General features: G+C 65.8%; 95 protein-coding genes and 1 tRNA gene. 43 read left to right on the top strand and 53 right to left on the bottom strand.

What is annotated here, in order from left to right; translation table 11 throughout:
- Positions 1 to 164: 164 nt before the first annotated feature.
- The 3 genes from AC6LJ5_RS09000 to AC6LJ5_RS08990 form a co-directional block, all read right to left on the bottom strand.
- Positions 165 to 437 carry a DUF2164 domain-containing protein gene (locus tag AC6LJ5_RS09000; protein WP_498140290.1) on the bottom strand — a complete coding sequence of 91 codons (273 nt, stop codon included), beginning with the start codon at positions 435 to 437 and terminating at the stop codon, positions 165 to 167.
- Positions 438 to 522: 85 nt separating this feature from the next.
- Positions 523 to 1455 carry a cation diffusion facilitator family transporter gene (locus tag AC6LJ5_RS08995; protein ID WP_498140289.1) on the bottom strand — a complete coding sequence of 311 codons (933 nt, stop codon included), beginning with the start codon at positions 1453 to 1455 and terminating at the stop codon, positions 523 to 525.
- 119 nt (positions 1456 to 1574) lie between these two features.
- On the bottom strand, positions 1575 to 1853 hold the full coding sequence (locus tag AC6LJ5_RS08990; protein WP_498140291.1) for a BrnA antitoxin family protein: 279 nt from the start codon (positions 1851 to 1853) through the stop codon (positions 1575 to 1577).
- A gap of 461 nt (positions 1854 to 2314) precedes the next feature.
- Here AC6LJ5_RS08990 and AC6LJ5_RS08985 point away from each other — a divergent pair, with 461 nt between their 5' ends.
- Entirely contained in the window at positions 2315 to 2851 is a 537-nt protein-coding gene (locus AC6LJ5_RS08985) for a DUF4189 domain-containing protein (RefSeq protein WP_498140288.1), read from the top strand.
- Between the two features lie 90 nt (positions 2852 to 2941).
- Here AC6LJ5_RS08985 and AC6LJ5_RS08980 read toward each other — a convergent pair.
- Positions 2942 to 3028 (bottom strand) — tRNA-Leu (locus AC6LJ5_RS08980).
- Positions 3029 to 3073: 45 nt separating this feature from the next.
- On the opposite strand from AC6LJ5_RS08980, the gene dapC reads away from it, so the two are divergent.
- The 6 genes from dapC to AC6LJ5_RS08950 all read left to right on the top strand — a co-directional run bounded on the left by dapC (position 3074) and on the right by AC6LJ5_RS08950 (position 10363).
- On the top strand, positions 3074 to 4270 hold the full coding sequence (dapC, locus tag AC6LJ5_RS08975; RefSeq protein ID WP_392408879.1) for a succinyldiaminopimelate transaminase: 1197 nt from the start codon (positions 3074 to 3076) through the stop codon (positions 4268 to 4270).
- A gap of 29 nt (positions 4271 to 4299) precedes the next feature.
- On the top strand, positions 4300 to 5121 hold the full coding sequence (gene dapD / locus AC6LJ5_RS08970) for a 2,3,4,5-tetrahydropyridine-2,6-dicarboxylate N-succinyltransferase (RefSeq protein ID WP_212312547.1): 822 nt from the start codon (positions 4300 to 4302) through the stop codon (positions 5119 to 5121).
- On the top strand, positions 5121 to 6275 hold the full coding sequence (gene dapE / locus AC6LJ5_RS08965) for a succinyl-diaminopimelate desuccinylase (protein ID WP_498140287.1): 1155 nt from the start codon (positions 5121 to 5123) through the stop codon (positions 6273 to 6275). Before dapD ends, dapE begins: the two co-directional genes overlap by 1 nt.
- Before the next feature lie 91 nt (positions 6276 to 6366).
- Positions 6367 to 7263, top strand: a complete 897-nt coding sequence (prmB, locus tag AC6LJ5_RS08960; RefSeq protein WP_103275102.1) for a 50S ribosomal protein L3 N(5)-glutamine methyltransferase — start codon at positions 6367 to 6369, stop codon at positions 7261 to 7263.
- Positions 7260 to 9191, top strand: coding sequence for an ABC-F family ATP-binding cassette domain-containing protein (locus AC6LJ5_RS08955; protein ID WP_103275103.1), 1932 nt, complete (start codon positions 7260 to 7262; stop codon positions 9189 to 9191). Before prmB ends, AC6LJ5_RS08955 begins: the two co-directional genes overlap by 4 nt.
- A gap of 149 nt (positions 9192 to 9340) precedes the next feature.
- Positions 9341 to 10363: a tyrosine-type recombinase/integrase gene (locus tag AC6LJ5_RS08950; RefSeq protein WP_081004523.1), complete on the top strand. Its 1023-nt coding sequence runs from the start codon at positions 9341 to 9343 to the stop codon at positions 10361 to 10363.
- Here AC6LJ5_RS08950 and AC6LJ5_RS08945 read toward each other — a convergent pair.
- From AC6LJ5_RS08945 to AC6LJ5_RS08785, 33 genes are all read right to left on the bottom strand, one after another.
- Positions 10323 to 11114 carry a DNA adenine methylase gene (locus tag AC6LJ5_RS08945; protein WP_053497670.1) on the bottom strand — a complete coding sequence of 264 codons (792 nt, stop codon included), beginning with the start codon at positions 11112 to 11114 and terminating at the stop codon, positions 10323 to 10325. The genes AC6LJ5_RS08950 and AC6LJ5_RS08945 overlap by 41 nt on opposite strands.
- 135 nt (positions 11115 to 11249) lie before the next feature.
- Positions 11250 to 11621: a hypothetical protein gene (locus AC6LJ5_RS08940; protein ID WP_053497671.1), complete on the bottom strand. Its 372-nt coding sequence runs from the start codon at positions 11619 to 11621 to the stop codon at positions 11250 to 11252.
- A gap of 1420 nt (positions 11622 to 13041) precedes the next feature.
- On the bottom strand, positions 13042 to 13881 hold the full coding sequence (locus AC6LJ5_RS08935; RefSeq protein WP_498140286.1) for a phage tail protein: 840 nt from the start codon (positions 13879 to 13881) through the stop codon (positions 13042 to 13044).
- 21 nt (positions 13882 to 13902) lie between these two features.
- Positions 13903 to 14502 (bottom strand): YmfQ family protein, encoded by a 600-nt coding sequence (locus AC6LJ5_RS08930; protein WP_053497677.1) that lies wholly within the window; start codon positions 14500 to 14502, stop codon positions 13903 to 13905.
- Positions 14493 to 15545: a baseplate J/gp47 family protein gene (locus tag AC6LJ5_RS08925; protein WP_053497680.1), complete on the bottom strand. Its 1053-nt coding sequence runs from the start codon at positions 15543 to 15545 to the stop codon at positions 14493 to 14495. Before AC6LJ5_RS08925 ends, AC6LJ5_RS08930 begins: the two co-directional genes overlap by 10 nt.
- A 1-nt stretch (position 15546) precedes the next feature.
- Complete coding sequence (locus AC6LJ5_RS08920; protein ID WP_053497681.1) at positions 15547 to 16029, bottom strand: phage GP46 family protein; 483 nt, start codon at positions 16027 to 16029, stop codon at positions 15547 to 15549.
- Positions 16030 to 16082: 53 nt separating this feature from the next.
- Entirely contained in the window at positions 16083 to 16628 is a 546-nt protein-coding gene (locus AC6LJ5_RS08915) for a phage baseplate assembly protein V (protein ID WP_053497683.1), read from the bottom strand.
- On the bottom strand, positions 16625 to 17752 hold the full coding sequence (locus tag AC6LJ5_RS08910) for a phage baseplate assembly protein (protein ID WP_053497685.1): 1128 nt from the start codon (positions 17750 to 17752) through the stop codon (positions 16625 to 16627). Before AC6LJ5_RS08910 ends, AC6LJ5_RS08915 begins: the two co-directional genes overlap by 4 nt.
- Positions 17752 to 18957: a DNA circularization protein gene (locus AC6LJ5_RS08905; RefSeq protein WP_230846575.1), complete on the bottom strand. Its 1206-nt coding sequence runs from the start codon at positions 18955 to 18957 to the stop codon at positions 17752 to 17754. The genes AC6LJ5_RS08910 and AC6LJ5_RS08905 overlap by 1 nt, the downstream gene beginning before the upstream one ends.
- Before the next feature lie 46 nt (positions 18958 to 19003).
- Positions 19004 to 21181, bottom strand: a complete 2178-nt coding sequence (locus AC6LJ5_RS08900; protein WP_053497689.1) for a phage tail tape measure protein — start codon at positions 21179 to 21181, stop codon at positions 19004 to 19006.
- A 139-nt stretch (positions 21182 to 21320) separates the two neighbouring features.
- The gene (locus AC6LJ5_RS08895) at positions 21321 to 21620 is read right to left on the bottom strand and encodes a hypothetical protein (RefSeq protein WP_053497691.1); all 300 of its coding nucleotides are present in this window, start codon (positions 21618 to 21620) and stop codon (positions 21321 to 21323) included.
- A gap of 31 nt (positions 21621 to 21651) precedes the next feature.
- The gene (locus AC6LJ5_RS08890) at positions 21652 to 22005 is read right to left on the bottom strand and encodes a phage tail tube protein (protein WP_053530710.1); all 354 of its coding nucleotides are present in this window, start codon (positions 22003 to 22005) and stop codon (positions 21652 to 21654) included.
- A 12-nt stretch (positions 22006 to 22017) separates the two neighbouring features.
- A complete protein-coding gene (locus AC6LJ5_RS08885; protein ID WP_053497696.1) occupies positions 22018 to 23490 on the bottom strand; it encodes a phage tail sheath subtilisin-like domain-containing protein in 1473 nt (490 codons plus the stop codon).
- A 17-nt stretch (positions 23491 to 23507) separates the two neighbouring features.
- The gene (locus tag AC6LJ5_RS08880) at positions 23508 to 23771 is read right to left on the bottom strand and encodes a DUF2635 domain-containing protein (RefSeq protein ID WP_053497698.1); all 264 of its coding nucleotides are present in this window, start codon (positions 23769 to 23771) and stop codon (positions 23508 to 23510) included.
- 16 nt (positions 23772 to 23787) lie between these two features.
- The gene (locus AC6LJ5_RS08875) at positions 23788 to 24417 is read right to left on the bottom strand and encodes a hypothetical protein (protein ID WP_155492269.1); all 630 of its coding nucleotides are present in this window, start codon (positions 24415 to 24417) and stop codon (positions 23788 to 23790) included.
- Positions 24401 to 24991, bottom strand: a complete 591-nt coding sequence (locus AC6LJ5_RS08870) for a phage virion morphogenesis protein (RefSeq protein WP_053497702.1) — start codon at positions 24989 to 24991, stop codon at positions 24401 to 24403. Before AC6LJ5_RS08870 ends, AC6LJ5_RS08875 begins: the two co-directional genes overlap by 17 nt.
- Positions 24991 to 25497, bottom strand: coding sequence for a gp436 family protein (locus tag AC6LJ5_RS08865; RefSeq protein WP_053497704.1), 507 nt, complete (start codon positions 25495 to 25497; stop codon positions 24991 to 24993). The genes AC6LJ5_RS08870 and AC6LJ5_RS08865 overlap by 1 nt, the downstream gene beginning before the upstream one ends.
- 144 nt (positions 25498 to 25641) lie before the next feature.
- Positions 25642 to 25905, bottom strand: a complete 264-nt coding sequence (locus AC6LJ5_RS08860; protein ID WP_053497706.1) for an HI1506-related protein — start codon at positions 25903 to 25905, stop codon at positions 25642 to 25644.
- 56 nt (positions 25906 to 25961) lie between these two features.
- Positions 25962 to 26852, bottom strand: coding sequence for a Mu-like prophage major head subunit gpT family protein (locus tag AC6LJ5_RS08855; protein ID WP_053497708.1), 891 nt, complete (start codon positions 26850 to 26852; stop codon positions 25962 to 25964).
- 36 nt (positions 26853 to 26888) lie between these two features.
- Positions 26889 to 27302, bottom strand: a complete 414-nt coding sequence (locus AC6LJ5_RS08850; RefSeq protein WP_053497710.1) for a hypothetical protein — start codon at positions 27300 to 27302, stop codon at positions 26889 to 26891.
- Between the two features lie 37 nt (positions 27303 to 27339).
- Entirely contained in the window at positions 27340 to 28404 is a 1065-nt protein-coding gene (locus AC6LJ5_RS08845; RefSeq protein WP_498140285.1) for a phage protease, read from the bottom strand.
- Positions 28405 to 28554: 150 nt separating this feature from the next.
- Positions 28555 to 29829, bottom strand: a complete 1275-nt coding sequence (locus tag AC6LJ5_RS08840; protein WP_053497715.1) for a phage head morphogenesis protein — start codon at positions 29827 to 29829, stop codon at positions 28555 to 28557.
- A 1-nt stretch (position 29830) separates the two neighbouring features.
- Complete coding sequence (locus tag AC6LJ5_RS08835) at positions 29831 to 31444, bottom strand: DUF935 domain-containing protein (protein WP_053497717.1); 1614 nt, start codon at positions 31442 to 31444, stop codon at positions 29831 to 29833.
- 20 nt (positions 31445 to 31464) lie between these two features.
- On the bottom strand, positions 31465 to 33267 hold the full coding sequence (locus AC6LJ5_RS08830) for a hypothetical protein (RefSeq protein WP_230846573.1): 1803 nt from the start codon (positions 33265 to 33267) through the stop codon (positions 31465 to 31467).
- Complete coding sequence (locus AC6LJ5_RS08825; protein ID WP_053497719.1) at positions 33267 to 33545, bottom strand: hypothetical protein; 279 nt, start codon at positions 33543 to 33545, stop codon at positions 33267 to 33269. Before AC6LJ5_RS08825 ends, AC6LJ5_RS08830 begins: the two co-directional genes overlap by 1 nt.
- A complete protein-coding gene (locus AC6LJ5_RS08820) occupies positions 33542 to 34120 on the bottom strand; it encodes a DUF3486 family protein (RefSeq protein WP_053497722.1) in 579 nt (192 codons plus the stop codon). The genes AC6LJ5_RS08825 and AC6LJ5_RS08820 overlap by 4 nt, the downstream gene beginning before the upstream one ends.
- A 3-nt stretch (positions 34121 to 34123) precedes the next feature.
- Entirely contained in the window at positions 34124 to 34432 is a 309-nt protein-coding gene (locus AC6LJ5_RS08815; RefSeq protein ID WP_033454018.1) for a hypothetical protein, read from the bottom strand.
- Positions 34422 to 34814: a hypothetical protein gene (locus AC6LJ5_RS08810; protein WP_053497724.1), complete on the bottom strand. Its 393-nt coding sequence runs from the start codon at positions 34812 to 34814 to the stop codon at positions 34422 to 34424. Before AC6LJ5_RS08810 ends, AC6LJ5_RS08815 begins: the two co-directional genes overlap by 11 nt.
- Positions 34815 to 34925: 111 nt before the next feature.
- On the bottom strand, positions 34926 to 35360 hold the full coding sequence (locus AC6LJ5_RS08805; protein WP_155492270.1) for a hypothetical protein: 435 nt from the start codon (positions 35358 to 35360) through the stop codon (positions 34926 to 34928).
- Entirely contained in the window at positions 35357 to 35989 is a 633-nt protein-coding gene (locus AC6LJ5_RS08800) for a transglycosylase SLT domain-containing protein (protein WP_053497728.1), read from the bottom strand. Before AC6LJ5_RS08800 ends, AC6LJ5_RS08805 begins: the two co-directional genes overlap by 4 nt.
- Positions 35989 to 36360, bottom strand: a complete 372-nt coding sequence (locus AC6LJ5_RS08795) for a putative holin (protein ID WP_053497729.1) — start codon at positions 36358 to 36360, stop codon at positions 35989 to 35991. The genes AC6LJ5_RS08800 and AC6LJ5_RS08795 overlap by 1 nt, the downstream gene beginning before the upstream one ends.
- Before the next feature lie 98 nt (positions 36361 to 36458).
- Positions 36459 to 36827 (bottom strand): hypothetical protein, encoded by a 369-nt coding sequence (locus AC6LJ5_RS08790; protein WP_053497731.1) that lies wholly within the window; start codon positions 36825 to 36827, stop codon positions 36459 to 36461.
- A 166-nt stretch (positions 36828 to 36993) separates the two neighbouring features.
- Entirely contained in the window at positions 36994 to 37413 is a 420-nt protein-coding gene (locus AC6LJ5_RS08785) for a helix-turn-helix domain-containing protein (protein ID WP_155492271.1), read from the bottom strand.
- 114 nt (positions 37414 to 37527) lie between these two features.
- Here AC6LJ5_RS08785 and AC6LJ5_RS08780 point away from each other — a divergent pair, with 114 nt between their 5' ends.
- The 25 genes from AC6LJ5_RS08780 (at position 37528) to AC6LJ5_RS08660 (ending at position 53785) form a co-directional block, all read left to right on the top strand.
- A complete protein-coding gene (locus AC6LJ5_RS08780) occupies positions 37528 to 37779 on the top strand; it encodes a helix-turn-helix domain-containing protein (RefSeq protein WP_053497735.1) in 252 nt (83 codons plus the stop codon).
- On the top strand, positions 37776 to 37979 hold the full coding sequence (locus tag AC6LJ5_RS08775) for a hypothetical protein (protein ID WP_053497737.1): 204 nt from the start codon (positions 37776 to 37778) through the stop codon (positions 37977 to 37979). The genes AC6LJ5_RS08780 and AC6LJ5_RS08775 overlap by 4 nt, the downstream gene beginning before the upstream one ends.
- Complete coding sequence (locus tag AC6LJ5_RS08770) at positions 37976 to 38281, top strand: helix-turn-helix domain-containing protein (RefSeq protein WP_053497740.1); 306 nt, start codon at positions 37976 to 37978, stop codon at positions 38279 to 38281. The genes AC6LJ5_RS08775 and AC6LJ5_RS08770 overlap by 4 nt, the downstream gene beginning before the upstream one ends.
- Entirely contained in the window at positions 38278 to 38508 is a 231-nt protein-coding gene (locus AC6LJ5_RS08765; protein WP_053497742.1) for a hypothetical protein, read from the top strand. The genes AC6LJ5_RS08770 and AC6LJ5_RS08765 overlap by 4 nt, the downstream gene beginning before the upstream one ends.
- A 5-nt stretch (positions 38509 to 38513) precedes the next feature.
- Positions 38514 to 39395 (top strand): hypothetical protein, encoded by an 882-nt coding sequence (locus tag AC6LJ5_RS08760; RefSeq protein ID WP_053497744.1) that lies wholly within the window; start codon positions 38514 to 38516, stop codon positions 39393 to 39395.
- A gap of 10 nt (positions 39396 to 39405) precedes the next feature.
- Positions 39406 to 41211 (top strand): DDE-type integrase/transposase/recombinase, encoded by a 1806-nt coding sequence (locus AC6LJ5_RS08755; protein ID WP_053497745.1) that lies wholly within the window; start codon positions 39406 to 39408, stop codon positions 41209 to 41211.
- A gap of 8 nt (positions 41212 to 41219) precedes the next feature.
- The gene (locus AC6LJ5_RS08750; RefSeq protein ID WP_053497747.1) at positions 41220 to 42407 is read left to right on the top strand and encodes an ExeA family protein; all 1188 of its coding nucleotides are present in this window, start codon (positions 41220 to 41222) and stop codon (positions 42405 to 42407) included.
- The gene (locus tag AC6LJ5_RS08745; protein WP_053497749.1) at positions 42398 to 42700 is read left to right on the top strand and encodes a hypothetical protein; all 303 of its coding nucleotides are present in this window, start codon (positions 42398 to 42400) and stop codon (positions 42698 to 42700) included. Before AC6LJ5_RS08750 ends, AC6LJ5_RS08745 begins: the two co-directional genes overlap by 10 nt.
- Positions 42690 to 42971, top strand: coding sequence for a hypothetical protein (locus tag AC6LJ5_RS08740; RefSeq protein ID WP_053497751.1), 282 nt, complete (start codon positions 42690 to 42692; stop codon positions 42969 to 42971). The genes AC6LJ5_RS08745 and AC6LJ5_RS08740 overlap by 11 nt, the downstream gene beginning before the upstream one ends.
- 1 nt (position 42972) lies before the next feature.
- Positions 42973 to 43347, top strand: coding sequence for a hypothetical protein (locus AC6LJ5_RS08735; RefSeq protein ID WP_053497752.1), 375 nt, complete (start codon positions 42973 to 42975; stop codon positions 43345 to 43347).
- Positions 43344 to 43532: a hypothetical protein gene (locus AC6LJ5_RS08730; protein WP_053497755.1), complete on the top strand. Its 189-nt coding sequence runs from the start codon at positions 43344 to 43346 to the stop codon at positions 43530 to 43532. The genes AC6LJ5_RS08735 and AC6LJ5_RS08730 overlap by 4 nt, the downstream gene beginning before the upstream one ends.
- Complete coding sequence (locus AC6LJ5_RS08725) at positions 43529 to 44161, top strand: DUF3164 family protein (protein WP_053497757.1); 633 nt, start codon at positions 43529 to 43531, stop codon at positions 44159 to 44161. The genes AC6LJ5_RS08730 and AC6LJ5_RS08725 overlap by 4 nt, the downstream gene beginning before the upstream one ends.
- Before the next feature lie 2 nt (positions 44162 to 44163).
- A complete protein-coding gene (locus tag AC6LJ5_RS08720; protein ID WP_249204816.1) occupies positions 44164 to 44385 on the top strand; it encodes a hypothetical protein in 222 nt (73 codons plus the stop codon).
- A 169-nt stretch (positions 44386 to 44554) separates the two neighbouring features.
- Positions 44555 to 44947 carry a Mor transcription activator family protein gene (locus tag AC6LJ5_RS08715; RefSeq protein WP_053497759.1) on the top strand — a complete coding sequence of 131 codons (393 nt, stop codon included), beginning with the start codon at positions 44555 to 44557 and terminating at the stop codon, positions 44945 to 44947.
- A gap of 66 nt (positions 44948 to 45013) precedes the next feature.
- Entirely contained in the window at positions 45014 to 45382 is a 369-nt protein-coding gene (locus AC6LJ5_RS08710; protein ID WP_196357769.1) for a hypothetical protein, read from the top strand.
- Positions 45375 to 46067 carry a DUF7168 domain-containing protein gene (locus AC6LJ5_RS08705; protein ID WP_053497762.1) on the top strand — a complete coding sequence of 231 codons (693 nt, stop codon included), beginning with the start codon at positions 45375 to 45377 and terminating at the stop codon, positions 46065 to 46067. Before AC6LJ5_RS08710 ends, AC6LJ5_RS08705 begins: the two co-directional genes overlap by 8 nt.
- 1 nt (position 46068) lies before the next feature.
- Positions 46069 to 46266, top strand: coding sequence for a hypothetical protein (locus AC6LJ5_RS08700; protein ID WP_053497764.1), 198 nt, complete (start codon positions 46069 to 46071; stop codon positions 46264 to 46266).
- The gene (locus AC6LJ5_RS08695; RefSeq protein WP_081004522.1) at positions 46263 to 46877 is read left to right on the top strand and encodes a gp16 family protein; all 615 of its coding nucleotides are present in this window, start codon (positions 46263 to 46265) and stop codon (positions 46875 to 46877) included. The genes AC6LJ5_RS08700 and AC6LJ5_RS08695 overlap by 4 nt, the downstream gene beginning before the upstream one ends.
- Entirely contained in the window at positions 46874 to 47137 is a 264-nt protein-coding gene (locus tag AC6LJ5_RS08690) for a hypothetical protein (RefSeq protein ID WP_155492272.1), read from the top strand. The genes AC6LJ5_RS08695 and AC6LJ5_RS08690 overlap by 4 nt, the downstream gene beginning before the upstream one ends.
- Positions 47134 to 47334 (top strand): hypothetical protein, encoded by a 201-nt coding sequence (locus tag AC6LJ5_RS08685; protein WP_053497768.1) that lies wholly within the window; start codon positions 47134 to 47136, stop codon positions 47332 to 47334. The genes AC6LJ5_RS08690 and AC6LJ5_RS08685 overlap by 4 nt, the downstream gene beginning before the upstream one ends.
- Positions 47331 to 48152 carry a hypothetical protein gene (locus AC6LJ5_RS08680; RefSeq protein ID WP_053497770.1) on the top strand — a complete coding sequence of 274 codons (822 nt, stop codon included), beginning with the start codon at positions 47331 to 47333 and terminating at the stop codon, positions 48150 to 48152. Before AC6LJ5_RS08685 ends, AC6LJ5_RS08680 begins: the two co-directional genes overlap by 4 nt.
- A gap of 226 nt (positions 48153 to 48378) precedes the next feature.
- Positions 48379 to 48867 (top strand): RNA polymerase sigma factor, encoded by a 489-nt coding sequence (locus tag AC6LJ5_RS08675; RefSeq protein ID WP_498140284.1) that lies wholly within the window; start codon positions 48379 to 48381, stop codon positions 48865 to 48867.
- Positions 48864 to 49799 (top strand): FecR family protein, encoded by a 936-nt coding sequence (locus tag AC6LJ5_RS08670; protein ID WP_498140283.1) that lies wholly within the window; start codon positions 48864 to 48866, stop codon positions 49797 to 49799. Before AC6LJ5_RS08675 ends, AC6LJ5_RS08670 begins: the two co-directional genes overlap by 4 nt.
- Positions 49800 to 49946: 147 nt before the next feature.
- On the top strand, positions 49947 to 52571 hold the full coding sequence (locus tag AC6LJ5_RS08665) for a TonB-dependent receptor plug domain-containing protein (RefSeq protein ID WP_498140282.1): 2625 nt from the start codon (positions 49947 to 49949) through the stop codon (positions 52569 to 52571).
- Positions 52544 to 53785: a cytochrome-c peroxidase gene (locus tag AC6LJ5_RS08660; RefSeq protein WP_498140281.1), complete on the top strand. Its 1242-nt coding sequence runs from the start codon at positions 52544 to 52546 to the stop codon at positions 53783 to 53785. Before AC6LJ5_RS08665 ends, AC6LJ5_RS08660 begins: the two co-directional genes overlap by 28 nt.
- Before the next feature lie 51 nt (positions 53786 to 53836).
- On the opposite strand, the gene AC6LJ5_RS08655 is transcribed toward AC6LJ5_RS08660, so the two are convergent.
- The 3 genes from AC6LJ5_RS08655 to AC6LJ5_RS08645 are packed head-to-tail and all read right to left on the bottom strand — an operon-like array spanning position 53837 to position 57644.
- A complete protein-coding gene (locus tag AC6LJ5_RS08655; protein WP_103275105.1) occupies positions 53837 to 54142 on the bottom strand; it encodes a chorismate mutase in 306 nt (101 codons plus the stop codon).
- A gap of 5 nt (positions 54143 to 54147) precedes the next feature.
- A complete protein-coding gene (locus AC6LJ5_RS08650; protein WP_498140280.1) occupies positions 54148 to 56439 on the bottom strand; it encodes a UvrD-helicase domain-containing protein in 2292 nt (763 codons plus the stop codon).
- Positions 56436 to 57644: a DesA family fatty acid desaturase gene (locus AC6LJ5_RS08645; RefSeq protein WP_103275107.1), complete on the bottom strand. Its 1209-nt coding sequence runs from the start codon at positions 57642 to 57644 to the stop codon at positions 56436 to 56438. The genes AC6LJ5_RS08650 and AC6LJ5_RS08645 overlap by 4 nt, the downstream gene beginning before the upstream one ends.
- Positions 57645 to 58205: 561 nt before the next feature.
- Here AC6LJ5_RS08645 and AC6LJ5_RS08640 point away from each other — a divergent pair.
- Positions 58206 to 58433: a hypothetical protein gene (locus AC6LJ5_RS08640; RefSeq protein WP_392408886.1), complete on the top strand. Its 228-nt coding sequence runs from the start codon at positions 58206 to 58208 to the stop codon at positions 58431 to 58433.
- Between the two features lie 58 nt (positions 58434 to 58491).
- On the opposite strand, the gene AC6LJ5_RS08635 is transcribed toward AC6LJ5_RS08640, so the two are convergent.
- Entirely contained in the window at positions 58492 to 59841 is a 1350-nt protein-coding gene (locus tag AC6LJ5_RS08635; protein WP_103275109.1) for an RsmB/NOP family class I SAM-dependent RNA methyltransferase, read from the bottom strand.
- 991 nt (positions 59842 to 60832) lie between these two features.
- Entirely contained in the window at positions 60833 to 61498 is a 666-nt protein-coding gene (gene purN, locus AC6LJ5_RS08630; protein WP_233772484.1) for a phosphoribosylglycinamide formyltransferase, read from the bottom strand.
- 169 nt (positions 61499 to 61667) lie between these two features.
- Here purN and AC6LJ5_RS08625 point away from each other — a divergent pair, with 169 nt between their 5' ends.
- The 4 genes from AC6LJ5_RS08625 (at position 61668) to coaBC (ending at position 67275) form a co-directional block, all read left to right on the top strand.
- Positions 61668 to 62633 (top strand): bifunctional riboflavin kinase/FAD synthetase, encoded by a 966-nt coding sequence (locus AC6LJ5_RS08625; protein ID WP_103275112.1) that lies wholly within the window; start codon positions 61668 to 61670, stop codon positions 62631 to 62633.
- Positions 62623 to 65484, top strand: coding sequence for an isoleucine--tRNA ligase (gene ileS / locus AC6LJ5_RS08620; protein WP_498140279.1), 2862 nt, complete (start codon positions 62623 to 62625; stop codon positions 65482 to 65484). The genes AC6LJ5_RS08625 and ileS overlap by 11 nt, the downstream gene beginning before the upstream one ends.
- A gap of 2 nt (positions 65485 to 65486) precedes the next feature.
- Positions 65487 to 66017: a signal peptidase II gene (gene lspA / locus AC6LJ5_RS08615; protein ID WP_103275114.1), complete on the top strand. Its 531-nt coding sequence runs from the start codon at positions 65487 to 65489 to the stop codon at positions 66015 to 66017.
- Positions 66018 to 66078: 61 nt separating this feature from the next.
- Positions 66079 to 67275: a bifunctional phosphopantothenoylcysteine decarboxylase/phosphopantothenate--cysteine ligase CoaBC gene (gene coaBC / locus AC6LJ5_RS08610; RefSeq protein ID WP_498140278.1), complete on the top strand. Its 1197-nt coding sequence runs from the start codon at positions 66079 to 66081 to the stop codon at positions 67273 to 67275.
- 55 nt (positions 67276 to 67330) lie between these two features.
- Here the strand turns inward: coaBC and AC6LJ5_RS08605 are convergent, their stop codons facing one another.
- From AC6LJ5_RS08605 to AC6LJ5_RS08590, 4 genes are all read right to left on the bottom strand, one after another.
- Positions 67331 to 68251, bottom strand: a complete 921-nt coding sequence (locus AC6LJ5_RS08605) for a DUF1177 domain-containing protein (RefSeq protein WP_103275116.1) — start codon at positions 68249 to 68251, stop codon at positions 67331 to 67333.
- The gene (gene pepE, locus AC6LJ5_RS08600) at positions 68248 to 68952 is read right to left on the bottom strand and encodes a dipeptidase PepE (protein ID WP_103275117.1); all 705 of its coding nucleotides are present in this window, start codon (positions 68950 to 68952) and stop codon (positions 68248 to 68250) included. Before pepE ends, AC6LJ5_RS08605 begins: the two co-directional genes overlap by 4 nt.
- Positions 68953 to 69055: 103 nt before the next feature.
- Positions 69056 to 69823, bottom strand: coding sequence for an IclR family transcriptional regulator (locus tag AC6LJ5_RS08595; RefSeq protein ID WP_498140277.1), 768 nt, complete (start codon positions 69821 to 69823; stop codon positions 69056 to 69058).
- 171 nt (positions 69824 to 69994) lie between these two features.
- The gene (locus tag AC6LJ5_RS08590; RefSeq protein ID WP_233772485.1) at positions 69995 to 70561 is read right to left on the bottom strand and encodes a response regulator; all 567 of its coding nucleotides are present in this window, start codon (positions 70559 to 70561) and stop codon (positions 69995 to 69997) included.
- Positions 70562 to 70585: 24 nt separating this feature from the next.
- On the opposite strand from AC6LJ5_RS08590, the gene AC6LJ5_RS08585 reads away from it, so the two are divergent.
- From AC6LJ5_RS08585 to AC6LJ5_RS08575, 3 genes are all read left to right on the top strand, one after another.
- Complete coding sequence (locus AC6LJ5_RS08585) at positions 70586 to 70819, top strand: hypothetical protein (protein WP_498140276.1); 234 nt, start codon at positions 70586 to 70588, stop codon at positions 70817 to 70819.
- Between the two features lie 277 nt (positions 70820 to 71096).
- Positions 71097 to 72842 carry a ShlB/FhaC/HecB family hemolysin secretion/activation protein gene (locus AC6LJ5_RS08580; RefSeq protein ID WP_498140275.1) on the top strand — a complete coding sequence of 582 codons (1746 nt, stop codon included), beginning with the start codon at positions 71097 to 71099 and terminating at the stop codon, positions 72840 to 72842.
- A gap of 73 nt (positions 72843 to 72915) precedes the next feature.
- Positions 72916 to 76062, top strand: a complete 3147-nt coding sequence (locus AC6LJ5_RS08575) for a GLUG motif-containing protein (RefSeq protein WP_498140274.1) — start codon at positions 72916 to 72918, stop codon at positions 76060 to 76062.
- Between the two features lie 104 nt (positions 76063 to 76166).
- Here the strand turns inward: AC6LJ5_RS08575 and AC6LJ5_RS08570 are convergent, their stop codons facing one another.
- The 6 genes from AC6LJ5_RS08570 to AC6LJ5_RS08545 all read right to left on the bottom strand — a co-directional run bounded on the left by AC6LJ5_RS08570 (position 76167) and on the right by AC6LJ5_RS08545 (position 83747).
- Positions 76167 to 77423: a fimbrial protein gene (locus AC6LJ5_RS08570; RefSeq protein ID WP_498140273.1), complete on the bottom strand. Its 1257-nt coding sequence runs from the start codon at positions 77421 to 77423 to the stop codon at positions 76167 to 76169.
- Between the two features lie 51 nt (positions 77424 to 77474).
- On the bottom strand, positions 77475 to 78245 hold the full coding sequence (locus tag AC6LJ5_RS08565) for a fimbrial biogenesis chaperone (RefSeq protein ID WP_498140272.1): 771 nt from the start codon (positions 78243 to 78245) through the stop codon (positions 77475 to 77477).
- On the bottom strand, positions 78242 to 80797 hold the full coding sequence (locus tag AC6LJ5_RS08560) for a fimbria/pilus outer membrane usher protein (RefSeq protein WP_498140271.1): 2556 nt from the start codon (positions 80795 to 80797) through the stop codon (positions 78242 to 78244). Before AC6LJ5_RS08560 ends, AC6LJ5_RS08565 begins: the two co-directional genes overlap by 4 nt.
- Positions 80798 to 80924: 127 nt before the next feature.
- Positions 80925 to 81674 (bottom strand): fimbrial biogenesis chaperone, encoded by a 750-nt coding sequence (locus AC6LJ5_RS08555; RefSeq protein ID WP_103275123.1) that lies wholly within the window; start codon positions 81672 to 81674, stop codon positions 80925 to 80927.
- A 14-nt stretch (positions 81675 to 81688) separates the two neighbouring features.
- The gene (locus AC6LJ5_RS08550) at positions 81689 to 82351 is read right to left on the bottom strand and encodes a fimbrial protein (RefSeq protein ID WP_498140270.1); all 663 of its coding nucleotides are present in this window, start codon (positions 82349 to 82351) and stop codon (positions 81689 to 81691) included.
- Between the two features lie 355 nt (positions 82352 to 82706).
- Positions 82707 to 83747 (bottom strand): metal-dependent hydrolase, encoded by a 1041-nt coding sequence (locus tag AC6LJ5_RS08545; RefSeq protein ID WP_498140269.1) that lies wholly within the window; start codon positions 83745 to 83747, stop codon positions 82707 to 82709.
- A 104-nt stretch (positions 83748 to 83851) separates the two neighbouring features.
- On the opposite strand from AC6LJ5_RS08545, the gene AC6LJ5_RS08540 reads away from it, so the two are divergent.
- From AC6LJ5_RS08540 to AC6LJ5_RS08530, 3 genes are all read left to right on the top strand, one after another.
- On the top strand, positions 83852 to 84502 hold the full coding sequence (locus AC6LJ5_RS08540; protein ID WP_103275126.1) for a DedA family protein: 651 nt from the start codon (positions 83852 to 83854) through the stop codon (positions 84500 to 84502).
- 183 nt (positions 84503 to 84685) lie between these two features.
- Complete coding sequence (locus tag AC6LJ5_RS08535; protein WP_103275127.1) at positions 84686 to 85189, top strand: hypothetical protein; 504 nt, start codon at positions 84686 to 84688, stop codon at positions 85187 to 85189.
- 231 nt (positions 85190 to 85420) lie between these two features.
- Positions 85421 to 86071 (top strand): dUTPase, encoded by a 651-nt coding sequence (locus tag AC6LJ5_RS08530; RefSeq protein ID WP_103275128.1) that lies wholly within the window; start codon positions 85421 to 85423, stop codon positions 86069 to 86071.
- 80 nt (positions 86072 to 86151) lie between these two features.
- On the opposite strand, the gene AC6LJ5_RS08525 is transcribed toward AC6LJ5_RS08530, so the two are convergent.
- Positions 86152 to 87264, bottom strand: coding sequence for an NADH:flavin oxidoreductase/NADH oxidase (locus AC6LJ5_RS08525; protein WP_103275129.1), 1113 nt, complete (start codon positions 87262 to 87264; stop codon positions 86152 to 86154).
- Positions 87265 to 87436: the final 172 nt, after the last annotated feature.

The raw sequence follows: 87436 nt of genomic DNA, 5'->3' as shown, positions 1-87436 counted from the left end.
TGACGGTGCTCATGAGAGGTCTCCCAAAAAGAACAATCCCCACTCAGCGTACCGCTTCGTGGGGATCGGGCTGACCATCTCATTAGCCCCGGAGCACTTGCGTGCCACGGGGCTCCAGACAGCGCCGGCCTGGCGCCGGATCAACGCCCGCGCAGGGCATCCGGTCACCGGCCGCGCTTGGCCTTGTCATGCTTGCGCCAGTAGGCGAATTCTTCCTCGTGGACTTCCAGGTCCAGCTCGGCAACGCGCGCCTGCAGCCTTTCCTGCACGTCGGCAACCGCCCGGTTGTAAATGACCGGCGCGATTTCCTCCAGGAAGAATCCCAGCAGCGCGCCGGCGGCGATATTGCCGATCGGCTCTTCCATGTTCTGGTCGAAATACCGCTGGATCGACGTGACCGCCGTATCGCGCAGTTCCCGTTCAAGTTCGATAGCCATCCTGCCCGCCTCGGTTTGCATTCATGAGGGCTACGAGACTAGAACAAAGCGCGCGGCAGGACAACGCATGCCCGGCCGCGCCGCCTCAGACCGCCCACTCCAGGTCCGTCGTGAAGGCGATGGTCAGCCAGCGGTCCGGCGTGTCGTCGCCCACGGCGCGGCTCACCTCGTCGCGGATCCGGTCCCATTGCTCCAGCGGCTTGGCCGGCAGGTCCTTGGGCACGACGAAATACAGCTCGATCTGCCTGCCGCGTCCCACCTTGGCCACATAGGAACGATGCGACGTGAAACCGTAGCGCTGCGTGAACGTCCTGGCCACCTCGTCCACATGCTCCTTCAGGTCCGGCGGCGTGATCAGCAGCACATCGGCCAGGGCGCGCCGTATGGTGCCGATGGGCATCGGAATGATCACCAGGCAGACCAGCGCCAGCACGGCCGGGTCGATATAGGGCGTCAGGTAATCGAGCGAAGTGCCCTCGATGGCATGGCCGACGCTGAAGGCCAGCAGCAGCGCCGCGGTGATCCCGCCCGACATGATCCACGCCTTGGCATCCAGCGCCACGAATTCCGAGCGCAGCTTCCGGTTCACCCGCATTTCGTAGATGGCCATGCCAATGCAGGCCGCCAGCGCGAAGGCGGCATAGAAGATCGCGTAGCTGAACTCCAGGTCGCGGCCGCCCTTCATCAGGCTGCCGACGGCATTGATCAAGGCGTAGATGGCGACCCCTGTCAGCATGAGGCTGTTCAGGCCCAGCACCATGGGCTCAAGGTGCCAGAAGCCCATGGTGAAGCGGTCGCGCAGCTTGCCGGTCGGACCGCCAGGCGCCGTGGACAGCGCGATGAGACGGGCGACGATCAGCGCCAGGCCGCTCATGCCCGCGTCCGCCAGCATGTAGACGCCGTCGAACACGATGGAGAAGGACCCGGACAAGAGGCCGAAGAGGATGCCGCTGCCGGCGACCACGATGGTGACGAGAATGGAAGTGCGAAGTATCGATTGTTCAGTATGTTTGTGCATATGGCCTCCCCGCTACGGGCGACAGCGCGCCGCCGGCGATGGTTGCGCCAGCATCGCGTCGCCCGTCGAAAGTTCGGTTGACTGCGTTTTCCTTGGGGTTGAGGGAATGATCGGCCGGTTCAGGAAGGCGGGTTCTGCTTGAGCCAGTCTTTCAGGGCGCTATCGACACGGGTCTGCCACCCGGCGCCGGTCGCCTTGAACGCGTCCACCACGTCCGCCGACAGGCGGATGGTGACCACCCGCTTGAGCGGCGCCTTCTGGGGACCGCGCCGGCGCACGCCGGCGGACTCCGCTCGCTGAGATGCGTCGGCGCCATCGCCGCCGGACGCGACGGGGGTGCCCGCAAGGGTGTCCGGATTGCCTTGTTCCGATGAATCAGGAATGCGCCTGGTCGTCATGATGTCCGGCTCCCGGAGCGGCCTGTCAGCCAACCGATCATGCGAACTTCGTCCGATTTCCCCGCAATGCCGGCCAGGCCGGATGTATTCGATGGGGGAAACGCATGCCGCAGATGCCGTTGTCTTCCTGACGGTGCGCACAAGGAGGATGCGCAAGGTCCGCTGCGTAGGGTGATTGTTCTTGTTTTTTAATGGATGAAAGCGAAGTTCACGCGGCAGATTGTATTTACAATAAAATAGGACTGTCAAATCGGCATGCCTGCGCACCCCGCCCCATATACAGCCTGCCGGAGCGCGCGCCCACCGGCCCTGGGCCAATCCGATGGCCAGGCCCATGTAAACAGGATCAGCTGGGGAAGTATTTCCGAGCTAGCGGGATCCCGTTACCATCAACCGATTCAGCATTGCCATCGACTTGGCCTGTCCCTAGAATTTGCGCATCCTCTACCCCCACCAACCGGATGACGCTGATGAAGATCCTCCACCGCCTTGCCGTGACGCTGGCAACGCTGACCGCGGCCCTGGCCCTTGCGAATCCCGCGGCCGCCGAAAACGGCTGCGCCGACGGCTATACGCCTGCGGCTCCAGGCTCCGGCTCCAGCGGGTGCGTGCCCATCCCTGGCCTGTACCAGGTCCCGGGCGGGATACAGGGCGAATCCGCTGCCCCATCCGTCCGCTGGGAAGATCGCTGGGGCGCGATCGCCGTGGACAGCGTCACCGGCAAGACCGGCGTGGCGGGCAGCAAGGCGACTCGCCGACAGGCCGAAGAAGCCGCGCTGGCGATATGCGCCCAAAAGGGCGGCGGCGACTGCAAGGTGAACCTATCGTATGCCAATCAATGCGGCGTGATCGCGTGGGGCAATAACCGGACATCCGCCCGGTTCGCGGCCACGCTGGAAGAAGCATCACGGCTGGCGCTGAATGAATGCGCGCAGGTCAGCGGCGGCACCTGCGAGGTCTTTTTTTCCGATTGCAGCATGCCGGTGCGCGTGCAATAGCCGGCAAAAAGAAAAAGCCCCGCGGCACTTGCGTGCCGCGGGGCTGTAGGACATTGTTGACCCAACGCCAAATCAGTGTCCGAATAGGGTTGGTGCGAAGGAGGGGACTCGAACCCCTACACCTGTTACGGCGTCAGGACCTAAACCTGGTGCGTCTACCAATTTCGCCACCTTCGCTTTAGCCAAGCCCGCTATTGTAGCTTGCTTGTTAAAATCGTGCGCATGAACCCGCGCCTAGATGCCCTACACCCCTACCCGTTCGAGAAATTGCGGGCTTTGCTGGCCTCGGCCGGCACGCCGCCGGACGGGCTTGCCCCCATCAATCTGTCGATCGGCGAACCCAAGCACGCCGCGCCGGAGCGCGTGGCGCAGGCCATCCGGGACGGCATGGCGGGGCTGTCGGTCTACCCGTCCACCAAGGGCGATCCGGCGCTGCGCCGGGCGATCTCCGCGTGGCTGGCGCGCCGCTACAGCATCCCCGCCCCCGACGCGGAAACCCAGGTGCTGCCCGCGCTGGGCTCGCGCGAAGCGCTGTTCGCCTTCACCCAGACGGTGATCGATCCCTCGGCCGGCGCGGTGGTGGTCTGCCCCAACCCGTTCTACCAGATCTACGAAGGCGCGACGCTGCTGGCCGGCGGCACACCCTATTACGTCAATGCCGACGCGGCGCGCAATTTCGGCTGCGACTGGAACCAGGTGCCGGAAGACATCTGGCGCAAGACGCGGCTGGTGTTCGTCTGCTCGCCAGGCAACCCGGCCGGCAACGTGATGTCGCTGGAAGAGTGGAAGACGCTGTTCCAGCTGTCCGACCGCCACGGTTTCGTCATCGCGTCCGACGAATGCTATTCCGAGATCTACCTGGACGAAGGCAATCCGCCGCTGGGCGGACTGCAGGCCGCGCGCCGCCTGGGCCGCGACGACTACCGCAACCTGGTGGCGTTCTCCAGCCTGTCCAAGCGCTCCAACGTGCCCGGCCTGCGCTCGGGCTTCGTGGCCGGGGACGCGGCGCTGATCGGCCGCTTCCTGCTGTACCGCACGTATCATGGCAGCGCCATGAGCCCCATTGTCACGGCCGGCAGCATCGCCGCCTGGACCGACGAGGAACACGTGAAGGAAAACCGGCGCATGTACCGCGAGAAGTTCGACGCGGTACTGCCCATCCTGCGCGACGTCCTCAACGTGGACCGCCCGCAAGCCTCGTTCTACCTGTGGGCCGGCACGTCCGGCCCCGACACCGCCTTCGTGCGCGACCTCTACGGCCGCACCGGCGTGACCGTGCTGCCCGGCAGCTTCCTGGCGCGCGACGCCCACGGCGTCAATCCTGGCGAGAACCGGGTGCGCCTGGCGCTGGTCGCGCCGCTGGCCGAATGCGTGCAGGCCGCCGAGCGCATCGCGCATTTCGTCAAGACTTCCGTTTGACCAACCCCTCTTTGAAAAGCTGAGCCGTTATGACTCTCGACCTGCAAACCACCATCGAAAAGGCCTGGGAAGACCGGACCAACCTGTCGCCCGCCGACGCCAGCGCCGAAGTGCGCGAAGCGGTCGAGCACACCATCGACGGTCTGGACCTGGGCCGCCTGCGCGTGGCCGAAAAGATCAATGACGACTGGGTCGTGCATCAATGGATCAAGAAGGCCGTGCTGCTGTCGTTCCGCCTGAGCGAGAACGCCATCATGGGCCAGGCCCCGCTGCAGTTCTACGACAAGGTGCCGCTCAAGTTCTCCGAGTACGGCGACAACGCCTTCAAGCAAGGCGGCTACCGCGTGGTGCCGCCGGCCGTGGCCCGCCGTGGCGCCTACATCGCCCGCAACGTGGTGCTGATGCCCTCCTACGTCAACATCGGCGCCTACGTCGACGAAGGCACCATGGTCGACACCTGGGCCACGGTGGGCTCGTGCGCCCAGATCGGCAAGAACGTTCACCTGTCCGGCGGCGTCGGCATCGGCGGCGTGCTGGAGCCGCTGCAGGCCAACCCCACCATCATCGAGGACAACTGCTTCATCGGCGCCCGTTCCGAAGTGGTGGAAGGCGTGGTGGTCGAAGAGAACTCGGTGCTGGCCATGGGCGTGTTCCTGTCGCAAAGCACCAAGATCTATGACCGCGCCACCGGCAAGATCACCTACGGCCGCGTGCCGTCGGGCTCGGTGGTGGTGCCGGGCTCGCTGCCTTCGGCCGACGGTTCGCACAGTCTGGCCTGCGCCGTGATCGTCAAGCGCGTCGACGCGCAGACGCGCGCCAAGACCAGCATCAACGACCTGCTGAGGGCTTGATGAGCACGTCTTCCGGATCATCGGCCGTCCTGGACCTGGTCAAGGACCTGATCGCCCGCCCGTCTGTCACCCCGGCCGACGAGGACTGCCAGGCGACGCTGGCCGCGCGCCTGGAACGCATCGGTTTCCGCTGCGAGACCATCGCCCAGGGCGGCGTCACCAACCTGTGGGCACGGCGCGGAAGCGCCGCCCCGCTGGCGGTGTTCGCCGGCCACACGGACGTGGTGCCGCCGGGCCCGCGCGAGAAATGGCAGAGCGACCCGTTCACGCCGACCGAGCGCGACGGCTTCCTGTACGGCCGCGGCTCGGCCGACATGAAGAGTTCGATCGCCGCCTTCGTGGTGGCGGCCGAGGAATTCGTGGCGGCCCATCCGCAGCACGGCGGCTCGATCGCGCTGCTGATCACGTCCGACGAGGAAGGCCCGTCGATCGACGGCACGGCCATCGTCTGCGACGCGCTCAAGGCGCGTGGCGAACAGATGGACTTCTGCATCGTCGGCGAACCCACCTCGGGCGATACGCTGGGCGACATCTGCAAGAACGGCCGCCGCGGCTCGCTGTCCGGCACGCTGACGGTCAAGGGCGTGCAGGGCCACGTGGCCTACCCGCACCTTGCGCGCAACCCGGTGCACCAGCTGGCGCCGGCGCTGGCCGAGATCGTGGCCATCGAGTGGGACCAGGGCAATGAGTACTTCCCGCCCACCACGTTCCAGGTGTCGAACCTGAACTCGGGCACCGGCGCCACCAACGTGGTGCCGGGCGAGGCCGTGGCGCTGTTCAACTTCCGCTTCGCGACCGCCAGCACGCCCGACGGGCTGAAGGCGCGCGTGCATGAGGTGCTGGACCGCCATGGCCTGGAATACGAGCTGGACTGGGAACTGGGCGGCGAGCCCTTCCTGACCCCGCGCGGTTCGCTCAGCGAGGCGCTGTCCTCGGCCATCCTGGCCGAGACCGGCGTGACCACCGAGCTGTCGACCACCGGCGGCACGTCGGACGGCCGCTTCATCGCCAAGATCTGCCCGCAGGTCATCGAGTTCGGCCCCTGCAACGCCACCATCCACAAGGTGAATGAACGTATCGAGATCGCCTCGCTCGATCCGCTCAAGAACATCTACCGGCGCACGCTGGAAAACCTGCTGCCCGTCCAGCCCTGACGAGCCACACCCCGCGCCTGCCGCGCGGGACCGCCGCCCCCATGAAGGCCCGCCGGGTCGGACGGGGGCGGCTTCACGAATCCGAGTACACATGAATCCTGCCGCCCGCCACGAACTGCAAACCCTGCGCGACCTGATCCGCTACGGCGTGTCGCGCCTGAACGCCGCCCAGGTGGCGCTGGGCCATGGCAGCGACAATGCCTGGGACGAGGCGGTGTACCTGACGCTGCATGCGCTGCACTTGCCGCTGGACACGCTGGATCCCTTCCTGGACGCCCGCGTGCTGGCCGAGGAACGCGAGCGCGTGCTGGACCTGATCGACCGCCGCGTCACCGAACGCGTGCCGGCCGCCTACCTGACCAACGAGGCCTGGCTGCGCGGCCACCGCTTCTATGTGGACGCGCGCGTCATCGTGCCGCGCTCGCCCATCGCCGAACTGCTGGACCAGGGCCTGACGCCCTGGGTGCAGGATCCCTACGCCGTCGAGCACGTGCTGGACATGTGCACCGGCTCGGGCTGCCTGGCCATCCTGGGCGCGCTGGCCTTCCCCCATGCGCAGGTGGACGCCGTTGACGTGTCGCCGGACGCGCTGGACGTGGCCCGCCGCAACGTCGACGACTACGGCCTGGCCGAGCGGCTGGAACTGCACCAGAGCAACCTGTTCGACGCGCTGCCCGCGCGCCGCTACGACGTGATCCTGTGCAACCCGCCCTATGTGAACAGCGGCTCGATGGACGCGCTGCCGCAGGAATACCTGCACGAACCGCAACTGGCCCTGGCTGGCGGCGCGGACGGCATGGACCTGGTGCGCCGCATCCTGGAAGCCGCGCCGCGCTATCTGAGCGACGAGGGCGTGCTGGTGCTGGAAATCGGCCACGAGCGCGACTTCTTCGAAGCCGCCTTCCCCGAGCTGTCGCCCGTGTGGCTGGACACCGAGGAAGCCAGCGACCAGCTTCTGCTATTGACCCGAGAACAACTGAAAAAGTGATACGCGCCCAAGGATTGACCGTGCGCCGCGGCACCAAGGTGCTGCTGGACGGCGCTGAGTTTGTTGTACACCCCGGCGAACGCGTGGGCATCGTCGGCAAGAACGGCGCCGGCAAGTCGACGCTGTTCGCGCTCCTGACAGGCGAGATCGACCAGGACGCCGGCGACCTGAGCCTGCCGGCCGGCTGGCGCATCGCCAGCGTCGAGCAGGAAATCCACGCCGACGAACGTCCCGCCCGCGAGTTCGTCATCGACGGCGACACCCATCTGCGCGAACTGCAGGCGCGCCGCGCCACGCTGGGCGACGACCAGGGCACGCAGATCGCCGAGACCGAGGCGGCGCTGGTGGAAGCCGGCGCCTGGAGCGCGGCCTCGCGCGCCGAGCAGTTGCTGGCCGGCCTGGGCTTCAAGCCGCAGGAATGGATGCAGCCCGTGCAGAGCTTCTCCGGCGGCTGGCGCATGCGCCTGGCGCTGGCGCGCGCGCTGATGGCGCCGTCCGAGCTGCTGCTGCTGGACGAACCCACCAACCACCTGGACCTGGACGCCATGCTGTGGCTGGAGAAATGGCTGGCGGCCTATCCCGGCACGGTGATGCTGATCTCCCACGACACCGAGTTCCTGGACGCGGTGGCGAAATCCATCCTGCATTTCGACCATGCCAAGCTGGTGCGCTACCGCGGCGGCTACAACGACTACCTGACGCAGCGCGCCGAGCGCCTGCGCCTGGGCAACATCGCCTACGAACGCCAGCAGCGCGAGGCCGCCCGCCTGCAGGGCTTCATCGACCGCTTCAAGGCCAAGGCATCCAAGGCCAAGCAGGCGCAGAGCCGGGTCAAGGCCCTGGCGCGCATGCAGGTGCTGGCGCCGCTGCAGGCCGAAGCCGGCATCGATATCCGCATTCCCTCGCCCGATCAGGTGCCGGATCCGCTGCTGACGCTGGAACACCTGTCCGCCGGGTACACCGACGCGGCCGGCAACACCGTGCCCATCCTGCGCGACGTGACGCTGATGGTGCGCGCCGGCAGCCGCGTCGGCGTGCTGGGCGCCAACGGCGCCGGCAAGAGCACGCTGATCAAGACGCTGGCCGAAGAGCTGCCGGTGCAGGCCGGCGAGCGCCGCGCCTCGCGCGGGCTGGCCATCGGCTATTTCCACCAGCACCAGCTCGACATGCTGGACGTGGACAGCACGCCGCTGGCGCACCTGGCGCGGCTGGCGCCCGAGGCGCGCGAGCAGGAGCTGCGCAACTACCTGGGCGGCTTCGGCTTCTCCGGCGACACGGTCAACGGCAAGGTCGGCCCCATGTCCGGCGGCGAAAAAGCCCGGCTGGCGCTGTCGCTCATCGTCTGGCAAAAGCCCAACCTGCTGCTGCTGGACGAACCCAGCAACCACCTGGACGTGGAAACCCGCGAGGCCCTGGCCGCCGCGCTGGCGGAGTTTGGCGGCAGCATGCTGCTGGTCTCGCACGACCGGCACCTGCTGCGCACCACGGTGGACAGTTTCTGGATCGTGGCCGACGGCGCCGTGCGCGAGTTCGACGGCGACCTGGAGGACTACCGCGACTGGCTGGCCGCGCGCAATGCGGGCGAGCGGGCCGAGGCGCGTGAAAACGCGGAAGGCGCCGATCCCGTCGTCGACCGCAAGGCCCAGCGCCGCGCCGAGGCCGAACAGCGCCAACGCCTCGCCGCCCTGCGCAAGCCGCTGGAAGCCAGGCTCGCCAAGGTCGAGACCGAGATGGAAAAGCTGCGCGCCAAGCTGCAGGCGCTGGACGCGACCATCGCCGATCCGGACCTGTACTCCGACGAACGCCGCGCCGAACGCCAGAAGGTCATGGCCGAGCACGGCGAACACGGCAAGCGCATGGACGAGCTGGAAGAGCAGTGGCTGGAGCTGCAAGGCTCGCTGGAGGAAATCGGGCAGTCCGAAGCCTGACGGCAAGCGGAGGGGGCGACAAGCCCCCTTCTTGACTGCCTGAAGCGGCGCGCGAAATTTTGGGCATTTGAGTTGAGATAAATGCCCTCTTGCTGAGTTACAGCAGCAGAAAAGTAATTACAAATTGGGGAATCTGACGGCTTTTGATTATGAGCCGCTGGAAACACAGACCCCAAAACCTCACCCCGACCCTCTCCGACTCTCTGGCCCGATATCTGGCCGAGATATCCCCCCGAAAGAAAGGAACAGCAACCGACGTCTCGATTGCGGCGCGTTGGCTTGAGACGAGACTGGCCAATCGCCGTCTGGCCTCAATAACGGATACCGACATCAGCGACATCGCCAACGCCTGGTTAAAGGACCTGGCGCCAGCAACGGTGGTACGCCGCCTGGCCCTCGTGTCCCATCTATATACAGTGGCCCGGAAGACTTGGAAGTACCGGACCCTGGTCAACCCGCTTCAGTTCGTAGACCGTCCCGCCGTCAACGATGCCCGGGAACGCCGCCTCTACGACAACATCCGCCTTAGAGGCGTCGCGGAAACAGAGTGCCCCAGAAGCGAGATCGAATGGCTGATCCGGTCGACCACCTCGGCCGAATTGCCAACCATCATGGTCCTGGCTGCCGAGTCCGGCATGCGCCGCTCCGAGCTGGTCGTCACGGCAAAGCGAGAGCGCATTGACCTGGCCCACGGCGTGATCTATCTCGACGACACCAAGAATGGTCAACGCCGCGCGGTCCCATTGACTCCCTGGGCGCTGGCCTGGTTGAAACACTACCTCGTCGGCAAGCCCTCCAGAGGACGGATTTTCTCAATCTCGCCCTCTTCAGCCACGCGGGCGTTTGCCCGAGCCCGCAAGCGTGCCCGCAGGGACTACGAGGCCCTGTGCGCACGATATGGGCGAGTGCCGAAGCCAGAGTATTTCGCCGACCTCCGACTGCACGATCTACGCCATGAGGCCACAACCCGCCTTGCCGAGGTGTATGACATGCACAAGCTCGCCAAAGTAACTGGGCACCGGGATACTCGCATGCTGCTACGTTATTACCATCCTTCGGGGCGAGACTTGGCCAAGGAGCTTGCCCGCAGCGACCTCGGCCGGCGGCAGCGTGCCCGCTTGGCGGCAGGCCTCACACCAGCCCAGCTGGATCAGCGTGCACGTCCCAGCTGAATATCACCAGCTCACGCCGCTGGGCGCCAGCGCCGACTCCCACGGTATACGTGACGTCGGTGGACTCAATGGGAAAGGCGGCAAATAGAGCGCGGATGGCGGGGTGGTCGTTCAAGGTCACCATCGCCTTCCCTTTCAGTTTGCCCAGCACGGCCGCGAGTCGCTCATACTGCTCCCAGCCGAACTCCACCCCATAGCCCTCGGTCTCCCAATACGGCGGATCCATGAAGAAAAAAGTGTGCGGCCGGTCATATCGGCGGATGCACTCAAACCAGGGCAAATTCTCGATATAGGCGCTGGCCAGGCGCAAGTGTGCGGCGGAGAGGTTTTCCTCAATGCGCAGCAGGTTAAGCCCAGGCGGCGCGGTGGTGGCCGTCCCGTACGACTGCCCGTCGACGCGACCGCCGAAAGCCGAATGCTGTAAGTAGAAGAACCTGGCTGCTCGCTGGATGTCCGTCAAAGTCTCTTCGGGCGTGGCCTGCAGCCACTTGAACACCTGCCGACTCGATAGCGCCCACTTGAACTGGCGGACGAACTCCTCCAGGTGGTGCTTCACGACCCGATACAGGTTGATCAGCTCGCCGTTGACGTCGTTGAGCACTTCAACGTCGGACGCCATGGGCCGCAGGAAAAACATGGCCGCCCCGCCGGCGAACGGTTCGACGTAGCACTGGTGAGACGGGAAGTACGGAAGCAGGCGATCGGCCAAGCGGCGCTTGCCGCCGAGCCATGGAATGATGGGAGATGCCATTTTGTAAAATCGTTTCAAAATGGTAGCCTTGGCGCGCCTGTGCACAGGTGACGCGGCCTTGGCCACATTGGCAGCCTCATTCTGCTGGTGCGGGGCGTGCTCGGCGTTCCAGCGCCGAACACGTCGCCGCGTCTTTTACTCGCCTGCGGTGCCAGCTTCGCTGGCCACGGGGCTACCGGGTATCAGGGTCAACCAGGCTGGCACTTTTCCCCAACCGGGGTAACTCGTTGGCTCACCATCGACTTCCACGCTGCTGCCCATCTCGTACGCCGTCCCGTCCTTGACCAGGTAGAAAGTCTCCCCACGGTGATCCTCCACCGCCATCCAAGCTGACGAGGTGGGATTCCACTGAGCGACCTCGCCTTCCGGTACTGCAGGCGGGGCCTCTTCGTAGGCGCCGAAGGGAATATTGAACAGACCTGGGGCGAGGGCCAGCTCGTTAGCCTGTGTCGTAAAGAGGTAGATCCCGCTTATGGGATCGCTTTGATAGACGGTTTTGGTAGCCATTTGGCTCTCCTTGGGTTGGAAATAACACTGCAAATGCGCGTGCGCTTGCGTCCAGGCAGGCCGACCAGTTTCGATCGCACGCCCACGGGGGGACCACGCACTCCGCCCAAGGCGCTGGCGGTGGCAATCTGCTGACCGGCGCATCAGGCCAAACCACGACGGCCGGCGGCACGGAAACCCGGCCAGTGAACACCGCCTATCACGCCCGCATCCATGCTTGACGTCTGCCTCACTGCAAATGCGAGAGCGCTGGGTAGTCGGCAACGCGAAGCCATCAACGAAGCCGCGCTTGAGATTCTTGTCGAGCGCGACGCGTATGGAGCCGCCAGCGGTAACGGCCGCCCTGTATTCCAGTCCACCCTGACCTCGTTCCGTGCCGCTGGCGTGATTAAGGCTGGCGGAGGTAAGGAGACTAGGCCCCACAACACCGCCTATCACCCTCGTATCCATGTCTAAAGTCCTTTTCACTGCAAATGCACGAGCCATGGCAAGCCACCAACGGGATGCCTACGGAAGACACAGCCACCTGATGCTAGACACCCTCTGGGACACATATAGCGGTACACAGCTATTCAACACGGCTGGCGGGAAGAACGGCTTCGGAAGTTCGCGTTCCACCGAGCTTTCCGGTGGCGCGGAGACACGGCCGCGCAATACCGCCTATCACCCACGCATCCATGTCTGATTTCATACGTGGAGTCGAGGATGGTAGGCGGTATTCGTCGGCCGGGTTTCAGGCCCTCCCGAGTCGCCGATGTATGTCGAACTGGTCCCAGATCCAGCGCCCGTATTCAAGCCGAACAGGCCGCCGCCAGCTGGATTGGCCGACATCAAGTAGCCAAACAGCAGATGCCGATGCGCCTGGAGGGCGCCGGTCTGGCGGCTTGCCATGGCTCGTGCATTTGCAGTGAGGCGGACGTCAGGCATGGAGCCTCGGATGGTATGCCACGTTCCGCGGTCGAGTCTCAGCCGTGCCGGCATCAGGGAAGAGGCTGTCCATTTGGGAGATGCCCTGCGTAACCCCCGTCCCTATCGAATAGATCGCGCTGTCGGAATCTGCCCCCATGATCCGCCAGGTCTTGCTCTTCACGCGCACCTGCGCTCCCTGGCGGCTGCCGAGCGCCCGCGCATTTGCAGTGAGGCGGACGTCAAACATGGATTCGCGGGTGATATGCCACGTTGCGCGGGCGGGTTTCGGAAGCGGTACGCGCCACTCTCGCCAAGTCGAAGGATACTGTTCGGACATTGCCAGATGGCCCACTTGCGAACGTCGCTCCAAGCCCCGCATCTACGGCAAACGGGCCGGTCCCTGCCGCCACGGACCCGGAAAACACGACGGGACCGAGCGTGCCAGAACCGCCCTGCTGGGTATCCACCTGTGTGCTCGCAAGCGCTCGCGCATTTGCAGTGGCGCGGACGGTCATGCGTGGATCCGTGGGTGGTAAGCGACGTTGCGCGGCCGCGTCTCGCTTCCGCCGGTGGCCAGGGTGGTTAACCCTTCGCCTAGGTTGCGGACGGCCAGCACCGTCCCTCCTGCCGCGTTGGCGTTGCCGCTTCTGTCCAGCGTTGCCGCGTTTTGGGCATGGCTGTGGCTTTCTATCGCTGCGGCCTGGCGCGAAGCCAGCACCCGCGCATTTGCAGTGTCGAGGTCAGTCCCCGTAAAGCGGCGGAACATGTCGCGCAGGTCGGGCACGCGGAACTGCGTGGCCGAGTAGTCCGAGAACCAATGCGCGCCGCGATTGGCCTGCCACACAGCTTCCGTACGAACCAGGCTTTGCTCCTGCGCATAGCCCCACAGACCTGCGTAGGCTCCGACCTTCGGCAGCAGGCCGCCGACCGCGTCGACCTCGCTGGCCAGCGGCGCGGCGGTGTGACCATCCAAGGGGCGTCCGCACAGCAGCGAGCGGTAGCCCGTGAAAAACGCCGTGTTGGCCCAGGTCCAGACCTCGCTGCATTCGGTCACGATGATCGGACCGACGTCGGTCGTGGGCAGATCCAAGATCGAGCAGATCAGCGGCCGGCTCGTAAGCGCTAGGGCAATCAGACGCTGGATCCCCTGCAGGAGCTGAACGTTGCTGTTGGGGTCGAGCGCTACCCCACCGAATTCGGCGACCGCGGCCACTTCCTCCTGCAGGGCGTCGAACCATTCCGCCTGCAGGTCTGTCGCTGGCACGCCAGCGATCGGGTCACCGTTGGCAAAGCCGTCACGGCCGGGGCCGAACTTGTTCAGATGTCGTGTGGGAGTGGCTATTCGTCGCATGGCGCACCTAGAAAAGGCAAATCAAAGGGAATCGACATACCCGACCAGCACGACCGTGTGCGCGGGCTTGTAGCGGGATAGGAGGCACAGCAGCCCGGGATCGCCCCAGGCGCGTAGCGGCGCCGTGCATTTGCTGTTGGCGGTGGCCTGAACAATGTTGGCCGAGGCGACGACATTCACCCTGAACGCAAAGCGCCAGCCGCCCTGGTTGATCGCCGCAGTGCACTTGCTGGTGGCCCGGAACGGGCGGAACTCGTCGATCCGCGCGTCGGGGTAGCCCAGGCCGATGACCATCTGCCGGAAGTACTCGGGTCTGGCATCCCCGAGCATGAGCCGGCGCATGTTGACGCGCTGGCGCCGCTGTTCCTTGCCGACAGGGGCATCCAGGCATTCATCGGGGAGGTCGTAGAGCCGTTCCCAGTCATCCAGCAACTCGTCGGCGAGCAACGGATCGAACTGGGCCACCAGCGACACCGCCAGCCGCTCGACCGCGCGCATCGAGGCACCGCAGGCTTCCAATAGGCGGACCAGCACACCGCCAGGCTGACGGTTGAGCATGGCGCCGGGCGGCAACAGCGCCAGGAGCGCCTCGCGCCAGGCTTCAATGCTTCTCACGCCCATGTGACTCCCCCGAAGGTTGCCAGTTCGCCGGGCAGGCAGGTTACATTGCTGGCCGGAGACACCAGCACGTGGTCGTTCTCGCCGGCGGCGATCGAGATGGCTTCCCTCATGTGGCTGACCAGCAGCGTGCCCCCTGGGATCGCGTCACGGACATGCATGTCCTTGAGCTCGGCGATAATCGCGGCCCGGATTTCAGCCGTGTCGGGCTCCAGATCCGAGATCACGTAGGCAACGGGCTTTGCCACTGACAGCGGCACAAAGAGCTCGGCAGTGACCGGCCGTTTCGCCTCGATATGCGCCCGAACCGTTTCATTCTCACCCGCATCCGGGATCGGGTCCTCATCGTCATCCCGGACGAAGCGCACGACGACGGTGCCGGCGCCCATGCCATTGGGCGTGCACCAGGCACGCGTCACGCCAGGGACTTCCTTGGCCCAGGCCACATAGTCATCGTTGTCCCCGCCATGAGGCGGGCGGCGAATACGCTCCAGGATCCGGGCCCGGAACAATTCCGGCCGCTCGACATCCGCGCCGCCGGAGATCGCGGTGGACGCGACGGCGGTACTGTTGATGCCGACCACTGGGCTGGCCAAGGTGAACTGAACGCCGGCTGCAGTGTTGCCAGCCTGGCCGAGCTCTTCGGCGGTAATGGCGACCGTGGCGCTGCTGCCCACAATGGTGACGCCGGCATCGACCGTGAACTGCACGCCGTCGGCACGCTGGAACACAGAACCGGCCATCAGCGATGCCCCGTTTTCCCCGCCGATCAGAAGCGACCCGGTCGCCGGCGCCGCGGTCTTCTGTAGGACGCCCCACCGCGCCCCGTGAGCAGGCAGTTCGTCCTCGTCACACTGGTCGGGCCAGGCCTGCTTAAACACCCGCTCGAGGAACTTGTAAAGGGCATCCAGGCCGCCGGAGAACACGCGCACCAGAACGCCAGCCAGGCTGCGGCGGGCCCGAGTCAGAATTCCAGGCAGGCGGCTCTCAATCTCCGAGGCCAGCTGCTCGATTAGCTTGGGAAGGGTTGGACGCGGAACGGGCATGTCAAACCTCAGCGGGCGCGAACGACTCACCGGCCAGGCGCCAGGCCTGAGCGGCGGAGTTCCATTCAAATCGATAGCGGCGGTCTACCCCGTTCAGGGAGAGCGTGATAAGCAGGACGAGCCAGCCCATCCGCGGAACGAAGGCGCTCACCCCAACCGAGGTGACCAGGCCGTCTTCCTGCATCCACTTCAGAGCTTCGAGGGCGTAATCACGGGCACGCTGAACTGTGGATTGCAACTGCTTTTCTCGGGCGAGCAGCCACCAGCGGCAACCGAACTTGTCCTGGGGGGACGAGGCGTAGGCGTCGGCCCACCAGCCACGGCGGTCTTCACCGGCCGCCACCTCGTGCGGCTGCGCCAGGCGGTCCGTGCACAAGCTGAGCAGCACCGCCGTCACCAGCGTATCGTCGCCGGCGAAATCCGCACCGGCCAGGCTCATGTCGAGCAGGCCGGTTTCGGGGTCAAGGGTGAGAGAGAAGTCCATGCTCCGCAGTCTCGCGGAACATGGCCGGCAGTGCCATTAAACAGGTTTACCGGCTAGGCGACGGGCGTGCCGGAGATGTCGTCGCCTTCTTGCACGCCGTCATGCTTGTGCTGATGGCCGATGTCCGTGCCGTTGTGGGTAGCCTTACCACCTCGCAGGTCCACGTCACCGTCGACGCGCAGGCCGCGCGTCACGCGCACGAAAGAGTCCAGCTCGATCTCGCTGGCATCCGTCATGCGAATCGGCATGCCGGCAGCGCGTATGACGATGCCTTCGTTACTCAGGTACACCGACATCTTCCGGGATGTATATAAGGCGACCTCACCGGTCTGCAGGTCGCGCATCCGGTGCCGGCGATCATCGACATTGATCACCACCTGGTGGTCGGTGTTCCCGCCCACGGACAGGGTCACACATTCGGCACCGGGGTGCGGCACTGACGTCATGCCGTACTGCTGAAACCGTTCGACCTGGTCGCGGCCGACATCGGCCTGGATGCCTATCTGGACGTTCTGCAGGCCACCGCCGTCGCTGACTTGGCCAATGAGGGCGCGGGCGATGGCCAGCCGGATCCGATTCAGGGCTGAGGAAATGCTCATTCTTCGCGTCTCCCCGTTCCGGACAGATCCCAGGGGGAGTCGTCAGGATGTTGTTTGCGGCGTTTGCGCCGGCGGCGCGGCGACGCGCCCTCCAGATCGAACGCCTCCGGCCGGCACACGGTGAGCGCGGTGCGCCGGGCATTGGTCTCGTCCAACGTATACCGGCAGGAGGTGATCAGCAGATCCAGGTCCAGGAACATGCGCGGGCTAATGACCCTCACCAGGGTATTGGGCAGCCATATGGCGCCGACTTGGCCATCCTGGCCGGTACGCCAGCCCACCACGATGATCTGGGCCCGCTTGCCGCGCCCCATCCGGGTTGACACTTCCCACTGCGCTCGTTCCTTGGCTTCGGCGTTGCTCAGGCCCTGCTCGGAATGGATAATCAGCGGCCGGTAGCGGTCAATTTCCGGATCCGCTGCCTTCGCCTGGATATGGGCGGCCGTCGCGCCGAACTGGTTGTCGTTGCCCGCGACCTGCGCCTTCATGCGGATCTCGGAATGGCGACGTGCCCAGGTGTGCCGCGCGCTGATTCGCCGGATGTTCAGGCCTTCAACCAGCTTGGTCTCGATCAGCGTCTCGCTGGCACGGGTCAGCACCAATTGGCCGGCCGGCGAGCTGCTCACCAGGATCGCCTTGGACCGCGCAGCGCGGTCGATCGCATCGAACGCCTTCTCACCGTCGTCCAGCGAGAAGCTGCTGATCGCGTCACCCGTATCCGTCTGCACCAACACTTCAATGCCGAAGGGTTTGCAGATATCACGCACGATCTGTTCCAGCCGCACGTTTTTCCACTGACCGCTGCCGTGGATGGCCGAGCTGTCCACCAGGTCGCCCGTCTTATCCCGCCCGCTGACGTTGAGCCTGCAGGAAGTATCGGTCAGGTCGATATCGATCGTGTCGATGTAGCCGGTGATCAGCAGGTCCTGGCCGAACTTCACCTCGCACGGCAGGCCCTCGCGCAAGCCGATCGGGGCGTCCTCACCGGGCCACCGATGGGTCAGCGTGAGCTGGAATTCACCAGCAAGCTGCTCGATGCCCCGCTCCACCTCCAGGCTCTTCCAGCCGCCGTAGGCCTGGCCGCCCACCACCAGCGTGATCAGGTTTTCGTCGAGCTGGGCCATTAGCGCAGCACCTCCAGCTCGCCGGCCGGCACGAAGAGCGGGTTGCGCACCTGGTTGCGCGTGACGAGCTCGTCGGCCCGCGAGCCATCCTGGTACACCCGCTGGGCGATCAGCAGCGCCGGCAGTATGGCCTGGGTCGTATAGGTCGCGCGCTGCTGCAGGCGGTCGGCTTGCTCTGCCACGTCCCGCACGATGGCCACCCGCAGCGCAATGAGCGCCGCTGCCATCTGGGCAGGAGGATCGTACGCCTCGAGCTCGTGATCGATCTCCTCCAGCACCACGTCGGCCTGGTCGCGTGCGTCCTGGGCCGTCGTCATTTCCTTGGCTTCAATGGCGTCGGTCAGGATGCGCGCCTGGGTCGCGATCACCTGGGTGCGAGTGAATTCCTCCATCGCTGCCGCGTTCACCACCCGGCGGGCCGAGGTGGCGCCCTGAGGCGGGGACACGGATCCGACGGGAGCCGTCCAAGGCACAGGGTCATTGGAGCCATACTCCGTACGCAGGTCAGCCATCGCGGATTTCGGTCGCTTGATGGCCAGGCCAAGCTGCTGGTACAGCGATTGCAGCTGCAGGGCGAGCGTCTCAGGCGTGCGGATCAGCGTGGAAAGACGGCCAGCAATGGACGAGGCGCCGCGTACGATGTCGCCGGCGATATCGACCAGGCCGTTCAGGCCCACCATGCGCTGCAGGGCATCCAGGCTGGAATTGACGCGGCCGACCAGGTCAGCGGTCAGGGCCGCGGCGCCGGCGACGTCGACCAGCGAGGCAAAGCGATCTACGGATGCCGCTCCAAGAACATCCGCCGCGTCGTGGACCCCATCCTGAGTGCTGGTGGCCGACTGCGGAAAGGTATTCTCGCCAGCCTCGGCAAAGGTAATGGCGAACCGGGCAATGCCTCCCTCAGAATGAGACTCTCGGATGCTGACCCGGCCCACGACAACCACGTTGAGCATGCCGTACTTGGGATGTATCAGCTCACCCGGCCCATACGCTTCGAGCGCTTCGATGAGCGCATCCCGCTCCTGCAGGTAGTTCTCCCCTACCACGTAGCCATTGACCTGGAACTCGCGCGCCCGTCGGCCCAGATCATCGGCATAAGGCAGATCCCGCATGGGGTACTCGTGCACCTCGTTCCGGCGGCCGACACCCGTATCCGAATCGGTTGTGCGAAACGGCACGCCCCTATAGCTCGCACCTACGGCCATCCCGTTGGGATGAGCCACCCTGCGCTGTTCTTCACGCCAGCCCATATCAGTCCGTGTTCACGTTGGTGCGCCCGACATTTCCCGTCATCCGGGTGCCGTCATTGGGCTGCAGGTCAGCATTGGCTTGAATGCCCGGGGCGGCGGTGATGTTGACGTTGACCTCGCCGCCGATCTTGGTGTTGGCCAGCAGTTCCTGCAGCCGACGCGTCATGTCGTCACGCGAAGCTGCCAGCGCGTCACGCTCGGCCTGGACACGGCCGATCGACATCGGCGTGTCACCAGCCTCGCGTTTCAACGCAATCATCTGATCGAACTCTTGGATCCGTGCATCGCGGTCAGCGATACGCTGGCGGAGCCCGCCTTCAGTGTTTGTCATCTGGTCATAGGCGTACGCACCCACGACAGGCGCGGCAACCAGAAAGCCGGCTGAAAGTGCGCCGGCGGCGCTGATGCCCCCCGCCGCACCCGCTCCGGCGCCGCCCAATGCGCTCGTGGCGCCGGCAGGGGCGGCTGCGGCGGCGGCTGTGGCCGCAGCCCTGGCAGCGCGCGCGGCGCCGAAGGAGCTTGCAACCTTCCCGACACCAAGCGCCGCGCCGCCAACCCCAACAACCCCTGCAGCGACGGCCACGCCCTGCAGGATGGTGGTAGCTCCGCTGAGCGCTGCGGCTAATTCAGGAGACTTCGCTGCCAGTTCGGTGAAGCTGTCCGCGACCGCATTCGTGACAGGCGCCAATTTGATCATCGCGTCATAGTTTGCGAACTCCGCGGCCTGCTTTGCCTGGTTCAGCTTGTAGCTGGGCGAGTCTTCGACGGTCCACATGTTGCGGTTGACCGCGTCTGTACCGTACAGCAAGGAATCCTTGGTGATCTTGTTGACGTTGTCACGGTCTGCCAGGTACCCGACCAGAGCCATCATCGCCTGTTGATCTGGGAAGAGCTTCGATATGACGCTGCCTTGAGCGATCTTCATTACTCCGCCCAATGCCTCCTGCCGTTCACTTCCCTCTGCTGCAGCTCGATATTGCTTGATGGCGTTCTGATAGTTCTTGTTCTTGGCCAACTGCTCTTCAATGATGTTCGCGGTGACATCGAGAGCGTCCAGGCCTTTCATGCGGCCTTCGGCCTTTCGCTGATCGAAGTTGATCCCGAGCTTGCCGAAGTTCTCCACTGTGTCTCGGGCCACCAGCTTGGCCAGAAGATTCTGGGTGTTCGTTGCTGCTTGATCAGAGGTACCTGCGGTAAGCCGAGTCGCCTGATTCAGCGCAGCGAGCTTTGCAATACCAGGAAGTCCGGAGAGACCAGCCTGTGATGCTGCAGCAAATTGAGCTGGGAGAGCCTTCGCCATGTCTCGAATCTCAAAGGCACCGCTTTGGCCCGCGTAGGTAGCGGCCCCGAAGACGCGCGCCATGTCTTCAGGCTTAACCCCCATGTTGCCCTTCGCAGCGAACGCAATCTGAGCGAAGTCTTCGCCAGAGGCCTGGTTCGCCGAGGCCGCGCGCACAGCTTCGCGGAAAATGGTCAGAGAGTCTTTAGCGCCGAACTTCCCGGAGGATAGGAGCGAATTCAGCGTGCTAGCGGCGTCTTCTCGGGTACTCCCTCCGTATCGAATCGCCTCCCGAATGGCCAGGTCCATTTCCTGGCGACCTGCGAAGCGACGGGCCCGATCTTCGGCTGCGCTGAGCGATGGGTCGCCATACGCGGTGTTGGCCATATGAGCGAGCTGCTCGTCATACGCGAAGGCTCTGTTTACCTTAGGCGCGACGACGGCGGCTCCCGCCATAACCCCAGCAGCCAACAGGCCAGCCTTCTGAGCGCCGGCGACCAAGCGCTGCCTTCCGCTGAAGACGCCCATTTCTGCATTGAGCCGTCCCACCGTCTGGCGCATCTGTTCGGCCGCACGCTGCTGTTCACGCCAGCTCATGGTGCCGCTGTTGGCCAGGCGCTGATAGGCGGCCTGCGTGCGCAGGATCTCCTGCTGGATCCGGTGTTCAGAGCGGATGCCCAGGGTTTCCCGCGCCTGGGCCATGCGGGCGAACTCGCGCTGGGTGCGCGTCGCCATGTTCACGAGGGAGGTTTCGGTCTGTTTGGTGGCACGACCGATGGCGGTAAGGTCTTTGGCCCCCGCGACGGCCATGTTGTCCAGGGCCTTCTTGGCTTCCAGCGCGGCCTTGGTAAGGCCGGCAGCGGTGCCATCGACACGAACCCCAACGACGAATTCGCTCATTCCCCAGACCTCTTCTTAGTGAGCTGATCTACATAAAACTGCGCTTCCGGCAAGGGAAGCGCCAGGATCTCGGCCCGGCTCCAACCCAGCCGGGATGCCAAGAGCATGATCTGCAGCAGCGCGCCCTCGCGGCCGCGCGTCAGTCTTCCCCCAGCTTTTCCGCCTCCTGCATGGCCTCGCGGAAGACGGCCCACTGCTTGCCCTTGAGGGTCTTGAACTGCGCCGGCACGAAGGGGCCGGTGTCATCGCCCGCGCGCACGAGCACCTGGCAGGCCAGCGCGACTTGGAAGGCGGTCGGCTGCAGGGCCGGGTTGGCTTCCTTCTCGGCCTCGAGCGAGTCGCCCAGCGACGCTTCGCGAACTTCGATCTCGGTGACGGGTTTGCCGCCTACCACCCAGGGCGAAGGCAGCGTCTTGATAACGGTCAGGGGAGTATTCATGGTGTTCCTTGAAATGGGTTTACAGAGGGGCCTAGCCCTCGATGCACTCGACGCCATTGAAGGCGAGCGTGACCTCACCGCCACCGCCCAGCACGGGTGGTGACGCCAACCAGGCGCCGCGGATGGTGTAGCCGATGCCGGTGTCGGTCTGGAACCGCATGGTTTCGTCGCGGATGCCGGCCAGGTCGGCCAGGCTCACGCCGGACATGTGGCTGATGGTGCAGTTGACCGCCGGCGCAGCGGTGGACTCGGTGTAGCCGTCGACGCCGCTGTCGCTCGTGACAGGCGCACGGGAAACGCCACCGATGTCGAGCGTGGCGCCAGGCTTGCTGCGCAGGCGGCGGCCGCCCACGCTGATGAATACTCGGCCAGTAACTTGAGGCATGTTCTCGATTCCTTACAGGATGAACTGGATGCTGCCCGCAAACACCCGGAACTGGTTCACCAGGTCAGGCGGGATGACGGCATTGACACGGTCGCGATCGACCATGCTGCGCTGGACGATGAGGTTCTTCTTGAAATCCTCGAAGTTCTCCAGGAGGCCCGCCTTCTCCAGGGACTTGGCGGTGGCGATCAGGACGCCCGCGATCATCGACGGCGTCGCGATCGGCTGGGCGGGGTCGAAGTCGGTACCGTCGTCGGCGAGCTTGTGCCGCGGGAAGTTCGTGGCCACGGCCGTGCGGAAGGCATAGCGCATGTAATCCGCCGTCCACACGGTCTCCACGTCCAGGTAGGAGACATCCTCGATCCCCCAGGCGTTCGTCTGGTACGTGGTCACCACGCGCTCGATCTGCACGATGCCGTCCTGGGAGACGGTGAACGTGCTGCAACCATCGTGCAGCAGCAGGTGGCGCTCTTCACGACGGAAACGATCCTTCGGGCTGGGCGGCAGCAGGCCCGGCAGATCGAGCGTCTGGAAGGGTCGTGCCGGGTCGATGGCGCCGTTGAACTCGACCACCGCGCCGTGTACGGCCGCCCACAGGTACGGCGCCTGCGGCGGGTTCTTCACACCGATAAATGAGCTGTGTTCGTTGTTGCGGGCAGAGCCATAGGTCGTGAGCTGGGCGTGCGTGCCGGCCATGCCCGTGAAGAGGTGGCCCGTGCGCATGTCCATCCCGCCAAACCGGCTGTCGAGCTCTGCCTCGATGATCGCCATGTTCGCCGAATCACTCCAGGGCGAAATGATGGTGTAGAACCACTCGTCGGAGATGGCCGCGACCACGTCGGCCGCGTCGGGGTTGCCGGTGCCGGTCACGCCGTTGGCGATCTCCAGCACCAGACCGGCCGGCAGCGTTTCGTCGTCGTAGAAGTTGACCAGCACGCCGATGCCTTGGGTGAAGGCACCCTTATGGCGCGCCGTCAGCGTCACCACGCCTGCGGCCGTCGAGGCCGTGACCGGGCCGTTCTGGTAGCCATTGACGACAGCGGCGATCGCCGTGGCGACAGCCGTGGCGGTATCGCCGGCCGCCACCCCGACCGACAGCTTCTGGCCGTTGATGTAGAGGGCGATCGTGCCGGCAGCGGCAGCGGGGCCGGTGACGGTGATGGTCTTGGTGGCGGCCACGCCAGCGGCGAGGTCTTCGACGCCCAGCGCCCAGATGTCGCTCGTCTTGTTGGCCCGACGCGCGAGGCGCAGCATTTCGTGCAGCACGCTGCCGCGGCCGAACAGTGTGGCGCCCTCGTCACCGCTGTTCACGCGATAAAGGGTCAGCGGGGCCGCGGTGCCGGTGGGCAGCTTGTTGCCCACCACCAGGATGCGGCGGTTGAGCGACGGCAACCCACGCAGCGCCTTGGAGTTGTCGATTTCGACGTACTGGCCCGGCGTACGGATGTCGGTCGGGATCGTATTGAAAATGATGTTGTCCGGCATGGCGGCTCCTTGGATCGTTACTCGGTGGCCGCCTTGGCGCCCTTGGCCGAGGCGGACTTGGCGGGCGCGACCGGGGTATCGGCCGGATTGGGATCGGCCGGCGCGGCTGCGCCAGGCTGCGTCTTATCGACCGCGACCACATCGCCGTCGTCGCGACGCCGGCGCCAGTACGTGGTCAGCACAATGGGCTCGCCCTGCGTGGCGAGATAGCCGCCCTGGGGCTTGCGCACCTTGAGCGGTTCGCCGTCGATGACGGCCGGTTTGAGGGTGACGGTCTGCATTCTGGATCCTCGGATGTCAGTTGTCGGTGCCGGCGCCAGCCAGCGGAATGTCAGCCTGCAGGTCAGGCCTGTCGGTGCTGTAGTCGGGCGGCTCGGCGAGCCATTTTTCGTGCTCTTCGCGGCTTGCGTGCGGGGCGATGTCCATGTCCAGGTGAACGTGGCGCAGGTCACCCAGGCCGTCCAGCTCCTCCGGATCATCGGGCAGCGCCATCGGCGTGCTTTCAACCGACACGCCGATCACGGTGAGCCCGGCGGTCTCGAAGACATCGACGGGCTCCAGGTACTCTGCGCGGCGGATGTTCCAGCTGGCGTCGCCAATGCGCCGGCCATGCAGCGCCCGGATCACCAACGTCAGAAGCTGATCCGCGCTGATGGATTGGCCATCGCCAAGGCGGGCCTGGGTATTGCCGCCCACGTTGCGCACCACGATGCCCACGGTGAATGCCAGTACGCCCATGTCGTCGACGATCCGATACACCCCTTCGGTGACGTACAGCGCGGGAGCGTCCACTAGGTAGCGCTGCAGCAGCTTGGCGTCATCAGGCACGGTGGGTAGGCTGCCGACCGTGCGCGTGGTCTTCTGGATGCCCGGGCGCGCCTTCAAGGCCGCAATGAGGGCGAGTTCATGCTTACCGAGCACCGCCACCTCCCTCTGCCGCTTGAATGGCCTGCACCGTCAGGCGGCCCATTGCCCACAGGTCCTCGCGGTTCACACCCAAGAACGGCCGGGCGGGCATCCGGATCTTGTAGGCACGAACCTCATGCCAGCTCGTGCGGGCCCGCTTGTGGCTATCGCGGGCGAACACCGCCAGATTGCGATTGCCAGGCTGGCGCACCAGGTTGCCGCGGGCATCGGTGCGCAGGCGGATACGGGTCGAATACGGGGCACGATTGATCTCGCCACCCTGCTGGTGGATGCGTGCATAGGCGACGTTGCTGCCCCAGGCTGCATAGGTGTCGCCATAGGCGTTGGTGATACTGCGTAGCAGGCGCCGGCTCTTGACGAGCGTCTGGCCGCCGGATTTCTGGACCCGACGGCTGGGTTTCCAGGCCGAGCCATCAGGGCCCCGCTGGCGCTCAAAGCGCAGGCGAGTGGAGGATTCGCCGTAGTTGGCGATCGCCTTGAAGATCGGCCGGGGCGAACGGCCAAGGGCGGCCAGGCGAGACAAGGCGGCATCCAGCCCGCGCTGCCCTTCGTAGCGGATCGTGGCCTGGACCATCAGAGAAACCCTCCCGAGGAGCGGCGATCCCAGATGCGACCGGCGGTGTACAGCTCGGCGCCGGCGCCGCCAGCCGGTTCAACGCCAGATTCTGCGTCCACGCCCAGCTTTACATCGCCCGAGGCCACGCCGATCAGGAATTTGATGTTGGCGTCATAGCGCTGCTTGACGGTCTCGGTGAACTGATCGTCGTAGAGGTAGTAGCGGGCCAGTTCGCAGGCGATCCGGATCAGGACCTGCGGCACGGACGAAAGCGGCAAGGTGTACCGCCCGGCGATGTAGCTATCGATCGTGTTGCGCGCATCGGCCAGCGCACGGTCGACCTTTTCCATGGCCCGCGCGATCGCGGCCCGCTCCTCGGGCGTGAAGCCGCTCAGATCGCCACCGGCGGCCGCGATCCGAAGCATCTCGTCGGTGACCAGGCGTGGCACCATGCGATCGGCACGCTGGGAGATCTCGTCGGAATCGAAACGGATCAGCAGTTCGGTGGCAGTGGCGTAGGACATGGGAAAGACCGTAGAAATGCCGGGGCTAGACCAAACCGGTTCCCGCACTATCCAGCCCCGGCAGAGGTTGGGCGGTAGCGTCTGCAAGGCTCGCCCCATCCGTCAGACGCAACAGATGGGGTTCAGCGCCCGTCGCATGGGGTGTCAGGTCGCGTTGGCCGGGTTGCTGCTATCCGGTTCGGTGGGCAGGTCGATCAGCATCGTCACCAGTTGCGGCTCGGTGGTGAGCTGCTCGAACTGCTCATCGGTCAGCTCGGACAGCGGAATCACCGTCTCGCCGGCGAAGGCGCGGCCGGCGCGACGAAAGCCGTCGGTCTTGGGAACGACCTTCAGGGCCTTGGCGCCGTCGGGCTTGGTGACGGGCGGTTTTGCGGTGGCCTGGCGGCCTCGGGGTTTGGCGGTAGCCATGTGGGCAATCTCCGGTATATCGGGTTGGGTCAAGTGGTGCGGGCGGGGTTAGCCGATCACCCCAGGTACGGGCAGACCACGACCTTGGCGGTGCCGCGCATCACGTTGCTCGCGCCGTTGGCCAGGCGGTCGGCCTGGATGACCTCCAGCGCAGCCTGCTCCAGCGAGGGCGGCACCCAGAGCTCGGCGGCGCGGATCGCCAGCGGCTTGCCGTTGTCGGCCTTCTGGCTCTGCATCGAGGCGCGGGCATCGGAGTACGCCTGCAGGTCCAGGCCTTCCTTGGACGCATAGGCCAGTTGCCACAGGCCATAGCCGACGTTGCTGCGCCCATCGGCACCCCAGACGAACTCGTTTCGGTTGAAGACGTTTTCGTCGGTCAGGCTCGTCTTGGACTGGAAGGCGTAGGGGCGGCGACGCTGGTAGATGATCGGCTTGATCACCTTGGTCGTGTCCACCAAGTACCAGGCTGCGCCCGAGCCACCCTGGAAGTTGCTCACGCTCACTTCCTGGCCCGGCTGCCCGACAGGGTGATCCGTGTCGAAGAAGTACTGGCCGTCGAAGCAACGCGTGGAGAAGCCCGCCTGCAGGAGCGCAAAGACGAGCTCGTCGGGGTGCGTCACTGCGTCCTGGCCCAGCTGCTGGATGACGGGCTTGTATACGCCGTATTGGTCATCCTCGATCTCGTCGCGGCCGACCGACACGGTGTTTTCCCAGGTCTTGTTCTTGATCGAGTAGTCCGATTGCTTCAGGTTCTGATAGACCCGTTCACCCAGCCACTCGCGGAACTTCGTGATGGAGCCCAGCCAGGCGTACTTCTCGGTGCCCGTGGTGCTGGGCACCATCATGGCCAACTGGTTCCACATGGGAGCCGCGGTGGTCAGGCCCGACTGGAAGGCCGCGTTGAAGGCCTGGTTGAGGATCGCCAGGTTGGCGTGATTGATGATCATGTTCGAAATCTCCGAATTCGAAGGACTGGTGGCCGATCAGGCGAAGTCGACCCAGACGCCGTCGGCGTCCACATCGAACACCTTGCCGGCCACGCTGCGGGTGTTGGTGCCCGAGGTCTTGGCCACCGTCTGGTCGTCGACGATGTAGCAGTCGGCACCGATATCGGCCAGGGTGATGAGGTCGGCCGAGGCGCTGTTGGCGAAGCGGTGCGGGCCTTTGCGCAGGCGCACGCGGATCTCGCCCGCGGCGCCCGCGCTGTTGTCGGCGCGGTCTTCGGCAACGCCCACAGCTTTGAGCGTGGTCGAGGTCGATCCCGGCACGGCGTAGCCCGTGGCGGTGTTGATGCACACGATCGAGCCGCCAAAGATCTTGGTGGCGGCCGCCACGGGCGGTTCGATCTGGTTGCCGTCACGGCGCAGTGTGTTGCGATCCTGGGTCAGAGCGGTCATGGAAGTGTCCTGAAGGTGAGAAACGGGGGGGCGGCGATCAGCCGTTGGCCAGGCCCTGGGCTTGCTTGCCGGCCTTGAACTGGTCGGGGGTCAGGCCCATGGCCGCGCACACGGCGAGTTCGCTCTGGCTCAGTTCACCCGCGTGCTGGCCCGGCTGCTTTCCATCGGTCTGGCGCTGGCCGGCGAGGACCGGGTTGGCGGGCGTTGCGGCAACCAGCGCCTTGAGCTGCGCCAGGTCGGCCTTGCCGATGTCGCGCCAGGTCTTCTCGACGACATCGCTGGCCACCTTGCCGTCGGCCTTGGCCTGGCCGATGACCTGATCGATTTCGCCCTGGGCGGCTTGTGCACGCAGGGTCGCCAGCTCGGTATTCAAAGAGGCAACGGCATCCACCGACACGAACTTGGTCGGGTCGGGCGGCGTCGATTTGAGCGTCGCGATCTGGGCGTTCAGGCCAGCGATCTGGCCAGCTTGCGCGGCCTGGGACTTCAAGGCGGCCAGGGCAGACACGCCCTGTTCGGTGGTGGCGGTCTCGGGCAGGCCGAGGCCTTCGAGCAGGGCTTTGAGCAGAGGGTTCATGTCGTCCTCGGTGGTGGTGGGAAGGAATTGGCGCGCAAGCTGCGCGCTGAGTGCGGCCAGCTGAGCGCTGGTCAATCCGTCCAGGGCAGGACGGTTGGTGAGCGCGGCGCCGACAATGGCCAGCACGTCACCGGTTTCGGGGTGATAGAGGAATGTGGCGCTTTGGTAGCGGTATTCGTCGCCATCCAGCATCTGCTTGGCGCGCGCCGTCCACTGCACATCCTGCGCAAAGAGGCCTTCGCCAGGGCGAAAGACGAACTTGGCGCCGGCCATCCAGCCGGCCGCCGGCGCGGGCTGGCCGTTCTTGGCGGCCTGTTGCGTCTGGTGCTCGTAGTCGATCGGAAAATCGTTGACGCTCGCGCGCGCCAGGGCGATGACCTTCTCCGCGATCTGCGCATTCATGCGGTAGGTGCCGGACTTGGGCATCTCGCGCACATCCTCGGCCGCCTGTGGCTTGAATTCGCCATCAGGCAGCAGATGGAGCTCAGGGATGGCGCCATCGTCGCCCGTGCGCTTGATCTGCACGGCGAACGCGGCAAGGAGTGGAATGGTGGACTTAGGCATGGGCGCCAGTCTGACGCCATGCCTTGGAACGCTCTATTAAACGGGTTTACCGCGTTTTCGGGTGTGCACCTGATGTGGCCGGAGTGGCTGCTGCTCGCCCACCGCCGTCACCTATTGCAGCTTGGAGAGACCGGTGCGGTCAAACGATGCGGGGTCGATCACTTCCATCGAGACCACGCCATTGGCCCCGGCCTTGCCGCGCGCCTGGCCGGTGAGGTCCACGACAACCTTCACCACGCGTTGTGAATCGGAGGGGGAGGTACATAGCAGCACCGCGTGATGCCCGTCCAGCCATGCCTCACCGACCTGGCGCAACAGCGTCGGCAGCTGCGCGACGAGTGCGGCGCCAGCGTCCGTGGCCGGACCAGGAGCATCTTGCCCATCACCCAGCATGCTCCGCAGCTTTGTCATGTCGACGTGAATCGTGCCGCGGGCGCCCGCGCCGCGCAGCTGCCCGGCGCCCTGCAACGCGTCGACCTGGTCGCTGGAGAATGCACCGACCACGCGACGCTGCCCAACCGTGCGGCGTTCACCGCGGGTGTAGCGGCCGACGAAGTCGTTGAACTCGGCCTGTACCAGCGGTGCCCATTGATCGGTGCCGTCGGCCAGCATGCGCGCGGCCGTGCGTGGCTCGGCCGCGTCCGCCTTGTCCATCAACGCCCGGGCCAGACTTTCGCGGCGCAGGCCTGGCCGATAGTTGAAGGCCGGATGCACGCCCACCGGCACATCCATGGTTTCGCCCGTGCGAGTGTTCGTGTACTCGACATACCGCTCGGGCGGCGCCTCGCTGACCTCAAGGCCCATCTGGCTCACCTGGCGCGCGGTCAGCTGCAGCACCCCGCACTTGCAGCCCCATTCCTTGACCGGCATATGCGATTGCCACCAGGGATCGTCTGCACGCAGGACGCGGCCGGCAAAGGCTGCATGCGACAAGCGAGGGTGCTCGCTCGAGCTGCGCAAGTACTGCAGGTAGGGAAACAGCTCGATGTTGCGCTGGATCCGCTCGGACTGCCCCTCGGAATACGCGGTGGAAACGTTGGTGTCAAATATCTTGCGCAACCTGGCATCGCTGCCAAGCTGCGCATTGACCGTCTCGCCGGTGACCGGATCGACCATCTCGCGCTTGCCCCACCAGCCCTTGTCCTGCAGCTGCGGGCCGAGCGTGCGCCGAAAGTCCTGAAACGTGGTGCCCTCGGCGATCGCGCGGTCGGTGGCACCGCGGATGTCCTTCAGCACATCCAGCCGCATCGCCTTGGCCACAGTGAAGGCGGCCGCGTGTTCCTGGGCAGGCATGTCCTGCCAGGCGAACGCCATCCGATAGCCCTTCTGGCGAAAGAACTCGACAGCCTCTCGCGGCGGCAGCGGCTCCAGCTCGATGGCGGCCATGTCAGGTGCGTCCGCCGTTGGTCAAGTTGCCCCAGAGGCGGGCCGCCAGCGTGCCGCGGCTGAGCAGGTCCACCAGCGCCGTGGCGTCCATCGCGGCCAGGCGCTCCTCGACGGCCACCTGGAAGTCCTCGAACGACGTGCTGCTGTCCAGCGCTTCCTGGATCGCCTTCTGGATGGGATCAGGCTTGGCCTGCCACTCATCGAGCATGGCATCGACCAGGCTGTCGATCGCGTCGGCCGCCGCGTTGGTCGGATCGCCCGGTGCAGCCTTCAACCGGGCCAGCTGCGCGGGAGCGGGTTGGCGTCGGCCTCCAGCAGCCAACCCTGCGAGCCCGCCGGCGCCATCGCCAAATGATGGCGAAACGGGCTGCAGGATCGCATCCTTTTCTTCGGCCATCGGGATCTTGAGCTTACTGTGCGCCCAGTCCGCTTTGATCCGCATGCCCATGTTCACCAGCTTGGGTAGCGAATCGGCGAGCAACTTGATGTCTTCGGGCTGCTGCGTGTCGAGTACCAGGCGCGGGCACCGGTGCAACGACGTGCGGCCCCGGTTGACCGCCAGGATCGGGTACACCAGCTGGCGAGTCAGGGTGGTAGCAAGCTGGCGCGCGTCGGATTTCTTCAGGTCGTGGCGCAATTCGTTGTGCACCTTGCCCAGGGCCTGCGTGCCGTGCTCGCCTTCGCCGCTGGTGAGCGTGCCTCCCAGGACCGCCTTGCTCGTGCTGCGCTCCATGAGGCTGATCATGCTGTCAAACGGCGTGGACTCACCCTTGGCAGCTTCCTTGAACTCGATCTTCATGCCCTCGGGCACGATGGCCGCGGCGTCGTGGCCAATGCCGATCACGGCGCGCAAGAGTGTCGCCCGCGCCTTGTCGTCAGACGTGTTGGGGTTGTACGTGCCCAGGCGCAGCGGCAACCCGTAGATCTCCAGGAACTCGGCCAGGTCGCGCACGGCAAAGTTCTTGAACAGCCACGGCCAGGCAAGCACACGAAACAGGCCCGTGCGGGCGATGTAGCCGCTGCGCGAGCGGTGCGTGTGCATGATCCAGCCGAAAGGCCAGAGCGGCTCTCCATCCGCACTGTTGTCGCGCAGGCGCAGTTCGTTGCGACCCAGGCCCGGGGAGATGGGCGTACGAAACCACCCTTGAGGGCGAAACGTTGCCGTGACCGGCATGCGCGTTTTCTCGATCGTGTCCCATCCGAGCTCAATCGGTGAAAAGCCATGGCCGACTGCATCGGTCATGTCAAAAAGGATGTCCTCCATCTCCAGGCCCTGCAGCACCTCGGTCACGAAGGCCGCTTCGTCCTGTTCCGCACTGGTGGGATTCGCGGGCGGCTCGATCGACCAGTCGAGCTGGCTGACCGTCAGGCGGCGCGTCTGCATGACGCTGAAGAGGTGCGCATCTTTTTCCTCCATGTCGGCGAACATCTCGTGCTGTGCCGTGATGTCGCCCGTCTCGGCCTGCTGCAGGATCTGCGCGAGCCGCGGCGGGGTGAGCCCGCGTGTGGGGTGGTTCTCCCATTCGGATTGCAGGTGCCCCAGCCGAGCCGTCTGCGGCTCCTCCAGGTGCATGCTGGTGATCGGGCGGCCGAATTGATCAACGATTTGAGCCATGAATCTCTCTCTGTCGGGTCTCAACCCAAACCTGCGACGGTTCCCCGGTGGACCGAAGCCCCGGCAAGCCGTTTACGCGTGTTTATAAAGGCCCTCAGGCGCGCGACTGGGGTCAGCGTAGCCACCCACCCCAAAAAACGCCCCAAAAGGCCGGAAATTTGAAGTGCCTCGCGCCACGCGCCGTCGCCGGCCCGCGGGGTGTCGTCGTCGAGTTCACCAGGCAATGCATCCCAGCGGCTCGTTTGGCGCGGCACCGGCGTGTAATCGATGGGTGCGGCAAGGTTCATCGTGGCGAACCACAGCAACGCCAGCATCACCGCAGAGTCCCCGTGGCGGGTCAGTTCCGGATCCTTCAGATCCTTGCGCCGCAGTTTGACCACCATCGGTATGCCCTCGACATCCTCGATCGCACGAAGGTCGGCCGCCACGTTGGCGTCACGCGGCAGGTCGATCATCCCGTCCTCGAACCCCTGGATCAGCTTGGGCATCCAGGTGCCGTACCAGGCGCGGTTCAGCTTGATCTGGTGGACGTGGTCGTGCCCGAACTTGTCGGCCGTGTACTCGGCCAGTGTTTCGCCCGAGCCAGTGGCGTCCATGGCGCCACCGCAACGACGCGGCAGCTTCTCGATGATGTGCCAGATCACCTGTTCCTGCTGGCGGGTCGGAACCTTGTGCATCTCGACGACGAACACCACCCGCCGGCGCAGGTTCGCCTCGATCTGACCCACGCCGAACGCCGAGAAGTCACGATGACGCGCGAAGTCCTGGGCGAAAACGCTTTGCAGTTTGGGATCGAGCAGCGCCAGGGCGGGTTCAACCTGGCGGCGAATCCAGTCCTCGACGAATGAGCGGCGCTCGGCCTCGCTCTTGCGCACGAAGTCATCGTCAAGCGCCAAGCGCACGACCGGCCGCTCCTCGGCCATGGCGTTCTCGATCCAGACGCCAGGCAGGCTGACGCCGCTGCCGTCGCGCGGGATGGCATCGAGCTCTTCGCGCATGGCCGCCTTGCGCACCCCATAGGCATTGCGGATCTTGCTGTACCACTCTTTCTTCCCCTCGGCCGTGGCCGGCGTGCCCTTCATGAAGCACACGCGTTCGTACAAGCCGTTGGTGACCGCATCGTCGAACGTGACCGTCACAACGGCCGCATCTTCACCATAACGACCGGCCTCGATGTCGCGGCACAACTGAGCGAACGGGTTGTTTTTGCCGTTGTGGGAGCTGATGATCGTGATCTGGCCGCCCCAAATCAGGAGCGCGGTGGCCGCTTCCAGCACACCCTGCACGTCCGGATGGAACGCTGCCTCGTCGATGACGACGTGGCCCTGCAGGCCCCGGATGTTCGCCGGCCGGCTGGACAGGGCGCACACCTGAAAGCCGCTGGCAAACCGGATGCGATACGCGGTGATGTGCTTGGTCTTACCGCCCTCATCCTGGTCTTCGAAGAGGAACTCCTCGACGCCCGTGACGCCTTCGCCCTGGGCACGCGCGATCACCCGGGCGAACTTGGCGCAATAGCCGATCGCCTCCAGACCCTTTTCCTTGGTGTCGCCGATGTAATAGACGTTGTCGCCGCCAGCGGACTTGCGGGCCGCCGCCACCAGCGTCTTGTTCAGCATGGTGCCGAAGGTTATACCGGTACGACGGCCTTTCGGAATGGCGATGATCGACGCCTTGAGGGCGGCGACTTGGCGCTGGTGCAGCATCAGAATGCCGTCGGCCAGCGGATTGAAGTTGTCCGAGATCGAACGCACGCTGGCGGGTAGGTCGTCCCATTCCAGGATGCGCAGAGTGGAGGCCAGGGGTTTGATGACGGCGGCCATCAACGATCACCTCCAGGCAGAGGCGTGATCGGGCCCGTCACCACCAGCGGGATCTGGATATCTCGGTCGGGCGCGACGACTGCGGCGACCTTGACGAACACTCTGAACAGCGCTCCGGCCAGGCTCAACACCCACTCGGAGATGCCGTTGCGCTCGACCACCAACGGGGCCTCGCCTTCGAGGTCGCCGAGAAAGACGGGCACGACGCCGCAGAACCAGCCGTAGTGCGTGAGGCGCGTGCCGAGTTCTTTGTTGGGGATCTGGAAGAGGATGCTCATGGTGCGTTGATACCCAGGAAGTCGCGGCGCCAGAAGTCGACCTGCTCGGCGCTCATGCCCTGGGCCTTGGCGACCTCCTGCAGCTTGGCGTCCTGCTGGGCGAGCAGCGCGCGCCGCGCACGCTCCTCGGCCTCGGCCTGGAACTTCTTCAGGTTGACCGAACTGCGCGCCAGCGTGGCGATGTTCTTTGCGGCCTTGCTCAACAGCTCCACGCGCTTGCCGGAGTCGGTCTCTTCGTCGGCTTCCTGCAGCTCAATGATGGCTTCGAAGAGCTCGGTTTGCACCAGGGCCGTCAGCGCTTCACTGCGGGCGTCGATCTCGTCGCCCGCATGCGCACGGATGAGCTTGGCCGCCTCGGTGCTGGCCCTGATAGCCGCCAGGCGACGCTCCAGCTTCTGGCCGTAACGCCCGATGGCACTGCGGCTGGGGAGCGACCCGGCATTGGCCTCGGCCGGAAAGCGCTCGCGCAGATCCTCGATCAGGCTATCGAGCGTATGGCAACCGGTGGCCAGTTGCGCCTCGATATAGGTCTTGATCTCTGCCGGCAGGCGGTGAATGCTGCTTTTGCCAGCCATGGTTCACCAGTACTTGACGGGCCGGGCGATGCCAGGCTCACAGTCGATGGTGTATTCGGCGACGTCGGTGCCATACCGCGTGAGGTCGGCAAACCACTTGCCGTCCGGGCGCTTCTCCAGCTTAACCAGGTCGCGGTCCGACAGGTAGTCGAGCTCGCGGCGCAGTTCCAACGGCGTGGCGTCCGGATACTCGGATTGCGCCACCGACAGGATCGGCCCTTCAAAGGCGCCGATCGGACGTGCGTTGTTCAGGGTCAACAGGATCAGCCAGCGCAGCGATTCGCGGCGCGAGCGGGCCAGGTCAATTTGCATTTTGTTTTCCATCCAACACTCCCCGCAACTGCAGGTTCTCGATCTTCACGGCCAACCCATCCAGCTTGGCCTCGACAACGCTCTGGCCGCGGATGTAGTCCTCGCGGCGCACATACTGCAAGGCCATGTCGCGCTGCATCTGCAAGAACTCTCGTTCAACGCGCTGCCACTCGCCGGCTTCCAGCTTGGCTGACTCCTCGAGCTTGTCCAGCCGATGCTGCACCTGCTCATGGTTTGCCGAACGCGCATCTTCCTGCGCACGAAAGCGCAGATCGATATGGCGCAACATCTGCGTGAGCAGCAACCGACCCGCGCCGGCGCAAGCCCCAAAGAAACCAATCAGCAGCGTGATGAGCTGCCAGACTTCCAATTCGATCTTCACCGATCCTTCCCCGGCTTGTTGATGTAGTCCACGGTGTCCACGTGCTTGCCTGCGCAGGTGCCGTACAGGCCGTACATCGCCTCCAAGGCGACCGCGGCCGCTGCGTCCGAGTCATCGACCGGACGCACGACCGGCTGACACCGCGTGGCCAGTTCCGCTGGCAGCAAGACCGCCGGCCGCCAGGGCATCGGCTCGGTCTGCCGCGGCGCCGAGGATCCGCATGCTGTCAGCATCAAAGCGGCACTGCACAGCACCAGCCGGACGAGATTTCGCAATCGCATTCTTGAGCTCCGTATTCGACGTCTTGTTCTGCTGCTCCAGGCCCGTCATCGCCGTGCGCAGTTCCTTGTTCATCGCCGTGCTGCCCGAGACGTCGGCGCGTAGCGCATCGAGGCCCTTGGCGAGCGAGTCGACCTGGCGGGCGTCGTGCGCAGCCTGTGTTTCGAGAACGCCACGCTCATGGCCATTGGCCTCGCCGCGCCAGTAGCCCAGGCCCGCCGCGAGCGCGCCTAGCGCGATCGCCCAGCCCACGATGTTCAGATTCACGGGCATACGCCAGGCCCCCAGGATGCCGCAACATAGGTCGGCTGATGGTGGTGGATGATGCGGTCGGGATAGGCCCGGTTCTCGCGCCAGTTGGCCGCCGATCGGCCCGCATTGACCGTCTCGACCGATCCCCACCAGATGAGCGGGTCAAGCCCCGCACTCGATGCTCGTTTCTGGTCACGCGAGATCCAGCCCAGCCCGCCGTTGTAGGCCGACAATGTCATCGCCATGCGCTCGCAGTCATCACGGGCGCGGATGCGGTCGTAGAGATAGCGGTCGTAGGTCACCAGGGCGCGCAGCGCCCAGGATGGATTGAAAGGGGCGTTCTGCGCCAGCGCGGGGTAGAGCCCAGCGATCCAGCTGGAGGTCGCCGGCATGAACTGGGCCATGCCTTGCGCGCCCACGACAGAAACCGCACCAGGGCGCCAGGCGCTTTCTTGGTGGATCTGGGCCGCGAACATCGAGACCGGTGCGTCCATGCCCCAAACGACACGGGCGTTACGCACGAGCTCCGATCGGTACTGATGGGCAGCGCGCGGCACGTCGGCCGCTGGCGCCGGCAATGCCGTGCAACTGGCCACAAGCAGGACGATCAGGTGTCGACCGAAGCGGAGGAGCTGCTGGCGCATCACAGCCCCAGCGCGACAGCCAGAATGACGGCGGCCGCGATCGCCGTACGGCGGATCGTGGCAACCATGAAGGGGATTTCGTAGCCGTCGGCGATCGGGTGGTCAACACGGTGCGAGCCGATGCATGCGCCGCAGCGCCAATCACGCACCAGGTAGCCGTCAGGCCGTGCATAGGGGAACAGTGCGCGGTCGATCCAGTAGGAGCCGACGGCCGCCAGGCTGATCAGGCTCAGCTTATAGATCGCGACAGGGACTTGCTGGGGGGAAACGATGCCGATCACGACGATCAGCAATGCGGCGACGATGAGCCAAGTGGTCAGGCGCGGAAGGCGGCGACGCAGGGGAACAGTGGGGTATACGGTACGGACCAAGGCAGCACTCCAGAGCAAGAAAAAGGGCGGCGAGCAGAATGAACCTGCATCGTGCCGCCCGCGTGCTTGGAGTGCTATTAAATGGATTTACTGCGACGCTACTGCCGCGGCGTGTCGATGTGCTTCAACAGGAGTTCGGCCTTCATCTGGGCGATGGAAAGCAAATCTGGAGGCAGCTTTCCGCAATAGGTGTTGTAGTTGCTCATGTCGGTTTCGTCAGCCTGTTCCGTAGTCAAGATGACCATCCTCCATGCGCATGCCAATACCGGATTCTTCTTTTGATCGGAGAACCGATCCGAGTATCCGAAGGCGAGGTTCCGCTGCGCCTGATAGTCGCCTGCGAGAGCTTTCTGCTTGAGGACCGCCAGGTTCTCAGCAGCGTGAGCAGGGGTGAAGATCAGCATCAGTGCAGTGGCCAATGCGGCCGCCACATTGATTCGACATTGTGTCTTAAAGATGTATGCCATCACCAGATTCCTCCCTATTCGAGCAAGGTGACCCTGACATTGTTGGTTGCGTCGTTTTTTAAAACGAAGATCACCAGCATTGCAGATTCAACATTGATACGTGGCTTTTGATTAGTGATCGATCCAGTATCGGAAGCCGTCTGATTGATGGTGATACAGCGTTGGCTCACTTCTTATCTCCCATGTTCAGCTTGAATTTCTTGTTTATCACCTTTCCGCCGCTGACGTGCTGATTGACGCTGCGGGCGCTCTGCACCGGGTCTCCGCCTCGATGCGCCATCGCAGCAGCAGTGCGTCGGATAACAGCTTGGTCAGCTACCGAACAGGCGTCGTAGTCCGCAACCAGCGCTCGGTGTTCTGGGGCGATTGGTGCGGGCGGAGCAAACGAGCGGGAACCGGTAAGCACATAGAGGACGTCCACACCGGCACGCGCAATTGCTTCCAGATAATTCGCATCTGGCGAGCGCTCACCCTTTTCGTACTTAAGCTGCGCCTGTTTCTGGACGCCACCAGCCGAACCAAGCTCAGCTTGGTTCATACCCAGTCGCTGCCGTTCCTCGCGCAGCCGCTCTCCCAAATTACTCAATTGGGTATCCTCAAAACGACTTGACAAGTACGCATTTGCGTACCATCATTCACCCTCAAGAACCTACCTGGTTCCCGACCCTTAAAACCACACCCCGCGAGGATAGCAGACGCCATGCATCCTGAATTGATCAAGGCCTCGATTCGCATGAAGGGCACCACGCCCACTGCGCTGGCCGCCAAACTGAAGGTCGCTCCCACCACGGTCTTCGAAGTCATCTCCGGCCGTACAAGGTCGGCGCGCATCGAGCGTGCCATCGCCGATCTGATTGGCCAGCCCATTTCCACCCTCTGGCCGAGCCATGCTCAGCCCAAGCGGATCAATCGCCGCCTGAAGGCCGCTGCTCCCCGTAGGGCGGCAGCATGAAGATCAAGGTCAAGTACACCCGCACACACGATCAGCGCCCTCTGGTTACCTTGGACGGCGGCCCCTTCGTTGGCGTCGAACTAACACTGGAACGGCTGCACGCCCTCGCGCAGATGCTCGACCAGGTCGAGCACGTCGCAGAGCACCGCCCGGTCAAAGGCCGCTTGTGGATGCCTGCAACTTCGGAGTTCACGATATGAACGAAGCGCCCATCAACAGCGCACAGCGCGTGCTGCGCATTTGGAAGGCACTGCGTGGTCACACGCTGACCGGATTGTCCAACCAGGAGATTGCCGCGATGACGGGCGAATCGCCGACGAACGTCACCCGCGCGCTGGCAACCCTGATGACCGAGGACCTGGTCACAAAGTACGAGAACGGCCGTTACGCGCATGGCATGGCAACGCTCCAGTTCGCCCAGGCCCACGCCGACCACTGCGCGCGGATGTCCGCTCGCATCACCGAGATCAACCAGCGAATCGCGGCCGGGACGCAGCTGTGACCCAGGCCAGGCCCGTCGATCACCACACGACCGTCGATATCTACATCGCGGGCAGATCGGAGTATCGCGTGCGCGTGAACCGCATTCCCACGACCGAAGCCGACGTGGCATTTGCGGTTGCCCGCGACATGCTCCTCGAAGTGCTCAAGCACGTCGGCCAGCCGCACGCGCTGCGCATGGAACTGGTCGACGTTCAACCCATTCATGAATCCCCGACAAAAGGATAGTCACCATGGCACGTCCGAAGAATTCCCCCTCCGTCGCTCCTGACACGGCCAAGCCCGCCGCAGATATCGAGGCGGCGCAGGTCCAGGCGGCCGAACGCTCTGCATTGGTCCTCAAGCAGTTCGGTGACGGCTTGCCCTTTGACCTGCCGCGCTACGAACACGTCATTCGCACCCACCTGGCGCGTAGCGCCGACGAAATGCTCGCGGCCGGTCGTGCGTTGCTGGTGGTGCGCGAACATGTGCCGCACGGGGATTGGCGTGATTTCCTGTCCCGTCTCGGCCTCGAACCCCGCCTCGCGCAGCGCATGAGCCAGGCAGCGCTGAAGTTCTCAAATGCGTCGACGTCGACGCATTTGATCGAGGCGGCCGGTAACAAGTCGAAACTTATCGAGCTTCTCGTCCTCGACGACGACCAGGTCGCCGAACTGAATGACGGTGGCACCGTCGCGGGCCTCACGCTCGACGACATCGCCACCATGTCGGTGTCCGATCTGCGCAAGACGCTGCGTGAAGCACGCGCCGAAGCCGAGGCCAACGACAAACTGCTCGCGGAGAAGAACGACCAGATCGATACCCTCAAGAAAGAGCGGGACGCCGCCAATCGCCGCATCAAGGCAGAAAAGCCTGACGCGCAGTTGGTGGGCCTGCACACCGAGGTCGAAGCCGAGCTGGTGGGGCTGGAAGCCACTATTGCCGGCAAGCTGCGCGAAGGCCTGGAAAAACTGTGCGCGGCGTATGTCGAGAACGGTAAGGGCGATGCGCAGCGCACGCGGCTCTTGGCCGCCAGCCTGCGCGCCGTCCAGCAACAGATCGGCGACTTGTTTACCGAGTTCAACCTGCCCCAGGCTGACGGCGACGAACTGCCGGCCTGGGCGCAGGACGAGTAAGGAGGCGACGATGGGAGCCCCCGCCAATGCTGTCATCGCCGAAGAGCTGGCCGACGTCGCCCGTGCCTGGCGCGTTGCGCCGCACGGGCGTAAGGGCGAGATCCTGGCCGGCGCTGCTGCGCGGCTGCAGATGTCGCAGGCCCGGCTTTATCGCCTGCTGGGCGACCTGGTCAGCAAACCGACCCGCAAGCGTCGCTCGGACGCCGGCAAGACCGCACTTCCCGTGGAAGAGGCACAGATGATCGCGGCCGTGCTGCTTGAGCACATGCGCAAGAACGGCAAGATGCTCAAGAGCGTGGAGGCCGCGGTGGAGGTGCTGCGCGCCAACAACATGATCGAAGCGTTGCGCATCAACCCGGCGACGGGCGAAGTTTCTCCCCTGTCAATCTCTACCATCCGCAAGGCGCTGCGCAACTATCGGCTGCATCCGGAGCAACTGCTCGCGCCGGCGCCGGCGATGAGCCTGCGCAGCCTGCACCCGAACCATGTATGGCAGATCGACGCCTCGCGATGCGTTCTGTTCTACCTGCCGCGCGCGTCGAAGGGCGACAACGGCCTGCGCATCATGGACCACACCGACTTCTACAAGAACAAGCCGGCCAACGTCATCAAGGTCATCAACGAGTCGCTGTGGCGCTACGTGGTGACCGATCACACCAGCGGCTGGAACTACTCCACGTACGTCACGGGTGGGGAGAACGCCACCAACCTGGTTGACGTCCTCATCGACGCGATGCATCGTCGCGAAGGTGAAGCCATGTTCGGCGTGCCCCTCATGGTCATGCTCGACCCAGGGTCGGCCAACACCAGCGCGATCTTCAAGAACCTGTGCAAGGCGTTGCGGATCCACGTCCAGATCAACAAGCCGAAGAACCCGCGTGCCAAGGGCCAGGTCGAGAAGGGCCAGGACATCACCGAGCGCGATTTCGAGTCCACTCTGCGGCTGCTGCCGTCCGACAAGGTCGACAGCCTGGAGAAGATCAATGCGCTGGTGGCACGCTGGCGCCGATACTTCAACGGCACGCGAATCCACACGCGCACGGGGCGCACTCGCGACTCCGCCTGGCTGCACATCACACCCGAACAGTTGGTGACCCCGCCGGCAGCGGAGCTCCTGCGGTCACTCGCCCTCAGCGCACCCGAGTCGCGCGTGGTTTCCACGCACTTGCGCGTCAGCTACCGAGGTTCGGACTACGACGTTTCGACGGTCCCCGGCGTTTGCGTTGGCGAGAAGCTGCTCGTCTGCGAGAACCCCTGGGCCCAGGACACCGTCCAGGTCGTCATGAGCGACGACGCGGGCCATGAGGCCTACCAGGTCGTGCAACGTGTCACCTACGACCAGTTCGGCATGGTGGCCGATGCACCCGTTATCGGAGAGAGCTATGCCCGTCACGCCGACACGCCCGCGCAGACCAACGCCAAGGCCCTGGAATTGATGGCGACAGGCACCTCCACCGAGACCGAAGCGAAGGCGGCACGCAAGGCCGGCACCGTCGCCTTCGGCGGGCAGATCGACCCCTTCGCCCACATCGACCAGGCGCTCGAGCACGTGCCCGCCACACTGCCGCGCCGCGGCCGGGATCACGACCTGGTCGCACCGACGGTGCACCTGCCGCCGCTTTCGCACATCCAGGCCGCCAAGCAGCTCAAGTCGGTGTTTCCCGACTGGTCGCCTGAACACTACACACGCCTGCAGGCCCTGTATCCCGAGGGCGTTCCGGCCGATGCCATTGACGCCGCAGTGCAAGCGCTACGCGCGGCCATGGCGCCGGCGCCCATTCAACCGTCCATCGTGCACATCGTGCGCGCCGCCTAGGAAAGCAGATGAGACAGCAGCTGAAACTCAAACGGATCTTGCCGGCGCTCGGCGTGTCGCAAAGCCAGCTTGCGATCGCCGTCGAACTCAGCCCGGCGACGGTCGCTCAACTTGTCAATCACGCCCTATGGCCTCGGGTGCGGCAGCACCAGCTGCGCGAGGCCACGATCCAGTTTTTGAAAGTCCACGGCGCCACCGAGGAACAGATTGCCGTGGCCTTTGAAAAAGAAACGCCACCGCAGGTCAGTGCGGTGGCGCCCGAACAACAGCATACCCCCACGAATGAGGACGAACACATGTCGATTCGCAAGCAGATTCTACACCCTCAGACCCTGCGCCACTTCAAGCTGCCGGGCAACCCCTTTGACGAAGTCGCCAGCAGCGACGAGTTCTACGTCAACGAGCAGCTGCGCTACACGCGTGCCCAGCTGCTGGATGCCTGCAAGCGCGGCGGCTTTGTCGCGGTGGTAGGCGAGTCGGGCTCCGGCAAGACCACGCTGCGCCGCGACCTGCAGGAGCGCGTGCAGCGCGAGGACCTGCCCATCCAGATCATCCGCCCCTACGTGGTCGGCATGGAGCCCGACGACGTCAAGGGCAAGACGCTCAAGGCCAGCGCGATCCTGGACGCCATCATGGCCACGATCGCCCCGCATGAGCCGCTGCGGGCCAGCAGCGACGCGCGGTACCGCCAGCTGGAGAACCGGCTGAAAGAGAGCCACCGCGCGGGTACGCGCCATGCGGTGCTGATCGAGGAAGCGCACGCCATGCCCAAGGCCACGCTGCGCCACCTGAAGCGCTTCGTCGAGCTCGAGGATGGGTTCTCGCGCCTCTTGAGCGTCATCCTGCTCGGACAGAACGAGCTCGCCGAAAAACTCGACCCTCGCGACCCCTCTGTGCGCGAGGTGGTCCAGCGCTGCGAGATCATCACGTTGCCGCCGCTGGGTGAGCACCTGGAAGGCTACCTGCGGTTCCGGCTCAAGCGCTTCGGCGTGGACCTCTCCAAGATCGTGACCGCCGATGGCCTGCAGGCGCTGCGCGAGCGCTTGTGCCCGCCCGTGCCGCGCGGGCACACCGAGCGCTCGTTCCTGTACCCCTTGGCGGTGCACAACCTGCTCACCGCCGCCATGAACCTGGCCGCCGAGAACGGCGCTCCGGCGGTGAGTGCCGACATCGTCATGGAGACGAAATGGAACTGATCGACAACACCACGGCGCCGAGGGTCTATACCCCGGCGCGCATCGCGCAGATAGCGGCTGCCAACGCCGCGGGCCGGGCGCTGCGGATGCTGGGCCTGCGCGTGATAAGCGAGGAGCTGATTCCGGACGACGGTGGCGCGCCCATCTTGCTGCTCGACCTGTGCGGGATGCCCGCTGAGTACCTGCGCGGGATGTGCGAAGCCTCCACGCGCCAGGCCGACGGCCGCATCACGGCGCTGTTTCAGGGCGTGCGCCTGGCAATCCAACAGGACGAGGTGCGCCATGACGGTTGAATTCATGTCGGGCCCGACTTTGGCCAACCCGGCGGCGTTTGACTCGATCGATGAGCTGCGCTACGCGCTGCATGGTGCCAACAAGGACCTGACCAACCTGTTCTTCGAGCATTGCTCGTTGCGCAGTTCCTTCGCCGAGTTGAGCCAGCTGCTCAGCGACATCATGAGCGCCCAGCTGGGCAATGACGAGGAGGCACTGCGCAAGCACATCGCCGCCGCGATCCAGCGCACGCGGTTCGCGCACACCGACACGCCGGCAACGAGGCACTGACATGGCTCGCGTTCGCGCCTTGATGGTCTTTCAGGTTGTGGTGGCCGGGATGCGGCTGCGCGTGCGACTGCTGCCCAGTGTAGCCGACGTGGACGCGGAGTATCGCGGAGGCCGCAGGCGCAGCGATCGCAAGGTCGTTCACGGCTATTTCCAGCCGGCCGCGCCGGGTGCCCGCGTGATCGGGACGGTCGCTGTGCCGCTCTCGGGCAGCAACCTGCGTGAGATCGTTCCCCACGAAGTGTCCCATGCCGTCATCCATCACCTGCAGGGCGTGAGCGCGCGTGACGATGAGACCGCTGCCAGCGCGATCGGGCTGTTGTGCGCGGCAATTTTTTCCAGGCTCGAGGCGTTCGCCGCCTTTCAGGAGACCCCATGAGCAAATCTGACGATGTCGCCGTTGTGGCGCTCATCCGTATCAAGACCGTGTTGCGCCGCCACCAGGCGCCGGCCAGCTCGGTCAGCAAGCACGACGCCATCGTGCAGATCTCGGCCATCGTGGACGAGGCCGCAGCCGAGATCGCCGACTCCATCGCCTCGCCCAACATGAAGGAAGCATCATGACCAGCACCACCGCCAACCGCCCCGACATCCCGCCGGGATTTCGCCTCAAGGCGGACGGTTCGTACGTCCCCGAAGCCCTGGTATCCGATATCGACAAGCTGCGCGACCAGACCATCGAGACGCTCATCGACCAGGCCAAGATCATCAGCACGTTGCTGGCGGATTTCAAGGTCCGCGCGTTTCGCGATATCGAGGCATTTGTCGAGACGAGCGTCGAGCAGTACGGAGTGAAGTCGCGTAGCGTCAAGGGAAACCTGACGCTGACCTCGTTCAGCGGACGCTACATGATCCGGCTGCAGATCCAGGACCGTCTCGTGTTCGACGAGCGCTTGCATGGGGCCAAAACCCTGATCGACGAATGCATCACCTCCTGGTCTGAAGACTCGCGCGACGAGATCAAGGTGCTGGTGAACGATGCATTCCGGGTGGACAAGGCCGGCCAGATCAACACGGCTCGCGTGCTGGGCCTGCGTCGTCTTCCCATCAAAGATGACCGCTGGCAACGTGCCATGGCCGCGATCAGCGACAGCGTGAGCGTGGCCAACAGCAAACCCTATGTGCGCTTCTACGAGCGGCGCGAGGGTTCGGACGAGTACTCGCCGATCTGCCTGGACATCGCGGCGGTGTGATCATGACCATGGCCAGAAATCTGCTTTCGATCGCGCAGTGTGTGGGCTGCGGATGTTCCGACAACGATGCCTGCTGCGACACCAAGGGCAGCGATGTGTGCTACTGGCTGCGGGTTGACCGCACCCTGGGCAAAGGTGTTTGCAGCTGGTGCCCGGAACATGTGCCAGCCTGGGATGCCGGCGAATACGACAGGCGCACCCGCATCGGTCCGATCGATGTATGACCCAGCCGCTCCACACCCCAAGCGATAAGGGGGCCGCGCACGGCTAAATGCGCGGGACGTCCCAGCCTGGCCGGGGGGGGCTCAGATCGACCCCGGATTTTTTTGACATGCACGCTTTCTTGAACGCCTTGCCCTTGTAGGGCGCTCCGGTAAGCGCCAGGAGCCAGAAATGACCATGCCCCCCGACGATACGCCGTCCGTACGACGCCGCCACAAGACCCTGCAGGAGATGGCCGAGCTGTTCGGCATCTTCCTGATCGAGCGCCTTCAGCTTACGGCCGAGGACGCAGCCACACTCGGCGATGAGCTGGTCGATCTGGTGCACCGGCATTACAGCGGCCAGAGCCTGTATTTCCCCAAGGACCGCGGCTATGTCCGGCTGGAGCACGACACCTACATCTGGCACCACCTTCGCCGCGGCAATGCGTCGGAGATCGCCGCGCACCTGGGCGTGAGCTATGTGTATGTCTACCAGCGCTACCGCGTCATGCTGGCCGAGTCGCGGCGCCGCACCCAACCCCAGCTTCCTGGAATGGATTCCCCTGAGACCGACGGTGCGTAGCGCCAGCGGTCCATTTTCGCAGCCGTAGAGAGCCCCCTCATCAACGAGAACACAATGGACACAGCCATGAATCCCATTCAACGCATCCGTACAGTCCTGGATGCCTACAAGACGCCGGGCAGCCCGCTGAGCAAGGCGGCTTGCCTTGCTGAAATCGACTCCATCGTCGCCGACGTCGAGCGTCTCGACCACCTGACGGCTGTGGACGACAGGCTGAAGGTGGATATCCTGCGTGCCAGCATTGTCAACATCGGCCGGCTGCTGCCGGATCGCATGAGCATCGCGTTTACGCGGCTGGATGCGGTCACCATGCTCAAGCAGGTCTTCCCAGATGGCGAGACCCAGGACTGCATTTTCACTGGCCACACGCCGATCTATGCCGTTCCGGTCGTGCCGGCGCTGCGAAGCCTGCCCGAGGATCTCCAACATGGATAAAGACGACATCCTTCGCAAGATCGGGAAGTGCCTGGCGCTTGCAAAGTCCAGCGAGCCGGCCGAGGCCGCTGCAGCGCTGCGCCAAGCGCAAGCGCTGATGCGTGAGCACGGCGTATCGCAGCTGGAAGCTCAGGCGGTCGGTGCTCGTGAGTGCTCGGTCAAGGCCACCGCTCGCAAGCCGAGTAGGCATGAAGCCCACCTTGCTGGCCTTGTGGCCGACTCATTCGGCTGCGAGCTCATCCTCGCGAGCGGCGGAGTCCTCCCCGGTGGAGCGGTGTGGCTGCTGGTCGGCTGCTCGCCCGGTGTCGAGGTGGCACAGTACACCCTGCAGGTGCTGTTGCGGCTGATGGCGCGGGCGCGCGCCGACCACATCAAGGCGAAACTGAAGCGTTGCGGCCCCAAGAATAAGACGGCCCGTGCTGATGCCTTCTGCCAGGGTTGGGTCGCGGCCGTCGCATCTCTCGTACCTCGGCGGATGGAACCCTCGGCAGACCAGAAGACTGCGATCGAGGCGCACATGCAGCTGAATCACCCGAACCTGGACAAGTTCACCCCGCGCAGCCGTGACGCCGGCGCTCGCGGCTGGGCCGACCAGGTCGCGGGCCACCACGCTGGTGCTGGCATCCAGTTGCATCAGGGCGTGGGCGCAAGCGCGGCGCCATTGATGCTTGGACAGGGGAAGTAGCATGGCCAGCCCCACCTCCAAACAGCTTGCCGGTCGCCAACGTCGTAGCCTGCGCGCCATTCGGGAGCGGCTTCTCAACATGGCTGAAGCTTGGGATGGCGTCGATCAGTTCAATATGGGTGAACTGAGCGATCTCGCCGACCACGCTGAGCGAGTATCCGCCCAAATGATGGCCGACGATATCGGGGGGCAGCCGTGAGGGGCGCCTCGGCACCGCGTGCCGCCGAGCGCCAGCGCCTGATCCGGCTTGTACATGTCGCCCAACGCGAACTGAAGCTGGACAAGGAGACCTATCGCGCGGCTCTGCTGACGGTCACCGGCGGCAAGAAGGACTCCTGCTCAGCGATGAGCGCCGAAGAGCTGCAACTGGCCCTGGATCACTTCAAGCGATTTGGCTTCAAGGTGCGTTTGAAGCCGCGCCCCGGTCGGCCGATCGACACCGAGGCTACAAGCAAGAAGATTCGCGCCCTGTGGCTATTGTTGCGCGATCTGGGTGCGGTCAACAACGCCTCCGAGGAGGCCTTGGCCGCCTACGTCAAACGGATCACCGGTGTCGAGGCGCTGCAATGGATTGACGGCGCTCAGGCGGAGCGCACGATCGAAACGATGAAGAAATGGGCGATGCGCATCCTGCCAGAGCGTGTTCGGCATCTCGTCGATCAGGTGCGCGATCGGCAGCTCGAGCCAGCAGTTCTCGGCAAGCTGCAGGCCAAGCTCAACCAGGCCTTCACACGCAACACCTTCGACCCGATGCTTGAAGCCTTCGAGGCCTTGCAAGTGGCGTTGAATCTGGGGAGTACCAAGCCGTGAAACGAGTGCCACGCCTCAAGATCGAGACCGAGCTGGGCACTGAGATCCAGTGCTTTCGTTGCAAGGACTTTTGGCCCGCTGACGGTGAGTTCTTCTACACCGCCAGAGGCAAGCTGCATACCTGGTGCAAGGCCTGCTACCTGAGCGACGAGAAGGTCATCCAGAAGGCCGAGCGATGGAAGGCAAAGCTGCGCGCGGACCGGGCCGCAGCGAATGGCCGAAACTGCGAAGCGAGCCCGGATCAAGGAGCAATCCCATGAGCGAATCCTTCAGATGGGCTTTGGCCCTGACATATTTGGGCAGCCTATTCGGTATGGCCGCCTTTCTGATTTACAAGCGCGCGCCGGGGTGGGGCTGGTTCCTCGCAGTTGTCTGCGTAGTTGTCTCCAGTACCACCATCCACATAGATTCGGATCGGAGCGACGCCACGATGACCATCAGCAAGGAAGCCCGATGACCAATCAGAACAAATCCGCCCAGGCAGCAACGCAGGAAGCCGTGCAGCGCGCACTTGAACTCTATGCTGAGTGCTACGACACGATGACCCGGATTGCGCACCGTGAAGGCCGAGAACCGGTCGTCTCGCCCGTGTCCGTAGCCATCGATATCCGCAGAAACATGGTCAACGCCGTGTTGAGGGCGCTGTCCCTGGTGCGCGCCCCTGTAGCCGGGGAGGCGGTGACGGACGAAATGGTCCAGGCCGGTGCCAAGGCCGCGCGCGAGTATCTCGAGCGGACCGGCGGCAATGCCCCGGCCGAGATCTACAGGGCTATGCGTGCTGCGGCTCCTGCAGCGGCCCAGGCCAGCGCCGAGCACGTGCACAAGGTCCGCGCCGACGCATTTACCGCCGGTTTCATCTGCGCCGGCGGAGATGCAGAGGAAGCCAAGCAACAGGCACCGCAGTTCCAGGCGTGCATTGATGCCGGTCGAGAGCACAACCACAGGCGGACAAGGGCGGATACCGCACTGCCGGTTCCGCTCGGCAGTCTGCAGACGGCTCCTTATAGTCCTTCCTTTCAACATCCACTTTCGGAGCCCGCCAAACCTTATGACCAACAAGACGGCATCCAACGCCTGCGCGATTACGCCGGCACCGTCACTGATGTGGTGGTTACGTCGTTGGCGAGCGTGGCATATCAGTACGCCATGACCCTGAGCTTCGTTGCGCGCACTGCGGACTCGGATCAAGTGGAGAGGGTAGCCCGACGCATGACCGCCAAGCTGGAAGACGAAATCCGTGCCATCATATCCAGCCAAGGCGGCAGTTCGTCCTGACCTTGCGATCGGGCTAAATCAACCGGCCCGATTCTGTAAGGCTCTTGCAATTCCATCCCGATAAATCCCTTCCCATCCCGCGGTATCCCGGATTTATCTCAGCTGTCTCCCCGGATTTATCTCTCTTCTCTTCAACTGCCATTCCATGCGCCTATTTGATATCAATAATTATTATCATTTATACTTCGTCGCGAATCTGGCTCTGACGGCCGACCGGGCCGGCGTCATGTCTACGCTTACGGATGTATTTCTTCGCCACTACCGCGAACTGCTGGGCTTTCTTTCACTGCGCACGGGGTCGCGCGACGTGGCCCAGGACTGCGCCCATGACACCTGGATCAAGCTGGCGCAATTCCGTGACCGCACGCGCCCGGACAATGACCGCGCCTACGTCTTCCGCGTCGCCGCCAATATCGCCACCGACTGGCACCGTCGGCGCAGCCGCGAACTGACCGGCGCCGCCGACTACGCCAGCGCCCTGCCCCCAACCAACGAGGCCGACACGCTGGAGGTCGCCGTGGCCAACCAGATGCTGCGACGGCTCGAAGCCGCGCTGCTGTCCCAGCCGCGCCGCAGCCTGGACGTGTTCGTGATGCACCGGCACGACGGCCTGACCTACCGCGCCATCGCCGAACGCTACGCGATCACGGTCAGCGCGGTCGAAAAACACATGATGCGCATCCTGCTCGCCTGCGACCAGGCGCTGGCGGCGTGAGCGCCGCCGACGCGCGCGATCGGCAGGCCAGCCTGGCCGAGCAGGCCTCGCGTTGGGTCGTGCGCCGCAGCGGGCAGCCGTTGGCCCCGGAGGCTCAGGCGGAGTTCGACGCCTGGTATCAGGCCGATATCCGCCATGCCGAAGCCTATGAACGGTTGGCGCGGATATGGCGCCGCATGGGTGACATCGACCAGGCCCGGCTGGCCAAGCGCCCGGCGCGCGGACGCAAGGCAACGGTCGCGGCGCTGCTGATCGCCGCCACGGCCTGGCCCGTCTGGCAATTCTCGCGCGATGCCCATCCCGGCGCGGACTATGCCAGCGGCAACGCGCTGCGCGTCGTCGAGCTGCCCGACGGCTCACGCGTCACGCTGGACGCGGAGTCCGCCATCGCGCTGGACTATGCGGCGGGCGAGCGCGTCGTGCGCCTGCTGGCGGGCCGCGCGCTGTTCGAGGCCGCCCCTGCCGCGCAAGGTGGCCCCGCCTTCACCGTCACCACGCCCGATGCATCAGCCACGGCGCTGGGCACGCGCTATACCGTGGAGCGCCAGGAGCATGGCACCCGCGTCGCGGTCTACGAACACCGCGTGCAAGTGCATTGCCGGATCTGCGCCGACGATCGCGCCGACATCCTGGACAGCGGCGACAGCGTCCAGGTCTCGGCCGACGGCATCGTCCGCGTCGCCTCGTCAAGCGAAGCGGCGCCGGACTGGAGCCAAGGCCTGCTCTCGTTCAACGATGTGGCGCTGCCGGCGGCGGCGGCGCAATTGTCCCGCTACACCAGCAAGCGCGTGCTGGTGCTGGGGCAGGCCGCGCGCAATGCGCGCATCTCCGGCACCGCGCGCCTGGCCGACCCGAAACGCGCGCTGGAACTGCTGCTCGCGCAGACCCGCGTGCGGATCACCGACCTGCCGGGACTGCTGCTGCTGCGTTGACCGCGACGACCGGCATGCGGCGGCCCATTTGCCGTTTGCCAATCGGTAAATAAGAATCAATATAAATTATTCATGGCGATCGCGCTGAGGTAATCCAGCGCCCGCAGCGTCCTACGGCCGAGATCAACACCGCTTTTGGACGCACGCATGTCTACCTCTTCCATCGGCCGACGCCGCGCCGGCACCGCGTTGCTCGGCGCCGTGCTGGCCCTGGCCGCTCCCGTCTACGCGCAACCCGCCGCACGCCCCGCCACATACAACCTGCCCTCCCAGCCCTTGGGCGATGCGCTGCTGGCGCTAGGCCGCCAGGCAGGCCTGGAAATCTCGTTCCCGCCAGCCGCCGTCGCCGGCAAGACCGCGCCGGCGCTGCGGGGCGAATACTCGCCGCTGCTGGCGCTGGGCCACCTGCTGGCCGGATCCGGCCTGGCCCTGAAAGCGGACGGTCCGGGCCGCTACATCGTCTACGTGGACAAGACCAATCTGTTCTCGGCCCACCGCCTGGACGCGGTGCGCGTCTACGGCGAACAGCCCGGCGAGCGGACCTACACCCGCGAACAGATCACCGAGACACCCAGTTCCAACCGCGACCTGACATCGCTGGTCGCCAGTCACCCGGCGGTGCGCGTCAATGCCGGCGCCAACGGTTCGCAGAACCGGGGCTCGCTGGACGTGGAAGACCTGTCCTTCCACGGCGCCAGCCCCTACCAGAACCTGTTCCAGCTGGACGGCATGGACGCCACCAATCGCCTGGACCCTGCCAGCAAGAACCTGAACCTGCAGGTCGGCAACATCCCCAGCAACAGCCAGTCGTATTTCGTCGACACCAGCCTGCTCGAGGAAGTGCGTGTCTACGACAGCTTCGTGCCGGCGGAATACGGCCGCTTCACCGGCGGCGTGGTCGACGCCCGGCTGCGCCGCTACTCCGGCGAGAACCACCTGAGCCTGGACTACCGCTGGAACACGTCGAAGATGACGCAGCAGAAGGTGGCCGAAGGCGAGGAAGCGAGCTGGGCGCAGGGCAAGCCCGGCTACGCGCCGGAATGGAAGAAACGCTTTTATTCCGGCGTGGCGGATCTGGCCTTCAACGAGAAGTCCGGCGCGGTCCTGGCGGTATCGCGTCGCCAATCCGACATCACGCGCTGGAACATGGGCGTGGACGGCAAGGGCCAGCCGCTGCCCGGCCAGGACAACTATCGCGACCAGATCGACAATTTCCTGGGCAAGTTCAGCGTGCGCGTCAGCGCGCGGACCACGGCCGACCTGGTGCTCAAATACAGCGACCGCAAGGAAACGCTGGTCAGCAACCTCTTCCGCGAAACCCGCTGGGACAACAACCATGCGGCGCGCGGCATCAGCGTCAACATCGACCACCAGTTCCAGGGCGGGCGCTATTCGCTGCAGGCCGGCTGGGACCGCGCGCTCAGCAACCGCGTATCGGTCGGCGACGAGCTGGTCACTTTCCAGCCCCGGGGCCTGCCGCAATATACGGCGGGCGGCTTCGGCAAGGAACAGAAGCAGCAGGACAGCTGGACCCTCAAAGGCCGCGTCGACCTGGATCCGGTGCGCACCGGCGCAATCACGCACATCCCCTACGCCGGCCTGGAATGGCAGCGGGTGCAGGCCGGGTTCGAACGCTTCCAGCAATCGCATTCCTACCGTCGCGCCTACGACAACAAGGGCGGCTACCAGGACTTCAGCAAGGTCCGCTACCTGCCCGGCACCGTGGACGTGAACTACGACAGCGTCAGCGCGTATCTGTCCGACCGCATCGAATGGGAACGGCTGGCCCTGGACGCCGGCGTGCGCTATGACCGCGAGAGCTTCCTGGGCACGAACAATATCTCGCCGCGCTCCCGCCTGGATTGGGATGTGCTCGGCTCGGGCGACACGCTGCTCAGCGCGGGCTGGTCGCGCTACTACGGTTCGGAAGTGCTACAGACCGCGCTGGAGGAAGAGATCAACCGCATGCGGCGGCAGGTGCTGGACGCCAAGGGCCGCCCGGTCACCGACGGCACCAGGGAATACTACGTGCGCTATCAGGGCCTGCGCATGCCCTACGACGACGAATGGGCCATGTCGCTGCGCCAGCGCCTGGCCGGCATCGAAGGCACGCTGAGCTATGTGCATCGCAACGGCCGCGATCAATGGACCAAGGCCGGCAACGATACCGACGGCTACCTCTACACCAACGACGGCCACTCGACCACCGATGGCGTCAGCCTGACGCTGCGTCCGCTGGAGCCCTGGCGCCTGGGCGAGACACGCTGGAACCTGCTGGCGACCTGGAGCTGGCAGAAGCGCAAGACCAACGGCGACCTGGTGAAGGGCTATAGCGGCGACGCCCGCGATCCCGACGACCAGGTGATCTACAACAACGCGCAGATACGCGCCATGGATCTGCCGCCCAGCAATTTCCACCAGCCGCAGGAAGCCGTGCTGCACCTGATCGGCGCACTGCCCAAGGCCGGCCTGACCTGGAGCAACAAGCTGCACTGGCGCAGCAAGCGCGACGCCACCATCTACGTGGGCGTGGGACCCAAGCCGCTGTACCTGCAGCGCTACGAGTCCGGCAACCTGCCCTCGTACTGGACCTGGGACACCAAGCTCGCGTGGCGGCCGACCTTCGCCCGCAATCTCGAAATCTCGGCCGAGGTGCTGAACGTGCTCGACAGCAAGCCCGCGCTCACGGCCAGCAACCCGAATCTCAAGAGCAGCCGCGCGCTGTATCAGGTGGGACGTGAAATATGGCTGCAAGTCGGTTATCGCTATTGATGCTGGGCGCGGCGCTGGGGGCCGCCGCGAACGCGACCGACCCGTCCGCGGCCGTCTGCCGCGCGCAGGCCGGCTGGGATCTCGCCTGCCTGCGCGCGCGCTATGCGGCGCCGAAGGCGCAATGGCCCGCGCCGTCCATCGATCCGGGCGTGGCCTGGACCGAATGGGCGCCGGTGCCTGCCGCGTCGGCCCCCGCCCTGCAATGGACCGCCGCCAATGCCGGACAGGCGCAGCTGGCCGCCGATGTGGCCACGCCCGCGATCGTCGCGCTGGGCCAGACGCTGTTCTTCGATGCGCGCCTGTCGCGCAAGAGGCAGGTATCCTGTGCGTCCTGCCATGCGCCCGAACGCGCCTTCACCGACGGCAGGCCGCTGGCGGTGGGCGAGGACGGGCTCATGGGACGGCGGCGCTCCACGCCGCTGTACGCCGCGCCCTTCGCGCCCCGGCTCTTCTGGGACGGACGCGCCGCCACGCTCAAGGAACAAGTGATGGGGCCGCTGCACGATCCGCGCGAGATGAACCACGACGCGGCCGGCGCGGTCGCCCGGCTCGACGCATCCGAGTCCTATCCCGCCCGGTTCCTGCGCGCATTTGGCGCAGCGCCCGCACAGGGTTCGCCTCCAGGCGCCGTCCCCATGTCGTCCGTGCCAAACCCGCCACTCGATGCCATCTCCGTGGCGCCCGTGCCGGGCTCTCCGATCAATGCCGACCGGCTGGCGCGCGCGCTGGCCGCCTACGTCGCCACCCTGCGCCCTGAACGCACACGCTTCGACGACTTCATCGAAGGCCGCGCCATGGCGCTGGACGACACCGAGCTGCTCGGCCTGCACCTGTTCCGCACCCGGGCCCGCTGCATGAATTGCCACGGCGGCCCGCTGCTGAGCGATCACGCCTTCCACAACATCGGGCTGTCTTTCTACGGCCGGCGCAACCAGGATCTGGGGCGCTATGAAGCGACGCGCGATCCGGCGGACCTGGGCAAGTTCCGCACGCCCAGCCTGCGCAACGTCGCGCGCGCCGGCCCGTGGATGCACAACGGCCTGTTCCCCGACATGAGAGGTCTGCTGCGCATGTACGACGCCGGCATGGGCCGCGACCCAGTACCGCGCGAACCACCGGATCCGCTGGCGCCGCGCAAGTCGGAACACATCCGGCCGCTCGATTTGAGCGCGGACGAGATCGACGCCCTGATGGCGTTCATGAAGGTGTTGTGAAGCGGGCGCGCTGTCCGCCGGCGCGAAGCCGGCGGGCAGGCCGGGAAGGGATCAGGAGTACGGACGGTCGCGCAGGCGGCTGTGGTGGTCGATCACGGTGTCGATCACCTCGCGCAGGATGGTTTCTGCCAGCGCGGCCGGCACGCCGGCCTCTTCGGCCAGGCGGCGGATGCGCGCGACCTGCTGGGCCTCGCGCTTGGGATCCACCAGATCCATGCCGTGGTTCTGCTTGAGCTCGCCGATCATGTCGGTGCAGCGAAAGCGCACGCCGAGCAGCAGCATGATCTGCTGGTCGATCTCGTCGACCTCGGCGCGCAGCGCTGCCAGTTCGGCCTTGGGGGAATCGTGGTCAGCCATGTCGTTCAACCCTGGACTATGTCGAGTTTGGCGATGCCCAGCGCCAACGTCTTGGCGCCCACGTCGCGGAACTGGATCTCGGCCTGGGCATCCTGCCCCGACCCGCTCAGACCGATGATGGTGCCGTCGCCGAAACGCGCGTGATGCACGCCCTGGCCCACACGATACTGCTTGTCGCCCACGGTGACGCCGGTGGCGACGCCGCGCGGTTGACGCGGCGCAATCGTGTTGGTGGGCTTGCGGCCGAACGCGTCGGTGCGGCTGCCGCCCCAGGACGCCTGCGAGGCGCCCGCCTGGGCCAGGCCGGCCTTGGGCGTCAGCCACTTCAGGTGCTTCTCGGGGATTTCTTCCAGGAAGCGCGAACGCATGGCGTAGCGCGTCTGTCCATGCAGCATGCGGCTCTGCGCCAGCGTGATGTACAGGCGCTGTCGCGCGCGCGTGATCGCCACGTACATCAGGCGCCGTTCCTCTTCCAGCCCGGATTGTTCGAGGATGCTGTTCTCGTGCGGGAACAGACCCTCTTCCAGGCCGGTGATGAAGACCGCGTCGAACTCCAGGCCCTTGGCGGCATGCACCGTCATGAGCTGGACCGCGTCCTGGCCCTGCTGCGCCTGGTTGTCGCCGGCTTCCAGCGCCGCGTGCGACAGGAAGGCCGCCAGCGGCGTCATGCCGTCCGGCGCGACGATGGGCGCGTCGACCACGCCCGGCATCAGCGTCGAGGACGCATCGGTCTGGGGCACCACGCCGGCGGGCATGCCGTCGTAATTTTCCTCGGACGCGAACACGGCCGCGGCCGTGATCAGTTCGTTCAGGTTTTCCAGGCGCTCGGCGCCTTCGCGCTCGGCCTTGTAATGGGCGTTCAGGCCGCTGGCCTCGAGCATGTGCTCGACCATCTCGGGCAGCGGCAGGTCGCGCGTTTCCTCGATCAGGCGGTTGATGAGCTGGGCGAACTGCACCAGGTTGGAACCGCCCTTGCCGCCCACCATGGCCACTGCCGAATACAGGCTGATGTCATGGGTGCGGGCCGCGTCGGCCAGCGTTTCCAGCGTGCGCGCGCCGATGCCGCGCGTGGGGAAGTTCACCACCCGCATCAACGACGTGTCGTCCTGCGGGTTGGCCATCAGGCGCAGATAGGCCAGCGCGTGCTTGATTTCCTGGCGCTCGAAGAAGCGCAGGCCGCCATAGACCTTGTAAGGAATGCCGGCGGAAAAGATGGCGTGTTCCAGCACGCGCGACTGCGCGTTGCTGCGGTAGAGCACGGCGATCTCGCGGCGCAGGCTGCCTTCGTGGATCAGCGAACGGATCTCGTCCACCACCCACTGGGCCTCCATGCCGTCCGACGGCTGCTCGATGACGCGCACGGGCTCGCCTTCGCCCTGCTCGGTCCAGAGGTTCTTGCCCAGGCGGCCGCTGTTGTGGCCGATCAGCGCGTTGGCCGAATCCAGGATGTGGCCATAGGAACGATAGTTCTGCTCCAGCCGGATCACCGTGCCATGCGCGTAATCGCGCTCGAAGTCGGCCATGTTGCCGACGTTGGCGCCCCGGAACGCGTAGATGGACTGGTCGTCGTCACCCACGGCGAAGATCGCCGCGCCGCCCCCGGCCAGCAGACGCAGCCACTTGTACTGCAGCGTGTTGGTGTCCTGGAACTCATCGACCAGGATGTGGCGGAAACGCCGCTGGTAGTGCTCGCGCACCGGCGCGTTGCGCGACAGCAGTTCATAGGCGCGCAGCAGCAGCTCGGCGAAGTCGACCACGCCCTCGCGCTGGCACTGGGCCTCGTACAGCTGGTAGATCTCGATCAGGCGGCGGCGGTGGCTGTCGTAGGCTTCGACGCCGTCCGGGCGCAGCCCTTCTTCCTTGGCGCCATTGATGAAGCGCTGCACGTCGCGCGGCGGGTACTTCTCGTCGTCGACGCCATTGGCCTTCATCAGCCGCTTGATGGCGGCGAGCTGGTCGGTGACATCGAGGATCTGGAAGCTTTGCGGCAGGCCGGCATCGCGGTGATGCGCCCGCAGCATGCGATTGCACAGCCCGTGGAAGGTGCCGATCCAGAGACCGCGCGTGTCGATCGGCAGGATCGACGACATCCGCGCCAGCATCTCGCGGGCGGCCTTATTGGTGAACGTGACAGCCAGCAGCCCAAAAGGCGAAGCCTGGCCGGTTTGAATCAGCCAGGCCATGCGGGTGGTGAGCACCCGGGTCTTGCCGCTGCCCGCCCCGGCCAGGACCAGGGCGTGCTGCGGTTCTAACGTTACTGCGGCGCGTTGTTCGGGGTTGAGCTTCTCTAGCATCATGCCGCGTAGCGGCGCAGACGTTGAGCGAATTGCTCGAGCCCGGCGATGCCGCTTTGCTGGGCGCGCTGGCACCAGGCCTGCAGGTCATGGAGCAGCTGTTCGCTGCTGGCGCTGGAACTTTCCCAGATGCGGCCTAGCTCGCGGCGCATCTGCACCAGCGTGGACAGCGACTTGTTCTGGGCGATGGCCTGATCGACGGCCTGCAGCTGCTCGGGCTGGAGGATGTCCTCGTTGCGGTGAATGGCGCGGCGCACCTTGTGCAGCTTGCTCCAGCCGCATTCGGCGTTGCCTTCCTGACGCGAGGCCTTCATCTTGGCCAGCTCTTCGCGGGCGGCGCTCTTGATGATGTCGGCGTAGCGGGCCATGACTTCGTAGCGGTGCGTGATCACGCCCTGCAGCGTGCGCAGGTCGATGCCGGTGCGCGAGTCATCCAGCTTGAGCTTGGGCGCGACCTTCTTGATCTTGGCCAGGCCCAGGAACTTCAGGATGTTGATATAGCACCAGCCGATGTCGAATTCGTACCACTTGGCCGAGAACTTGGCCGACGTGCCGTGAGCGTGGTGGTTGTTGTGCAGCTCTTCGCCGCCGATCACGATGCCCCAGGGGAACACGTTGGTGCTGGTGTCCGGGCTGTTGTAGTTGCGGTAGCCCCAGTAGTGGCCGATGCCATTGACCACGCCGGCGGCCCAGAACGGGATCCAGGCCATCTGCACGGCCCAGACGGTCAGGCCGATGGCGCCGAACAGGGCCACGTCGATGGCGAGCATGGTCAGCACGCCCCACAGGCTGTGCTTGCTGTAGACGTTGCGCTCGAGCCAGTCGTCAGGCGTGCCGTGGCCGAACTTGGCCATGGTTTCCTTGTTGTTGGATTCTTCGCGGTAGAGCTCGGCGCCACGGAACAGCACCTTCCAGATGCCGAACAGGATGGGCGAATGGGGATCGCCTTCCTTTTCGCACTTGGCGTGGTGCTTGCGGTGAATGGCGACCCATTCCTTGGTGACCATGCCCGTCGTCATCCAGAGCCAGAAGCGGAAGAAATGCATGACGGCGGGATGCAGGTCCAGACCGCGGTGCGCCTGGCTGCGATGGAGGAAGACGGTGACCGAGACGATCGTGATGTGCGTCACCACCAGCGTGAAAACCACGACCTGCCACCAGGTGGCTTGGGTCAGACCGCCGGCAATGAAGGAAAGGATGTAATCCATAAAGCTTTTGTGAGCCTCGCGTAAAGAGTGCCTGAAGTTTAGCTTACCTTTGCCTGCTTATGACAAGGGAGTTTCAAAATAGTTATTGAGAGAAATCAAGGACTAAGCCCCGTTTGGCTGGCAAGAAACCTGCTGAAAAACCCGCAGGCAAGCCGCCAATGAACCGAATTTTCCGCAAAAACATTTCAGGCGCGTCGCGATACGTCCTCGCCTGCGTGGCCCGCGCCAGATGGCGCGGCCCGCAGCGCCTGTTTCAAGGGAATTGGCGCGGACGTCAGGTTTTGGCCGGCCCGGGCCGTTAAAGTTCCAGTCAGGTGCGCCCGTCTTGATACGGCCACGGACTGGAGGCAAACTTCGCCCCTGCCCTCAGTCCTCCACTTCGAACCCGTTCCGATGCCCGTTTCAATTATACGTCCCCATTTAATCCCCCTGCTGGCCGCCGCGACCCTGGCTTATGCCGGCGGCGCCTGCGCCCAGTCATTGAAAGTGGGAGACGTGACGGTGTTGGCTTCTTACTACGAAATAAGAGGGTCGGATTGCTTGGCCCTGCGGGCGCCAAAAGTGACGATCACCCTGCCGCCGCACCTGGGTTCAGCCAACGTGGCCCATACCCAGGGACAATCGAGTGATTCGGGTCGCTGCGCCTACAAGGCTGTGCCGATCGCCCAGGTGGTTTACCAGACCGGCCAGCCCGGCGCGGACACCCTGGCCTGGGAAGTGAAATACCAGAACAAGACACTGGGCATCCGTCGCTACAGCGCTACCGTGAACGTCGCGCCCGCGCCCTGATGAAAACGGCGCCCCGGCCGAAAGCCGGGGCGCCGCTGATCGAAGATCCCCTGGGGACTCAGGCGGTTTCGCCGGCTGCCGAATCCGTCTGCGCGCCGGCATCCTGCCCGGCTTGCGGCGATGCGTCGTCCATCTCGCCCTCGGCCTCGAGCGCCAACGGCTCGGCATCCTGCTCAGTCTTCGCGCCCGCCTTCTTGCGCTCGAACACGGCGGCGAAGAAGCCGTCGGTACCGTGCAGGTCGGGCCGCAGTTGCACGTAAGGGCCTTCCAGCTTCAGGTTCTCGCAACGTCCGGCCAGGATGGCCGCGGCGTCCAGGCGCTCGAACTCGGGGTGGCTGGCCAGGAAGCGCTCGGCCTGGACCTCGTTTTCCTCGGCCAGCAGGCTGCAGGTGGCGTACACCAGCCGACCGCCCGGCGCCACGCAGCGCGCGGCGCTGTTCAGGATGCGCTCCTGCAGCTGGCCCAGCTCGGCCAGCGCCTCGGGGTGCTGGCGCCATTTCAGGTCGGGATTGCGGCGCAGCGTGCCGATGCCGCTGCACGGCGCGTCGACCAGCACGCGCTGGGCCTTGCCGGCCAGGCGCTTGATGCGGGTGTCGTTCTCGCTGTCGATGGCCACGGGAACCACATTGGACAGTCCGCTGCGGGCAAAACGCGGCTTGGCGCGCGCCAGACGCGCGGCCGACACATCGAAGGCGTACAGCCTGCCGGTCGAGCGCATCAGCGCGCCCAGCAGCAGCGTCTTGCCGCCCGCGCCGGCGCAGAAATCGATGATCATCTCGCCGCGCCGCGGCGCCACCAGCAGGGCCAGCAGCTGGCTGCCCTCGTCCTGCACCTCGATGCTGCCGTTCTCGAACTGGGCCCAACGGTTGATGGCCGGACGGCCCTCCATGCGGATGCCCCAGGGCGAATACGGCATGGCGACCGGCTCGTAGCGACCGGCGCTCTGCTGCAGCTCGACCAGCATGGCATCGCGCTCGGCCTTGAGCGGATTGACGCGCAGGTCCAGGCTGGCCTGGCGGTTCAGCGCCTCGATCAGCGTGTCCGGGCTGTCCATGGCGGACAAACGCTCGTCCAGCCAGTCGGGAATGCTGCCCCGCACCGCGCGCGGCAACGTGGCCGGATCGATGCGCGACACGCGCTGCAGCCATTCGGCCTCGGCCGCGTCCAGCCCTTCGGCCAATTCCTGCGCGCCCAGCGTGGCGGCCAGGCCCAGGATGGCCAGACGGCGCGAGGCCGGGCCAACGCCGCTTTCACCGTACTGGCGGTAGCGCCGCAGATGCCGCAGCACGTCGTAGACGGCTTCGGCGACTTCGGAGCGGTCGCGGGCGCCCAGGCCGGGATGGCCGCGCAGCCAGTGCGACAAGGCCGCGTCCGCCGGATAGGTCCATTGCAGGATCTCGCCCAGCACGCGCTGCACCTGGTCGATGCGAATGGCGGCATAGGGCTGGCGTGGGCGCGACGGCTGCGATGCGCGAGCCTGCCCGCCTCGCGGACCGCCGTGGCCGGACGTCGGACGGGAATCCTGGCCCGGGCGTCCATCGCGGCGCTCGGCGCCCGGACGGCCATCACGCTCTCCACGGAAATCGCGGTCGTCGCGGCCGCCGTCGAAACGGGGGCCTTGGCGATTCTGGCCGCTCGGCCCGTCCTGATAGGCGCGCTGGCCGTGGCGTTCATCGCCCCGACCGGCATGGCCCTGCTCGCGACGCCCGTCGAAACGGCCATCGCGGCGGTCGTCCCGGGCGTATTCCGGGCGTCCCTGCGAACGGCTGTCGCGGCTGTTGTAGTTGTATTCACCACGGCGATCCTGCTGGCGATCGTCACGGCCCGGCTCCCGGCGGCCGTCCTGGCGAGCGCCGCCGGCATATTCCCGGCGCGCATCCTGACGATCATCGCGGGAGTATTCCCGGCGTCCTTCCTGGCCGCGCAGAGCCTCGCGACGGCCGGCATCGCCCTGCCGCTCATTGCGACCATAAGCGCGCGCCCCCTCGCGGCCGCCGCCTTGCTCGCGGCGATCCTGGCCGGCGTGCTCACGATGGCCTTCGTGTTCGCGACGACCGTCCTGGCGCTCGTCGCGGCCGTATTCGCGGCGGCTGGCGCCCGCCCCGTCGTCCCGCCGCCCCGCCGGCGCGTCACGGCGCGCGCGCGGCTCGGCATGGCCGCCACGGCCGCCATCAGGCCCCGAGGCCCGGGCGGGCCGCTCGGAACGCTCGACCGTGGCGCGGGCCTCGCCCTTCGGGCGCGAGAAGAAAGACCGTCCGTCGCGCCCTTCGCCCGCCTTGGCGGCGGCCGGACGGGAACGCGGAGATTGGGGTTTGCTCATGGTGTATTCCAAATAAGGCGGCATCGATCCGCCCTGGTAAATGCGATTGCGGGCCTGATGGCCGGATGATGGCGGGCCGTCAGGCGGCCGGCGACCAGGTGAACAGGCGCTCGGGATCGCCCTGCACGTCCACCCGGTGGTCAGGCGTCAGCGTAACCCGGCCTTCGGCCAGCCAGCGCACGGCGGCCGGAAAAGCCCGGTGCTCGACTTCCAGCACGCGATTGGCCAGCGAATCCGGCGTGTCGCCGGCCAGCACCGGCACGCAGCCCTGGGCGATGATGGGGCCGTGGTCCAGCACCGGGGTGACGAAATGCACGGTGCAGCCGTGCACGCGCACGCCCGTGGCCAGCGCCTGGGCATGGGTGTGCAGGCCAGGGAAGGCCGGCAGCAGCGAGGGATGGATATTCACCAGCCGACCCGCGAAATGGTTGACGAAGCCCGGCGTCAGCACGCGCATGAAGCCGGCCAGGATGACGTAGTCCGGCGCATGGCGGTCGATTTCCTCGGCCAGCGCGGCGTCGAAGGCCTCGCGGCTGGCGTATTCCTTGTGGTGCAGGGCCGAGGCGGCGATGCCCTGGGCGCGCGCCCAGTCCAGCCCGGCGGCGTCCGGCCGGCTGGCGATGACGGCGACGACCTCGGCCGGCCAGCCCTGGTCGCGACAGGCCTGGACCAGCGCCTGCATGTTGCTTCCGCGCCCCGAGATCAGGATGACCAGGCGGCGCTTGATAAGAGAAGAATCCGGCAAGATAGCGATTTCCGAGAAAAACCCCGCGCGGCGCCGGGCGCGCATTCCGCTCCGGCGGGCCATTTTTACCCAGGAGCGGCGGCGGGTTGGGGACCGGTCCGCCACCCTCTGGCGCAAGAATGCGCGGGGTGCGGACTGATCCTGAATCCAAAATTGTAAACTCTCGTCCGTGAAACCTACGCTGCGCATCCACCGATCCCTGCCCCCGCCCGCTCAACGCGCGCCCAGCGCCTTGACCATCGGCAATTTCGACGGCGTCCATCGCGGACACCAGGCCATGCTCGCGCGCGTCTGCCAGGTCGCGCGCGAACGCGGCCTTACGCCCGCCGTGATGACCTTCGAACCGCATCCGCGGGAGTACTTTGCCGCCCTGAACCGCCGGCCTGAACTGGCGCCCACCCGCATCTCCGGCCTGCGCGACAAGCTGGCCGCGCTGGCCCGCTATGGCATTTCCCAGGTGGTGGTGGAGCGCTTCAATTCCCGGCTGGCCGAAATGTCGGCCAACGCCTTCATCGAGAACCTGCTGGTCCAGGGCCTGCAGACGCGCTGGCTGCTGGTGGGCGAGGACTTCCGCTTCGGCCACAAGCGCAGCGGCGACATCGACCTGCTGCGCGAGGCCGGCCTGCGGCACGGCTTCGAGGTGCAGACCCTGGCCGACGTGACCGACCAGCACGGCCATCGCATTTCCAGCTCCGAAGTCCGCACCGCGCTGGCGGTCGGCGACCTGGAGCGCGCGCGCCATCTGCTGGGCCACCCGTTCCATATCAGCGGGCACGTGATCCACGGCCAGAAGCTGGGCCGCACGCTGGGCTTTCCCACGATGAACCTGCGCGTGGCGCCGCGCTGCGCGGCGCGCTCGGGCATTTACGTGGTCCAGGTCTACGGCCTGGGCGACCGCGCCCTGCCGGCCGTGGCCAGCCTGGGCGTGCGCCCGACGGTCGAGGACCACGGCCGGGTCCTGCTGGAGGCCCACCTGCTCGACGAGACCGTCAATGCTTACGGTAAACTCGTGCGAGTCGAATTCCTGCACAAGCTGCGGGACGAAGAAAAATTTCCCGATCTCCCTTCCCTGACTGCCGCCATCGCCGAAGACGCGCGAAACGCGCGCGCCTATTTTGCCGTTCATGGACTATAAAAAATCCCTCAACCTGCCCGACACTCCCTTCCCCATGCGGGGCGACCTCGCCAAGCGCGAGCCCGCCTGGATCACGCAGTGGGAGGAAAACCACGTCTACCAGGCGATCCGCGCCGCCAGCCGGGGCCGTCCGCGCTTCGTGCTGCATGACGGCCCGCCCTACGCGAACGGCGACATCCACATCGGCCACGCGGTCAACAAGATCCTGAAGGACATCATCGTCAAGAGCCGCAACATGGCCGGCTATGACGCGCACTACGTGCCGGGCTGGGACTGCCACGGCATGCCCATCGAGATCCAGATCGAAAAGAAGTACGGCAAGCACCTGCCCGTGGCGGAAGTGCAGTCCAAGGCGCGCGCCTACGCGCTCGAGCAGATCGACCGCCAGCGCAAGGACTTCAAGCGCCTGGGCGTGCTGGGCGAGTGGGACCGCCCCTACATGACCATGAACTTCAGCAATGAGGCCGACGAGATCCGCGCGCTCGGCCGCATTCTGGAAAAAGGCTATGTGTTCCGCGGCCTGAAGCCGGTGAACTGGTGTTTCGACTGTGGCTCGGCGCTGGCCGAGGCCGAGGTCGAGTACGCCGACCGCGTCGATCCGGCCGTGGACGTGGCCTTCCCCTTCGCCGACCGTCCGGCGCTGGCCAAGGCCTTCGGTCTGGATTCGGTCGACGATGGCGCCATCGTGATCTGGACCACCACGCCCTGGACCATTCCGTCGAACCAGGCGCTGAACCTGCACCCGGAGATCGAATACGCGCTGGTGCGCGTGTCGCCCGCGCCCGTGTCCGGCCCGCTGCTGCTGATCGCCAAGGACCGCGTCGAGGACTGCCTGAAGCAATGGCAGCTCGAAGGCGATGTCATCGCCACGGCGCCTGGCGCCGCCCTGTCCGGGATCCGCTTCCGCCACCCGCTGGCCAAGGCCAACCCCGGTTATGACCGCATGGCGCCCGTCTACCTGGGCGACTACGTCACGGCCGATTCGGGCACCGGCGTGGTCCACTCGGCGCCGGCCTACGGCATCGAGGACTTCGTGTCGTGCAAGGCGCACAGCATGAAGGACACCGACTTCATCAGCCCGGTCATGGGCGACGGCAAGTACGCCGACAGCCTGCCGCTGTTCGGCGGCCTGTCGATCTGGGACGCGAACCCCAAGATCGTCGAGGCCCTGAAGCTGGCCGGCACCCTGATGCACGTGGAAAAGCACAAGCACAGCTACATGCACTGCTGGCGCCACAAGACGCCCATCATCTATCGCGCCACCAGCCAGTGGTTCGCGGGCATGGACGTCGCCCCCAAGGACGGCGGCCCGACGCTGCGCGAATCGGCGCTGGCCGGGATCGACGCCACGGCCTTCTATCCGGCCTGGGGCCGCGCCCGCCTGCACGCCATGATCGCCAACCGCCCCGACTGGACGCTGTCGCGCCAGCGGCAATGGGGCACGCCCATGGCCTTCTTCGTGCACAAGGAAACCGGCGAGCTGCACCCGCGCACGGTCGAGCTGCTCGAACAGGTGGCGCTGCGCGTCGAACAGGGTGGCATCGAAGCCTGGCAGACGCTCGATCCGCGCGAGCTGCTGGGCGACGAGGCAGACCAGTATGAAAAGAACCGCGACACGCTGGACGTCTGGTTCGACTCGGGCAGTACCCACGCCACCGTGCTGGGCGGCAAGGACGGCGCCTTCGCCGGCTCGCACGGCGCCGAGCTGGCCTGGCCCGCCGACCTCTACCTGGAAGGTTCCGACCAGCACCGCGGCTGGTTCCATTCCTCGCTGCTGACCGGCTGCATGCTCTATGGCCAGCCGCCCTACAAGGCCCTGCTGACGCACGGCTTCGTGGTGGACGGCCAGGGCCGCAAGATGAGCAAGTCCGTGGGCAACGTGATCGCGCCGCAGAAGGTATCCGATTCGCTCGGCGCCGAGATCCTGCGCCTGTGGGTCGCATCCACCGACTACTCGGGCGAGCTGTCGATCTCCGACGAGATCCTCAAGCGCGTGGTCGAAGGCTACCGCCGCATCCGCAACACGCTGCGCTTCCTGCTGGCCAACCTGGCCGACTTCGACGCCGTGTCGCAGGCCGTGCCGCATGGCGAGCTGTTCGAAATCGACCGCTACGCGCTGGCCATGACCGCGCAGATGCAGGCCGAGATCAGCGCGCACTACGAGCGCTACGACTTCCACCCGGCCGTCTCGCGCCTGCAGACCTTCTGCTCCGAGGACCTGGGCGCGTTCTACCTGGACATCCTGAAGGACCGCCTGTACACCACGGCGGCCGGCAGCCTGGCGCGCCGCTCGGCGCAGACCGCGCTGCTGGAGATCACCCAGGCGCTGCTCAAGCTGATGGCCCCGATCCTGTCCTTCACCGCCGAAGAAGCCTGGAAGGAACTGGTCGCCTCGGCGCTAAAGCACCAGGCCGACGCCGCGCGCGTCACCATCTTCACCGAGGTCTTCCACAGCCTGCCGCCCTATGCCGACGCCGAGGCGCTGACGGCCAAGTGGACGCGCCTGCGCGCGATCCGCGCCGAAGTGCAGCGCAAGCTCGAGGAAGTCCGCACGGCCGGCGACATCGGTTCGTCGCTGCAAGCCGAAGTCGATCTGTACGCTGCCAGCGCCGACCAGGCACTTTTGGCCAGCCTGGGCGACGATCTGCGCTTCGTGCTGATCGTGTCGCGCGCCACCGTGCATGCCGGCGAGGGTGAAACGCGCATCGAGGTCACGCCGTCCCAGCACAAGAAGTGCGAGCGCTGCTGGCACTGGCGCCTGGACGTGGGCCAGGACGCGGACCACCCCGAGATCTGCGGCCGTTGCGTGTCCAACCTGTTCGGCGCGGGTGAAGCCCGCAGCAAGGCCTGAGCATGGCCGGCCCCGTCGACCACGGGACGCCGGACCAGCCGTCCGGCCGCGCCGCACCGGCGCGGATCGGCGGCTGGCTGGCGCTGGCGCTGTGCATCATCGTCCTGGACCAGCTGACCAAGATCTATTTCAACACCGCCTTCCAGTACGGCGAACGGCTGCACCTGCTGCCGTTCTTCGACTTCACGCTGGTCTATAACCGAGGCGCGGCGTTCAGTTTCCTGGCGACCGAGGAAGGCTGGCAACGCTGGCTCTTCACCGGCCTGGGCTGCGTGGCGGCGGTGGTCATCGTCTGGATGCTGCGTCGCACGCCCGGCCAGCCGCGCTTCAGCCTGGCGCTGGCGCTGATCCTGGGCGGCGCCGTGGGCAACGTGATCGATCGCGTGGTCTACGGCCACGTGGTGGACTTCCTGCTGTTCTACTGGAATGACTGGCAGTTCCCCGCCTTCAACCTGGCCGACGTGGGCATCAGCTGCGGCGCCGTGTTGCTGGTGCTGGACGAACTGCTGCGCTCGCGCAAGCCGCGCGGCTGAGCGCTGTAGAATCAATATCCATTCCTCGACTACGCGGCGCCCTCCGCGCCGCTCCCGCCCCATGCTCGACCTCGCCCGCAAACGCATCGTCCTCGGCCTGACCGGGGGCATCGCCTGCTACAAAATCGCCGAGCTGGTGCGGCGCATGACCGAACAAGGCGCCACGGTCGACGTGGTCATGACCGAGGCGGCCACGCATTTCATCACGCCCGTCACCATGCAGGCGCTGTCCGGCCGTCCGGTGTTCGTCGATGCCTGGGACGCGCGCGTGCCCAACAACATGGCGCACATCGACCTCACGCGCGGCGCCGACGCCGTGCTGATCGCGCCGGCCAGCGCCGACTTCATGGCCAAGCTGGCGCACGGCATGGCGGACGACCTGCTGTCCACGCTGTGCCTGGCGCGCGCCTGTCCGCTGCTGGTCGCGCCCGCCATGAACCGCGAGATGTGGGCCAACCCGGCCACCCAGCGCAACGTCGAACAGCTGCGCGCCGACGGCATTGCCGTGCTCGGCCCCGCCGCCGGCGAACAGGCCTGCGGCGAGACCGGCGACGGCCGCATGCTGGAAGCGCACGAGCTGCTGACCGACCTGATCGCCTTCTTCCAGCCCAAGTTGCTGGCCGGCCGCCACGTGCTGCTGACCGCCGGCCCCACGTCCGAGCCGGTCGACCCCATCCGCGTGCTGAGCAACCGCTCGTCCGGCAAGACCGGCTACGCGCTGGCGCGCGCCGCGCGCGAAGCCGGCGCCCGCGTCACCCTGGTCACGGGCGCCACCGCGCTGCCCGTGCCGCGCGGCGTCACCTCGCTGTCCGTGACCACGGCGCGGCAGATGCACGATGCCGTCATGGCCAGCGCCATGGATGCCGACATCTTCATCGCCGTGGCCGCCGTGGCCGACTGGCGCGTGAAGAACGTCAGCGCGCAGAAACTCAAGAAGACCAGCGAAGGCGGCGGCGCGCCGCAGATGGAGTTCGAACCCAATCCGGACATCCTCGCCGAAGTGGCCAGGCTGCAAGACGGCCCCTGGTGCGTGGGCTTTGCCGCCGAGACCGAAAAGCTGGCCGAGCACGCCGAGGCCAAGCGCGTGCGCAAGGGCATCCCGCTGCTGGTGGGCAACCTGGCGCAGAAAGTCATGGACGCGGACACCACCGAGCTGGTGCTGTTCGATGCGCAGGGCGTGCATCCCCTGCCCGCCGCCGGCAAGCTGGACGCCGCGCGGCGCCTGATCGCCGAGATCGCGGCGCGCCTGCCGGACTGAAGCCGGCAAGACTGGCGGCTGCCCGGCTATCGGACAGCCGCTGCCCCCAAAGCGCTCAATCGGGCGCGTTCCCCACCGTCTGCAAGTGTGCCAGCGAGCCATAGCGCTGTTGCAGCGCGGCCCATTCCGCTTCGTCGTAGAACTTCAGCGCGCCCTGGCCGTAGACCTTGGCGACCTCGATGCAGAAACGCATGGCCACGTCGGCGTCGACCGCATTGGTCACGCCCGTGGCGCAGCCGGGCACCGTGGTCTGCGCCGTCAGCGCCACGCCCACCACCGGCGCATCGGTGGCGATCGCCGGTTGCATCAGGGAATTCACATGCCACAGCCCGTTCTCGTAGGGCGTGATGTCCTGCGTGGTCAAAGGCAGCGTCAGCGGCAATTCGCCGCTCACCCAGCCCAGCAGGTCCAGCATGGTCTCGGGTATGCGCAGCAAATAGCCCTGCTTGGCGACCGGCGTCAGGGCGACGCCGCGCTGGTTGACCAGGCGATTGCCGCGCGTGGTGTCGACCGACAGGATCGCGTCCATGCGCGGGTCGACCTCGTGCGCCATCATCTCGCGCATGGGAAAGGGCGAGCGCATCATCGGCACCGGCTGCTGCGGCCGCGTGCCCGCGCGCGGGCAGATGTGCGTGCGGATACGCACCGTGCCGGGCAGCACGTCGCCCTGCGCGGCCATCGCCATGAGCTTGAAGGCGACGGCGATGGCCACCACGGCGCCATCGCTGTCCGACACCAATCCCGTGACCGCCGGACGGGCGCCGATGCCGCCCAGGCGCCCCACGATGCCCAGCTGGGGCGCGCTGTCGTCCGCGCCCGGAATCACGATGGACAGGAACTCGGTGGCCGCGCCATCCCGCTCCAGCCGCGTGACCGTCACGTCGCAACGGCCGGCCGCGCGCAAGCGCCCGGCGACCGCTTCGCCCGTGACATGCGCGGACGACAACAGCTCGATGGCGTCGATGGCCTGTTTCACGCGGGCAGCTCCAGCGCGCCGGGCGCGTAAACGCGCGGCTCCTGCTGTCCCAGGAACAACGGCGCCTCGTGCGGTCCGAGCAGCGTGACGACATCGCCGCGCACGCGCAACGCCGAGCCTTCGGGCAGTCCCAGCACCGGCATGGACGGATTCAGCACGCAGAACTCGGCCAGGCGCTGGGCCCGCGTTTCGCCGCGATGGCCGGGAGGATGGGCGTTGGTGTAGTGCGGATTGATCTGGAACGACAACAGCCCCAGCGCGTCGAAGCCTTCCGGATCGACGATGGGCATGTCGTTGGTCGTGCAGATGCTCGGGCAGGCCAGGTTCGAACCGGCGCTCCAGCCCAGATAAGGCGTGCCCAGGCGCACGCGCCGCGCCACGGCGTCGAGCAGGCCCTGGCGCCGCAGCTGTCCCAGCAGATTGAAGGTGTTGCCGCCGCCCACGATGATCAGCGCGGCGTTTTCCAGCGCCGCCAGCGGGTCCGCGGCGCGGTGCAGCGGCTGCACGTCCAGGCCGGTATCGGCCAGCGCGGCGCCGACCATGGCGGTGTAGTCGTCCCAGCCGCGGGTCACGCCGGCAAACGGCACGAACACGGCGGGCGCGCCGGCCGGCAGGCCCGCGATCAATTCGCGGATGTCGGCCAGGGCATGCGCCAGATAGCCGGCGTCGCTGCTGGAATTACTGAGAAGCAGAAGATTCATGGAGAGGTTCCGTGATGATGAAGGTCCGGATATCCGGAATGCGATGACTGGAATGCCGCGGACGCCGCGCGCGGCTAGATGGCGGGAAGGCGCGTGTTCGTCGTCAACCCTGCCAGAATGGATCATTGAGTTCACGGCCCAGCGCGCCGACCAGTTCCAGCACCGCCTCGCGCAGTTGCGCCACGCGCGCGGCATCGGCCTGGAACGACACGAACGACAGGCACAGGCCGCGCAGTTCGCCGGAAAGCGGATCGCGCACGGCGGCCGCCACGGCGCCGATGCCAGGCATGGCCTGGTCGATCGCCACGGCGCAGCGCTCGGCGCGCGTCCGGGCCACACGCTCGGCCAACTCGCCGACACTGCCGGGACAATCTCGTCCCTCCATGGGCAGGAGCAAGACCGGATTGGCACCGTACAAATCCGTGAATTCGGCGTCACTCAGGCGAGACAGCAGAGCCCTGCCCATGGCGGTGCCCGATGCGGCGCGGCGCGATCCGGGCGGCGACAGCACCTGCACCGGATGCGAGCCGTCCAGGCGTTGCAACACCACCGTCTCGCGCTGGTTCAACGTCGACAGATAGGCCGTCAGGCCCGAACGTTCGGAAAGCCGGGCCAGCACCTGGCGACAGGCCGAGTCCAGCGGACGGCCAGCCATGCCGGCCCGCGCCGCCATCGACAGCATGAGGCCCGGGCGATAGCGGCGGGAAGAAGCGTCCTGATCCAGCAAACCATGGCGCTGCATCTGGTTGAGCAGGCGCGAAGTAGTGCTTTTAGGCAGAGACAGACGCGTCGCGACGTCGGTGAAGCTCAGTTCGACCGCGCCTTCGGCGTAAAGCGACAGCACGCGTTGAACGCCGTCGAGAATGCTCATGAAAGTTCCTTAAAAAGGAACTCGGTTCCTTATAAAAGAACAAGCATAGTGCAGCCGGAAAGCGGGGGTCAAGCCGGAATGGACGCCGACTCAAGAGTGACCTGGGGAAGAACGACAGGAAGCCCGGCGCGACCGCGTCGCGCCGGTGAAAGAAGGCATACTCGGCGGAACTCAGACTCCGCCGGTGTACATCTTGATCAAGTCCACGTCGCGGCTCACGCCCAGCTTGCGCATGGCGCTGCGCTTCTGGGTACTGACGGTCTGCACGCTGCGGTGCAGCCGCTCGGCGATTTCGGTGATGGTGCTGCCGGCGCAGAACAGCCGGACGATTTCGGCCTCGCGCGGCGTCAGCCTGTTGGGTTCGGCCACCATCATGCTGTTGAGCAGCATGTCCTTGATGGTCGGCGAGTAATACTGCCGGCCGCCATGCGCGGCATGCACCGCGTCGACCAGATGCGTCAGCGAGTCGGACTTGCTGACCACGCCCGACGTGCCCTGCTTGACGATCGCCAGCAACAGCGCGGGATTGTCCACCATGGTGTACAGCACCAGCCGCAACTCGCGGTAGCGACGCCGCAGATGAGACAACAGCACCAGGCCATCGCCATACCGGCCGCCGGGCATGTTGTAGTCGAGCACCTGCACGTCGCAGGGGTGCTGGTCCAGCAAGGCGACCAGTTCGGTGGAATCGTTTGCCTGCCCGATGATGCGCAGCGACGGATTGCGCTCCAGTTCCATTGCCACGCCGAGAAGCACCACAGGATGATCATCGGCAACCGCTACTTGTATGCTGAGATCGGACACCGCACCTCCCGCTCATCTGGATCGCAAGACAGGAACGCCGCGCGGTTGCGCACGCCCTTTTCCTGCATGGGTGCGGAGAATTCTAAACGACGGGATTCGGCGCAAAGCGTGGCTGCATGCCGCTTTCAGGGCACGCTTCGCCTCATGGCCCGCTCGCTGATTGCTTCGGACAACCGCAAGATCCAAGGCTGACAACGGCTCTCGGGGAACTCGTCATACAAGGCTCTGCCAATGAGCCGCAGGTGCGTTTCGTATTAGTCAAAATCAGAATTCGAATAAATACTAAATCTTCCTGTCGAGCCGCTACCTATAGTTCCCTCACCCGCAATCCTGCATTGCGGAACGCGTATTCATAGGCTCCGCCGCCGTATCGCTGTCCGGCCGGCAAGAACAGGAACCGCGGCCTCCGCGGCTAGACCACGTGCAGTCGCTACAAAAGAATGTCCCGGCGGCAACTCCGCCGCATGCAGTGCCCGCATCGATGGCCGCCCGGGCGCCCGGCCGCAATCCCGATCACATATCGACATCGCGCGCGTGGGCGGCCTGCCTGCTGCTGTGCGCGGCCGTGCCCATGGCGGGATTCGCCCAATCGCCCAACGCCAGAATCCCCGAGGTGCCCGACGCCGGACGCAGCCTGCGCGAGATCGAATCGACACAGCCCGAATTCGCGCCCCTGCCCGATCAGGCGCCGCTGGACGACTCGGCGGCGCGGCCCGCATCGACACCCTCCGGCGATCAGGATGGCGGCGCGCGGCTGCATGTGCGCGCCTTCCGGCTGCAGGGCAATCTCCACGTCGACACCGACGCGCTGCAGGCGCAGCTCGCCGACCTGAACGGCAGCGAGCAGGACCTGGCCGGCCTGCGCGCGGCCGCCGACCGCATCACCCGCTACTACCACGATCAGGGCTATCTGCTCGCGCGCGCCTATCTTCCGCCGCAGGAAATCCGCGACGGCGTGGTCGACATCGCCGTACAGGAAGGCGTGTACGACGAGATCCAGCTCGACAACCGGTCGCGCGTGAGCGACGCGGTGTTGCGCCGGGGACTGTCCGTGCTGCGGCCCGGCGATCCCGTGCATATCGACAATCTGGAAAGCCGCCTGCTGCGCCTGAGCGACCTGCCCGGCGCCGCGGTGCAAGGCACGCTACGCGCGGGCGCGCACCCAGGCTCCAGCACGCTGCTGGTCAACGCCGCTCCCACGCCGCTGGTCACCGGCAGCATCGACGCCGACAACTTCGGCGGTTACTACACCGGCGAATACCGCCTGGGCGGCAGCCTGGACGTGAACAGCCCGCTGCGCCTGGGCGACCAGCTCAGCCTGCGCCTGCTGACCAGCGACCGCAAGCAGCGCTACTACTACGCCGCCTACCAGGCGCCGGTCGGCCCCGCCCTCACTCGCCTGGGCCTGAACGTGTCCAACATGCGTTATGCGCTGGGTCGCGACTTCGAAACCCTGGAAGCGCATGGCAGCGCGCGCACCACCGGCATCTTCGTGCAGCAGCCGCTGATCACCGGCCGTCACTTCCGCCTGGAAGCGCGCCTGCAATACGAGGACCGCCAGCTGCGCGACGACATAGACATGTTCTCGCAGCGCCACGCCAAGCGCATCCGCCTGGGCACCGCCTCGTTGTCGGCCAACGGCGAGGACAGCCTGTTCGGCGGCGGCCGCAGCGCCGCCTACCTTTCCTACAGCCATGGTTCCCTGCGCCTGGAAACCGAAGCCCAGCGCATCCGCGACCGCGCGCTGAACCGCAGCGCGGGCGGCTTCGGCAAGCTCAACCTCACCCTGCTGCGCCTGCAGCACCTGTATGGCCCCTTCACGCTGTACGGGCAGATCAGTGCCCAGCGCGCGACCAAGAACCTCGACAGTTCCGAACAGTTCAGCCTGGGCGGCCCCTACGGCGTACGCGCCTACGCCAACGGCTCCAGCAGCGGCGACTCGGGCTGGCAGGCCTCGCTCGAATTGCGCTACGTGCCCATGGCGGGCCTGCAGTTCGCGGCCTTCGCCGACGCGGGCCGGGTCCAGCTCAGCCAACGCCCCTGGACCGACGAACGCAACCAGAGGCGGCTGTCCGCCGCCGGCCTGAGCATCACGCAGGCCGGCCCGTCGCATCAGGTCATGGCCGCGATGGCCTGGCCCATCCAGCGCGAAAACGAACAGAACGGCCCCAAGCAGGAACCGCGTTTCTGGCTACGCGCCACGCGCTACTTCTGACCGGCCGCCCCCGAGTGCAGCAGCACCGTGCCACGCAGAATCCGGCACGTCATCCAACCCCAGAAGGAATCCCATGAACAAGACTCATACAGTGATATGGAACGCCAGCAAAGCATGCTGGACCGTGGCCAGCGAATGCGCCCGCCGCCGTGGGAAATCCGGCGTCTCCGGCGCCCGTGCGGTGCTGGCCGCCGTCGCGGCCACCGGGCTGAGCGCCCTGGCGCCGCAGGCCCTGGCCGCGCCCACCAACGGCACGGTCACGCACGGCAGCGCCTTCATCTGGCAGGACAATCCCGGCAACGTCGCCGGCCGGCCCACGAACACCGTCATCAGCCAGACCACGTCCAAGGCCGTCATCAACTGGAACACCTTCGACGTGGCCGGCAATGAATCCGTCACGTTCAACCATATGGATCCCAGCCATATGACGCTGAACAACGTCACGAGCCTGGCCCCCTCCAACATCTCGGGCGCGATCAACGCCGTCGGCAAGGTCTTCCTGGTCAACCCGAACGGCATCGTTTTCAACAACACCGCGCGGGTCAACGTGGGCAGCCTGGTCGCCTCGACGCATGTCACCGACCCCATCGCGTTCTTCAACAACACCAGCGGCGTCTTCAACTTCGAGGCGCCAGCCGGCCAGAACAACATGGTCAGCAATCGGGGCTACATCACCTCCGCCTCGGGCGGGGACATCGTACTGCTGGGCCATCGGGCAGTTAACAGTGGGAGCATCCAGACCAACGGCGGCTCCGTCGCGCTCGGCGGGGCCGGCTCCTTCACGGTACGACTTGGCAATGGCCCGCTCAGCCTGAGCGCGAACACCAGCGGCCTGTTCGCCGACGCCCAGAACACGGCCACGGGCACGATCCGGGCAAACGGCGGACAGGCCCTGCTGATGGCCCGCGACTCGCGGCCGGCCAGCCCGCTGCTGGCTGTGGTGAACAACGCCGGCCTCATCGAGGCCGGAACGCTGCAGGCCCGCCAAGGCAGGATCGTGCTTGATGGCGGCTCCGGCACGGTGCAGGTCGGTGGTCACCTGTCGGCCAGCGCCCTGGGCACCTATGGCGACGGCGGTTCGGTCTCGATCCGCGGCGGACACGTAAAAATGCTGCAGGGCACCCTCGTGGACACACGGGCGAGCAACGGCAACACCGGCGCCCTGGAGATCATCGGCAATGCGCTCAAGGTGGGCGAATCCACGGCCACTGACAACATCCATGCCAGCACGCTGGCAAGCAATCTCAGCACAACCAATGTCAGCCTGGCCAGCAATGTCGGCGACGTCGAGGTGAACGCGCCGGTGAACTGGGACAGCGGCCACGCGCTGACCCTGAACGCGCGCCACGGCGGCGACGGCAAGGTCATGGTCAACGCCGCCCTCACCGCCAAGGGCTCGGGCACCGCCCTGAACCTGTCGGCCGACCGGCTGATCGACATTTCGCGGCGGATCACGCTGAGCGGCGTCTCCAGCCAGGTCAATCTGCGCACGACACAGTCCGGCACGCCCGGCCTCGCGTCGACCGCCAACTACGTGCTGAGCGGCCCCGCCGGCCAGGCCCTGATCCAGCTGCCCAGCGCCAATCCGCAATTCACGTCCAACGGCCTGCGCCATGTGGTGATCCAGAACCTCGCGCAACTGAACGCCATCAACGGCCATCTGACCGGCTACTACGTACTGGGCACGGACATCCAGGGGCCAGGCTCGGTGCAGTCCATCGGCGCCGGCCAGGGCGGCTTCAAGGGGCTGTTCGACGGACTGGGCAACAAGCTGGTCAAGCTGGCGGCAGTAAGTCCGGACGGCGTCGCCGGCCTGTTCAGCGAGTCCTCGGGCACGCTGCGCAATGTCACGCTGGATAACATTTCCAGCGCCGGCCTGCGACACAAGTACAGCGGCACCTTGGTCGGCATTAACACGGGCACCATCTCCAATGTCCGTGTCATCAACGGCTCGCGTGGCGGCAGCACCATCACCGATGGCGCGATCGGCGGGCTGGTCGGTTTCAACAATGGCGGCACCATTGAACGGTCCAGCTACTCGGGCAGCGTCGCCACCTCATCGCAAGTCCATATCGCGGGGGGGCTGGTTGGCTTGAGCATAGATGGCGTCATCCGCGACAGCGGCAGCTGGGGATCGGTGAGCGACATGGCCAGCCACGCCGGCATCGGCCATATCGGCGGACTGGTGGGCCTCAATCAGGGCAGCCAGATCATCAACTCCACCAGCTCGTCTTCGGTCACTTCCAGCCAGCTGAGCAATGCCGGCGGCCTGGTCGGCACAAACTTCGGCCAGATCATAGACAGCTCCAGCAGCGGTCGCATATCAAAATCGGGCAGCGGTACTGCCGGCGGCCTGGTGGGCGAAAATAACGGCGCCGTCTTCTCTTCCGCGCAGTTCACGGGCGAGGTCGGAGCGACCGGCCCGACCGCGGTGGGCGGACTGGTCGGCAGGAACAACGGCATGATCATGAACTCTACGAGCAGTAGCTACAAAGTGTTCACGTCGTCTTCCACGGAAACCAGCATCGGCGGCTTGGTCGGAGTCAACAGCGATACAGCCTCCATCATCAACAGCAAGTCCGCTGTCGCCGCCGTTCACGCCACAAACGCCACCAATGGCCGTGTCGGCGGACTGGTCGGCACGAATGCCGGAAGCATCCAGCAAAGCACTGCCCACCTGAACGAGGTGCGTGGCGGCACCCGCTCCTCGGTTGGGGGGCTGGTGGGCCACAATACCGGCAACATCTACGACTCCGAGGCTAGCCTGAGAGTGCTGGGTAGTGGCACCTATAGCAACGTGGGCGGCCTGGTTGGAGACAATGAAGGGCGCATCATGCATGCCGTCGCTTCGAGTCACGTCACCGGCGGAGCTCGGTCGAACCTGGGCGGGCTGGTAGGCATCAATCGCGCGCAGGGAACGATCGCATACTCGGAAGCATCCGGCTCGCTGGAAGGCAGGACTCCCTCCCAGTGCTATCCGGGGTACCCTTGCACCTCCAACAGCTACACCGTGGCCAACATGGGCGGTCTGGTAGGCCTGAATCAGGGCCTGCTGATGGGATCGACCAGCACCAGCAAGTTCTCCAACCACAATGACATGTGGATCAAGGCTGGCGGGTTGGTGGGCACCAACCAGGGCGTCATGCAATACAACACGGCCCTGCAAGACGCCGCGCTGATTCGACCCGTGGGCGACAACAAGGGCACGATCGAGCCTTGATCTAGCAGGAGAACCGCCGATATGCCAAATCCCCGCCCAGCAATAAATGCCGGGCGGGGATCATTTTTTCCAATACCCGCCCAGACACACGGCATCGCCCGCGATCAATCGTAGCGCACCTGGAAGCGCACGCTGCTGTTGGCCGGCCCCGGCGTCACCCCCCCTTGGCCTTCATGGTCGGTCCGCACATAATGCGCCGCCAATTCCAAGGTGGTCGTCTCGCCATCCTGCAGCGTCCCATACTGCGGAAACTGGATATAGGGTCCGGCTTCCGGCGCGTCGCCGATGTTCACCTCCTTGCCGGGATCGTCGCGCCGCGTCAGCACGATGCCGAGATTCCTGGCATGGTTGATGTCGCTCTGATCCAGCCGCAATACATTGGGCCAGCCAGGCACCTTGCCCTGGAAGCCCGGAGAAAACGATATCTTGGGCTTGGCCCGCGCCGCGCAGTTGCTCAGCGAAATGTCGAACGGCACGCTGCCGGCCCGGTCGCCTCGCCCGGGAAAGCTGCCCCGGGTCACGGGTCCCATGGGCACTTCCCTGCCGCTGCCCTGATAGCTGGCATCCACGGCGCACACCGCCGTCACGACCGGCGGCGTCGTGCCGCCCCCGCTGATGAGTTGATCGATATTGAAGTCGAAGCTGGCATTGCAAGGATCCATGATCGGCCCCAGGTCCGTGCCCTCGGCGACAGGCTGGGATTTCACTTGCACGATCTTGAAACGCATCCTGGCGCCCTGGTACCCGGTCGCCATGCCCGTCACGGGAAAGGCACCGATTCCGGGCAAGACATCGGAACCCAGCTTCACCAGTTCCACGCGCAGGCCAGTGAGGACTTCCGCTTCCGCACTGTGTACGCCCGTTCGCATGGCCAACTGCTCGCTATTTTGGACTGCGCGTATCTCAGTTGCGGCCGACACCTCGGTGGCATTGGCCTCGGGCCCCGCTCGTAGCCGGATCCCTATCCCCTGCACATTCGAGGGAAAGACGGTGCTGCCGTCTGGCCTAACCCCGGCCCACGTCGCTCCGGCCGCCAGGTAGAACCTGTCCGTCGAGGCTGTCGGCACCAGCGTGCCGATGGACGACAACGTGACCGACCTGACGGCCAACACGGTGCCGTCCGGGATGACCTGGCTGCCGCCCACGTTGCCGATCTGCGGAGGAATCCAGGCGCCCCCTGATGTCTGGCCGTCGCCGAGCGACGCAATGCGGCATGTGGTCGCGCGCGCCGGCACGTTCTGGGCCCAGGCATCGACAGCCGGCAACGCGACACCGCCCGCCAGCAACAGCCCGACCAGCAGCCGGCTGGCCGGCCCCTCTTGTGGCGCGCGGGTCGGGCGATGAAACAGACGGTGGAACATGGTTTCTCCTTCTAGCTATGCCCGGCCGGCCACGAGGCCAGCCGATCGGGCTCAATCGACGCGCGCGAACTCGGCCTGGGCGCTGCCGCGCTTGGCAGCCCCAAAGTCGTCCACCGACTCATAATCCAGCGACAGCCCGCCCTGATCGCGCGGCGGGGGCCAGCGTCCCACGAAGGACGCGGACGACAGGGGCGGAACGGTCAGCCCAGCCAGGCCATCCCCCTGGCTGCCGCGCACTTTCAGCGTCCGGAACGTGACGCTGTAGGGAGTGGGGTTTTCCGCCAACACACGCATCGAACCGTTGCCGGCATCGCGCCAGGTCCAGCGCAGCTTGCCCGGCGCATCGCTTGCCTTTCCTTGCAGGCCCTCGGGCCGGAACAAGACCTTCATCGACAGGTTCAGTTGCAGGCGCAGGCTGTTCTGTTCGTCGCTCACGACCGGCACTTCCAGGAAGTTCACCCAGAACAGGGACTCGCGATCCTTGGGCAAGGACTCACCGGTATAGCGCAACTGCACCGCCTTGCGCTCGTTCGGCTCCAGGCGCAGGAGCGGCGGCGTCAACACGAACGGCACCTTCAGCCGCGCCAGATCGTTGGCGTCCCGCGCCTCGCCCCGGTCCAGCCAGGACTGCACCAGGATCGGCTCGGCGCCGATATTGCCGACATAGACGCTGATTGCCTTTTCGCGGGCGGGATAGACGAAGCGCGTGCCATCGACGGACATGTCCGCCCTGGCGGCGCCGGCCAGCCCGGCCCATGCCGCCACGATCGCCATGCCGACCAAGCCCGCGTGGCGCAGTGCGAGAATGCGCCGGCCGATCATGGCTTCAGCCCCGCCACCGGCATCGGGCCGGCGGGTGATGCCGGCTCCGGCTGGCAGACGCTCTCGACCACATCGAAGCCGCTCTGGCCGCGCTCGCGCTCGGACAGCGCGTAGTCGATGCGGCAGCGCTGGTCGGCTTTGGATCCCCAGCGCACGCTGACGCGGCCTTCATCCTTGCGCACGCGCATGACGATGCGGCTGCCCTGGCCAACGCTGCCGATCACCTCGCCATCCTCGAGGTCGTAGACCTCGGCGCCGAATGGCAGCGGAGCGCCATCCCGCTGTTTGCCGTCGACCAGCACGGGCCTGGACCGGCGGGTGGGATAGGACAGCAGCACCACCGCGCCGGCGCGCGGCGCCACGGTACGCATATTGCTCAGCAGCTCTACGTCGTCGGCCATGTCGGCGGAATCCAGTTCCACGTTGTTGCTTCGATACGGCATCAGATAGGGCACCAGGCCATAGCCCCGCCCATCGATGCGGCTGTTGCGGTCGCGGGTGGTCCGCGCGTCCTTGGCGTCCGGCGCATGCAGCAGGCCGATGGTGTCGCCCAGGACCGGCGCCAGCGTGACCCCGCCCGCGTGCGCCAGCACGTTGCCCGAGGCGCGCAGGCTGGTCTGCCGATAGTCGCGCCCCTGCGAGATGCTGGCGCCCACCTGGGCCAGGCTGCCCAGGTAGTCCAGGTTGCCGTTGGCCGATGACATGCCCGAGCGACTGTTGTAGCTGGTGCCGAGCGAATAGTTGAACAGCGAGTCCTCGCCGGCCGATCCGCCCACGCTCAGGCCGGAATTGGTGCCTCCCGCGCCGCTATGGCTGGTGTAGCTGTTGAGCAGGGGCGCGTCGTAGGACTTGCCCAAGGGAATGTTCAGGTTGAGGGTGACCGTGGTCTCGCGCTCGCGTCCCAGCGAATACAAACCGCCGTTGACGGTGCTGCGTTGCACGTTCAGCGCGTAGGACACGCGGCCCCAGTTGTTGTAGTAGCCGCCGCCAAAATTGATGTTGCGGCCCGCGCGCTTCCAGTACTGGATCGCAGAGCCATTCAGGTAAAAGGAGCCCAGCCTGTCACCGAGCGACTGGTTGATGTTGACATCGATACGGTTGCGCAGCCGGCCGCCTGCATCGTAGTAGCGATCGGACTTCGGAATGTTGCGCTGGGCGACGGCCTCGTTGAAACCGACGAAGCCGCTGGTCGAATAGCGATATGCCAGCACCGAGAAATTCGTGCCCGTCTCGGGCAGATTCTTGCTGTATGACAATCGATAGCTGGAGCCCGATGATTTTTCATTGGCCAGCTTGGCGGTCGCCGCCGTGATGTCACCGGCCAACGCGCCCCATTCGGTGTTGAGCACCGCGCCCAGCAACACCGAGCGATAGTTGCCGCTGAGCGCCAGCCCCCCGTAGGCCGTGACCAGATTGCTCAGGCCGCGCCGCACCAAGCCTTCGAACACCGCCGGCCCGCCGCTGCGATAGCCCGAGGCCATGGCCTGCCCCAGCGACATCGAGTAACGCGTTTCGCCGGACTTCAGCAGTTCGACGGTCGTGGCGAAAGGCACCGTGAATCGGCGCGTTTCGCCATTGGCCTCGACGATGCGCACCTCCAGGTCGCCGCCATAGCTGGCCGCCTGCAGATCCTCGATGACGAACGGCCCCGCCGCGACCGTGGTTTCATGGACCAGGAAGCCACGTTGATAGACGCTGACCGTGGCATTGGTCTGGGCGGTGCCGCGTATGGTCGGCACGTAGTTGCGCCGCTCGTCGGGCAGCATGCGTTCGTCGCTGGCCACGCGCACGCCGCGAAACGAAACCGGATCGAAGTACCGCCCATCGGAAGATGTCTCGCCCAACAGCAGCTCGGATTTCCAGGACGGGATGCCGGTCACCGCGTACAGCCGGCCCCGTTGATAGCGCGAGCCTTCTCGCGATCCCCAAGCCACCGAGCCATCGTGCCGCACGCGCCAAGAGGCGACGTTCAGCCCGGCGCTCAAGCCCAGGTAGCCTCGGTCGTCGGAACGTCCGCCGCGCACGTACTGTGAATAGTAATTGCCGGTATAGCCCAGGCGCGCGGCGGTGATGCCGCTGTCCGACAGGGCCGGATCCACATAGATGCTGGCGCGTCTCGTACCCAGGTAGATGGTGGGCACGGTCAACAGCAATTGCTGTTCCGCCGCGTCGAACCTGGCCTGTGCGCCGGGAACATGGGTAGCCAGATCGCCGCAATAGGGCGTGTCTCCCAGCGCCGGACGCCCCTGCTCGGCAGCCTGGCGCTCAAGCTTTTCCATGTCGAACCCCGAACTGCGCAACAGTTCGACGGTGTAGCAAGGCGCCGCGCCATCCTGGCCGACGTCGCGGAATTCCACGAACGAGGCCCCGCGCCAGTTTCCGTTCACCAGCACATCGACGCGATACTGACCCGGCAACACGGCGTTAGGCTTTTCGAACCGGGAGAGATCGACGGAATCGTCCGAGACGCCGCGCAACAACATATTGGAATCGAACTGCACGTACTGCTTGGATTTACCCTGCGCCTGCGCATCCGCCACAATGACCAACATGCAAAGGCCCGCTATCCAGACCCGCCGTTGCCGCGACTTGCGCCTGTTTCCAGGACGAGCCGTCACCTGCATCGTCAAATGCATCGTTCTAGCCTTGCGAAAAAAATGGAGCCTTCAGAAGCGCCCGTCAGGGCAATGACAAGGGGCGCTGATACGAGTGCCTGCCGCCAAAATCATTGATGGCCCAGTAGTGGATCTGACTTTGGCCCGGCACGGGATTTCGACCGGCCGAAACAGGAAAACGCAACTTGGAAAATGGCGCCACCATGGCGTCCTGGCCTGCCCGGTCCAGGATCTCGCGACGCCCCGCCGTTTCCAGCTCGACGGACAAGAAGGACACGTGATACGGCGTCGGGTTGTGCACCTCAACGGCGCCTGCGCCTGGGACCAGCGTCCATTTCAAGCTGTCTGGCGCGTCCCCGGCATCTCCGGACAATCCGGTCGGACGAAAGAACAGCTTGACCCGGGTGCGAAACTGCAAGGTCAGCGCATTCTCCTCGCTGCTGCGCGGCGGAGTTTCCATTACGTTCAGGTAGAACAGCGACTCCCTGTCCGTGGGCAATGGCCGTTTGGCGTGGAACACACGCAGCAGCGCGCTGCCGTCAGGCTCGACCCTGGTCAGGGCGGGTGACACGATAAACGGCACCACCATCACTTCGGGCGACAAATCCGGGCGGCCGTCGTCAAGCCAGGACTGAGCGAGTATGGGATAGCTGCCCGGATTGCGCACCCGGATGCTGACATCCTTGGCCTTCTCTGGATAGACGATGCGCGTTCCCTCCAGAACCAGGGTTGCCTGCGCCACGCCAGCGCCGGCAACCCAAGCCATGACGCCCATGCACAACCAACGTACTGCAACACGCTTCATGGGCGTCATGCCTGCACCTCGACTTATCGGTAGGACACCTTGTATGCGATTTGCGAACCGGCGTTACCAGACTCGAGAGTGCCGCTGGCCCTGACATAGCCCGCCTCGAAGGTGAGGTCTCCGGCAAGGATCTGCGTGACGGCCGAATCGTTCGAGAACCTCAACTGAAGCGTCTGTACGTCGCTCGGAGACATGGTGCCTCGGAGGTCAAGCTTGTTGGTCTTGCCATTGCCGGCGTTCCAGATGCCGATCTCGATGCCTTTCGCCGGCTGGAAGCCAGTGACCATCAGATTGCCCGTGGCTCCATTGATGTTCGCCGAACCCTGGTCGAATTCAATGGCGGCGCCTCGCGTTTCGGTTTGTGCGGCGCCCGAGGCCGGGTTGGTAGGCAGAGGCGTGAGCAAGCTGCAATTGGACAGGCTGATCTTGAACGTCTGCTTGGAGCCAATGTTGGCGCCCACGGCCAGCGCCTTCGTCGCCGCATTGGGATCCACGTTGCCAAGCCGCACATCAGTGATGTTGCTCGCAGAACCTTGACCGCCATTGACGGAGCACGTGGTGTCCGACACGCTGCCCGTGAAGCGGATCTGACCGTCCCAGGCGGCCTGCGCGTGCGAAGCCACCGGCGCCAGAGCCGCCAGCAGCGCGCCGGCAGAAATGAGATACGAGAGAGAACTGCGCTTCATCGTTGTCGTTCCTTATTGATTGGAGAGATGAAACCGGCGCGCCGCGGCGACGCATCCAGGCCTTGCCATCGGCGGAGTACCGGAAACCCGGAATCCTGATGCCGTTCCCTGATGCGGATACAGCCCGTTTGAAGCACCCGGATCAAGGATTCGGGTACTTTGCCAGCGGGCACATTTCGGGTCTCTTGAACGAAAACGAAATCTAGCTAGTAAAAATACGAGTTCCCCCTTCCCCCTTGCACAATGGAAGACAAGAATGCGACGCAGGGTGAAGCGCCATGGCGCGGCCTCGCGCCTGGCGACGACGATGCGGTTGACGGCCGCGCGGCGGTGCGCGGCCGGCATGGGCACGAACCTAGCGCAAGGCCTGGTCCGACCAAGCTCGCAGCGGCAACGGCGGCTGCTCATCCAGAATGCGCGCCAATACCAGTTTCAGCTCCGGCCAGCCCCCGCTGGCGCTGGGCCAGCGGCTGGGCACGACCGCGATCCAGCCGGCCCCCGGCGCGCGCTCGGCCATCTTGAAGCGGAAGGTGTAGTGCCCCGCCACGCCCATGCGCAGGTCGGTCACCACCAGCGCATCGCCGATCACGTCATGGCGCAGCCAGTCGCCGGTGAACCAGCGCAGCCTGTCGTGCAGCGCGGATCCGGCCAGGTTGGCTCCAGCGTCCGGGTTGAGCGGCAGGCGCAGCCATTCCGGCGGCGTCCGATCAAACCAGCCCGATACGGCTTCGTAATAGTGATCGTCCGGCGTCTTGGCGATCACGCGCCATACGAGCGTATTGAACGGCATGGGCACGGCGCGCAAGGCCGTGACCTCGATGCCTTGCGCGACCATGGCATCGCGCACGCGGTGTTCGGCCGCCACCCTGCCCGCCAGACCGAAACCCAGATAGACCGTGCTGAATGCCAGCGCCGTCGCCAGCAATCCGCGCGCGCGCGCCGTCATGCCCGCCGCGACCGCGTACAGCGACGCCGCCAGCAGCGGCACCGTATAGACCGGGTCGATGATGAACACGGCCGCCCAGCTTTCCGGCACCGGCGCCAGCGGCCAGAACAGCTGAGTGCCATAGACGGTGAAGGCGTCCAACAAAGGATGCGTCACCAGAACCAGCCAAAGCGTCAGGAACAGCCGCCAGCCTCCGTATGGAGCCTGCGGCCAATACCGGCGTATCAGCCAAGCCAGCAGCGCCGCCAGGCCGGTCAGGACGAACAGCGAATGGGAAAACCCCCGGTGATAGGTCATCAATGAAACCGGGTCTGGATAGCGCATCAGCACGTCCAGGTCCGGCACGGTCGCCAGCGCGGCCCCCCAGAGCAGCGCCTTGCGCCCCTGGAAACGCCCCAGCAGGGCACCCTGTATGCCGGCGCCCAACACGGCTTGTGTAACGGAATCCATGATCCTCCGACAATCGGCTTCATTCATATGGCCGACGCATGCCGGTCCCACAATGCAGGCGTTAAGATACCCGATTGCATTCAGCTGATATTCAACTTCCGCACATGGATCAATACATAGACCAGATCGGCATGTTCATCGAGGCCAACCAGGTCTGGGCCGGACCGATCACCTTCCTGCTCACGCTGGGAGAATCCCTGGTGCTGGTGGGCCTGTTCATTCCCGCCACGGCGCTGATGCTGTTGACCGGCGGCCTGATCGGCGCCGGCACGCTGGATCCCTGGAACGTGCTGGCCTGGGGTGTCGCCGGCGCCATCGTGGGCGACGCGCTGTCCTACGGGCTGGGCCGCTGGGCCGGCCCCGGCGTGCTGCGCCGCTGGCCGCTCAAACAGCAACGCACAGCGGTGGCGCGCGCCAGGCTGTTCTTCTACCGCTATGGCTTCGCCTCGGTGCTGATCGGCCGGTTCCTCGGGCCGATCCGTTCCACCATCCCCACCGTGGCCGGCGTCATGGGCATGGCGCATGGCCGCTTCCAGCTGGCCAATGTGTCCTCCGCCATCCTGTGGATGCCGCTGATGCTGGCGCCGGGGTATGTCACCGCGCGCAGCCTGGGCTCGGCGGAAAACGCGCAACAGATCGCCATGTTGATCGGCGCCGGCTTTTCGGTGCTGCTGGGCGTCGGGCTGCTGGTCGCCATGCTGCGCAAAAAAGGGAGGCCCCAGCAGCCCCGAAGCGCGACGCGCCCCCCTCTCTAGGGACGCCCTGCGGACCGGAGCATGGACACCCCCGGAAGCGCTTGCACGCTTCTCCCTTGATGGGGCGCCGCTGAGGACCGGCGAAGCCGGATCCACGCGGCCCCGCTCTGGGAGAGCTGCAATGCGCTGGACGGGCTGCGTAGATGGCATATAGTGCTGGAATGACTGGAATGGAGATGGCTGATGGCTCTGGGCGGCGAACCGAAGAATGGCGATTACGCGCGCTATGTCGAAGAACTGAGCCGTTCCGGCGCGTCGGGCTTGCCCAGCGCGCCTTCGCCTGAAGCGACGCGGTCTCCCGGCGCGACATCCGGCAGCGCGTCCTCGTCGGCGAGCCCGCTGTCGTCCGCGCCCTGGGGCAATGGCGGCACGCCGCCCGCGCCGCAGTCCAAGTTGCCCCCCGCACAATCAGATAGCGACGCCGCGACGCTGGCCAAGACCGCCGCCAAGCGCGGCGTCGGCAAGGTGCTGACGGTGGCCGCGACGGTGGTCGGCCTGATCGCGGCGCGCATCGCGCTGCAGGCGCTGAACAGCCCGCAGGCCGGACTGGACGATTTCATGCCCGCGGTGTTCCTGGCCTTCTTCGCCTTCATGCTGTTCAAGGCCGCCGGCGACGCCCGCAAGCCCGGCAAGCCGCCCGCCGGCAAACTGCCGCCGCTGAAGTCCACCTACCGCAAGGACGGCTAGCAGCAGCCAGGCCTGGCGCGTCCCCTGCCGGCATGGCCCCGCCAGATGCGGCCTGCCGGCTGCCGCCGACCGGATACGGCTAGCCAGATGCGGAATGCGGCCGGCTGCCCGGCCAGCGCCCGGGCATGGCCGGCGCAGCGCCCCGGAGTGCTAACATCTGCGCCCTGCGCGCGATCCGCGCAGGTATTCCCGCGTCAAACATACGGAGCGAAAGTGAACACACCCGTCGGATTGAACCCGGCCCAAGCGGCTACGATGCTGAAACTGCAGGATCACCTGAACAGCATGATCAATCCCGCCTGGGTGACCAGCGGCTCGCGCTTCCTGCGCGCCGCGTTCGTGGAATCGGCCGAGGCGCTGGAACACCACGGCTGGAAGTGGTGGAAGAAGCAGACCATCGACCTGCCCCAGGTGCAGATGGAACTGGTCGACATCCTGCACTTCTACCTGTCGCACACCATCGTCCAGGCAGGCGGATCGATCGAAGGCGCCGCGGCCGAGCTGATGCGCGACCTGGCCGGTCCTGGCACCGTCACGCTGGACGGCGCCGCGCGCGAGCTGGCCACGCTGGACGTGCCCGAGCTGCTGGAACTGATCGGCGGACTGGCCGTGTGCGGCCGCGCCAGCTTCAAGGTCCTGGAACGCACCATGACCGCCTGCGAGATGGGCTGGAACGACGCCTACACCCAGTACGTGTCCAAGAACGTGCTGAACCTCTTCCGCCAGCGGCACGGCTACAAGGAAGGCACCTACATCAAGATCTGGAATGGCGAGGAAGACAACGTGGTGCTGGCCCGCCTGATGTCCGCGCTGGACCCGGCGCAGGCCGATTTCGCCGACCAGCTGCAGGACCAGTTGGAGCAGGCCTACGCCAAGCTGTAGTTCCTGGCCCGCAGCGGCGGTTCCAGATAAAAAAAGCGCCGCCTTGCCAGCGGCGCTTTTTCTTGCGTGCCGAATCCGCGTCAGCGCTGGCCAAAGCGCGTTTCCCCGAACAGCGCCTTGTGCTCGCGCGGCTGCGAACGCCAGTACTGGCGCGGCGCGTCGACCTGTCCACCGAGCTGCGCGGCCGCATGCCAGGGCCAGCGCGGGTCGTACAGCATGCCGCGCGCCAGCGCCACCATGTCTGCCTGCCCGCTGGCCACGATCTCCTCGGCCTGGGCGGCCTCGGTGATCAGTCCCACCGCGATCGTGGGCATGCCGACGCGGCGCTTGATCTCAGCGGCGAAAGGCACCTGGTAGTTCGGCGCGACCGGGATCTTCTGCTGCGGCGACACGCCGCCGCTGGACACATCGATGAAGTCGCAGCCGCGCGCCTTCAGCGCGTCGGCGAAGGCCGTGGTCTGCTCCAGGTCCCATCCGCCCTCCACCCAGTCCGTGGCGGACACGCGCACGCCCAGCGCGACGGATGCCGGCACCACGTCGCGCAGCGCCTGGAACACTTCCAGCGGGAAGCGCATGCGATTTTCCAGCGAACCGCCATAAGCGTCGTCGCGCCGGTTCGCCAGCGGCGACAGGAACTGGTGCATCAGGTAGCCATGCGCCGCGTGCAACTCGATGGCGTCGAAACCCAGCCGCAACGCGCGTCGGGCGCTGGCCACGAACGCATCGCGCACGCGGGCCAGGCCGGCGGAATCCAGCGCCTGCGGCGCCGGCTCGGATTCATTGTGCGGCAGCGCCGAGGGCGCCCAGCCCTGCCAGCCTCCTTCAGCGGACGGCACCAGCTGCCCGCCATCCCAGGGGGCGTGGCTGGACGCCTTGCGCCCGGCGTGGCCGAGCTGGATGCCCAGCTTGATCGGCGAATAACGGCGCATGGCCGTCACCACGCGGCCCAGCGCGGCCTCGGTTTCATCGGACCACAAGCCCAGATCGCCGGGCGTGATGCGGCCGTCGGGCTCCACCGCCGTCGCTTCGACGAACAGCAGCGCCGCGCCGGACAAGGCCAGATGGCCCAGGTGGATCATGTGCCAGTCGGTGGCACAGCCGGCGTCGGCCGAGTATTCGCACATGGGCGCGATCACGATGCGGTTGGCCAGTCGCAGGGGACCGGCCTGGGTGGGGGTGAACAATTGGCTCATGCGCAAGCGTCTCCGGGCAATGAAGCGCACAGCATAGCGCCGGCGCGCCGCGCACGGGCCGATCCCTGACGCCGCGACAGGGTCAAATCCCGCCGTGCGGCCCTGCGCCCGGCGCACACGACACGGCGCTCCCTGCCCGCCGCCGGACACGCGCGACATGCCTGCCCCCGCC

Source organism: Achromobacter sp. 1011791174, from assembly GCF_059760925.1.
The sequence above is the reverse complement of the archived record's forward strand: the minus strand, read 5'-3'. Positions and strand labels throughout refer to the sequence as shown.

Coding starts and splice junctions, on each gene's coding strand:
- AC6LJ5_RS09000 (WP_498140290.1), bottom strand. CDS start 437: ATGGCTATCGAACTTGAACGGGAACTGCGCGATACGGCGGTCACGTCG.
- AC6LJ5_RS08995 (WP_498140289.1), bottom strand. CDS start 1,455: ATGCACAAACATACTGAACAATCGATACTTCGCACTTCCATTCTCGTC.
- AC6LJ5_RS08990 (WP_498140291.1), bottom strand. CDS start 1,853: ATGACGACCAGGCGCATTCCTGATTCATCGGAACAAGGCAATCCGGAC.
- AC6LJ5_RS08985 (WP_498140288.1), top strand. CDS start 2,315: ATGACGCTGATGAAGATCCTCCACCGCCTTGCCGTGACGCTGGCAACG.
- dapC (WP_392408879.1), top strand. CDS start 3,074: ATGAACCCGCGCCTAGATGCCCTACACCCCTACCCGTTCGAGAAATTG.
- dapD (WP_212312547.1), top strand. CDS start 4,300: ATGACTCTCGACCTGCAAACCACCATCGAAAAGGCCTGGGAAGACCGG.
- dapE (WP_498140287.1), top strand. CDS start 5,121: ATGAGCACGTCTTCCGGATCATCGGCCGTCCTGGACCTGGTCAAGGAC.
- prmB (WP_103275102.1), top strand. CDS start 6,367: ATGAATCCTGCCGCCCGCCACGAACTGCAAACCCTGCGCGACCTGATC.
- AC6LJ5_RS08950 (WP_081004523.1), top strand. CDS start 9,341: ATGAGCCGCTGGAAACACAGACCCCAAAACCTCACCCCGACCCTCTCC.
- AC6LJ5_RS08945 (WP_053497670.1), bottom strand. CDS start 11,114: ATGGCATCTCCCATCATTCCATGGCTCGGCGGCAAGCGCCGCTTGGCC.
- AC6LJ5_RS08940 (WP_053497671.1), bottom strand. CDS start 11,621: ATGGCTACCAAAACCGTCTATCAAAGCGATCCCATAAGCGGGATCTAC.
- AC6LJ5_RS08935 (WP_498140286.1), bottom strand. CDS start 13,881: ATGCGACGAATAGCCACTCCCACACGACATCTGAACAAGTTCGGCCCC.
- AC6LJ5_RS08930 (WP_053497677.1), bottom strand. CDS start 14,502: ATGGGCGTGAGAAGCATTGAAGCCTGGCGCGAGGCGCTCCTGGCGCTG.
- AC6LJ5_RS08925 (WP_053497680.1), bottom strand. CDS start 15,545: ATGCCCGTTCCGCGTCCAACCCTTCCCAAGCTAATCGAGCAGCTGGCC.
- AC6LJ5_RS08920 (WP_053497681.1), bottom strand. CDS start 16,029: ATGGACTTCTCTCTCACCCTTGACCCCGAAACCGGCCTGCTCGACATG.
- AC6LJ5_RS08915 (WP_053497683.1), bottom strand. CDS start 16,628: ATGAGCATTTCCTCAGCCCTGAATCGGATCCGGCTGGCCATCGCCCGC.
- AC6LJ5_RS08910 (WP_053497685.1), bottom strand. CDS start 17,752: ATGGCCCAGCTCGACGAAAACCTGATCACGCTGGTGGTGGGCGGCCAG.
- AC6LJ5_RS08905 (WP_230846575.1), bottom strand. CDS start 18,957: ATGGCCGTAGGTGCGAGCTATAGGGGCGTGCCGTTTCGCACAACCGAT.
- AC6LJ5_RS08900 (WP_053497689.1), bottom strand. CDS start 21,181: ATGAGCGAATTCGTCGTTGGGGTTCGTGTCGATGGCACCGCTGCCGGC.
- AC6LJ5_RS08895 (WP_053497691.1), bottom strand. CDS start 21,620: ATGAATACTCCCCTGACCGTTATCAAGACGCTGCCTTCGCCCTGGGTG.
- AC6LJ5_RS08890 (WP_053530710.1), bottom strand. CDS start 22,005: ATGCCTCAAGTTACTGGCCGAGTATTCATCAGCGTGGGCGGCCGCCGC.
- AC6LJ5_RS08885 (WP_053497696.1), bottom strand. CDS start 23,490: ATGCCGGACAACATCATTTTCAATACGATCCCGACCGACATCCGTACG.
- AC6LJ5_RS08880 (WP_053497698.1), bottom strand. CDS start 23,771: ATGCAGACCGTCACCCTCAAACCGGCCGTCATCGACGGCGAACCGCTC.
- AC6LJ5_RS08870 (WP_053497702.1), bottom strand. CDS start 24,991: ATGGTCCAGGCCACGATCCGCTACGAAGGGCAGCGCGGGCTGGATGCC.
- AC6LJ5_RS08865 (WP_053497704.1), bottom strand. CDS start 25,497: ATGTCCTACGCCACTGCCACCGAACTGCTGATCCGTTTCGATTCCGAC.
- AC6LJ5_RS08860 (WP_053497706.1), bottom strand. CDS start 25,905: ATGGCTACCGCCAAACCCCGAGGCCGCCAGGCCACCGCAAAACCGCCC.
- AC6LJ5_RS08855 (WP_053497708.1), bottom strand. CDS start 26,852: ATGATCATCAATCACGCCAACCTGGCGATCCTCAACCAGGCCTTCAAC.
- AC6LJ5_RS08850 (WP_053497710.1), bottom strand. CDS start 27,302: ATGACCGCTCTGACCCAGGATCGCAACACACTGCGCCGTGACGGCAAC.
- AC6LJ5_RS08840 (WP_053497715.1), bottom strand. CDS start 29,829: ATGGCCGCCATCGAGCTGGAGCCGCTGCCGCCGCGAGAGGCTGTCGAG.
- AC6LJ5_RS08835 (WP_053497717.1), bottom strand. CDS start 31,444: ATGGCTCAAATCGTTGATCAATTCGGCCGCCCGATCACCAGCATGCAC.
- AC6LJ5_RS08830 (WP_230846573.1), bottom strand. CDS start 33,267: ATGGCCGCCGTCATCAAACCCCTGGCCTCCACTCTGCGCATCCTGGAA.
- AC6LJ5_RS08825 (WP_053497719.1), bottom strand. CDS start 33,545: ATGAGCATCCTCTTCCAGATCCCCAACAAAGAACTCGGCACGCGCCTC.
- AC6LJ5_RS08820 (WP_053497722.1), bottom strand. CDS start 34,120: ATGGCTGGCAAAAGCAGCATTCACCGCCTGCCGGCAGAGATCAAGACC.
- AC6LJ5_RS08815 (WP_033454018.1), bottom strand. CDS start 34,432: ATGCAAATTGACCTGGCCCGCTCGCGCCGCGAATCGCTGCGCTGGCTG.
- AC6LJ5_RS08800 (WP_053497728.1), bottom strand. CDS start 35,989: ATGCGCCAGCAGCTCCTCCGCTTCGGTCGACACCTGATCGTCCTGCTT.
- AC6LJ5_RS08790 (WP_053497731.1), bottom strand. CDS start 36,827: ATGGCATACATCTTTAAGACACAATGTCGAATCAATGTGGCGGCCGCA.
- AC6LJ5_RS08780 (WP_053497735.1), top strand. CDS start 37,528: ATGCATCCTGAATTGATCAAGGCCTCGATTCGCATGAAGGGCACCACG.
- AC6LJ5_RS08775 (WP_053497737.1), top strand. CDS start 37,776: ATGAAGATCAAGGTCAAGTACACCCGCACACACGATCAGCGCCCTCTG.
- AC6LJ5_RS08770 (WP_053497740.1), top strand. CDS start 37,976: ATGAACGAAGCGCCCATCAACAGCGCACAGCGCGTGCTGCGCATTTGG.
- AC6LJ5_RS08760 (WP_053497744.1), top strand. CDS start 38,514: ATGGCACGTCCGAAGAATTCCCCCTCCGTCGCTCCTGACACGGCCAAG.
- AC6LJ5_RS08755 (WP_053497745.1), top strand. CDS start 39,406: ATGGGAGCCCCCGCCAATGCTGTCATCGCCGAAGAGCTGGCCGACGTC.
- AC6LJ5_RS08750 (WP_053497747.1), top strand. CDS start 41,220: ATGAGACAGCAGCTGAAACTCAAACGGATCTTGCCGGCGCTCGGCGTG.
- AC6LJ5_RS08745 (WP_053497749.1), top strand. CDS start 42,398: ATGGAACTGATCGACAACACCACGGCGCCGAGGGTCTATACCCCGGCG.
- AC6LJ5_RS08740 (WP_053497751.1), top strand. CDS start 42,690: ATGACGGTTGAATTCATGTCGGGCCCGACTTTGGCCAACCCGGCGGCG.
- AC6LJ5_RS08735 (WP_053497752.1), top strand. CDS start 42,973: ATGGCTCGCGTTCGCGCCTTGATGGTCTTTCAGGTTGTGGTGGCCGGG.
- AC6LJ5_RS08730 (WP_053497755.1), top strand. CDS start 43,344: ATGAGCAAATCTGACGATGTCGCCGTTGTGGCGCTCATCCGTATCAAG.
- AC6LJ5_RS08725 (WP_053497757.1), top strand. CDS start 43,529: ATGACCAGCACCACCGCCAACCGCCCCGACATCCCGCCGGGATTTCGC.
- AC6LJ5_RS08720 (WP_249204816.1), top strand. CDS start 44,164: ATGACCATGGCCAGAAATCTGCTTTCGATCGCGCAGTGTGTGGGCTGC.
- AC6LJ5_RS08715 (WP_053497759.1), top strand. CDS start 44,555: ATGACCATGCCCCCCGACGATACGCCGTCCGTACGACGCCGCCACAAG.
- AC6LJ5_RS08710 (WP_196357769.1), top strand. CDS start 45,014: ATGAATCCCATTCAACGCATCCGTACAGTCCTGGATGCCTACAAGACG.
- AC6LJ5_RS08705 (WP_053497762.1), top strand. CDS start 45,375: ATGGATAAAGACGACATCCTTCGCAAGATCGGGAAGTGCCTGGCGCTT.
- AC6LJ5_RS08700 (WP_053497764.1), top strand. CDS start 46,069: ATGGCCAGCCCCACCTCCAAACAGCTTGCCGGTCGCCAACGTCGTAGC.
- AC6LJ5_RS08685 (WP_053497768.1), top strand. CDS start 47,134: ATGAGCGAATCCTTCAGATGGGCTTTGGCCCTGACATATTTGGGCAGC.
- AC6LJ5_RS08680 (WP_053497770.1), top strand. CDS start 47,331: ATGACCAATCAGAACAAATCCGCCCAGGCAGCAACGCAGGAAGCCGTG.
- AC6LJ5_RS08675 (WP_498140284.1), top strand. CDS start 48,379: ATGTCTACGCTTACGGATGTATTTCTTCGCCACTACCGCGAACTGCTG.
- AC6LJ5_RS08665 (WP_498140282.1), top strand. CDS start 49,947: ATGTCTACCTCTTCCATCGGCCGACGCCGCGCCGGCACCGCGTTGCTC.
- AC6LJ5_RS08660 (WP_498140281.1), top strand. CDS start 52,544: ATGGCTGCAAGTCGGTTATCGCTATTGATGCTGGGCGCGGCGCTGGGG.
- AC6LJ5_RS08655 (WP_103275105.1), bottom strand. CDS start 54,142: ATGGCTGACCACGATTCCCCCAAGGCCGAACTGGCAGCGCTGCGCGCC.
- AC6LJ5_RS08650 (WP_498140280.1), bottom strand. CDS start 56,439: ATGATGCTAGAGAAGCTCAACCCCGAACAACGCGCCGCAGTAACGTTA.
- AC6LJ5_RS08645 (WP_103275107.1), bottom strand. CDS start 57,644: ATGGATTACATCCTTTCCTTCATTGCCGGCGGTCTGACCCAAGCCACC.
- ileS (WP_498140279.1), top strand. CDS start 62,623: ATGGACTATAAAAAATCCCTCAACCTGCCCGACACTCCCTTCCCCATG.
- lspA (WP_103275114.1), top strand. CDS start 65,487: ATGGCCGGCCCCGTCGACCACGGGACGCCGGACCAGCCGTCCGGCCGC.
- coaBC (WP_498140278.1), top strand. CDS start 66,079: ATGCTCGACCTCGCCCGCAAACGCATCGTCCTCGGCCTGACCGGGGGC.
- pepE (WP_103275117.1), bottom strand. CDS start 68,952: ATGAATCTTCTGCTTCTCAGTAATTCCAGCAGCGACGCCGGCTATCTG.
- AC6LJ5_RS08595 (WP_498140277.1), bottom strand. CDS start 69,823: ATGAGCATTCTCGACGGCGTTCAACGCGTGCTGTCGCTTTACGCCGAA.
- AC6LJ5_RS08590 (WP_233772485.1), bottom strand. CDS start 70,561: ATGGAACTGGAGCGCAATCCGTCGCTGCGCATCATCGGGCAGGCAAAC.
- AC6LJ5_RS08585 (WP_498140276.1), top strand. CDS start 70,586: ATGATCATCGGCAACCGCTACTTGTATGCTGAGATCGGACACCGCACC.
- AC6LJ5_RS08575 (WP_498140274.1), top strand. CDS start 72,916: ATGAACAAGACTCATACAGTGATATGGAACGCCAGCAAAGCATGCTGG.
- AC6LJ5_RS08570 (WP_498140273.1), bottom strand. CDS start 77,423: ATGTTCCACCGTCTGTTTCATCGCCCGACCCGCGCGCCACAAGAGGGG.
- AC6LJ5_RS08565 (WP_498140272.1), bottom strand. CDS start 78,245: ATGATCGGCCGGCGCATTCTCGCACTGCGCCACGCGGGCTTGGTCGGC.
- AC6LJ5_RS08560 (WP_498140271.1), bottom strand. CDS start 80,797: ATGTTGGTCATTGTGGCGGATGCGCAGGCGCAGGGTAAATCCAAGCAG.
- AC6LJ5_RS08555 (WP_103275123.1), bottom strand. CDS start 81,674: ATGACGCCCATGAAGCGTGTTGCAGTACGTTGGTTGTGCATGGGCGTC.
- AC6LJ5_RS08550 (WP_498140270.1), bottom strand. CDS start 82,351: ATGAAGCGCAGTTCTCTCTCGTATCTCATTTCTGCCGGCGCGCTGCTG.
- AC6LJ5_RS08545 (WP_498140269.1), bottom strand. CDS start 83,747: ATGGATTCCGTTACACAAGCCGTGTTGGGCGCCGGCATACAGGGTGCC.
- AC6LJ5_RS08540 (WP_103275126.1), top strand. CDS start 83,852: ATGGATCAATACATAGACCAGATCGGCATGTTCATCGAGGCCAACCAG.
- AC6LJ5_RS08535 (WP_103275127.1), top strand. CDS start 84,686: ATGGCTCTGGGCGGCGAACCGAAGAATGGCGATTACGCGCGCTATGTC.
- AC6LJ5_RS08525 (WP_103275129.1), bottom strand. CDS start 87,264: ATGAGCCAATTGTTCACCCCCACCCAGGCCGGTCCCCTGCGACTGGCC.